The following is a 103,796-nucleotide window of genomic DNA, read 5'->3' as shown; positions in this document are numbered from 1 at the left end:
TCAAGCGATCCGAGCCACCTTCGGCAACGTTTTTCAGCGGTTGGGCGATTTCGGCAGCGCTGGAGCGCGATTCAGCAGTCAGGTGTTGTTCAGCGGCTGGCAGGGCAAAAGCGTTGGCGGCCAGGATGGACAGGGTCAGGGTCAGCAGATGGCGTTTCATGATTTCGGTGCTCCTCTCGGGGGCTGGAAAGTGGTTACGGAGCCAATGCTACGCCGCGTAACGCCAGAGAGAAGTTCATACGGGTAATGGTAACAATCGACCGCATTGATAGAGGTTCTCAACGTCTCTATTCGGCGCCTTTCGGGTCGATTGATGGCAATTTGATTTGGGTGCTGACAGGTGACATGCAGGGTCTTGGGCGACAAATTGCTGAGCAAAAGGCCAGGAAAAACTTCGCTATCATGGCGCCATCGATAAAACCCTGCGGGTTTTCATCAGTCCGAGATATTGAGTGCCACCGCCGTGCCCGTTTTGTGCCATGCCGCAAGGAGAATCACGCAATGACGCGTCCCGCCAGAATCCTCGTCTGGACCCTCACCAGCCTGCTGACATTGCTGGCAATCCTGGTGGTGGTGATTGCCACCTTCGACTGGAACCGCGCCAAGCCGCTGCTCAACGAGAAGGTTTCCGAGGCCCTGCACCGGCCCTTCGCGATCAACGGCAACCTTGCCTTGCAGTGGCGTACCGAACCCGAAGAGGGAGGCTGGCGTGCGTGGGTGCCTTGGCCGCACTTCATTGCCGAAGACCTGACCTTGGGTAACCCCGACTGGCTCAAAGAGCCGAAAATGGTCGGCCTGGAGCGCGTGGAGTTCCGTCTGGCGCCGTTACCGCTGCTGTTCCAGCAGATCAGCATCCCGCGCATCGACCTGATCAAGCCCACTGCCAGCCTCACTCGCCTGGCTGATGGCCGTGCCAACTGGACGTTCGACTTCGGCCCCAAGGATGAGAACGCAGAACCCTCCAAATGGCAGCTGGATATCGGTGCGATCGGCTTTGATCAGGGCAATGTCAGCTTCGATGACCAGACCCTGAAAACCAGCATGAAGGTGCAGATCGACCCGCTGGGCAAGCCGATCCCGTTCAGCGACATTGTCGGTAAGGCCAGCGCCGAGAAGGCCGGCGGTGCCCAGGACTACGCCTTCGGGCTCAAGGCCCAAGGCCGCTACAAGGGCCAGCCAGTGTCAGGCACCGGCAAGATCGGCGGCCTGCTGGCCTTGCAGGACGCCAGCCAGCCGTTCCCTTTGCAGGCCGACGTGCGCATCGCCGATACCCATGTGGTGCTCGCCGGCACCCTGACCGACCCGCGCAACCTCGGTGCCCTCGACCTGCGCCTGCGCTTGTCCGGCGCCAGCCTGGGCAACCTCTATCCATTGACCGGCGTGACCCTGCCAGACACCCCGGCCTACTCCACTGACGGCCGCCTCAACGCCAACCTGCATGCGGCGCAAGGGGCGACATTCAACTACCAGGGCTTCAACGGCAAGATCGGTGACAGCGATATCCACGGTGACCTGGCCTTCGTCGCCAGCCAGCCACGGCCCAAGCTGTCCGGCAATCTGGTCTCGAACCAGCTGCTGTTCAAGGACCTGGCGCCGCTGATCGGCGCCGACTCCAACGCCGAGCAGAAAGCCCGTGGTGGTGCCAGCAAGCAGCCGGCCGGCAAGGTGCTGCCGGTGGAAGCGTTCCGCACCGAGCGCTGGCGTGCGATGGACGCTGACGTCACCTTTGCCGGCAAGCGCATCGTGCACAGCGCGCAACTGCCATTCAACGACCTGTCGGCGCATGTGATTCTCGAAGACGGCCTGCTGCGCCTGGAGCCCCTGCGATTTGGTGTGGCCGGCGGCAACCTTGCGTCCAAAATTCGACTGGACGGGCGCAGTGTGCCGTTGCAGGGCCGTGCGCAACTCACGGCGCGGGGCTTCAAGCTCAAGCAACTGTTCCCTTCCTTTGCGCCAATGCAGACCAGCTTCGGTGAGTTGAACGGCGATGCCGACATCAGTGGCCGCGGCAATTCGGTGGCGGCCTTGCTGGGTACGGCCAATGGCGACCTGCGCATGCTGATCAACGATGGCGCGATCAGTCGCAGCCTGATGGAGATCGCTGGCTTGAATGTGGGCAACTATGTGGTTGGCAAGCTGTTCGGTGATGAGGATGTGAAGATCAATTGCGCGGCGGCAGATGTGGGGATCAAGGATGGCCTGGCCACAACGCGCCTGTTCATCTTCGATACCGAGAACGCGATCATCTACATCAACGGCACGGCCAATTTCGCCAGCGAGCAGTTGGACTTGAAGATCACGCCGGAATCGAAAGGGCTGCGGCTGTTCTCGCTGCGCTCGCCGCTGTATGTGCGCGGGCCGTTTGCCAAGCCCAGTGCCGGGGTGCAGGCGTTGCCGCTGGCGTTGAGAGGGGCAGGGATGGTGGCGCTGGGCGTGGTGGCCGGGCCGGCGGCGGGGTTGCTGGCGCTGATTGCACCTAGCAGCGGGGATGACCCCAACCAGTGCACGCCGTTGTTGCAGCAGATGAAGGCGGGCAAGGCGCCAGCTGCGGTGAAAGGCAAGAAATGACAGGGGCTGCAAAGCAGCCCCTTGCGTTTACAGCCCCTGTAGCAGGTCGGACATGTCGTCGGCGTGTTCTTCTTCCTGTGCCAGGATGTCCTCAAAGATCCGCCGCGTAGTCGGGTCCTTGTCGCCGATGTACTGAATGATCTCGCGGTAGCTATCAATGGCGATCCGCTCTGCCACCAGGTCTTCCAGCACCATCTCCTTCAACGAATTACCCGCCACATACTGGGCATGGGAATTCTTGGTCAGATTATCCGGGTTGAAGTCCGGCTCCCCACCCAGCTGCACGATGCGCTCCGCCAGCTTGTCGGCATGCTCGGCTTCCTGGTTGGCATGTTCCAGAAACTCGCCGGCAGCCACACTGGCCTTGATGCCGCTGGCCATGAAGTAGTGGCGCTTGTAGCGCAGTACACAAACCAGCTCGGTGGCCAGTGACTCGTTCAGCAGGCGCAGGATTTCCTGGCGATCGGCGTGATAGCCCTCGGTCACCGCGCCTTGCTCGACATGCTGGCGGGCACGTTCGCGCAGGGTTTGCACATCGGTCAGTTCAACGTTGCTCATGGTTATCTCCAGTCGGGTCAGGACGGTCGGTGAGGATGGGATTTACGCGCCATGCACGGCGTCGCTGTCCTCTTGGCGTTGTTTGCACGTCTTGAAGCCCTTGGCATCGACATGGCCGGTAGCGTCGAAGCGCACATAGTAGGGCTGCTGCTTGCCGTCGCGGTTGAGGATGTAGTCGTTGCAGGTCCCCCCGTGCGGCAGGTCGATCACGTTCGACGGGCTGCCGCCGATGGCGATGACCTTCTGCATGGTCATGCCGTGTTTCACCTGCTTGACCAGCGGTTCGTCACGGTAGGTGACGTAGCCCACCGGGTTTTCCGGGCGGCTGCCGCAGGCGGCCAAGGTGGCACTTGCCAGAAGGATTGCCAGGGTCTGCTTGTACATGGTCCCGCTCCTTGCAAAGGGTCTGTGTGGTTTGGAACCACAGCGTGCGCCGGGAGTTCGATTGCGATGGTCATGATGGCCGCTGTAGTGTTGGCCGGTCGTCCACGGAAAGGGGATGGGGCAATGCAGCAGGAATTGGCCACGCGATACCCGTTGGTGCTGGTACCGGGCATGCTCGGGTTTGTCCGGTTGGTGCTCTACCCCTACTGGTTCGGTATCGTGCCGGCCCTGCGCAAGGGCGGGGCAGAGGTGTTTCCGGTGCAGGTATCGCCGCTGCACTCAAGCGAGGTGCGTGGCGAGCAGTTGCTGGCGATCATCGAAGACATTTGCCAGCGCACTGGCACCGACAAGGTCAACCTCATTGGCCACAGCCAGGGTGCCCTGAGTGCGCGTTACGCGGCGGCCAGGCGGCCGGCGCGTGTGGCGTCGGTCACCTCGGTGGCCGGCCCCAATCACGGGTCGGAACTGGCGGACCACCTGGAGCGCACGGCACCGGGCGACTCCCCCCAGGGGCGTATTCTCAAGGCCGTGCTGCAGGGTTTTGCCGTACTGCTGGTATGGCTGGAAACCGGTTGGCGCCGCGATCCGCTGCCGGTGGATGTGCATGCCTCGCACCAGTCGCTGACCAGCGCTGGAGTAGCGCTGTTCAATCAGGCTTATCCACAGGGCCTGCCGCAGACTTGGGGCGGGGAAGGGGCGTATGAGGTCAATGGCGTGCGCTATTACTCGTGGTCCGGCACCTTGCAGCCCGGCCTGACCGACCAAGGCCGCAACCGCTTTGACGGCAGCAACCGCTTCTGCCGCCTGTTCGCGCGAAGCTTCGTCAAGGAGAAGGGCCAGTGCGACGGCATGGTCGGGCGTTTCAGTTCGCACCTTGGCCAGGTGATTGGCGACGACTACCCGCTGGATCACCTGGACATCGTCAACCAGTCGCTCGGCGCCGTGGGCAAAGGTGCCGAGCCGGTGCGGCTGTTCACTGAACATGCCGCCCGGCTCAAGGCCGCAGGGCTTTAGCGGCGAATCGGTGTAGTCCAGCGCTCGGCCAGCACCACGCCAGCGAGGGTCAGCAAGCCGCCGACCAGGTGATAGCGGGCCAGTTGTTCGTCGAGCACCACGGCGGCGATCACTGCGGTGACAACCGGCAGCAGGTTGAAGAACAGCGTGGTGCGACTTGGCCCCAGACGATGCACAGCTTGCATCCACACCAGCGGCGCGATCATCGAGGCCAGCACGCAGGCGTACAGCACCAGGCCGATGTTGTGGCTGTTCAGGCCGGTCTTGTCCGACAGCAGGAACAACGGCAGCAGTACGACGATGGCCACCAGCACCTGCAGGTACAGCAACTGCAGGGGCGGCAGGCGCAGCTGCCATTTCTTCAGCAGGAAGCTGTACAGCGCGTAAGCCAGGGTGGCCACCAGCATCAGCAGGTCGCCGCTGTTCAGGCCGTGCGCCAGCAGGCTGGCGGGATGGCCGGCGCTGACCACTTCCAGTACGCCAAAGAACGACACCACTGCGCCCAGCAGGGCACCGTAGCTCAGGCGCTGACCCAGCCAGGCGATGGACAGTGCCAGTGAGATCAGCGGCATCAGCGAGAGGATGATGCCCATGTTGGTGGCGCTGGTAATGCCGGCGGCGAAGTAGGCCAGGCTCTGGTACAGCGCCATGCCCAACACGCCCAGCACGAACACCTTGCCCAGGTGCGGGCGGATCGCCGCGCGGTTGCGCCACACGGCAGGCAGCAGGAACGGAGTGAACAGCAGGGCGGCCAGCAGCCAGCGGTAGAAGCCGATTTCGGCGGGGTGGATGGCACCGGCGGACATCTTGGTGACCACGGTGTTGCCGGCCCAGATGAGGATGGCGGTGAGGGGAAACAGGTAGTTCATGGAGCGGGTTACTCGTGCAGGACTGAAAGGGCTTGCGCAGCAGGCCCCGATGTCAGCCATTATCAACTGTCTGTTCACAAGCCTATACTTCTATCCAGACAACCCGCCCCGCAAGACAGTCAGCATGCCGCCCAAACACCTCGATATCCCCCAGTTCACCCAGCTCCCGGCCCTGGTGTACTTCCGCCACGACGAGTTCGGTGCCGACACCCTCAGCGCCCCGCACCGTCACACCTGGGGCCAGCTCAACTACTCCGCCCATGGCGTGATGCAGCTGGACGTCGCCGGCCAGCGCTTTCTGTCGCCGCCGCACTACGCCGTGTGGGTACCGCCCGATACCGAACATGGCTGCTACAACCCCCAGGCCATCGTCTACCGCTCGGTCTACCTGGACCGCACCCTGTGCGCCGGCCTGCCGCAGCAACCGTGCAGCCTGATGATCAGCGACATTCTCAAGGCCATCCTCGCCGACTTTGCCCGGCGCGACCTCAAGGTGGCGGAGGACGAGCGCGACCAGCGCCTGGTGCAGGTGCTGCTCGACCAGTTGCTGCTGGCGCCCACCCAGGCCTGTTACCTGCCGTTTGCGCATGGCGAAAGCCTGCGTCAGGTGCTCGACGCCCTGGGCGCAGAGCCCGGCGACAACCGCTCGTTGGCCCAATGGGCCGCGCAGGTGCATGTCAGCGAGCGCACCCTGGCCCGCCAGTTCCTGCGTGAGCTGGGCATGAGCTTTGGCGAGTGGCGCTTGCGCCTGCGGTTCTTGCGTGCGATCGAAGCGTTGGAGGCCGGTCTGCCGATTCAGGCCATCGCCTTCGACCTTGGCTACAGCAGTGCCTCGGCGTTCATTGCCATGTTCCAGCGCCAGGCCCAGTGTACGCCCGAGCAATATCGCCGGCAGGCACGGGCAGGGCGCTGAAAAATCTTGGCTACACTCAGCTCGACCCCCGTGCATCGGGCGCGGAGCGAAGGAGACCACTCCATGAAAGTGCTGCAAATCCCATTACTGGCGTTGGCACTGTTGTTCAGCGCCCAAGGCTTCGCGGCCAATACCGCGCAGCAGGAAAAAATGAAAACCTGCAATGCCGACGCCACGACCAAAGCCCTCAAGGGTGATGAGCGCAAAGCCTTCATGAGCACCTGCCTGAAAAAGGACGTGCCGCAAACCCAGCAAGAGAAGATGAAAACCTGCAACGCCGACGCCACCACCAAAGCCCTGAAGGGTGACGAGCGCAAGGCCTTCATGAGCGACTGCCTGAAGAAGAAATGACCTGCGCCTATGCCTGCAGGCGCAAGGCTGGCAGACTGCGGGCATTCCCGCTGTCTGCCGTCGAGGCTGTATGACCTTTACCCCCCGTCAGATCACCCTGGCCAGCCTGATCATCGTCATGGCCGGGCTGCTGCTGGCTTTGCCCCTGAAGTTGCTGCCCAGCTTGCTTGCCGGCCTGCTGGTGTTCGAACTGGTCAACATGCTCACCCCGCGACTGCAACCACTGCTGGCCGGCCAACGCGCCCGCTGGCTGGCCGTGGCGCTGCTCGGTACGCTGGTGGTCAGTACCCTGACGCTGCTGATTGCCGGTGCCTTCAGCTTCTTGCTGCACGAGGCGGAAAACCCCGGCGCCTCGCTGGACAAGTTCATGGCCCTGGTCGAGCGCGCCCGTGGCCAGCTGCCGCCCTTCATCGAGGGCTACCTGCCCGCCAGTGCCGCAGAGTTCAAGGTGGCCATCGGCGACTGGATCAAGAGCCACCTGAGCGACTTGCAGCTGGTGGGCAAGGGCATGGCGCACATGTTCGTGACGCTGCTGATCGGCATGATCCTCGGCGCCATCATCGCCTTGCAGCGTATTCCCGATGTTTCCCGGCGCAAGCCCCTGGCGGCGGCGCTGTTCGAGCGCCTGAACCTGCTGGTGAAGGCGTTTCGCAACATCGTGTTCGCACAGATCAAGATCTCCCTGCTCAACACGGCCTTCACTGGCATCTTCCTGGCAGTGGTGATGCCGCTGTTCGGCGTGCACCTGCCGTTGACCAAGACGCTGATCGTGCTGACCTTCCTGCTGGGGTTGCTGCCGGTCATCGGCAACTTGATGTCCAACACCCTGATCACGATTGTGGGCTTGTCGCTGTCGATCTGGGTGGCGGCGGCGGCGCTGGGCTACCTGATTGTCATCCACAAGGTCGAGTACTTCCTCAACGCGCGGATCGTTGGCGGGCAGATCAGTGCAAAGGCGTGGGAACTGCTGCTGGCGATGCTGGTGTTCGAGGCGGCGTTCGGGCTGCCAGGGGTGGTGGCGGGGCCGATCTACTATGCCTACCTGAAGAGTGAGCTGAAGCGGGCCGAGCTGGTCTGATTCTTCACTGACCTGTGCCGGCCCTTTCGCGGGCAAGCCCGCTCCCACAGGTACTGCACAGGTCTAAGGTACTGTGCGGTCCCTGTGGGAGCGGGCTTGCCCGCGAAGAGGCCGGTACAGGCCATAGAGATGTATCAGGCAGCGCCGTACCGCTTGCGCGCCTCGATGGCCAGGCCGCTACCAATGCTGCCAAAGATGTTGCCTTCCACATGCCGCGCGTTCGGCAGCATCGCCGCAACGCTGTTGCGCAACGCCGGAATCCCGCTGGAACCACCCGTGAAGAACACCGTGTCCACCTGGTCTTCGCTCACGCCAGCCTTGGCCAGCAATTCAGTGACGCTACCCCGCACGCGTTCCAGCAAGCCTTCAATGGCCTCTTCGAACAGTACGCGAGTCAGCTCTGCCGTCAGCTCAGGCTCGACACGGCGCAGGTCGATATGGCGGCTCTCACGGTCAGTCAGCTCGATTTTGCTGGCCTCGACTTCCATCGCCAACCAGTGCCCGGCACGTTGTTCGATCAGCTTGAACAGGCGGTCGATGCCGAAACTGTCCTCGATGTCGTAGCGCATGCTACCCAGCGCCAGCTGCGACTTCTGCGAGTACAGGGCGTTGATGGTGTGCCAGGTGGCCAGGTTGAGGTGGTAGCTGGTCGGCATCAGCGCGCCGCTCTTCATGCGGCTACCGTAGCCGAACAGCGGCATCACGCCTTGCAGGCTCAGTTGCTTGTCGAAGTCGGTACCGCCAATGTGCACGCCGCCAGTGGCGAGAATGTCGCTTTGGCGCTCGGCGACCAGGTGACGCTCCGGCGACAGGCGGATCAAGGTGAAGTCCGAAGTACCCCCCCCGATGTCGACGATCAGCACCAGTTCTTCACGGCTGATACTCGACTCATAGTCGAACGCCGCGGCAATCGGCTCGTACTGGAACGACACGTCCTTGAAGCCGATCTTGCGCGCGACTTCGGCCAAGGTGTCTTCGGCCTCCTGGTCGGCAGCCGGGTCTTCGTCGACGAAAAACACCGGGCGGCCCAGCACCACCTGGTCGAATTCGCGGCCAGCGGCGGCTTCGGCGCGCTTTTTCAGCTCGCCGATGAACATGCCCAGCAGGTCCTTGAACGGCAGGGCGCTGCCCAGCACGCTGGTGTCGTGCTTGATCAGCTTGGAGCCCAGCAGGCTTTTCAACGAGCGCATCAGGCGGCCTTCGTAGCCTTCCAGGTACTCGTGCAGCGCCAGGCGGCCATACACCGGGCGCCGCTCTTCGATGTTGAAGAACACCACCGAGGGCAAGGTGATCTTGCCGTCTTCCAGGGCGATCAGCGACTCCACGCCAGGGCGGTGCCAGCCGACCGTGGAGTTGGAGGTGCCAAAGTCGATGCCCAGGGCGCGGGCCGGGGATACGTCAGACATGGGGAATGAGCTTCCGGAGGCAAAACGGCCGCGCAGTGTATGCCAGTTGGCTACAGAATCAAGACCAGTCGTCTGCCATGGCGCAAACCCAAGGCGGCCTTGAAAGGCTATGCTTGACCCCTATCTTCAGTTGCAACACGCACATTCACATTGGTGATCCACAGATGGACTTCAAAGACTATTACAAGATACTCGGCGTAGAGCCCACGGCGGACGACAAGGCAATCAAGGCCGCATACCGCAAGCTCGCGCGCAAGTATCACCCCGATGTCAGCAAGGAGCGCGACGCCGAGGACAAGTTCAAGGAGGCCAACGAGGCCTACGAAGTGCTGGGCGATGCGCAGAAACGTGCCGAGTTCGACGAAATTCGCAAGTATGGCGGCCAGCATGGCCGGCCGTTCCAGGCACCACCAGGCTGGGAGAGCCGTGGCGGTGGCGGCGGCTTTGAAGGCGGCGATTTCTCCGACTTCTTCAGTTCGATGTTCGGTGGGCGGGGTGGCAACCCCTTCGGTGGCGCCCGGCAGCAGCAACGCAGTGCCGGCAGGCGAGGGCAGGACGTGGAGCTTGAACTGGCGGTATTCCTTGAAGAGACCCTGAGCAAGGAGTCCAAGCAGATCAGCTTCCAGGTGCCGCAAACCAATGCCATGGGGCAGCGCACTGGCTTCACCACCAAGACCCTGAACGTGAAGATTCCGGCTGGGGTGACCGACGGCGAGCGTATCCGCCTCAAGGGCCAGGGCGCGCCGGGCAGCGGTGGCGGGGCCAATGGTGACCTGTTCCTGACCATCCGCATGGCACCGCACCCGCTGTTCGATGTCGAAGGCCATGACCTGATCATCACCGTGCCGCTGGCACCGTGGGAGGCGGCCTTGGGCACCAAGGTGGCGGTGCCGACCCTGGAAGGCAAGATCAACCTGACCATCCGCCCCGACAGCCAGAGCGGCCAGCGCTTGCGCGTGCCGGGCAAAGGCTTGGCCAACAAGAGCGGCGAGCGCGGCAATCTTTACGCGCAACTGAAAGTGGTCATGCCGCCGAGCTCCGATGAGGCTGCCCGCGAACTGTGGACCAAGCTTTCCGAGAAAGCGGCGTTCAACCCGAGGACACAATGGAGTAAGTGATCATGAGCAGCACCCTGATCGTTCAACTGGACATGCGTACCTTGTGTCAGGAAGCCGATGTCACGGCGGACTGCGTGATCGAAATCGTCGAACACGGCATTGTCGAACCCTCTGGGCGAACGCCAGAGGACTGGTTGTTCGACGATCAGGCGCCGCTAGTGGCCAAGCGCGCGGCGAAGCTACACCAGGAGCTGGAGCTGGAGTGGGAAGGGGTGGCGCTGGCGCTGGAACTGCTGCAGGAAGTGCAGCAGTTGCGCAGCGAGAACAACATGCTGCGCCAGCGGCTGGGCAGGTTTACCCAGATGTAAGGTTTGCAGGCCCGGCCTCTTCGCGGGTAAACCCGCTCCCACAGAGATCCCACATTGCCCAAGACATGTGAGGTCCCTGTGGGAGCGGGTTTACCCGCGAAGAGGCCAGCACAGCCGACATCAATTTCAGGTGGGTTCGGCCCCGGGGTTCAGCACCAGCTGCATGAAGGTCAGGTCCAGCCAGCGGCCAAACTTCACCCCCACCTGCGGCATCTGCCCGGTCACCACGAAGCCCAGTCGCTCATGCAGGCGCACCGACGCCGCATTGCCACTCTCGATGGCTGCCACCATCACATGCTTGCCACACCCGCGCGCGCGCTCTACCAGCGCCGCCATCAACACCGGCCCCAGCCCTTTGCCACGCTGGTCGCTACGGACATACACCGAGTGTTCAACGGTGTTGCGAAACCCTTCGAACGGCCGCCAGTCGCCAAACGAGGCATAACCGAGCACGCCCGTGTCGTCCACCGCGACCAGGATCGGATACCCCTGTTGTGCCCGTGCCTCGAACCAGGCCTGACGGTTGCCGAGGTCCACCGGCGTTTCGTTCCAGATCGCCGTGGTGTTGCGCACGGCGTCGTTGTAGATGTCGAGGATGCCCGGCACGTCGGTGGGCAGGGCGTCGCGGATTTCGTAACTCATGACAGCGTCTCGCAGGGTCGTTGCTCGCAGATTAAATGGTTACCAGCCCGCGCACACCTTCGGCTTGCATGTTTTCGCCGCGCCCGTGCTGCACGATCTCGCCACGGGCCATGACCAGGTACTGGTCGGCCAGTTCTTCGGCAAAGTCGTAGAACTGCTCCACCAGCAGAATCGCCATGTCGCCACGCTCGGCCAGGCGGCGGATGACGGCACCGATTTCCTTGATCACCGAGGGCTGGATGCCTTCGGTCGGCTCGTCGAGAATCAGCAAGCGCGGGCGGCTGGCGAGGGCGCGGCCGATGGCCAATTGTTGCTGCTGGCCGCCCGACAGGTCGCCGCCACGGCGCTGTTTCATCTGCTCCAGCACCGGGAACAGTTCGTAGATGAAGGCGGGAACCTCGCGGGCTTCACGGGCCGGGAAACGTGACAGGCCCATCAGCAGGTTTTCCTCGACGGTAAGGCGCGGGAAGATTTCGCGGCCCTGGGGCACATAGGCGATACCGGCCTGGACCCGTTGCTGGGGCTTGAGGCTGGTGATGGGCTTGCCTTCCCATTCAATGCTGCCGTCACGGGCGGGTACCAGGCCCATCAGGCAGCGCAGCAGGGTGGTCTTGCCCACACCGTTGCGGCCCAGCAGGCAGGTAACTTCGCCGACCTTGGCTTCGAAGGACAGGCCGCGCAGGATGTGGCTGCCACCGTAGTACTGGTGCAGGGTGTCGATCTTGAGCATGTGAGTATTCCTGAAAAGGTTGCTGTGCCTGCACTGGCCCTATCGCCGGCAAGCCAGCTCCCACAGGTAATGCGCAAGCCTCAGGGCCTGTGGAGGTCTTGTGGGAGCTGGCTTGCCGGCGATAGGGCCGGTACAGGTTTCAAGGTCTAGCGGCCCAGGTACACCTCGACCACCCGCTCATCCGCCTGCACCTGCTCCAGCGACCCTTCTGCCAGCACACTGCCCTGGTGCAACACGGTCACGTGGTCGGCGATGCTCCCCACAAACCCCATGTCATGCTCCACCACCATCAGCGAATGCTTGCCAGCCAGGCCCTTGAACAGCTCGGCGGTGAACTCGGTCTCGGCATCGGTCATGCCCGCCACTGGCTCGTCCAGCAATAACAGTTGCGGTTCCTGCACCAGCAACATGCCAATCTCCAGAAACTGCTTCTGCCCATGGGACAGCAAGCCGGCCTGGCGCTGAGCCAGGGGCAGCAGGCGCAAGGTGGTCAACACCTCTTCGATGCGCTGGCGCTGCTCGCCGCCCAGGCGCGCCGCCAGGCTGGCCCACACCGACTTGTCGGTCTTCAGCGCCAGCTCCAGGTTTTCGAACACCGTCAGCGCCTCGAACACCGTGGGCTTCTGGAATTTGCGGCCAATGCCGGCCTGGGCGATCTGGTACTCGCTCATGCGGGTCAGGTCGAGGGTGTCGCCAAAATAGGCACTGCCCGCGTCGGGGCGGGTCTTGCCGGTGATCACGTCCATCATCGTGGTCTTGCCGGCGCCGTTGGGGCCGATGATGCAGCGCAGCTCGCCCACGCGGATGTACAGGTTCAGGGCGTTGAGCGCCTTGAAGCCATCGAAGCTGACGCTGATATCCTCCAGGCTAAGTACCGTGCCATGGCGGGTGTCCAGGCCGGCCTTGCGGCTCTGGCCCAGGCCGATGGCGTCACGGCCGGCGCCGAGGTTGTCGAACACCGGTTCCAGCATGAATTCCGGGTGGACCGGGGGCACGCCTCTCATGGCTGGCTCCTTTTCTTCAACAGGCCGACCACGCCCTTGGGCAGGTACAGGGTGACAAGGATGAATAGTGCGCCGAGGAAGAACAGCCAGAACTCCGGGAAGGCCACGGTGAACCAGCTTTTCATGCCATTGACCAGGCCGGCGCCGAGCAGTGGGCCGATCAGCGTGCCGCGCCCGCCCAGTGCTACCCACACGGCGGCCTCAATGGAGTTGGTCGGCGACATTTCGCTGGGGTTGATGATGCCCACCTGCGGCACATACAGCGCGCCCGCCAGGCCGCACAGCACAGCGCTCAGCACCCATACCAGCAGCTTGAAACCACGCGGGTCGTAGCCACAGAACATGAGGCGGTTTTCGGCATCGCGCACGGCGGTGAGCAGGCGGCCGAACTTGCTGCGGGTCAGGCGCCAGCACAGGTACAGGCTGGCCAGCAGCAAACCGACGGTGAGCAGGAACAGCACCGCGCGGGTACCCTGGGCGGTAATGTCGAAGCCGAGGATGGTGCGGAAGTTGGTGAAGCCGTTGTTGCCGCCAAAGCCGGTTTCGTTGCGGAAGAACAGCAACATGCCGGCGAACGTCAGGGCCTGGGTCATGATCGAGAAGTACACGCCCTTGATCCGCGAACGGAAGGCGAACCAGCCGAACACCAGCGCCAGTAGGCCCGGCGCCAGCACCACCAGGCACAGGGCCCAGGCGAAATGCTGGGTACCGGCCCAGTACCACGGCAGCTCGGTCCACGACAGGAAGGTCATGAAACCCGGCAGGCCGTCGCCGGCCGTCTGGCGCATCAGGTACATGCCCATGGCGTAGCCGCCCAGGGCGAAGAACAGGCCGTGCCCCAGCGACAGCAGGCCGGCATAGCCCCAGACCAGGTCCAGGGCCAAGGCGACGATGGCGTAGCAGAGGATCTTGCCGACCAGGGTCAGGGTGTAGGCCGACACTTGCAGGGCATGGCCCGCCGGCAGCAACGACAGCAGTGGAAGGGCGACCAGCAGCAGGATGACGACGGCGCCGATGGCCAGCGTCAGCCGTGGCCCGGCCTTTTGCGTAGCGGTGACAAGCAGTGGCTGGTTCATCAGTCGATTACCCGTCCCTTGAGGGCGAACAGGCCTTGCGGACGCTTCTGGATGAACAGAATGATCAGCGCAAGGATGAGGATCTTGCCGAGCACGGCACCGATCTGCGGTTCCAGCAGCTTGTTGGCGATGCCAAGGCCGAAGGCTGCCCAGAGGCTGCCGGCCAGTTGGCCGACGCCGCCCAGCACCACCACCAGGAACGAATCGATGATGTAGCTCTGGCCCAGGTCCGGGCCGACGTTGCCGACCTGGCTCAGGGCTACGCCGCCGAGCCCGGCGATGCCAGAGCCCAGGCCAAAGGCGAGCATGTCGACGCGCCCGGTGGACACGCCGCAGCAGGCGGCCATGTTGCGGTTCTGGGTGACGGCGCGCACGTTCAGGCCCAGCCGTGTGCGGTTGAGCAGCAGCCAGGTGAGCAGCACCACGGCCAGGGCGAAGCCGATGATGACCAGGCGGTTGTACGGCAGCACCAGGTTGGGCAGCAGCTGGATGCCGCCTGACAGCCAGGCCGGGTTGCTCACCTCGACGTTTTGCGCGCCGAACAGCAGGCGGATGGCCTGGATCAGGATCAGGCTGATGCCCCAGGTGGCCAGCAGCGTTTCCAGCGGGCGGCCGTACAGGTGGCGGATCACGGTGCGCTCCAGCGCCATGCCGACCCCGGCACTGACGGCGAAGGCCACCGGCAGGGCAATCAACGGGTAGAACTCGATGGCGCCCGGGGCGTAGCGCTGCACCAGCACTTGAACCATGTAGGTGCTGTAGGCGCCGAGCATCAGCATTTCGCCGTGGGCCATGTTGATGACCCCGAGCAGGCCAAAGGTGATCGCAAGGCCCAGCGCCGCCAGCAGCAGGATCGAGCCCAGCGACAGGCCGCTGAAGGCCTGGCCGAGCAGTTCGCCGACCAGCAGCTTGCGCTTGACCTGGGCCAGGCTGGTTTCGGCAGCGGTGCGCACGCCCGGGTCGGCTTCTGCGTCGGGTTGCAACAGCGCTTCAAGGCGGGTGCGGGCCACCGGGTCACCGGTTTCGCCCAGCAGGCGCACGGCGGCCAGGCGTACCGCTGGTTCGCTGGCGCCCAGTTGCAGGTTGGCCAGGGCCAGGCCGAGGGCGGCGTGTACGGCGGCATCCGGCTCGCTGGCGAAACGCCGGTCGAGGAAGGCCATTTGCGCGGGTTGTGCGCTTTTTTGCAGTTGCTGGGCAGCGGCCAGACGGGTGTTGCTGTTGTCGCTGAGTAACTGATGGCTGGCCAGGGCGTTGTCGATCAGGCCGCGCAGGCGATTGTTCAGGCGTACCTTGCGGGTGTCATCGGCGGCGATGCGGCCCTGGCGCAGGTTGTCCAGTAGCGGCAGGCGCGCGGCATCGGGTTGCGCCGCCCAGCCTTCGAGCAGGCGGGCTTGCTCGGCGGGCTTGGCGGTGAGGAAGAATTCGCCCTCGCTGGCCTGGGTTGCCAGGGGCAGTAGCAGGAGCAGTGTGAGCAGGAGTCTGAGCATGCGGGTAATCCTGGAAATCGGCGGTGGATTCTTCGCGGGTGAACCCGCTCCCACAGGTACGGTGCAAGGATTGAAACCTGTGCAGTCCCTGTGGGAGCGGGTTCACCCGCGAATGGGCCGCACAGCGGCCCCGTGCACTCAGTTACCTTTCACTGCATAGTCCGGCCGCTTGTCATTACCCGGAATGAACGGGCTCCAAGGCTGCGCCCGCAGCGGTTGCTCGGTTTCCCACACCACGCTGAACTGCCCGTCATCCTGGATCTCGCCGATCATCACCGGCTTGTGCAGGTGGTGGTTGGTCTTGTCCATGGTCAGGGTGAAGCCCGACGGCGCCTTGAAGCTCTGCCCGGCCAGTGCCTCGCGAACCTTGTCGACATCGGTGGACTTGGCCTTCTCGGCGGCCTGCGCCCACATGTGGATGCCCACATAGGTGGCCTCCATCGGGTCGTTGGTCACTGCCTTGTCGGCACCCGGCAGGCCCTTGGCCTTGGCGTAGGCTTTCCAGTCAGCGACGAACTTCTGGTTCACCGGGTTATCCACCGACTCGAAGTAGTTCCAGGCGGCCAGGTGGCCCACCAGCGGCTTGGTGTCGATGCCGCGCAGCTCTTCTTCGCCTACCGAGAATGCCACCACCGGCACGTCGGTGGCCTTCAGGCCCTGGTTGGCCAGTTCCTTGTAGAACGGCACGTTGGAGTCGCCGTTGACCGTAGAGATGACCGCCGTCTTGCCGCCAGCGGAGAACTTCTTGATGTTGGCGACGATGGTCTGGTAATCGGCGTGACCGAACGGCGTGTACACCTCTTCGATGTCCTTGTCGGCCACGCCCTTGCTGTGCAGGAAGGCGCGCAGGATCTTGTTGGTGGTGCGCGGGTAGACGTAGTCGGTGCCCAGCAGGAAGAAGCGCTTGGCGCTGCCGCCGTCTTCGCTCATCAGGTATTCCACGGCCGGGATCGCTTGCTGGTTGGGCGCGGCACCGGTGTAGAACACGTTCGGCGACATCTCTTCACCCTCGTATTGCACAGGGTAGAACAGCAGGCCGTTGAGTTCCTCGAACACCGGCAGCACCGACTTGCGCGATACCGACGTCCAGCAGCCGAACACCACGGCGACTTTGTCCTGAGTCAGCAGCTGGCGGCTTTTCTCGGCGAACAGCGGCCAGTTGGAGGCCGGGTCGACCACGACCGGTTCGAGCATCTTGCCGTTCACGCCACCCTTGGCGTTGATCTCGTCGATGGTCATCAGCGCCATGTCCTTGAGGGACGTCTCGGAAATGGCCATGGTCCCAGACAGCGAATGCAGAATGCCGACCTTGATGGTCTCGGCGGCCTGGATACTCCAGCTCAGGCCCATTGCGGCAATCGATGCGCTAAGGGTAAAGGCCTTGATCAGACTGCGACGCTTCATGTGCTCTCTCCGCTGAGTTTTTATGTGTTGGGCAAGCGGGGAGGGGCGTTGCAAGGGGTGTGCCTAGTGGCGAAAGAGGCGGAATAGAAGGGTTGTGCGAGGTGTTGGGGCGTTTGCGAGGTCCAGGTTGGTGCCTGGAATATGTGTGTGCACAGCATTGGGGCTGCAAAGCAGCCCCCGAGGCCATCAGCCGTTACGCACTGCCGAGCGTGGATGGCGCCTGATACGCACGAACTGGTAGGTCACCGCCAGCAGCACAAACCAGATCGGCGTCACCACCAGCGCTGAACGCGTATCTGCCTCCAGGCTCAGCAACACCAGGATGAAAGCAAAGAACACCAGGCACACATAGCACATGAAGCGCCCGCCCGGCATTTTGTACTTCGACGCCTGGTGCAGCGCCGCACGGTGTTTGCGGTACTTCAGATATGAAAGCAGGATCAGCGTCCAGACGAACATGAACAGCACCGCCGAAACGGTGGTTACCAGGGTGAACGCTTCGATCACGTTCGGCACCAGGTAAATCAGCACCGCTCCCAGCAGCAGGCAGATGCAGGAGAAATACAGGCCGTTGGCCGGCACCGAGCGGCTCGACAGTTTTTCGAAGGCCTTGGGTGCATCACCTTCCTGGCTCAGGCCATAGAGCATACGGCTGGTGGAGAACACGCCGCTGTTGGCCGAAGAAGCCGCCGAGGTCAGCACCACGAAGTTGATGATGCTGGCCGCTGCCGGCAGGCCGGCCAGCACGAACAGTTCCACGAACGGGCTCTTGCCCGGCACCACGTCGCGCCACGGGGTAACGGCCATGATCGCGATCAGTGCCAGGACGTAGAACACGATGATCCGCACCGGGATCGAGTTGATCGCCCGTGGCAGGGTACGCTCCGGGTTCTTCGCTTCGGCGGCCGTGGTGCCTACCAGTTCGATACCGACGAAGGCGAACACCGCGATCTGGAAGCCGGCGAAGAAGCCCATCAGGCCATGGGGGAACACGCCGCCGTCATTCCACAGGTTGGCCAGTTGCGCGGTGCGCCCACTGGGCGAGGTAAAGCCGGTGATGACCATGTACAGGCCGGTGGCGACCAGGCCGAGGATGGCGACGATTTTGATCAGGGCGAACCAGAACTCCATCTCGCCGAACATTTTCACGGTGACCAGGTTCAGCGACAGCAGCAGCCCGACACACGTCAGCGCCGGTATCCACTGCGGCAGGTCGGGGAACCAGAACTGCGTGTAGGCCGCGATGGCGACCACGTCGGCGATGCCGGTAACTACCCAGCAGAACCAGTAGGTCCAGCCGGTGAAGTAACCGGCCCAGGGGCCGAGCAGGTCGGCGGAGAAGTCGATGAACGACTTGTAGTTGAGGTTCGACAGCAGCAGTTCACCCATGGCGCGCATGACGAAGAACAGCATGAAGCCGATGATCATGTAGACGAAGATGATCGATGGCCCGGCCAGGCTGATGGTTTTGCCCGAACCCATGAACAGGCCGGTACCGATCGCGCCGCCGATGGCGATCAGCTGGATGTGGCGGTTGGTCAGGTTGCGTTGCAGGTGCTGCTCTTCTTGTGGTGTGGGTGAAGTTGCGGTCATAAGCTGCATTCCCTTGAAAGTCGCCGGCTAGGCTAACACGGGCGTTCCGATTCGAGATCGCGACAGATCGACTCGATTTTCAGATAGCAGCCCGCGCTTCGTAGGAATAGTTCGACAACCTGCACTGGCCTCTTCGCGGGTGAACCCGCTCCCACAGGTTCTTGCGCCAGACCTGAGGGTAGCGCGGTCCTTGTGGGAGCGGGTTCACCCGCGAAAAGGCCGGTACAGGCAGTACAAAACTCAGGCGCTAACCAACATCCGGCGCCTTACTACCAGGCTATCCACCACCCACATCACCACCATCGACACCCCCACCAGCGGGAACATCACCCCCAGCACCAGCATCACCCCCACCGCCGCCTTCCAGCGCGGCAGGTCATGGCGCAGCGGCGGTACGCCCAGCCCACCTTCAGGCCGGCGCTTCCACCACATCACCAGGCCGCTCACCGAGCCCAGCAGGATCATCAGACACACCAGCAGGATGATGATCTGGTTGAGGGCGCCGAACATCTTGCCTTCGTGCAGCATTACCCCCAGCTCGGTGGCGCGGGCGACCGGGCTGTAGTCCTGCCAGCGCACATCGGCCAGGACCTTGCCGGTGTACTGGTCGACATGCAGGGTGGCGTCGTTGCGCGGGTCGTCGGCGAACACGGCAATGGTGAACACGCCGTCTGCCGTGGTCGGCAGGGTGATGCTGTAGCCCGGCTCGACCTGGCGAGCAGTGGCGATGTCTTCGACCTGCTGCACGCTCACCTGGGGTGCTGCGGGCATGTCCGACATCATGTGGTGCCCGGCGTGTTCGGCGTGCGCGCCGGACTGCGGCATCGGCGTGTTCTCCATCGCCCAGGGTACGGTCTGGCGGTGCGCACTGTTCAATTCACCCGCCTGCTGGTCCGACTTGGGTACGTCGTTCCACATGGCCGCCGGGAAGCGGTTCCACACATCGGCGTACTGCTTGCCCCACATGCCGGTCCAGGTCATGCCGCTGACCAGCATCAGCAACAGCAAGGCCGAGCCCCAGAAGCCGGTTACCGCGTGCAGGTCGCGCCAGAACAGCCGGCCGCGTGACGACAGCCGTGGCCACAGCACGCCGGCACCGTTGCGCCCGCGCGGCCACCACAAATACAGGCCCGACACTACCAGCACAATGCCCCAGCCGGCGGCCAGCTCTACCAGGCGGTCACCGACCGTGCCGACCATCAACTCGCCATGCAGGGCACGGGCGATGGCCTGCAGGTTCTGCTTGCCGTCCTGCTCGCCAAGAACCTTACCGCTGTACGGGTCGACGAACACGTTCAGCTCGCGCCCGCCGTCATGCACCACAAACTGGGCACTGCGCTCGGCGTTGATTGGCGGCAGGTACTGGCCGACGTGGCCCTTGGGGTAAGCCTGGCGCACTTCGGCCAGCATCGCATCGGCGCCCTGTCGGTGATGGCCGGCTTCGACCACCATCAGGTCGCGGTACAGCAGCGGGTCGAGCTGTGGCTTGAACAGGTAGATGATCCCGGTGATTGCCAGCAGGATCATGAACGGGGCCACGAACAGCCCCGCATAGAAGTGCCAACGCCAGGCCAGGTTATAGAAATTGATGCGTGTTCCTCTCATGGGAACCTCCTGTGTGACCAGCTGATGGGCGCAACCGAAGCTGCGCCCGTGGTTGTTGTCAGAAGCTGAAGTCGACCTTGGTCCAGAAGGTCCTGCCTGGCTCGTTGACCGGCTGTGGATCTGTAGCCGGGTAGCCGAACCCGGCGTTCCCGGCCAGGTTCAAGTGCTCGGCGTAGGTTTTGTCGAACAGGTTGTCGACCCCCGCGCTGAGCTTGAGGTTGTTGTTCACCTTGTAGGCGCCGTTCAGGGAGAACACGCCGAAGCCGGCGCTCTTGTCGTAGTCCTTGCCGACCACGTTGCCCTGGTTCTCGGCGATGCGGTTCTGCGCCGCCACCAGCCGCCACAGTGCGCCGACGCTCCACACATCGCGGCTGTAGGTCAGGCCCAGGCGGCTTTCCAGGGGTGGCATTTGCGGTAGCGCTTTGCCATCACTGCTGTTCTTGCCCCAAGCGTAGGCCAGCGTGCCGTCGGCCTTCCAGTTTTCGGTCAACTGGTAGGCTGCGCCCAGTTCACCGCCCATGATGCGGGCGTCGATGTTCTGTGCCTGGGAGGTGCTCATGCCCATCATGCCGGTGCGGTAGTCGAACAGGATGTAGTCGCGGATCTGCCCGACATAGCCCGAAGCCCAGGCTTCCAGGCGCTCGGTACGGTACTGGATGCCGAAGTCGAGTTGGGTGGTTTTCTCTGGCTTGATACCGTCGAAGGCGTTGGCCGCCCCGGGTGGTGCCAGCTTGGGCGAGAACAGCTCCCAGTAGTCGGGGAAGCGCTGGGTATGGCCGAGGCCGATGTAGGTGGTGGCCGGGATGGCTGCCAGGTCGTGCTCATAACGGACGAAGCCGCTGGGCAAGGTGTCGGCACGGGTATCGCCTTCAGTGGCGCTACCTTTGCGGAAATCACGGGCCGAGGCGCGGTCCAGGCGGGCACCGGTAATCAGCCGGTCTTCACCGCTGACGTACCAGGTCAGTTCGCTGAAGGCGCCGTAGTTGTGGAAGTCGGCGTCCTTGGTCCAGGCCTGGCCCTTGTGTGCGTCCACGCCCATGCCGCCACGCTGGCGATGTTCGTTGGTCTGCGCGTCGATGCCACTGATCAACTGCACATCGGCCCAGCGCCAGGTGGCCTTGATGCGTGCGCCCAGGGTGCGACGGTCGACGTTGCTGACCATCGGCATGCCCATCATGCCGCTGCCCGATGGGGTACGCAGGCTGTAGTTGTCCATTACATGGTCGGCATAGTTGTAGTAAACCTGCGCCTCGACCTTGTCGAGCACCTCGCCGAGGTTGGACTTTTCAAAACGCAGGCCCAGGCTTTCACGCTTGAACTGCGAACCGTCCATGCCACGCCCGGCATAGCGGGCCTCGCCATCGCCTTTGCCAGCAGTCAGCTCCAGCAGGGTGTCCTGGTCGGGCGTCCAGCCGAGGGCGACATCGCCGTTCCATTTTTCCCAGCGCGACGGCACGGTGTCGTTGTTGCCGTCGTGGTAGTCATCCGAGCGTGACTGGTTGCCGACGAAGCGGGCGTAGGCCTGGCTGTTGCCGGCGGCGGCATCCAGTACCTTGTCGAAGCGGCCGTTGGAGCCGGCCAGCAGGCTGGCGTTTACCCGGCTGCCGAGGGTGCCGAACTTCTCAGGTTCACGTTCGAAAAGAATGGTGCCTGCCGAGCCGCCCGGGCCCCAGATCACGCTTTGCGGGCCTTTGATCACGGTCAGGCGGTCGTAGGTCTCCGGCGAGATGTAGGACGTGGGCGCGTCCATGCGGTTGGGGCAGGCGCCCAGCATCAGGCCGCCATTGGTGAGGATGTTCAGGCGCGAGCCGAACATGCCGCGCAATACCGGGTCGCCGTTGGTGCCGCCGGCACGAATGGCCGAGAAGCCGGGAATGGTCTTCAGGTAGTCGGCGCCGTCGCTGGCCGGCACGGGCTGGCGCGGGTCTTTCGGGTTGGTGACCACGGTCAGTGGCGAGCTCGGAGCCACGGCGGTGATCACCGTCGGGCTCAGCTCGGGTGCATCGTGCACATGGCCTTCATGGCCAGGGTCAGCGGCCAGGGCCATGGGCGCGAGCAGCGAGCCGCACAGGGCGGCGATGGTCCCACGCAGGGACAAGGCGAAAACAGGGGTGCAGCCGGACATAATGATTCCAGTCGATCAGTCATGAGTTAGCGCGAAGCCTCCTGGCTCCGTGCGCAAAATGTGGGTTCAGACGCTGATCGAGGAAGGTGGGGCGCGGCTGCGCGCACCGGGGAATACAGCCTGCCGGGCATGGCCCTGGTGTGTTGGCGCAAGCAGGTGGGTGGTGGGGACGACGCTGCCGGCACTGAGCGGGCTTAGGGCCTGGGGCAGGGCCGGGCAGTTGAACAACAGGCTGCAGTAACCGCACTTTTCCCACATCACATGCAGCTGGCCATCGTTGCTGTGGCCGTGATGGGTGTCGCCGCCATGCGGGTGGGCAGCCGCCATCGGCATGTCCATCGGCATGCTCATACCGGCGTGGTGGTCCATCGGCATCGACTGGGAAATCAGTGGGCCGATGAAGATCATCCACATGGCGAACAGGCTCAGCCATCCGCCACCGGCGCGCCTGCGGTCAGGGCGGGTGGTACGGCTGATGCTGTTGCGCGGCAGGCTCATGGCGAGTGCCTGTCAGCAGGTGTCAGTGTGCGTGTTCGTGGGCTTGCGGCTGGTCCGCTGGCGCCTGCTTCTGCACGGCCACTTCAACCGTGATGTCACCGGCTTTTTCGAAGTGCAGGGTCAACGGGAAGCGCTTGCCGTCGACCAGCAGGCTGCGGTCTTTGGGCTGCATCAGCATCACATGGTAGGCGCTGGGGGCGAAGGTCAGGTCCTTGCCGGCTGGCACCACCACGTTGGGTACTTGCTGCATCTTCATGGCGCCGCTGGCGCTCATGGCATGCTCGTGCAGTTGCGCATCATCCGTGATGGGGCTGTCGACACTGAGCAGACGGTCATCGGCCTTGCCGTTGTTATGCACCACGAAATACGCGGCGACATTGGGAGCGTTAGGGGGTAACTGCAGCGACCAAGGGTGGGCAATGTGCAGGTCACCCACGCTGTATTCGTGGGCATTGGCAAAGGCGCCGGGCAGCAGCAGGGCGGCCATGACGAGGGCGTGCTTGAGCATGGTGATTCTCCGTTCTGTTCAGGTTCAGGCAGACAGCGTGATGAACTCAGGCCAGCGGAGAGGCACGGGGGTTGAGCGCAGGCCATAAATGGCGCGGCGTGGGTTGGTAGTCGGCAGGTAGCGGCAGCAGCCCGGCAAGCCGTGTCGGCGGGTTGTGCAACTGCGGCGGGTAGCCGGGCAGGGCCAGCAGCGGTGCGGCGCCTGAGCAGCACCAGCAATTCATCATGCTGGCGCTGTCGTCGCTTTGCGGGCCGAGGTCGATCTTGGCCAGGGCCTGGACATCGACCTTGGCCTTGTTGGCCATGCTGGAACAGAAAGCCCCCCACAGCAGCTGCTCGGCCGGGCCCTTGGGCACGGCAGAGGCCAGCGGCATGGCCAGCAGGTTGAACAGCACTGCAAGGCAGGCTATCCAGGCGATGTGCCGACGTGGGGGCATGGAGAGATCCGGTCAGGAATCGTGGTGGGTATTGTAAGGCGGAGTATAGGTAAAAATGGCGGGGTGCGGTGAAGTGACGCAGGTGGTCGGGTAATGGGGCGCAAAGCGCCCCCGACAATCTCAAGCCTTGTTACGGCCCATCAGTCCCCGGACGGTTTCCTGCAGGTCAGCCGGCAGCACCACCACCTTGGCATTGTTGCTGCTCGCGAGGTTCTCCATGGCCCCGACATAGCGCTCGCCCAGCAGGTACATGGCCGGCACGGTCTCGTTGCCCACTGCATCCTTGACCAGCGAAATCGCCCGCGCCGAGGCCTCGGCCAGGCTGATCTGCGCTTCGGCATCCAGCCTGGCTGCCTGCAGGCGTGCTTCCGCTTCCAGGATCGCTGCTTGCTTGGCGCCTTCGGCGCGGGTCACATCGGCCTTGCGCTCACGCTCGGCCGCCGCCTGGCGCTCCATGGCCAGTTGCATGTTTTCCGAAGGCTTGATGTCCTGGATTTCCACTGAGCGCACGGTCACGCCCCAGTCTTCGGTCTGTTCGGACATCGCCTCGCGCAGGCGTGCCTTGATCTGCTCGCGGCTGGACAGCGCTTCGTCCAGGTCCATGGCGCCGACGATGGCGCGCAGCGAGGTCATGGTCAGGCTGGTGACGGCGAACGAGAAGTTCTGCACGCCGTAAGAGGCCTTCTGCGGGTCGACCACCTTGGCGAAGCACAGGGCGTTGGCGACGATCACCGCGTTGTCCTTGGTGATGATTTCCTGCTGTTGCACATCGAGGATGATGTCCTTGGTCGGCAGGCGGTAGGCGACCACATCCATGTACGGGATAAGAATGTTCAGGCCGGGCTTGAGCGTGCTGTGGTAGCGGCCCAGGCGCTCGACGATCCATTCCTCGCCCTGGGGCACGATACGCACCCCCTTGAACACGGTGATCAGGACGAACAGGGCGATGGCCGCGACGACGATAAGGCTGGTCATGATGCGAAATTCCTTTTAGTGCAGGTTCAGGCCCGGATGACACGGGCGGTGTTCCCCTCGATGGCGGTAAGGCGCACCCGTTCGCCAGCAGGGATCTCGCTGTCGGCGATGCAGGTCCATTCTTCGTTACCCAGAATCGGCTTCTGGAAGCGCACGCGGCCTTTCTGGAACTCTGACACGCCGGCAGTCAGCAAGCCCACCTCACCGATCACGCTGTCGGCTGTCCAGCGCACATCCGGCTGCTTGCGCCGGAACAGCTTGAACCAACACGCGGTGGTGACTGACGAAAGCAACACCCACAGCAGTACCTGCATATCCAGTTGCAGGCTGGGGGCGGCCAGCGAGATGAGCGAGACCAGCACGGCACCGATGCCGAACCAGAGGATGAAGAACGTCGGCAGGACCAGTTCCAGCAGGATCAGCGCGATGCCGAAGACCAGCCAGATCCACCATTGCATTTCCATATGGGTGAAACCTTCCGGGGGAGGGAGCATTGAGTTTAGGGGAGGAAGACGGCGTAGCGCCATTTGAGCAGTTGACGGAAAATTCCGAGATTGTTGTAGGTCTGTTGTCCTGCACACATCTCAATGAGTTGCCGCGATCCCCAGTGGGAGCGGGTTTACCCGCGAAGAATCTGACGCGGTGCTTGGCACCGGCTCCGCCGGTGTTCGCGGGTGAACCCGCTCCCACGGGGGCCGCAGCGTGCTGGCAGCATTTGTGACTACAGGTCGAGCGCAGTTGCCAGGTCGGATAGTGAGTGAAATGTGCGGTCCACATCCGGCAGCACCGGCCGCTTCAGGATCAACACCGGCACGCCCAACTCCCGCGCCACCTCCAACTTCGGCTCGGTCGCCACGCTGCCGCTGTTCTTGCTGATCAGCACATCGATGCTGCGGCGCTGGAACAATGCCCGTTCATCCTCGATATGGAACGGCCCGCGCGCGCCAATCACCTCGCAACCTTCGTTGCCAGGGCATGCCTCCAGTGCACGCAGGGTCCAGAACTGCTCCGACGGAATCTCGTCCAGATGTTGCAGCGGCTCTCGTCCCAGCGTGAACAGCGGTCTACGGAACGGCTTGAGTGCCTCGATCAGCCCCGCCCAGTCTTCGACCTCTCGCCAGTCGTCCCCCGCCTGCGCCTGCCAGGCCGGGCGTCGCAAGGCCCAGCACGGGACGCCAGCACTGCGCGCAGCAGTGGCAGCGTTGCGGCTGATCTGTGCGGCGTAAGGGTGGGTGGCGTCGATCAGCAGCGTGATACCCGCCTCGCGCAGGTAGCTGGCCAAGCCTTCGGCGCCGCCAAAGCCACCGACCCGCACCTGGCATTGCAGGTCCTGCGGCACACGGCCGATACCCGCCAGGCTGTAGACATGCTGCGGGCCAAGGCGGCGGGCGATGGCCAAAGCCTCAGTAATGCCGCCCAGCAGCAGGATGCGCGCAGTCATTGCACACCCGCCCGGCCAACAATGCCGCCTTGGCGGTCGATGGCAAACACTTCTACGTGCACTTGCGCCGGCACAACGCTGCGGGCGAAGGCCAGGGCGTGGGCGCATACCGCATCACCGAGGGGAACGCCAGCGGCATGAGCCAGCGCCAGCGCCTGCTGGCTGGTGTTGGCATCAATGATGGCCGTCTGCAACGTTGCGTCAGCGCCGATGTCTGCAGCCCAGCCGGCCAGTTGCGGCAGGTCGATACTGGAATGGCGGCTGTGCAGGTCCATGTGCCCGGCAGCGAGCTTGCTGATCTTGCCGAAGCCGCCGCACAGGGTCAGGCGCGGCACCGGTACCTTGCGCAGGTGCTTGAGCACCGCGCCGACAAAATCGCCCATTTCGATCAGGGCGATTTCCGGCAGGCCGTAAACGCGGCGCATGGTGTCTTCGCTGGCGTTGCCGGTGCAGGCGGCGATGTGCGTGTAGCCGTTGGTGTGGGCCACGTCGATGCCTTGGTGGATCGAGGCAATGTAGGCGGCACAGGAGAACGGCCGCACGATGCCGCTGGTGCCGAGGATCGACAGCCCGCCAAGGATGCCCAGGCGCGGGTTCATGGTCTTCAGGGCCAGTTGCTCGCCACCCTGTACATTGACCGTGACTTCGAAGCCGCCACGATAGCTGCATTCGTCAGCCAGGCGTTGAAGGTGTTCACCGATCATGCGCCGAGGTACCGGGTTGATGGCCGGTTCACCCACCGCCAGCACCAGCCCCGGGCGGGTCACTGTGCCAACGCCAGTCCCCGCGACAAAACGTATGCCCGGCTCGGCCAGCAGTCGCACCTGGCTGTAAAGCAGGGCGCCGTGGGTCACGTCCGGGTCGTCGCCCGCGTCCTTGAGTGTGCCGGCTTCAGCCCCTTCGCCGGCCAGGCGACAGAACTCCAGACGCATCTGCACCACCTTGCCTTTGGGCAGGGTGATACCCACCGCATCGTCACGCTGCCCGGTGAGCAGCAGCTTGGCTGCCGCCAGGCTGGTGGCGGTGGCGCAGCTGCCGGTGGTCAGGCCGCTGCGCAGCGGCGCGGGCTGTTCACGGGTTTCTTCACGCATCGACGGGTTTCACCACTTCCAGCAGGGTGATCGGCAGTGCCTGGCGCCAGGTGTCGAATGCGCCCAAAGGCTGGGCATGGGCGACATGAATACGGGTCAACTCACCACCGTGCTGTTCGCGAAATTGCGCCAGGGCCAGTTCGCTTTGCAAGGTCACTGCGTTGGCCACCAGCCGGCCGCCGGGGCGCAGGCTTGCCCAGCACAGCTCCAGCACGCCTTCTCGGGTGACACCGCCGCCGATGAAGATGGCATCGGGCTGCTCCAGGCCTTGCAGTGCCGCTGGCGCCTTGCCGCAGACCAGTTGCAGGCCGGGTACACCCAGCGCGTCACGGTTGTGTTCGATGAAACCTTGGCGGCCTTCATCGGCCTCGATGGCCAAGGCGCGGCAGGCCGGATGGGCGCGCATCCATTCGATGCCGATCGAGCCGCAGCCCGCGCCCACGTCCCACAGCAGCTCGCCGGGCTGCGGGGCCAGGCGGGCCAGGGTAATGGCGCGGACGTCGCGTTTGGTCAGCTGGCCGTCGTGCCGGAAGGCGCTGTCTGGCAGCCCGGCCAGCCGGTGCAGGCGTGGCGCTTCGGGCGTGGCCAGGCATTCGATGGCTACCAGGTTGAGCGCGGCGATATCGGCATGCGGCCAGTCCTGTGCGGTGCCGGCCAGCTCACGTTCATCTTGGCCACCCAGGTGCTCGAAAACCTTCAAGCGGCTTGGCCCGAAGCCGCGTTCGCACAGTAGCGTGGCAATGGCCGCCGGGCTGTCGCCGTCGTTGCTCAGCACCAGTAATCGCAGGCCGCTGTGCAGGTGGGCATTGAGCGCCGCCAGGGGCCGGGCCACCAGCGACACCACCTGCACGTCTTGCAGCGGCCAGCCAAGGCGCGCAGCGGCCAGGGCGCAGGAGGAGGGCATCGACAGCACGCGCATTTCAGTGGCAGGCACCTGGCGCGTCAGGCTGGCGCCGACGCCAAAGAACATCGGGTCGCCGCTGGCCAGCACGCACACCGGCTCACCGCGCAGGGCCAATACCGGGGTCAGGGAAAACGGGCTTGGCCAGCCCAGCCGTTCTCCGGGCACGCAGCGCGGCAGCAGGGCCAGCTGGCGCGGGCTGCCGAAGATCCGCGCAGCGCCCAGCAGCGCGCGCCGGGCTTGCTTGCCCAGGCCACAGAAGCCGTCTTCGCCGATGCCTACTACTGTCAGCCAGGGTGCCATTGATACCTCTTCAAGACCTGGGGCAGCGCAGCGCCCCCAAAAAATCTGCTCAAACTCGAATGATGCTCGACCACCGGCTTTTCATGCCGCCGAACAAAGCAGGCATAATACCGCGCCTTCTACACTCAAGCGCATTTTCACAGATTGCCGGACGCCCCTTTGACGCAGGCCCATGCCCCCAACGTTTCGCCCCGCCCCTCGGCCTGCCCGGGGTTGTGGCGCATTGTCAGTGCCCGTGATGGCGGCATCTGCCGCATCAAGCTGCCGGGCGGGCTGCTGCTGGCCGACCAGGCCGAAGCGGTGGCGGCGGCAGCCGAGCGGTTTGCTGGGGGTGTAATCGAGGCCACCAACCGTGGCAACTTGCAGATCCGTGGTATCGGCAACGATCACCGTGCCCTGATCGACACGTTGCTCGATGCCGGCCTTGGCCCGCGTGAAGCGGCCGGTGACGATGTGCGCAACCTGATGCTCAGCCCGCTGGCCGGGCACGACCCTGCGATGTTGCTGGATGCCAGGCCGCTGGCCGGGCAGATCCTCGACCTGTTGGAAGGGACCCCGCGCTTTCACCAGTTGTCGGCCAAGTTCGCCGTGCAACTGGATGCCGGCGAACGCCTGGCCATGCTCGAACATCCCCACGACCTATGGCTGTCAGCCCTGCGCCTGGAGCAGCAGACCTGGCTGGCGTTCGGCCTGGCGGGTTGCCCGGTGGACGGGCAGGTGCTCGGCGCAGTGCCGCTGGAGCAGGGCCTGGCACTGGTTTGTGCCGTGCTGGAACGCTTTCTCGACCTGGCAACCCCTGCGCAGTCGCGCATGCGTCAGTTGCTTGAGGTGTGCCCGGCAAGCGATTTCGTCGACGGGCTCGGCCTGGACATTCGCCGCGATGCCACCGTGCTCGCCTGGCGCCGTGAACAGCTCCGCGCCTCGTGGCTGGGTAGGCTGCCCCAGGCGCATGGCGTTGCCCTTGGCGTTGCCCCGCCGCAAGGCCGCCTGACCCCCGCCATGCTGCACGGTGCTGCACGCATGGCCCGTGAACGGGGTGATGGCAGCCTGCGCCTTAGCCCCTGGCAAAGCCTGGTGCTGACCAACCTGCAAGAACGACACATCGATCAGGCCCAGGCCGAACTGTCTGCGCTGGGCTTGCTGTGCCACGACCATGAACCCTTGGCGCGCATCAGCGCCTGCACCGGTGCCAGCGGCTGCGCCAAGGCGCTTGGCGAGACCAAGGCCGACGCCGTTGCCCTGGCCGCGCTGCTGGGCCCTGGCGTGCCCGCCAGTGTGCACTTGTCTGGCTGCCCCCGTTCCTGCGCCGTGGCCCATGTTGCCCCGGCCACCCTGTTGGCTCGCTCGCCGGGCCGTTATGACCTCTATCTGCGTGACGCGCGCCAGCCGGGCTTCGGCGCCCTGCGCGCCACCGACCTTACCTTGAATGAAGCAGGCGCCATGCTCGACCTGCCGACGGAGCACCTTGATGATTGACTACATCCGCGATGGTCAGGAGATCTATCGCAATTCCTTCCGGATCATCCGTGAGGAAGCCCGACTCGAGCGGATCCCCGCAGACCTCGAAAAGCTCGCCGTGCGCGTGATCCACGCCTGTGGCATGGTCGATGCCATCGATGGCCTGCAGTTCTCCGAAGGCGCTGGCCGGGCCGGGCGCGAGGCGCTGCTTAACGGCGCGCCGATCCTGTGCGATGCGCACATGGTGGCCGAAGGCATCACCCGAGCTCGCCTGCCCGCGGACAACAAGGTGATCTGCACCCTGCGCGACCCAAGCGTGCCAGGCCTGGCCAAGGATGCCGGTAATACACGCTCCGCCGTAGCCCTTGAGCTGTGGCGCCCCTACCTGGAAGGCAGCGTGGTGGTGATCGGCAACGCGCCTACCGCGCTGTTTTACCTGCTGGAAATGATTGACGCTGGCGCACCCAAGCCGGCGCTGATCCTCGGCTTCCCGGTCGGTTTCGTCGGGGCTGCCGAGTCCAAGGCGATGCTCGCCGCCGACAGCCGTGGCGTGCCGTTCGTGATCATGCAGGGCCGCCTGGGCGGCAGCGCGATGGCCGCCGCCGCGGTCAACGCCCTGGCCACGGAGGTGGAGTGATGGCGCCGCGTGGACGACTGCTGGGCCTGGGCGTGGGCCCTGGCGACCCTGAACTGATCACCCTCAAGGCCTTGCGCCTGCTGCGCGAGGCGCCAGTGGTGGGCTACTTCGTGGCCAAGGGCAAGCGTGGCAATGCCTTCGGCATCATCGAGGCGCACCTGCAACCCGAGCAGACCCTGCTGCCGCTGGTGTACCCGGTCACCACCGAAGCCTTGCCGGCGCCACTGTCCTATGAGCAGGTGATCAGCGACTTCTACGACGAAGCCAGCGTGCAGGTGGCCGAGCACCTGGATGCCGGCCGCGACGTGGCGGTGATCTGCGAAGGCGACCCGTTCTTCTACGGCTCCTACATGTACCTGCACGACCGTCTGGCGCAGCGCTATGAGGCCGAAGTGATTCCGGGCGTTTGCTCAATGCTCGGTGGCGCCTCGGTGCTGGGTGCGCCGCTGGTGTACCGCAACCAGAGCCTGTCGGTGTTGTCGGGCGTATTGCCGGCCGAAGAGCTCAAGCGCCGCCTGGCCGACGCCGATGCTGCGGTGATCATGAAGCTTGGCCGCAACTTCCCCAAGGTACGCGATGTGCTGGCCGAACTGGGCCTGGACGGGCGTGCGCTGTATGTGGAGCGGGCAACCATGGCCAACCAGAAGATCGTGCCACTGGACCAGGTCGACCCGCAGTCGTCGCCGTATTTCTCGCTGATCATCGTGCCGGGGGAAAAATGGCAGGGCTGAACATGCAGAAGGCACCGGCGATCGTCATCCTTGGCCCGGGCAGCCTGGCGACGGCGCAACGTATCCAGCACTGTTATCCACAGGCCACGATCCATGGCCTGGAGGGGCGTGTCGAGGGTGCTGACCAGTCGTACACCTCGTTCGGCGATACCTTGCGCGGGCTGTACCAGCAGGACACGCCGATCATTGCCCTGTGCGCAGCGGGTATCGTCATCCGCAGCCTGGCCAGCCTGCTCAGCGAGAAGGGTGTCGAGCCGCCGGTGCTGGCCGTGGCCGAAGATGGCAGCGCGGTAGTGCCGCTACTCGGTGGTCTGAGCGGCGTGAACGTGATGGCGCGTGAAATGGCTGAGGCGCTGGGTGTTGCCGCAGCCATTACCACCAGTGGCGAGCTGCGTTTTGGTACCTGCTTGCTGAACCCGCCGCAGGGCTATGCCTTGGCGGATATCGAGCAAGGCAAGCGCTTTGTCTCTGACCTGCTGGCCGGCGAGTCGGTGCGCATCGAAGGTGATGCCCCCTGGCTGCAGCAGGCGCAGTTGCCCGCCAGCGAGGTGGCTCGGCGTACCATTCATGTGGGGCATCGGTTGCGCCCGGCCAACCGCGACGAACTGCTGATTCACCCGCGCTCGGTGGTCGTGGGTGTTGCAGGCGGGAACGTGCACGGTATCCGTGCTGCGCTGCAGCAGGCCGGCATCGCCGAGCCGTCAGTAGCCTGCCTGCTGGCGGACGAGCAGGCCATGGCCGACAGCGGCTTGCACGAGGCCGCGCAGGCTTTGGGTGTGGCCTTGCGCTTCGCTGCCAATCCAGACGGTGTAGCCAGCATGCTTGCAGCGGCGTTGCCCGATGCCCGGCTGACCGAGCTTGAGGGTACGGCTATTGCAGTGGCGCCTGCCCCGGTTGAGGTGGCGCAGGTTGGTCGCCGTCGTGGTCGTCTGGCCGTCATCGGCTTGGGGCCGGGCGCTGCCGAACTGATGGTGCCGGCGGTCAAGGCCGAGTTGGCGCGTGCCGAAGACGTGCTCGGCTATGAAACCTATGTGCGCATGGCCGGCCCGTTCCGTGACGACCAGGTGCTGCACTGCACCGACAACCGTGAAGAGATGCAGCGTGCCCGGCATGCCTTCGAACTGGCGGCCCAGGGCCGTTCGGTGGTGGTGGTGTCGTCGGGTGATCCGGGCGTGTTCGCCATGGCTGCTGCGGTGCTTGAAGCGCTGCATGAGTCCAGTGACCCGGCGTGGCATCGCGTGGACCTCGAGATCCTGCCTGGCGTTTCGGCCTCGCTTGCAACGGCCGCCCAGGCAGGTGCACCGCTAGGTCACGACTTCTGCGTGATGTCGCTGTCGGACAACCTCAAGCCTTGGTCGATCATCGAAAAACGTCTGGATCTGGCGGCCCAGGCTGACCTGGTGCTGGCTTTCTACAACCCGATCTCCAGGTCGCGACCGCATCAGCTGGGTGTGGCACTGGAGGTTGTGCGCCGGCATCGCGATGGCAGCACCCCTGTAGTCCTTGGCCGTGACATCGGTAGGCCGGGGCAGACGCTGAAGGTAGTCACATTGGCCGAGTTGCTGCCAGAAATGGTCGACATGCGCACCATGGTTTTGGTCGGGTCGTCCACGACCTGCCAATTCCCAAGCGGCGATGGCAAGCAGTGGGTGTATACCCCTCGCTGGTACCCGGCAGCCGAGTGAGGTACCGAGGGAACCGGTTCATGCCTGTTCCCACGTCGTTTACGGCATAGGGTGAATGCCCCTCGATGATTCCCGTCGAGGGCATTCAAGGACCCTTTCTATGAACGATATCAACGTATCCAGTGGCGACAGCATTGCTGTTGTCGAACAATCTCTTCTGGCGCTGAGTGCAGGCATGTCGGCGCAAAGCCGGCGCGATGCCAAGACCACCTTCCAGTTCGCTTCTCGCGTGGCGTCCAAGTTGCATGACCGCGACGGTGAGTCCGAAGCCTGGTTCAACAAGTTTCTGGAAGTGATGCGCACCCTGGGCTGGGTGGCGGGCCGGCGTTCTTACGAGCGTGACTATGACAAGAGCGCATCGCTGACCATGGGTCCGATCGCGTTCAAGGTCGCCAGTGCCGCAGGTAAAGCCCTGCTCGGCGGGCCGGTAGGCGAGGCCATGGCCAAGCTGGCCGGCGATGCCATCACTGCACTCGGCAACATCGAAGACGCACAGAAAATCTACAAACAGAACGTCAAAGGCAACCCCGTCTCGACCACGGGATTGGGGACGTGCATCGAAACGCCCGAGGGCGAATTGTTCATGCTGGTAAACGCATTCAGCGCTTCGCCAAGCGAAAACGACCTGAATACCACGGTGTTCGAATGGAAGAGTTCGAGCAAGGACCGTTACTGCGGTTCGGCTGTACTTGCCTTGAACGAAGTGGTGTACACCGATCAGGTTCGCGCAACGATCGAACAGAAGCTCGCGGACAAGGCCGTCAAGGCCGCCGACGAATACGAGATTTGATAGCAAACGGGGCCTGCGGGCCCCGTTCTTCATTCTGCAAGTTTGATATTCGAGGTATTGCGATGAGTAAGGAAGGCTATTCCTTATGGCTCGTTGGCGGCACCGCACTGCTGGTCGCGGATACGGCGCAGCCCTTGAGGCAGTATGCGCTGGACTCGATTCTGTTTGCCCAGTTGCGCTCGGACAAATTGAACGGCTCACGGTTCACCCGCTACGGGCGCTGGTACAGCGGATACCGTACGGCCCTGGAGGAGCGCGGTTGGGTGATCGTGCGCAGTCGCAGTGATCACCAGCAGTCGCAGGTTGGGCAATCACTGGTGCCGGTTCAGCGGCTCAGCGACGATTTGCAGGCCCGTCATCCCAGCCTGTCGGGCCATCTGCGGGCTGCCATTACCCAGCTCTCGCAGGGGGCGATGCAGCAGCACCTGCAACCCTTCACACTGGCGGAGCAGGACAAGACCACACACTGCGCCTACGAGCTGGGCGTGATGCTGCCCGATGCGTCTCTGGAGATGTGTGGGCTGGCGTTCAAGAGTGCCTTGCCTGCATCACAGATTCGTCCTGATACCCATTTGCAGCCTTTACCTGCCGAGGGGATAGACCTGCGGGCCAGTGCCGGAACATTGAGCGAATACCTGACCGTCGCTCATCGCCAAGGCCTGCACGATCTGCTTGAGCGAACGCAGCATGTTGGAAAAATTATAGATCTGGGCGTGTTGAAGCCGGAGGGTGACGATGCAACAGCATGAAGCCGTAGTCGTGGGCGCGAGCCTGGTTTCTTTCATTCCCGGCGTCAGCCTCGAACAGCGCAAGGCCGTGAAGCTTGCTTCGTTGTGGGCTGAGACCGTGACATTGAAAGATATGGCCGAAGAAACGCGCCAGGAACAGTACCAGTACTACCGCAAGAAATTAATGTTCCTGGGGTGGGACGCGAAGTCTGCTGAAGAGGTCCATTGGCCGGATCCACAGCGGCCAAAAATCGTAGACCAGGCGCTGAGCAAAATCGACGCCTTGGCAGGGCCTCGGCATTCCAGCTGCATGGCGTTGGCGTTCGAGGTATTGAAGAGAAATGGCAAGGCCTTGTTGCATTTCGAGTCCCGCAGCAAGGGCCGGGAGCAGTTTCAGTTGTTGTCTTGTGCGCCAGTCAGTAGCAATTATGTGGACATTGTGGTGTATCACGAGGCTGGCACCATATCTGCCTTTACCAGCGGTTTTCTGTTTCGTGAGCGCCGCAACATGCATGTGACCGCAGAGCTGGTGCGTTTCAATACGCGCCTGTTCAACCAGGAGCGTCGCAGTGCTGTCGAGCGTGCACTGGTGACAATTGCCTTGAAGGAAATCGTGGAAATGGAGGTTTAGGGCATCAGGTAACCCTTGATGCCGGTAAAGATGATCTGCGCTGCCAATGCGCAGACAAACAGGCCCATCAAACGGCTGACGATCTGCAGGCCCTGCTCGCCAAGAATGCGTTCGATACCGTGTGACAGGTACAGCACCAGGCCCACGGTGAAGCTGGCCAGGGCAATGCTGATGATGGCCAGCAACTTGTCATCCCAGTGCGGCTGGCCGACGCCCATCACCAGCAGGGCACCAATGGTGCCGGGGCCGACGGTCAGCGGAATGGTCAGCGGCACGATGGTTACATCCTGCTGCACGTTGTCGGCCTGCACGGCCGGTTTGCCTTGGGCCATGCCCAAGGCCGAGATGAACAGCACGCTGCCGGCACCGATGCGGAAGGCGTCGGCGGTGATGCCAAAGATACCGAAGATCACCCGCCCGAACAGGTACAGCAGTACGCTGGCGACCAGCGCTGCGAAGGCCACCTTCCAGGCCAGTTGCTTGCGCTCCTTGCTGGAGTGGCCGCGTGTCAGGCTGATGAAGCACGACAGCACGAAGAACGGGCTGTAGAGCACGAGCATTTTCAGGTAGACGCTGAACAACTCATGGAGCATGGGGCGTAGTCCTCAGCAATGCAGATGCTTGTGTCAGCTAGGAAGTATGCGCCGGATCTACCTTGGTTTCCCGCTGGTTGGCCCAGTACTGGATCAGTTCGCGCAACTGCGACAATTCCACCGGCTTGGCCATGTGCCCGTCCATGCCCGCCAGCCGCGCGCGTTCCTTGTGTTCGGTCAGGATGTGCGCCGTCAGCGCCACCACCGGCGTGCGCTGGCGCTGGTTGGCCGCTTCCCAGGCGCGCAGCTGCTGGGTGGCCGAAAAGCCGTCCAGTATCGGCATCTCGCAGTCCATCAACACCAGGTCATAGTGCTGCGCTTTCATCGCCTGCAGGGCTTCTTCGCCATTGCAGGCGGTGTCGGGCTCGAGGTTGAGCTTGCCGAGCATGCCGCGGATCACCTTGGTCGAAATACTGTTGTCCTCGGCGACCAGCACGCGGAAGTTGCCAGGCAGGTCCAGCGCCTGCGGGATGCCAGGCAGACTGGCAGGCACCGCCTGCTCGCGGCCACGCTGTGCGAGCTCCTCGGCCAGGGTGGTTTTCAGCGTGTAGCCGGCCACCGGCTTGGCCAGTATCCGCTTGACCCCTGCGTTGCGCGCAATGACCTTGCTCGGCGCATTGCTGATGCCGGTGAGCATCACCACCAGGATGTCGTGGTTCAGACTCGGGTCTTCCTTGATCTTGGCGGCCAGCTGCATGCCGGTCATGCCGGGCATGTTCTGGTCCAGCAGCACGGCGTCGAAGTAGTCGCGCAGGTGCGCTTTGGTACGCAGCAGGGCCAGCGCTTCCTTGCCCGATGGCACCGCGCTGACGTTCATGCCCCAGGCGCTGCACTGCTGTACCAGCACCTTGCGGCAGGTGTCGTTGTCGTCCACGACAAGCACGCGGGCATCGCGCAGCGGGCCTTCGAGGTCGGCCGGTGGTTGTTCCAGGCGTGAAGGGTCCAGCGGCAAGGTCAGCCACAGGGTGTTGCCCATACCGGTGCTGCTCTTGATGCCGAACTCGCCCTGCATCAGGCCGATCAGCTGCTTGGCAATGACCAGGCCAAGGTGGCCGCCCAGCTTGTTGCTGGACAGGAAGTGGTGGCTGTGCAACTCGGCCTGCAGCAAGGCTTCGCGGTCGGCGGCGGGCAGCGGGTCGCCGCTGTCCTGCACGGCAATACGCAGGCGTGGCACCTCGCCGCGCTGGTCCAGCGCCACCACCAGCAGGATCTCGCCCTGGTCGGTATTTTTCAGCGCATTCTCCAGCAGGCTCGACAGGGCCTAGCGCAGGCGTGTCGGGTCGCCGCTGATCACGCGCGGCACCTGTGGCTGGGTGAAGCTGATCAGCTCGATGTTTTGTTGCTCGGCCTTGGCGCGGAAGATGTTCAGGCAATCCTCGATCAGCGCGTTAAGGTCGAATTGCACATCATCCAGTTCGATCTGCCGGGATTCCAGCTTGGAAATGTCGAGAATTTCGTTGATCAGCGTGAGCAGCTCGTTACCGGCGCTGTGAATGGTCTGCACATAGTCGCGTTGCTTGACTGACAGCGGCGTACCCAGCAGCAGCTCGGTCATGCCCAGCACACCGTTCATGGGGGTACGGATTTCGTGGCTGATCTTGGCCAAGAACTCGGCCTTGGCATTGATTTCGGCATCGCTGGCGGCCAGTGCACGGCTGGCGCTGAAGCGCTCCTCGCTCATGCGGCGCAGGCGTTCGCTGACGGCCAGGTTCAGCAGCAGGCCGCTGACCACGGTCAGGCCCAACAGGATGCACAGCAACCAGGGCGTCGAGGTGCGGGTCAGGCCCAGCAAGGCCGGCAGCAGTACCAGGCCACCCAGGTTGAACACCACCATGGCCAGGCTGAACAGGCGCCCGGGTGCATAACCACGGTACCAGTGGTAGCTGCTGACCAGCAGCATGCTCACGCTGCCCAAGGCCAGCAGGGCGTAGGTCATCAGGTTGAGGGGCAGGGTGTCGACGAACAGCAGCACCAGGCCGCTGACCCCGACCACCAGCATTTCACCTTGCAGCAGGCGGTTAAGCCGTGGCGAATTGCACGGGGTGAAGAAATGCTGGGTGAAATACAGCCCGGCCAGGCCTGCCAGCACCAGCGTCAGGTAGGCGGCGGGTGTTTGCGCGTTGTGCCACACATGCCACCAAGGGCCGCTGAGATTCAGCAGGATCAGACCGCTGAGCAGCATCAGGCCGTGGTACAGCGCCAGGATCAGGGTGGTGGTGGAACGGCTGTAGAGGAAGCGGATCAGGTTGTGCATGATCAGCATCACCAGGCCGCCGAACAGCATGCCGAACAGCAGGGGCTGGCTTTGGTCTGAAGCCGCTACGGCTGCCGGTTCCAGGCTGATGGCCGGGCGCAGCTGGTGTTCTGAGACCAGGCGCAGGTAGATGTCCAGCGGTTGTTTGCTGTTGGGCAGGGGTAACACATGGTCGCTGCCACGCAGGGTGGGGCTGGCGTTGCCGGCCAGGCGCCCGTGGTGCAGCTGACGCAGAAGTTGGTTGCCCTCCAGGGCATAGAGGTCCAGGCCAGAAAGGTCTGGGGCAAATACCCGCAGCAGTTGTTCCTGGTCGCCGGGTTGCAGGCGATAGTGCAGCCACAAGGCCTGCTCTGCGGGGGCAGCATCCAGTTCGGCGAGGATCAGCGGGCTGAACTGGTTGCGGTAGCGCTCGGAGCGCACATCGCTCAGTTGCAGGTTGGCCTGTTCGTCGAGCAGAACGGTCCAGCCTCCGTCATGTTCGGCAGCTGCCGGGAACATGCAGAGCAAGGTCAGCAAGCTGACGATCAGAGCTGAGGCAATCCGAAGCCGACGCACTACGAAATCCCTTCTTGGTCGATGTGCCGGGTACTCACTATGCGCGGCGCGCCAAGTCGAAGGCAAGGCCCGTGCCGGGCCTTGTCGACGAGCCGGATGCCGTACGCTGAAAGCGCTACGGCGCTCCGGTAGTACTTACTGCTGGTGCTCACCGCGCTCGCGGGCGATGGCCCGATAACCGATGTCGGTACGGTAGAAGCTGCCGCTCCAGCTCACTTCCTTGGCCAGACGGTAAGCTTGCTGCTGCGCGTCAGCAACGGTGCTGCCCATGGCGGTGGCACACAAGACGCGGCCGCCGTTGGTAACCACTTGGCCATCCTTGAGCGAAGTACCGGCATGGAACACCTTGCCTTCGATCTTGGCCGCAGCGTCCAGGCCGCTGATGGCGTCGCCCTTGGCATAGTCGCCCGGGTAACCGCCAGCTGCCAGCACCACGCCCAGGCTCGGGCGCGGGTCCCACTGGGCTTCGACCTTGTCCAGTGCCTTGGCGAAGGCGGCTTCGATCAACAGGACCAGGCTCGACTCCAGGCGCAGCATGACCGGCTGGGTCTCTGGGTCGCCGAAGCGGCAGTTGAACTCGATGACCTTGGGGTTGCCCGCCTTGTCGATCATCAGGCCCGCGTAGAGGAAGCCGGTGTAGACGTTACCTTCCTCGGCCATGCCGCGCACGGTCGGCCAGATGACCTGGTCCATCACGCGCTGGTGAACGTCGGCGGTGACCACCGGGGCAGGGGAATAGGCACCCATGCCGCCCGTGTTCGGGCCGGTGTCCTGGTCGCCGACGCGCTTGTGGTCCTGGCTGGTGGCCATGGGCAGCACGTTGTGGCCGTCGACCATGACGATGAAGCTGGCTTCCTCGCCGTCGAGGAACTCTTCGATCACCACACGCGAACCGGCTTCACCGAAGGCGTTGCCGGCCAGCATGTCACGCACGGCGGCTTCGGCTTCTTCGAGGGTCATGGCGACGATCACGCCTTTGCCCGCAGCCAGGCCGTCGGCCTTGATCACGATTGGCGCGCCTTTTTCTTGCAGGTAGGCCAGCGCCGGCTCGATCTCGGTAAAGTTCTGGTAGTCGGCGGTCGGGATCTTGTGGCGTGCCAGGAAGTCCTTGGTGAAAGCCTTGGAGCCTTCCAGCTGGGCCGCGCCCTTGGTTGGGCCGAAGCAGTCCAGGCCACGGCTGCGGAACAGGTCGACCACACCGATGACCAGCGGTGCTTCCGGGCCGACGATGGTCAGGTCGACGTTCTTCTCGGCGAAGTCGGCCAGTTGCTCCAGGGCGCACACGTCGATGGCGACGTTCTCGCACTTGGCTTCAATGGCGGTACCGGCGTTGCCTGGGGCAACGAAGACTTTCTCGACGCGTGGGTCCTGGGCGACTTTCCAGGCCAGGGCGTGCTCACGGCCGCCGCTGCCGATGATCAAAACTTTCATGTCAAAACCTCGATTAAGGTGATCTCAAGGCGAGTGACGAACCTTGTGGGAGCGGGCTTGCCCGCGAATGCGTCGGTGAATGCACCATCGTATTCGCGGGCAAGCCCGCTCCCACAGGACCTCGACTCGCCTCGGGATCCGCGTAATTTAGTGGCGGAAGTGGCGCATACCGGTGAACACCATTGCAATGCCGGCTTCGTCGGCAGCAGCAATGACTTCAGCGTCACGCATCGAACCACCCGGCTGGATCACGGCGCTGATACCCACTTTAGCCGCATTGTCGATGCCGTCACGGAACGGGAAGAACGCGTCCGAGGCCATGACCGCGCCCTGCACCTGCAGGCCAGCATGCTCGGCCTTGATTGCAGCAATGCGAGCGGAGTTGACGCGGCTCATCTGGCCAGCGCCTACGCCGATGGTCTGGCGCTGCTTGGCGTAGACAATGGCGTTGGACTTGACGAACTTGGCCACTTTCCAGGCGAACACCAGATCGTGGATTTCTTGCTCGGTCGGGGCACGCTTGGTGACGATTTTCAGGTCATCGGCGGTGATCATGCCGATATCACGGCTCTGCACCAGCAGGCCACCGTTGACGCGTTTGAAGTCCCAGCCGGCAGCGCGCTCGGCAGGCCACTCGCCGCATTCCAGCAGGCGTACGTTTTGCTTGGCAGCCACCACGTCACGGGCAGCCTGGGAAATTTTCGGGGCGATGATCACTTCGACGAACTGGCGGTCGACGATGGCCTGGGCGGTTTCGCCGTCCAGTTCACGGTTGAAGGCAATGATGCCGCCGAACGCCGACTCGGTGTCCGTGGCATAGGCCAGGTCGTAGGCCTTGCGGATGCCGCCTTCGTCTTCAGGCACAACGGCCACGCCGCACGGGTTGGCGTGCTTGACGATGACGCAGGCCGGCTTGACGAAGCTCTTCACGCACTCCAGCGCGGCGTCGGTGTCGGCCACGTTGTTGAACGACAGTTCCTTGCCCTGCAACTGGATGGCGGTGGAAATGCTGGCTTCGCCTTTTTTGGCTTCTACATAGAACGCCGCGCTCTGGTGCGGGTTCTCGCCGTAGCGCATTTCCTGAGCCTTGACGAACTGGCTGTTGAAGGTGCGCGGGAATTCGCTGCGATCGGCAGTCGAAAGGGTGTCCTTGGCCTGGTCGATGGTGCCCATGTAGTTGGCGATCATGCCGTCGTAGGCGGCAGTGTGCTCGAACGCCTTGAGCATCAGGTCGAAACGCTGGGCGTAGGTCAGGCCGCCGGCCTTGAGGCCTTCGACGATGCCGGCGTAGTCGCTGGCGTTGACCACGATGGCGACGTCTTTGTGGTTCTTGGCTGCCGAACGGACCATGGTCGGGCCGCCGATGTCGATGTTCTCGATGGCGGTCGGCAGGTCACAGCCAGGCTTGGAGATGGTGGCTTCGAACGGGTACAGGTTGACCGCGACCAGGTCGATCGGCTTGATACCGTGCTCGTTCATGATGGCGTCGTCGGTGCCGCGACGGCCGAGGATGCCACCGTGGATCTTCGGGTGCAGGGTCTTGACCCGGCCATCCATCATTTCGGCGAAGCCGGTGTAGTCGGCCACTTCCACCGCGTTCACGCCGTTGTCCTTGAGCAGCTTGTAGGTGCCGCCGGTGGACAGGATCTCGACACCGAGCTGCTGCAGCTCACGGGCGAATTCGAGGATACCGGTCTTGTCGGAGACGCTGATCAGGGCGCGGCGGACTGGCAGGCGGGTAGTCTGGTCGGTCATTTCGGGTTCCAATAACGCGGTGGAGTCAGCAAAAAAGGCGCCTCTGTTCAGGGAGCCGCCTTTTCTGGTTGGGATTCTGGCTTACAGCAAGTCGTACTGCTTGAGCTTCTTGCGCAGGGTGCCTCGGTTCAGTCCGAGCATCTCGCTGGCCTTGGTCTGGTTGCCCTTCACGTAGTTCATCACGCTTTCGAGCAGGGGCGCCTCGACTTCGGAGAGCACCAGGTTGTACACGTCCGTCACGGTCGCGCCTTCCAGGTGGGCGAAGTAGTTGTGCAGCGCCTTCTCGACGCTGTCGCGAAGGGTCTGGCCCTCTTCGCTCGGCGTGTTGAGGTGCTGTTTCAGGTTGGCGTTGTCGCTCACGGGCGTTGTTCCACTCACAAATGTCTCGGTCATCATCGTCATGCGGCCACCCCTTGTCCGTCCTCTGTCTCAAGGCTCTGTCGACGTTCACTGAAAAACGCGCGAACGTTGGCGCACTGCGCTTGTGTGTCTTCCAAAGCATTGAACCGGGAGCGAAACTCCTTGCCGCCGGGTCGTGTTGCCAGGTACCAGCCAACGTGCTTGCGGGCGATACGTACGCCCATCACATCGCCATAGAAGGCATGCAGCGCGGCCAGGTGCTCCAGCAGGATGCGTTCCACTTCGTCCAGCTGCGGCGCTGGCAAGTGTTCGCCAGTGCGCAGGTAATGCTCGATCTCGCGAAAGATCCACGGCCGCCCTTGGGCGGCCCGGCCGATCAACAGGCCATCGACCCCGGTGGCATCCAGCACCGCCCGGGCCTTTTCTGGCGAAGTGATATCGCCGTTGGCAAAAACCGGGATCGACACCGCCTGTTTGATGGCAGCGATGGTGTCGTATTCGGCTTCGCCTGTGTACAGGTCGGCGCGTGTGCGGCCGTGCACCGCCAGCGCCTGGATGCCAGCCTGTTCGGCGATCTTCGCCACGTTCAGGCCGTTCTTGTTCGCCCGGTCCCATCCGGTGCGGATCTTCAGGGTCACCGGGACATCCACGGCGCCGACAACGGCGTGGAGGATTTCGCTGACCAAGGCTTCATCTCTCAATAAAGCAGAGCCTGCAGCTTTGTTGCAGACTTTTTTTGCCGGGCAGCCCATGTTGATATCAATGATCTGGGCGCCCGCTTCGACGTTGGCCTTTGCTGCCGCTGCCATCATCTGCGCATCACCGCCGGCGATCTGCACCGAGCGTGGCTCGGGATCACCTTCATGGATGCGGCGCAGGCTCGACTTGCGGCTATTCCACAGGCTCATGTCGCTGCTGACCATTTCCGACACCACCATGCCCGCGCCCAGGCGCTTGCAAAGTGTACGGAAAGGCTGGTCCGTGACCCCGGCCATGGGCGCGAGGATCAGGTTGTTTCGCAGTGTGTATTGGCCGATGCGTACCGCCGACATAGGTGATCCCTGTTGTGGGGCCGAATCTTGGAGTTCGAAAAAGGGTTGGCATGATACCCGCTCTCGGTGACCGGATAAAGATGGATTTGGATAAAATCTGAACAGTTGTCGGCTTATGACTTTTGGTACGGCCGAGAGGCTGGGCCTTGCGCCTTCCTCTGTGGGAGCGGGCTTGCCCGCGAACACGGGCGAAGCCCGTGCCATCCACCGCGTCGCCTGCTTCGCGGGCAAGCCCGCTCCCACAGGGATTTGCGTTTACTCTGGAGAACGGAAGCTCAGGCTGTAGTTCACGGCCTTCGGCCCCGGGTCGAGGATGTCCAGGGCGATATGGATCGGCGTCTGGCTGGGCATGTCGCCGCGCCCGGCCAGTTCGCCGGACAGGTACTCGCTGGGCTTGAAGCGGCGGCTGGCGATCAGCTGGCCATTGAGGTCGGCAAAGCGCAGCTCCAGCAGCGGGAACGGCTGGGAGAACGGTGCGCGGTTGTAGATGATCGCATCGACGATCAGTGCGCCCTTGAAGTCCGGGTGGCTGCGCACCACCAGGTTGCTGCTCTTGATTCTTGCGATATCGACGCGGGTCGGCACCTTGCACCCGATCATCGGGCAAATTTGCTGGAAAATCGGCCGGTACTGGTCCTGGCGGGCCATTTCGTCGAAGTGGAACCACACATACTGGAAGGCCAGCAGGCCAGCAGCCAGCAGGGTCAGGAAGCCCCACAGCAGGCGCTTGCCCCAGTTGGGCGCGGGCTTTTCCCAGCCCAGCTGCAGCGGGTCGTCGACCACGTCGACCAACGGCTCCTTGCGTGCCGGGCGCTCGGGTTTGCTGGCAAAACCGGGTTCCAGGCGGTCGCCGGGTAGCGGCTCGTCAGGTTCGTCGTCGCGCGCCGACAGGTGCAGCGCTAGCGGCTCATCGTCGCGGGCGCTCAGGCCTTTTTCGGGTGTTTCGTCATCGCTGGCATGCAGCGATTCGCTGAATGCAGGCTGGTCATCGATCTCGGCCGCGCGTTGTACGCGGGGCTCGTCATCGATGTCCAGGTCAAGGTTGGCGCCCAGGGTCGGCTCGGTTCGCTCGCCGGGGGCAGGCTCCAAGTCCAGCTCCAGGGGCTGCGGCTCCAGCAGTACCGGGGCGGGCGCTGCTGGCGTCAGCGGCTCGAAGGGCTCATCGGTGGCGTTGCCGAACAGGTCGTCCGCATGCTCGTCCGGGTGCAGTTCGTCACGCCGTGCCTGCAGCCCGTCATCCTGGCTGGCTGGGCGTGCCGGGGCTGGCTGGCTGCGACGCTCCAGGCGTGCCAGCTCCTGATCGAGGTCCAGCGCATCCAGCGCCTGGGCAGTCAGTGCCCAGTCCTCGTCAGGCATGACGCTACGTTCGCGGGCGACCGTACCGGGCGTCATCGCTGGCTCGACCACGGGCTCGGCGGGTGCGGCTGGCACAGGCGCCGGCACCGCAGGTGCGCTGACCGTGTCGGCACGGTTCTGCTCCAGCAGTTGCTTGGCGGCATTGAACACCTGCAGGCAATGGCCGCAGCGCACTACGCCACGCGCCACGCTCAACTGGTGGTGGGTGACGCGAAAGCTGGTCTGGCAATGCGGGCACTGGGTGACGAAACTGTCGGTCATGCGGCAATCCGGGAGCTGTGCAGAGAAGTATTCTAGGCCCGCTTAGCGGCGGCGACCACTGATGCGCACCCAGCCGTCGCGCACGACGATCGGGGCCAGCTCGAAGTCGGCAGCGTAGGCGGCGGCCACTTCCTCGCCCTGCTCGGCCAGGATGCCCGACAGCGCTAGCAGGCCACCTGGGCGAACCAGGCCGGACAGCTGCGGCGCCAGCGACACCAATGGGCCAGCGAGGATGTTGGCGACCAGCACGTCGGCCTGCATGGCCGGCATGTGCTCGGGCAGGTACAGCGCCAGCTTTTCGTCGGCAATGCCGTTGCGCTGGGCGTTGTCGCGTGAAGCCTCGATGGCCTGCACGTCGATGTCGGTACCGACTGCCTCACGGGCGCCCAACAGCAGCGCGGCAATGGCCAGAATGCCCGAGCCGCAGCCGAAGTCCAGCACCTGGGTGCCTTCGAGTTGCTGGCCGTCGAGCCATTCCAGGCACAGGGCCGTGGTGGGGTGGGTGCCGGTGCCGAAGGCCAGGCCCGGGTCCAGCAGCAGGTTGACTGCGTCCTTTTCCGGGGCGTCGTGCCAGCTTGGCACGATCCACAGGCGGCGGCCGAAACGCATCGGCTGGAAGTTGTCCATCCAGCTGCGCTCCCAGTCCTGATCCTCGATCACCTCGGCCTGGTGCTCGGGCAGTTCGGCGCCGGTCAGCAGGCGCAGGTGGGCGAACACTTGCTCAGGGTCGGCATCGGCCTCGAACAGTGCCAGCAGGTGGGTGTGCGACCACAGCGGGGTGGTGTTGAGGTCTGGCTCGAAAATCGGTTGATCTTCGGCGTCCATGAACGTGACCGAGACAGCGCCTACTTCAAGCAGGGCGTCTTCGTAGGTTTCGGCTTGTTCCGGGCTGATGGCCAGGCGTACTTGCAGCCAGGGCATGGCGGGCACCTTTGGTAAATCGACAGGGGCAGCCCTAGGCTGCGCGAAGGCTGGCAGTTTACGCGAGTGCGGGGGATTTGTGGATCGGGGCGCACGCGGCGCCCCCCGGAATGCATCAGACAAAACACAGGGAGAGCGATTCAGCTATATAGGCAGGCTTCTCTTCACCGTCTATCTCTAGCGTGGCAATCGCCTTCAGCAACCATTGTCCCGGCTTTTTCTCCGTCACCTCGGCCAGGTCCACCTTCAACCGCACCTGGCTGTCGACCTTGACTGGCTGAATGAACCGCACGCTGTCCAGCCCATAGTTCACCACCATCTTCAGGCCTTGCGGCAGGACCAGGATGTCCTCGATCAGCTTGGGAATCAGCGACAACGTCAGGAAACCATGGGCAATCGTGCCGCCGAAGGGTGTTTTTGCCGCCTTTTCAGGATCGACATGAATGAACTGGAAATCGCCGGTTGCCTCGGCGAACAGGTTGATGCGCTGCTGGTCGATCTTGAGCCAGGCAGAGCGGCCCAGTTCCTTACCAACGTACTGCGAAAGCTCTGTAACCGGTACATAGGGCATCGCGGACTCTCCAGGTTGTCAGTTGGTACGAAAGTGCAAGATCAGCACGGCGAACCGTTTCAGTCAAGTTGCCCGCTTTTCGGCGAATATCGATCTATAGCCGTGCATGCTTATAATGGCGGCCATGCCCGAGGGAGATGCTTATGCTGTTGCGTGGTTTGACCTGGCTGGTGCTGTTCCAACTGCTGGGGACGGCGATCAATCACCTGTTCGTGCCGTTTTTGCCAGGGCCGATCATCGGCCTGTTGCTGCTGTTGTTCTTCCTCATGGCCCGCGGAGAGGTCGGCAAGCCGCTGAACGAGGCCGCCAGCAGCCTGCTGCGCTACCTGCCGCTGTTGCTGGTGCCACCGGCTGTGGGCGTGATGGTGTATGCCAAGGACATTGCTGCCGATTTCTGGGCCATTGCCGGGGCGTTGTTGATTTCTTGTCTGGTGACGCTGGTGTTTGTCGGTGTGCTGATGCAAAAGCTCATCCACCGTCAGGGCAAGCGCGAGGAGCAGCCATGATGCTCGACTGGCAAGGTGCGCTTGACGCGGTCGTCCATCATCCGTTGTTTGGTATCGGTATTACGCTTGGGGCTTATCAGGTGGTCCTGGCAGCTTATGAGAAGACCCGCTGGATTTTCCTGCAGCCGGTACTGGTGTCGATGTTGCTGGTGATCGGCGTGTTGCTGCTGTGTGGTATCGACTACAGCGAGTACCGCAAGAGCACCGAGATCATGAACATCCTGCTAGGGCCTGCCACCGTAGCCCTGGCTGTGCCGCTCTATCTCAACCTGCGGCGTATCCGCCAGCTGTTTTGGCCCACATTTACTACGCTGGTAGTCGGAGGCCTGTTCGCGACGTTGTGCTGCCTGTTGCTGGGTTGGTGGTTCGGTGCCGAACACATGATCCTGATGACCATGGCGCCGAAGTCCGTCACCTCGCCGATCGCCATGCTGGTGGCCGAACAGATTGGCGGCGTGGCGGCGTTGGCTGCGGTGTTCGTATTGATTACCGGGGTGATCGGGGCCATCTTCGGTCCGGCACTGTTGAGCCGCTTCGGGGTGCACAGCCCCGAGGCGCGAGGCATGTCGCTGGGTGTGACCGCGCACGCGGTGGGCACTTCGGTGGCCCTGCAGGAAAGTGATGAATGCGGCGCCTTTGCCGCGCTGGCGATGAGCCTGATGGGGGTGGCCACGGCGGTGTTCCTGCCGCTGGCGGTCAGCCTGGTGGCTTGAGGATATGTGATGACGCTACCGCTGTTTCCGCTCAATACCGTGCTGTTTCCCGGCTGCTTTCTCGATTTGCAGATTTTCGAGGCCCGCTACCTGGACATGATCGGCCGCTGCATGAAGCAGGGCGAAGGTTTTGGCGTGGTGTGCATCCTCGAAGGCGAACAGGTCGGCAAGGCGCCGCCGGTGGTCGCTTCGATTGGCTGTGAAGCGGTGATTCGCGACTTCGTGCAGCAGGACAACGGGTTACTGGGTATCCGCGTCGAAGGCGTGCGGCGCTTCAATCTGGACAGCACCGAAGTGCAGAAGGACCAGTTGCTGGTAGGGCAGGTGCAATGGTTGCCGGAGCAGGCGGACAGCCCGTTGCTGGAGGCGGACGACGACCTGTTGGCGCTGCTGGTGGCGCTGGGTGAGCACCCGATGGTCGAAGCACTGGACATGCCGAGGCCAGTGGACGGGCGGCAGGCGCTGTCCAATCAGCTGGCGTACCTGCTGCCGTTCATGGAAGAGGACAAGCTGGATCTGCTGACCCTTGACTCGCCGCAGCAGCGGCTGGGGGAGATCCAGAAGCTGCTGGAGCGGATTCAGGGTGAGTTGTTTGCCTGATTGTGATGCGCTGCCAATGCCGGCCTCTTCGCGGGTAAACCCGCTCCCACAGGGATGTCACAAATCCTGAGACCTGTGCAGTACTTGTGGGGGCGGGTTTACCCGCGAAGAGGCCGGTGCAGGCAACATCAATATTGATAGCGCAGTAAGGCCTGTGGCAGCGCATGCATGGCGAAGAACGCCAGCAGCGCCACGCAGGCCGGCAACACCAGCCACCACGCCCGCTGCGGCAAGGCTGGCAGTGTCTGGCGCCGTTGCACCAGGGTCAGGCTAAGCGCACACACGCAGCACGCCAGCAGTGCCCCGGCCAGAATGTCTGTCGGCCAGTGAGCCCCCAGGTAAACCCGCGACAGGGCAATCGCCAGCGCCGGAATGCAGCCCAGCATCACCCAGGTCAGGCGCATCCGCGGTGGTTGCCCGCGCCCGGCCAGCACCGCCATCACCAGGAAGAACGCAAACGACGCCGAACTATGCCCGCTCGGCATGCTGTAGCTGGTCAGCGGGTCGCTAAGCACTTCAGGGCGTGCCCGGGCGAACAGCCATTTCAGTGTGCCGTTGGCGATTGCCGTGCCCATCAGGGCGCCGGCAGCAAACATGGCGTGTCGCCACTGCCGGGCAAGCAGCAACAGGCCTGTGAGCAGCCCACCGAGGAAAAACTGGGTACGAAAATCGCCCAGCCGGGTCACCAGCACCACGGCGCCATCGATGGCCTGGCTACGGTGCTCCTGCACCAGCGTCATCACCCCTTGGTCGAATTCATGCAGGTAGGGCCAGCCGAGGAAGACCCCGGCCAAGGCGATGAAGCTCATGCCGGCGATCAGCCGGGTGCCATGGCGTTGGTCGCGAATACTGGTGTTCAGGCTTAGGCCGATGATTACGGCCAGGGTGCCAGCGATGATGCCGGCATCCAGCCAGAAGCCTTCGGGCAACGGCAGGCGCATGGCCGCGCCAGTCGCCCAGCCGGGCAGCAGGTAGGCGACCGACCAGCCGGCACCGGCTACCAGGCTGACCGCAATGAAGCGCGGCAGGGGCATGTCGAACATACCGGCGACCATGGGCAGCATCGGCCGCAGGGGGCCGATGAAGCGCCCTACCAGCAGGCTGGCAATGCCGTAGCGCTGGAAGTAGGTCTCAGCGCTGCCGATCCACTCCGGGTGGTGGCGTATGAGTGGCAGGCGCCGGATGTTCTGGTGGAAGTACTTGCCCACCGTGTACGACAGCGCGTCGCCCAAAAGGCCGCCAAGGAAGCCCAGCAGCAAGGTTTCGCCAAGGCTGAAGGCCCCGCTGCCGGCCAGTACCGCGACGGCGAACAGCAGCACGGTGCCCGGCACGATGATGCCTGCGATGGCCAGGCATTCAATGCAGGCCACCAGGAAAATCGCCAGGCCAAGCCACTGTGGGTTGGCACTTAGCCAGCCGGTCAGGCTGTCGAGCCATTGGCCCATGTTCAGCTTCCTTGTTCGAGAATGGAGAAGTCTCGGCCTTCGACTTGGCCGCGACGTAACGGGTTCCGCGTGCAGAAACGCGCATATTCGGCGTCGACGAAGCGGTAGGGCAGGTGTTCGTCACGCCCGTGCGGGATGCCCAGGCGCGCGGCCTGGATCACCCGTGGTACGGCGTTGCCGCAATCTTCCACATACAGCCGCTCGGCGTCGAAGCGCTGGGCGTCCCAGTGCGGTACCTTCAGGCCCAGGGCCCGGCATAGCAGGGTCTGGCCGGCGCACAGGCGCTCATCGGGGCGCGGCTTGCCGCTGGCATCGGGGTTGTTCAGTTGCATCTGCGCCAGGCTGTTCGGGCCTGACAGGGCATCCTGCCAAGGATAGGCGGACTTGATCAGCACCGCGTTGCCCGGCCCGTGAGCGCTGAAGTTCAGCGAGTCGCCGCCGCGGGCGTAGTACATATAGATGTGCCCGCCATCGAGGAACAGCGCCTTGCGCTTTTCGGTGTAGCCGAGCGAGGCGTGGCTGCCTTTGTCGGTGAGGTAGTAAGCCTCGGTCTCGATGATGCGTGCGGCCAGCCACAGGTCGCCGTGGCGATGGCGGATAACCTTGCCGAGCAGGGCCTTGGCCAGGGTCTGGGCGTCGCGGTCGAAAAAGCTGTCGGGCAGGGCGGGCATGCGGGCGGTTCGTGGCTGCAAAGGCGGGGATGATAGCAATGAATGGCTTAATCGAGGCTGAATCGAGTGTGGTATTGGCTGTGCTGGCCTCTTCGCGGGTGAACCCGCTCACACAGGTGTGGCACAGGTTCCAAGCCTTGTGAAATCACTGTGGGCGCGGGTTTACCCGCGAAGAGGCCGGCTCAGGTAGAGGAATTTTCGATAAGAGCGGTTACATCTTTCCTGCACATTGCCCCTGACCATTTTCTACCATCCGCCACCCGCCGCTGGGCGTACACCTGCGCGGCAGTTATAATCAGCCGATTTCCCCTTCGCCAAGACACCGAACCCATGACTGAGTCCGTTCTTGACTATATGACCCGCTTGGGTCGCGCTGCCCGTGAAGCTTCCCGGGTGATCGGCCGTGCCAGCACCGCGCAGAAGAACCGCGCCCTGCAAGCCGCCGCCGACGCGCTGGACGCTGCCCGTGCCGAACTGACTGCCGCCAACGAGCTGGACCTGGCCGCCGGCCGCGCCAATGGCCTGGAGCCGGCGCTGCTCGACCGCCTGGCGCTGACCCCGGCGCGTATCGACGGCATGATCACCGGCCTGCGCCAGGTGGCCAGCCTGCCGGACCCGGTCGGTGCCATCCGCGACATGAGCTACCGCCCATCGGGTATTCAGGTGGGCAAGATGCGCGCGCCGCTGGGGGTGATCGGGATCATCTACGAGTCGCGCCCGAACGTGACCATCGATGCCGCCAGCCTGTGCCTGAAGTCGGGTAACGCGACCATCCTGCGTGGCGGCTCCGAGGCCATCCACTCCAACCGCGCCATCGCCACCTGCATCCAGCGTGGCCTGGCCGCCGCCGACCTGCCGGCAGCCGTGGTGCAAGTGGTCGAGACCACCGACCGCGAAGCCGTTGGCGCGCTGATCAGCATGCCGCAATTCGTCGACGTCATCGTGCCGCGCGGCGGCCGTGGCCTGATCGAGCGCATCAGCCGCGATGCCCGGGTGCCGGTCATCAAGCACCTGGACGGCATCTGCCACGTCTACGTCAGCCAGCATGCCGACCTGGACAAGGCCTGGAACGTGGCCTTCAACGCCAAGACCTACCGCTATGGCATCTGTGGTGCCATGGAAACCCTGCTGGTCGATCAGCAAGTGGCCGAGCGCTTCCTGCCAGAAATGGCCCGCCGCTTCCAGGAGAAGGGTGTGGAGCTGCGTGGCTGCGAGCGTACCCGCGCGCTGATCGAGGCCAAACCGGCCACCGAAGACGACTGGCACACCGAGTACCTGGACGCGATCCTGTCGATCCGCGTCGTGGATGGCCTAGACCAGGCCATCGAGCACATCAACCACTATGGCTCGCACCACACCGACTCGATCATCAGCGAGCACCAGGGCGAAGCCCGCCAGTTCATGGCTGAAGTCGATTCGGCGTCGGTCATGCTCAACACCCCGACCTGCTTTGCCGACGGCTTCGAGTACGGCCTGGGCGCGGAAATCGGCATCTCCACCGACAAGCTGCATGCGCGTGGCCCGGTCGGCCTGGAAGGCCTGACTTGCGAGAAGTATGTGGTGATCGGCGACGGCCAGCTGCGCGGCCAAGGGTCGTGCTGAGTTGAGCAAGGCCCAGGCAGTCCGGCGCATCGGCATTCTAGGCGGCACCTTTGACCCCGTGCACATCGGCCACCTGCGCAGTGCGCTGGAAGTGGCCGAGTTCATGGGGCTGGACGAGTTGCGCCTGTTGCCCAACGCCCGGCCGCCGCACCGTGACACCCCGCAGGTGGCCGCCGAGGATCGCCTGGCCATGGTTCGCGAAGCGGTGCGGGGCGTTGCCTGCCTGAGCGTCGATGCCCGCGAGCTTGAGCGCGACAAGCCGTCGTACACCCTCGATACGCTGGAATCGATTCGCGCCGAGCTGGGCGCCAACGACCAGCTGTTCCTGGTGTTGGGTTGGGATGCCTTCTGCGGCCTGCCTGGCTGGCACCGCTGGGAAGAATTGCTGCAACACTGTCACATCCTGGTGCTGCAACGCCCGGATGCCGACGTTGAACCCCCTGACGAGTTGCGCAACCTGCTGGCTGCGCGCTCGGAGAGCGATCCCACCGCCATGTCCGGCCCGGCGGGAAATATTTCGTTCGTCTGGCAGACGCCGCTTGCGGTGTCGGCTACACAGATCCGACAGCTGCTGGCCAGCGGCAAGTCGGTGAGGTTCCTGGTGCCGGACGCCGTACTGGCCTACATCGAGGCGCACGAACTGTATCGTGCGCCCAACTGACGGTGCCTCTGGCGCCTCATCCAACGAGTTGAACGAGTTTTATATGACCAAGCAGAAAATTTACGGCGAAGAACTGGTCGCGGTGACCAAGGCAGCGCTGGAAGACGTCAAGGCCCAGGACATCCAGGTCATCGACGTGCGCGAGAAGCACAGCCTGACCGACTACATGATCATTGCCACCGGTACCTCCAACCGCCAGATCAACGCCATGGCCGAAAAGGTCCGTGAAGCGGTCAAGGCCAAGGGCGCCCAGCCACTGGGTGAAGAAGGCAAAGGCGACAGCGATTGGGTGCTGCTGGACCTGAACGACGTCATCGTGCACATGATGACCGCCGCTGCCCGCCAGTTCTACGATCTGGAGCGCCTGTGGCAGGGTGCCGAGCAAAGCCGTGCTGCCGATGGCAAGCACCACAGCCCGGAGCATGTCCACGAGTATTCCGACAAGCTCAAAGACCGCGAATAAGGGCTGCGCTGTGCGTTTGCGCCTGATTGCGGTCGGCTCGCGCATGCCGAAGTGGGTCGAGGAAGGCTGGCATGAATATGCCAAGCGCCTGCCCGCCGAGCTGTCGCTGGAGCTGGTGGAAATCCCGCTGAACACGCGTGGCAAGAATGCCGACGTCGCCCGCCTGATCCGTCAGGAGGGCGAAGCCATGCTGAGCAAGGTTCAGCCTGGGGAACGCATTGTCACCCTCGAGGTCCATGGCAAGCCCTGGAGTACCGAGCAGCTGGCGACCGAGCTGGACCGCTGGCGCCTGGATGCGCGCACGGTGAATTTGATGGTGGGGGGCCCGGAAGGCCTTGCGCCTGAGGTCTGCGCGCGCGCCGAGCAACGCTGGTCGCTGTCGCCGCTGACCCTGCCGCACCCGTTGGTAAGGATACTCATCGGCGAGCAGATCTACCGCGCCTGGACCGTGTTGTCCGGGCACCCTTACCACAAATGAGCCTGTAAGCAGTCCGATGTCGCAGCCGATCCGTCTCAAGGACCACGAGAAAGACGCCCGCCTGGTGCGCAACCGCGTCGTGGTCGGCGCAGTGGCGATCATGCTGCTTATCTGTGTGCTGATCGCGCGGCTGTACTACCTGCAGATCATCCAGTACGACTACCACTCGACGCTGTCGGAGAACAACCGGGTGCATGTGCAGCCGATTCCGCCGACCCGCGGGCTGATTTTCGACCGTAACGGTGTGATCGTTGCCGACAACCGGCCCAGCTTCAGCCTGTCGATGACCCGCGAACGTGCGGGTAACTGGCAGGAAGTACTGGACACCATCGTCGAAGTGCTGGAACTGACGGCCGACGACCGAGCCCTGTTCGAGAAGCGCATGCGTCAGGGCCGTCGGCCGTTCGAGCCGGTGCCGATCCTGTTCGAGCTCAACGAAGAGCAGATCGCCCGGGTGGCGGTGAACCAGTTCCGCCTGCCAGGCGTGGAAGTGGTTGCCCAGCTGGTGCGGCACTACCCGCAGGGTGCGCATTTCGCCCATTCGGTGGGTTATGTGGGGCGCATCAACGAGAAAGAGCTGAAAACGCTCGACCCGGTGAACTACAGCGGCACCCACCACATCGGCAAGACCGGCATCGAGCGCTTCTACGAAGACGCCCTGCACGGCCAGGTCGGCTACGAGGAATTCGAGACCAACGCTCGGGGCCGCGTGCTACGTGTGCTCAAGCGTACCGACCCGAAACCTGGCAAGGACATCGTGCTGAGCCTGGACATCAAGCTGCAGGAAGCCGCCGAAGCCGCGCTGGGCGGCCGGCGTGGCGCAGTGGTGGCACTCGATCCGCGTACTGGCGAGGTGCTGGCGATGGTCAGCCAGCCAAGCTTCGACCCCAACCTGTTCGTTACCGGCATCAGCTTCAAGGCCTATGCCGAACTGCGCGACTCGATAGACCGGCCGCTGTTCAACCGCGTGCTGCGTGGCCTGTACCCTCCCGGCTCGACCATCAAGCCAGCGGTAGCTATCGCCGGTCTGGACAGTGGCGTGGTCAATGCCGGCAGCCGGGTGTTCGACCCGGGCTACTACCAGTTGCCCAACTACGACCACAAATACCGTAACTGGAACCGCTCCGGTGATGGCTGGGTCGACCTGGACACCGCGATCATGCGTTCCAACGACACCTATTTCTACGACCTTGCGCACAAGATGGGCATCGATCGGCTGTCCAGCTACATGAACAAGTTCGGCATCGGCCAGCGGGTTTCCCTCGACATGTTCGAGGAGTCCGCCGGGTTGATGCCATCGCGTGAATGGAAGCGTGCCACTCGCCGCCAGGCCTGGTTCCCGGGTGAAACCTTGATTCTCGGCATCGGCCAGGGCTACATGCAGGCTACGCCGCTGCAACTGGCCCAGGCCACGGCCTTGATCGCCAACAAGGGCGTGTGGAACCGCCCGCACCTGGCCAAGACCATCGAAGGCCAGCCGCCGGTGGACGACAACCCCATGGAAAACATCGTGCTGCGTGACAAGTCCGACTGGGCCAAGGTTACCCACGGCATGGAGCAGGTGATGCACAACGCCCGTGGTACCGCACGCAAGGCGGCTGCTGGCGCCCAGTACCGCATTGCCGGCAAGAGCGGTACCGCCCAGGTGGTGGCGATCAAGCAGGGTGAGAAGTACGACCGCAACAAGCTTCAGGAGCGCCACCGCGACCACGCCCTGTTCGTCGCCTTTGCCCCGGCCGATAACCCGAAAATCGTGGTTTCGGTGATGGTCGAGAACGGTGAGTCCGGCTCGGGCGTTGCGGCGCCTGTGGTACGCCAGATCATGGACGCCTGGCTGCTCGACGAAAACGGCCGGCTCAAGCCCGAGTTCGCGCCTGCCACCGTTACTCAGGAATCGGCCCTGTGATGAACAATTTCGATCGCATGCTCTCCAGTGAGGATGTGATGCGTCGGCGCGCCAGCTTTCTGCAGCGCATCCATATCGACGGCCCCTTGCTGGTCATTCTGCTGACCCTCGCGGCTGGCAGCCTGTTCGTGCTCTATTCGGCCAGTGGCAAGAACTGGGACCTGCTGCTCAAGCAGGCCACCTCGTTCGGCATCGGCCTGGTGTCGATGTTCGTCATCGCCCAGCTGGAACCGCGCTTCATGGCGCGCTGGGTGCCGCTGGCCTACCTGACCGGGGTGCTGTTGCTGGTGGTGGTGGACGTGATGGGCCACAACGCCATGGGCGCCACGCGCTGGATCAACATCCCCGGGGTGATCCGCTTCCAGCCCTCGGAATTCATGAAGATCATCATGCCGGCGACCATCGCCTGGTACCTGTCCAAGCGCACCTTGCCGCCGCATCTGAAGCATGTGGCCATCAGCCTGGTGCTGATCGGCGTGCCGTTCATATTGATCGTGCGCCAGCCCGACCTGGGCACGGCGCTGCTCATCCTCGCTTCCGGTGCCTTCGTGCTGTTCATGGGGGGCCTGCGCTGGCGTTGGATTCTCAGCGTGCTGGCGGCGGCGGTGCCGGTGGCGGTGGCGATGTGGTTCTTCGTCATGCACGACTACCAGAAGCAGCGGGTGCTGACCTTCCTCGACCCGGAAAGCGACCCGCTGGGCACGGGCTGGAACATCATCCAGTCCAAGGCCGCAATCGGCTCGGGCGGGGTGTTCGGCAAGGGCTGGCTGCTTGGCACCCAGTCGCACCTGGACTTTTTGCCAGAGAGCCACACCGACTTCATCATCGCTGTGCTGGGCGAGGAATTCGGCCTGGTCGGCATTTGCCTGTTGTTGATCGTGTACCTGCTGCTGATCGGCCGTGGCCTGATGATCACAGCCCAGGCGCAGACCCTGTTCGGCAAGCTGCTCGCGGGCAGCCTGACCATGACCTTTTTTGTATACGTGTTCGTCAATATCGGAATGGTCAGCGGCCTTCTCCCCGTAGTGGGCGTGCCGCTGCCGTTTATCAGCTATGGCGGAACATCGTTGGTGACGCTGTTGTCAGCGTTTGGCGTTCTGATGTCGATCCACACGCACCGCAAATGGATCGCACAGGTTTGAATAAGGTGAAGAATTTCATGCAAGCAGTGCGTAACTGGGCTGCCCGTTGTGCGCCGTGGATCGGCGCGGTGGGCCTGTTCGGCGCTGTACAGCTGGCCCATGCCGGCGATTACCAAGGCTCGCCGCAGGTGGCCCAGTTTGTCGGCGAAATGAGCCGTGACTATGGGTTTGCCCCTGAGCAGCTGATGGGCGTGTTCGCTGACGTGCAGCGAAAGCAGTCGATCCTCGACGCGATCTCGCGCCCGGCCGAACGGGTCAAGCCGTGGAAGGACTACCGGCCGATGTTCCTCACCGACGCGCGCATCGCCCGTGGCGTGGACTTCTGGCGCCAGCACGAGGCGGTATTGGCCCGTGCCGAGCAGGAATACGGCGTGCCGGCACAGTACATCGTCGCCATCATCGGTGTGGAAACGTTCTTTGGCCGTAACACCGGCAACTACCGGGTGATCGATGCCTTGTCGACCCTGGGTTTCGACTACCCGCCACGCGCCGAATTCTTCCGCAAGGAGCTGCGTGAGTTCCTGTTGCTGGCCCGCGATGAACAGCTCGACCCGCTCACGCTCAAAGGCTCCTACGCCGGCGCCATGGGCCTGCCGCAGTTCATGCCGAGCAGCTTCCGTAACTTCGCGGTGGACTTCGACGGCGACGGCCATATCAACATCTGGAACAACCCGGATGATGCTATCGGCAGTGTTGCCAGCTACTTCAAGCGCCATGGCTGGGTGGCCGGTGGGGGTGTGGTCAGCCGCGCCTGGGTGGAGGGCGCGCGTGCTGACGAAGGCCTGACCACCGGCATCGAGCCGGTGAAAACCGTCGGGGAGTTGCGCGCGCTCGGCTGGTCGGTTCATGATTCGCTGCGCGATGATCTGCCAGTTACCGCCTTCCGCCTTGAGGGTGACAATGGCCCCGAGTACTGGGTGGGGCTGAAGAACTTCTACGCGATCACGCGCTACAACCGCAGCGTGATGTATGCCATGGCGGTGCATCAGCTTGCGGAACAGCTGGTTCAAGTACGGGGCGTCAAGTAATGCGCGCAATCATCTCTGCCAATTCTTTCAAGCTGCTCACCTGCCTCGCCGTTGGCGTGGTGCTGGCCAGCTGCTCTTCCAATCGCCCGGCCCAGCAAAGCAGTGGTAACGTTGTGCGTACCCAGCCGGGCCTGGACATTAACCGGGCGCACAAGGACGGCGCGCCGTGGTGGGACGTGGATGTGAACAAGATCCCCGACGCCACGCCGACCGTGCACACGGGTAACTACAAGGCCAACCCGTACACGGTACTGGGCAAGACCTACTACCCGATGCAGGACTCGCGCAATTACCGCGCCGAGGGCACCGCGTCGTGGTACGGCACCAAGTTCCACGGCCAGAACACCGCCAACGGCGAGCTGTATGACCTTTACGGCATGAGCGCAGCGCACAAGACGCTGCCGCTGCCAGCCTATGTGCGGGTGACCAACCTGGCCAACGGCCGCAGCGTGATCCTGCGGGTGAACGACCGTGGCCCGTTCTATTCCGACCGCATCATCGACCTGTCCTACGCGGCGGCGAAAAAGCTCGGTTATGCCGAGACCGGCACCGCGCATGTGCGCGTCGAGGGCATTGACCCGCAGCAGTGGTGGGCCCAGCGTGGCCAGACGCCGCCGATGGTGCTGAAAGAGCCGCAGGTGGCCCAGACCCAGGCGATCCCGGCCAGTACCGGGCGTGTCGAGCAATGGACCCCCCCGGCACAGCAGCATGCGGCGCCAGTGGTGCCGGTGCAGGTGGGGGGTAACAACGTGCCTGCTGGCAATGGTGGTAGCTTCCTGCAGGTAGGCGCCTTTGCCAACCCGGACGCCGCCGAGCTGCTGCGCTCCAAACTCAGCACCATGGTCAATGCGCCGGTGTTCATCAGCTCGATCGTGCGTAACCAGCAGACCCTGCACCGCGTGCGCCTGGGGCCGATCGGCAGCCAAGGCGAGATCCAGCAGGCACAAGACAGCATCCGCCTGGCGAACTTGGGGCAGGCCAAGCTGGTCACAGCAGACTGACCGCGTCGCCTTCTTCGCGGGTAAACCCGCTCCCACAGGGTTTTGCATACCACTGTGGGAGCGGGTTTACCCGCGAAGAAGGCAACACCAAACTGTCGGTTTTGTCATGAATTGCCGGGCGCGGCCATGTACAATGACGGCTTTTGCCCGCAGCGACATAAAGCCGCACGTTCGCGGGCCAGGCCAACGGCCATAAAACTAGACTGACTGGCGCTGGGCACACGATCTTGCCCAGGGAACATCTCAGACCATTAGCGATTTTCGAGAGACGGATGAACATCACCAACCTTGCCAAACGACTTTGCCTGCCTGTACTGCTGATGATCACGCCTGCCGCCTTCGCGGCTGAGCAGATGACGCCGGCGCCACCGCAACTGGCAGCCAAGTCCTATGTACTCATGGACGCGTCCAGCGGCAACGTGCTGGTCGAGAACAACGGTGACGAGCGTCTGCCGCCAGCCAGCCTGACCAAGCTGATGACCGCCTACATCGCCACCCTGGACATCCGCCGCGGCCAGATCGGTGAGAACGACCCGGTTACCGTCAGCGAAAACGCCTGGCGTACCGGCGGTTCGCGCATGTTCATCAAGGTCGGCAGCCAGGTAACTGTCAGCGACCTGCTGCACGGCATCATCATCCAGTCCGGCAACGACGCCTCGGTCGCCCTGTCCGAGCACATCGCCGGCAGCGAAGATGCCTTCGCCGACATGATGAACAAGACGGCTGCCGACCTGGGCATGACCAACAGCCACTTCATGAACCCGACCGGCCTGCCGAACCCCGAGCACTACTCGTCGGCACATGACATGGCGACCCTGGCCCGTGCGATCATCACCGTCGACCCGGCCCACTACGCCATCTATTCGCAGAAAGAATTCTTCTGGAACAACATCAAGCAGCCAAACCGCAACCTGCTGCTGTGGCGTGACAAGACCGTCGACGGCCTGAAAACCGGCCACACCGACGAAGCCGGTTACTGCATGGTGGCGTCGGCTGTTCGCGACGGCCAGCGCCTGATCGCCGTGGTGTTCGGTACCAACAGCGAGCAGTCGCGTGCTGCCGAGACCCAGAAGCTGCTGACCTATGGCTTCCGCTTCTTCGAAACCCAGACCTTCTACCAGAAGGGCACCGAGCTGACCCAGGCTCCGGTCTGGAAGGGCGCCACCAGCCAGATCAAGGCTGGCCTGGCCGACGACCTGACCATGACTATGCCTAAAGGCCAATTGAAGCGCCTGCAGGCTTCGATGACCATGAACCCGCAGCTCACCGCACCTATCGCCAAAGGTGACGTGATCGGCAAAGTGGAAGTCAAACTGGACGAGAAAGTGGTTCACAGCGCCGACCTGATCGCCCTCGATGGCGTCGAGGAAGGTGGTTTCTTCCGCCGTATGTGGGATAGCATCCGTCTATTCTTCTATGGCTTGTTCAACTGACACGTGACCGGCATGCCCCCGCGTATCTCGCGGGGGCGTTGTTGTTGCCACGGCTTACGAGGCCGTTTCCGCCATGAGCGAACCAGACGTCAAGTCGCATAAAATCGAGTTCCCTTGCGACGATTACCCGATCAAGGTAATCGGCGATACCGTTGTCGGCTTCAAGGACACCGTGATCGAGATCCTCAGCAAGCACGCCAAGGTTGACCTTTCCACCCTGGCCGAGCGCCAGAGCAAGGAAGGCAAGTACACCACCGTGCAATTGCACATCATTGCCGAAAGCGAGAACCAGCTGCACGATATCAACAGCGCCCTGCGTGCTACCGGCATCGTGAAAATGGTGCTCTGATGTCCGCCTGCCTCGGTTTTCGCGAGCTTGGCCTGCAGCCCTACGAACCGGTGCTGGAGGCCATGCGTCGCTTCACCGAGCAGCGCAGCCCGGACAGTCAGGATGAAATCTGGCTGGTCGAGCACCCCGCGGTCTTCACCCAGGGCCAGGCCGGCAAGGCCGAGCACCTGCTGGTGCCGGGCGACATCCGGGTGGTGCAGACCGACCGCGGCGGCCAGGTGACCTACCATGGCCCCGGGCAGTTGGTGGCCTACCTGCTGCTGGATGTACGCCGACTGGGCTTTGGTGTGCGCGAGCTGGTCAGCCGTATCGAGCAGTCGCTGGTCGACCTGCTCGCCAGTTACGACGTGCAGGCATCGGCCAAGCCCGATGCCCCGGGCGTCTATGTCGATGGAGCGAAAATCGCCTCCCTCGGCCTGCGAATTCGCAACGGCCGTTCGTTCCATGGCCTTGCCCTGAACGTGGACATGGACCTTGCGCCATTCCGCCGAATCAACCCCTGCGGCTATGCGGGGCTGGCCATGACCCAGCTGCGCGATCTGGCAGGCCCGATCGAACTCGACGAGGTCAGGACAAGGCTGCGCGGACAGCTGGTCAAGCACCTCGACTACGCTGAGCAGACGACCCTCACGGGCGGAATCGACTGAATATGACAACTGTGCAAGAAGCCGTGCCGAACCTGATACCTACCCAGGATGTCACCCCGCGCCAAGCGCCGAAGAAGGTGGAAGCTGGGGTTAAACTGCGTGGCGCCGACAAAGTCGCGCGCATCCCGGTAAAGATCATCCCTACCGACGAGCTGCCGAAGAAGCCTGACTGGATTCGTGTGCGTATTCCGGTATCGCCCGAGGTCGACCGCATCAAGCAACTGCTGCGCAAGCACAAGCTGCACAGCGTGTGCGAAGAGGCCTCCTGCCCGAACCTGGGCGAGTGCTTCTCCGGTGGTACTGCCACCTTCATGATCATGGGTGACATCTGCACCCGTCGTTGCCCGTTCTGTGACGTTGGCCATGGCCGGCCGAAGCCGCTGGACCTGGACGAGCCGAAAAACCTGGCTGTCGCCATTGCTGACCTGCGCCTGAAGTATGTGGTGATCACCTCGGTGGACCGCGACGACCTGCGTGATGGCGGTGCCCAGCACTTTGCCGACTGCATCCGCGAAATCCGTGCGCTGTCGCCGGGCGTGCAGCTGGAAACCCTGGTGCCGGACTACCGTGGCCGTATGGACGTTGCGCTGGAAATCACTGCGCAAGAGCCGCCGGATGTGTTCAACCACAACCTCGAAACCGTACCGCGCCTGTACAAGGCCGCGCGTCCGGGTTCGGACTACGACTGGTCGCTGGACCTGTTGCAGAAGTTCAAGCAGATGGTGCCGCATGTACCGACCAAGTCGGGCCTGATGCTCGGCCTGGGCGAGACCGACGAGGAAGTGATCGAAGTGATGCACCGCATGCGCGAGCATGACATCGACATGCTCACCCTCGGCCAGTACCTGCAACCGTCGCGCAGCCACTTGCCGGTACAGCGTTTCGTGCACCCGGACACCTTCGCCTGGTTCGCCGAGGAAGGTTACAAGATGGGCTTCAAGAACGTCGCCTCCGGCCCGCTGGTGCGTTCTTCGTACCACGCTGACCAGCAGGCTCACGAAGCCAAGATCAAGCTCTGAGCCACGCGCAGAGTTGAACATGCCGATGCACGCCGAAGGGCGGCATCGGCATTTTTGTTTGTGTACCACGCGCTGCAAGGAGCCGCGATGAATTGCGCCGAACCCCTCGAAACCTGCCTGCCAGCTGCGCTGCCGAGTAATGCCTGCTTTGCCATTGTCGCCCCGGCTGGCGCTGCGCGGCTGGATGCGCACAAGGTCAGCCAGTGGTTCGCTGACCGCGGCTACCGCTGTCGAATCTACCCGGGTGCGCTTCAAGCACAGGGTTACCTGGCAGGGTCGGACCAGCAGCGCTTGCAAGACTTGCACGATGCCTTTGCCGATCCGGCCATCGACGCCATCCTGTGCATGCGCGGGGGTTACGGCAGCATGCGCCTGCTCGACCGACTCGATTTTGACTTGATTCGGCGTAATCCCAAGCCGCTGATCGGTTACAGCGATATCACGGCACTGCACACGGCGATCTATCGGCATAGCGGGCTGGTTACCTTCCATGGTGGGATGCTCAATGCCGACCTTCTGGGGGCGAAGTTGCCTCCAACTGAGTCGTCGTTGCTGGCGCAGCTGGCTGGGCATGTGCGGTCAGGCGAGCAGATCGTGCACCCGACGGACTATGCCTTGAGCAGTGTATTGGCGGGTGTGGCCAGTGGTCCGCTGCTGGGCGGCAACCTGTCGATGCTGGGTGCGACCATGGGGACGCTGGCCGAACTGGATACACAGGGCTGCATTTTGTTTATCGAGGACGTCAACGAGCCGTTGTACCGGGTGGACCGGCTGCTGACCCAGTTGCGTCTGGCGGGCAAGCTGGAAGGGGTTAAGGGCGTGCTGGTTGGGGATTTTGCCGGGATTACCACGGCGGCGCTTGCACCGTTGCTGGAGGAAACCTTTGGGCCTCTGGGGATACCGGTGCTGGCGGGGTGGCGCAGTGGGCACTGTGACCCGAATGTGTGCTTGCCGTTGGGGGCGCGGGTGAGGCTGGACAGTGACCGGCAGAGTCTGGTGTTGGAGCAGGACCTGTTCAAGGTTTGAGATTGCCGGGGCCGCTGCGCGGCCCCAAAGATCTCACTGGTTACGCAGGCTCTCAAGCAGCTTGTGGGTCGGATACCCGTCGGCCGGCCACCCCAGCCCCTGCTGAGCATTGCGAATGGCCTTGCGGGTATTGGCGCCGATGATGCCATCGGCATTCCCGGCCTCATGCCCGTTGCTGTTCAGCAAGTTCTGCAACTCCATGCGCTCGCTACGGCTTAGCGGTAGGTCCTCTTTCGGCCAGCTGCCGGCAATGAAGCCCCAGCCACTGAAACGATCCCCCAGCAGGCTCACCGCCAGTGCGTAGGACGACGAATTGTTGTACTTGAGGATGGCGCGGAAGTTGTCCAGCACCAGGAACGCCGGCCCACGCGCACCCGCCGGCAGCAGCAGGGCGGCAGACAACTGGTTGCTGTTGGCGGGCAGTTGCGTGCCTGCAGGCAGTTTCACGCCCATCGCCAGCCACTCGCTCACCGGCTTGCGCAGCGCGCCATCGGCTTGCCAGAAATCGAAACCAGCCGGTACCTGTACCTCGAAGCCCCACGGCTGACCACGCTTCCAGCCCGAGCTCTGCAGGTAGTGCGCGGTCGAGGCCAGGGCATCTGGTGTGCTGTTCCAGATATCGCGACGGCCATCGCCGTCAAAGTCCACGGCATGGGTGTTGTAGGTGGTCGGGATGAACTGGGTCTGGCCCATGGCGCCGGCCCACGAGCCGCGCATGGCTTCAGGCTGGATGTCACCGTGCTGGATGATCTGCAGTGCGGCGATCAGTTGGTCCTGGGCGAACTGCGGGCGGCGGCCTTCATAGGCCAGGGTGGCCAGTGAGCGGATCACCGACTTGTTGCCCTGGTACTGGCCGAAGTTGCTTTCCATGCCCCACACCGCGACCAGCACCTGACGGTCCACGCCGTAGCGTTGTTCGATGCGTGTCAGTAGTTCAGCGTTCTGCTCCAGCAGCTTCTTGCCGTTGCGCACACGCAAGGGCGACAGGGCGCCTTCGAGGTATTCCCATACCGGGCGGGTGAACTCCGGCTGGCTGCGGTCGGCCTTGATCACGTCCATGTCAGGGGTGACGCCGAGGAACGCGCGGTCGAAGGTGCTGGGTGAAATCCCGGCTTGCAGGGCCTGTTGGCGGAAGCCTGCCTGCCATTGGGCGAAGGTTTGCAGGGGCTGGATTTCAGTGCTGACGTCGGGCGTCGCGCCGGGCACGGTTACCACTGGAGCGGGTTGGGCAGGGGCCAGCGGCAGCGCGTCGGCAGCGGTGGGTTTTTCCGCGCAGGCCACAAGCAGGATGAAGCTGGAGGCCGCGATCAGCTGGCGGGTTTCCCAACGAGGAAGAAGACGGAAGAGCATGCACAGATCCAGAATTGCAGGTCAGGTGTCGACCATACCATGCCTGCGCTTGCGATGCTTTCATGCGGCCAAAAAGTAGGAAGCCTCCCAATCTCTCGATTGGAAGGCTTCGCGGCGGTAGCTGCCTTTGCCCTTCTCCGGTTGTTCCTGTCGGCAGCGGAACAGCGGTTGGGCGATGAGGGACTTGGCCTTGTTGGGGCCGTGCTTTTTCGGCTTTTTGCTCATGGTGCAGGTTCCCGATGGGTGGTTTCGGGACGCACTCTAGGACTTGGAGCGGGGTGGGGCCAATTGATTGTGTTTATGGCTTGCCGGCGATTTGGCCTTTGAGTTTTACTCGGGGGGGAGGGCCAGGCGCTGGCCAGCCATCAATAGCGACAACCGCGTCAGTCCGGTCCAGGGCGAGCCCTCGGCCTGCCCCTTGATCTGCGCATCAATGCGCTGGGCATCCTGCAGCAACCGCGCCCAGCGTTGCGCCGACAAGCGCTGCAGGGCCTTGCTGACCAGCGGGCGGCGTTTATCCCAGATCGGTGGACGTGCCTGGCTGAAGGCTTTGTCCAGCGGTACACCCTGACTGAACTGCTGCGCCAGCCCGGCCAGCTGGCGCAATTCACGGGCCAGGGCCCAGAGGATCACCGGTGGCTCCACGCCCTCGCCACGCAAACCTTCGAGCATGCGCAGGGCATGCGCGGCTTCGCCGTTGAGAATGGCATCTACCAGCCCGAAGACATCGAAGCGGGCGCTGTCGGCGACGGCCGCTTGCACGGTTTCCACGGTGATCTGGTTACCGTCGGCGAGCAGCTTGAGCTTTTCGATCTCCTGCGCGGCCGCCAGCAAGTTGCCTTCCACGCGCGCGGCAATCAGGTCGACAGCGTCCCGCTGTGCTGACAGGCCGGCTTGCTGCAGGCGCTGGTTGATCCACTGCGGCAGCTGATGCACATCCACCGGCCAGATCTGGATGAACTGGCAGTGCGTACCTTCGATCAACGCCTTGCCCCACTTGGTCTTTTGCGCACTGCCGTCGAGTTTGGGCAGGCTGACCAGCAGCAGGGTGTCTTCGGCGGGTCTGGCGCAGTATTCCATCAGCGCGGCGGCGCCCTTGTCACCAGGCTTGCCCGAGGGCAGGCGCAGTTCCAGCAAGCGGCGCTGAGCGAACAGCGACAGGCTGGCACCCGCCTGGAGCAGGGTGCCCCAGTCGAAGTTGGCATCGGCACTGAACACCTGGCGCTCGTCGAAACCCTGCTGACGCGCGGCGTTACGAATGGCGTCTGCGGCTTCCTGGCATAGCAACGGGTCGTCACCGCTGACCACATAGACCGGTGCCAAGGTACCTTGCAGGTGCTTGTTGAGTTGGGCGGGGGCGAGTTTCATGGGAAACAGGTGGGGCGCCCGGAGGTGCCCCACGCGGGCTTAGTTGCCCGGTACTTCCAGTGGCGACTGCTGAGGCGTTTCGGCCTGCTGACGGCGGGCAGCTTCCAGCGCGGCGGCTTCGGCCTGGGCGCGTTCGTCGGCTTTGCGCTGCAGCTCGTCCAGCTGGGACGGGCTCAGCATTTGCAGGCGCACGACCATAGCGTTGACCAGGTCACGGCGCATTTCTTCACGGGCGCGGTTGGCTTCCTGCTCGGAACCGGTGATGTTCGAGCCGTCACGCACATAGATCTTGCGTACTTCCAGCTTGTCGCTCATCAGTTCCAGGTTGTTCAGGCCCTGGATGCTGTAGTTCAGCACCGTGGTCAGTTCGTATTCGGCCGTACGGTTGCCACTGTTGTAGGTGGCCGAGCGCTCGTTTTCCTGCTCGTTGGTCAGCACCAGGCGGTAGGGTGCACCGGCATGTACGTTGACACCGCTACGCTCCAGTACTTCGCGCAGTTCGACCACCGTCGGGCCGTAGGCATTACGTGCGCTGACGTCCATTTCTTTCACGCTCAGCTCTGTAGAGCCGGTGCCGCGCAGCTGGAAACCGCAGGCGCTGAGCATGACCGCCAGGCCGATTACCAGCAAATTGCGTTTGATCATGTTGTTGCTCCCTTGTGGGCCTGTTACGCCCGCCCGCAGTGACTGCGAGCGGGCGCTGCCATCAGTTGGCGACGATGTTGACCAGCTTGCCCGGCACGACGATGACCTTGCGGATGGTCAGACCATCGATGAAGCGCAGGACGTTTTCGTTGCTGCGGGCAGCGGCTTCGACTTCTTCGCGGCTGGCTGCGGCAGGCATCTCGACCTGGCCGCGCAGTTTACCGTTGACCTGGACGACCAGGGTAATGGTGTCCTGCACCAGCGCTTGTTCGTCGACACTCGGCCAGGCGGCATCGATTACCGAGCCTGCGTGGCCCAGTTGCTGCCACAGCGCGTGGGAGATGTGCGGGGTGATCGGTGCCAGCAGCAGGGTAACGGCCTCGAGGCCTTCCTGCAGCAGGGCACGGTCCTGTTCGCTGGTCTGCGGGGCCTTTTCCAGCACGTTCATCACGGTCATCACCTGGGCGATGGCGGTGTTGAACTTGTGGAACTGGCCCACGTCGGTGCTGGCCTGCTTGATGGCAGCGTGGATGGCGCGGCGGATGGCCTTCTGCGCGTCGTCCAGGGCGGCGACATCCAGCTTGCCCGGCAGGCCCTGGCTGACGTGGGCCTGGGCCAGGCGCCACACGCGGCGCAGGAAGCGGCTGGCACCTTCGACGCCGGAGTCGGACCATTCCAGGCTCATGTCGGGCGGCGAGGCGAACATCATGAACAGGCGGCAGGTGTCGGCACCGTAGGCTTCGATCATCGACTGTGGGTCGACGCCGTTGTTCTTCGACTTCGACATTTTTTCGGTGCCGCCGATTTCCACCGGCAGGCCGTCGGTCTTCAGGCGGGCGCCGATGATCTTCGCCTTGGCATCGCGCTCGATTTCGACATCGGCCGGGTTGAACCAGTCCTTGCCGCCATTGCTGGCCACACGGTAGTAGGTTTCGGCGACCACCATGCCTTGGGTCAGCAGGTTCTTGAACGGCTCGTTCGAAGTGACCAGGCCTTCGTCTCGCATCAGCTTGTGGAAGAAGCGCGCGTACAGCAGGTGCAGGATCGCGTGCTCGATACCCCCGATGTACTGGTCGACCGGCAGCCAGTGGTTGGCGGCTTTCGGGTCTACCAGGCCCTTGTCGTAGTTCGGCGAGGCGTAGCGGGCGAAGTACCAGGACGACTCGACGAACGTGTCCATGGTGTCGGTTTCGCGCTTGGCTGCAGTGCCGCATTTCGGGCAGGTGCACTCATAGAACTCAGGCATGCGCGCCAGTGGCGAACCGGCACCGTCCGGCACCACGTTCTCGGGCAGGGTGACCGGCAACTGGTCTTCCGGCACCGGTACGTCGCCGCAGGACGGGCAGTGGATGATCGGGATCGGGCAGCCCCAGTAGCGCTGGCGGCTGATACCCCAGTCGCGCAGGCGGAACTGGGTGCGCGACTTGCCCAGTTCCTTGCGGATCAGGGCGGCTTCGATGGCGTCGAAGGCGCCGGCGAAGTCCAGGCCGTCGAACTCGGCGGAATTGATCAATTGGCCGTGCTCGCCATAGGCGGCCTGCCACTCGCTGCCGACGTCATCGCCAGCGCTGGTGCGCACCACGGCCTTGACCGGCAGGTTGTACTTGTGAGCGAACTCGAAGTCGCGCTCGTCGTGGGCCGGCACGGCCATTACCGCGCCATCGCCGTAGTGCATCAGCACATAGTTGGCGACCCATACCGGCAGCTTCTCGCCGGTCAGCGGGTGCTCGACCAGCAGGGAAGTGGCCATGCCCTTCTTCTCCTGGGTGGCCATGTCAGCCTCGGCAACGCTGCCGCTCTTGCACTCGTCGATGAACGCCTGCAGCGCCGGGTTGCCCTGGGCGGCCTGGGTGGCCAGCGGGTGCTCGGCGGCGACGGCGACGTAGGTCGCGCCCATCAGCGTGTCGGGACGGGTAGTGAAGACCTTGAGGGTGCCTTCGTGGCCGATGCTGGCCTGGTCGTACGGGAACTGTACTTCCATGCCGCGCGACTTGCCGATCCAGTTGCGCTGCATGGTCTTGACCTGCTCAGGCCAGCCCGGCAGCTCGTCGAGGCTTTCCAGCAGCTCGTCGGCGTAGTCGGTGATGCGGAAGTAGTACATCGGGATTTCGCGCTTTTCGATCAGCGCGCCCGAACGCCAGCCACGGCCGTCGATGACCTGCTCGTTGGCCAGTACGGTCTGGTCCGCCGGGTCCCAGTTCACGGTACCGTTCTTGCGGTAGATGATGCCTTTCTCGAACAGGCGGGTGAACAGCCACTGCTCCCAACGGTAATAGTCGGGTTTGCAGGTGGTCACTTCACGTGCCCAGTCGATGGCCAGGCCCAGGCTCTTGAGCTGGGTCTTCATGTAGTCGATGTTTTCGTAGGTCCACTTGGCCGGGGCGACGTTGTTTTTCATCGCCGCGTTTTCCGCGGGCATGCCGAAAGCGTCCCAGCCCATTGGCTGCAAGACGTTTTTGCCCAGCATGCGCTGGTAGCGGGCAATCACGTCGCCGATGGTGTAGTTGCGAACGTGGCCCATGTGTAGCTTGCCGCTCGGGTACGGGAACATCGATAGGCAATAGTAGGTGTCTTTGCCTGGCTGTTCGGTAACAGCGAACGATTGTTGCTCGTCCCAGAAGTTCTGGGCGGCGGCTTCGATATCACGGGGCGTGTATTGTTCGTGCATGGCTACTTTTGGCTGAGAGAGAAGAGACCTTGTTCCAGGCAGCGGAACCTCGCTGCGTCCGGCACTCCGGTGTCGTTTAGAGTGAACGCCGTAGCATACAGCAGCGCTGCGCATCGTGGGAAACCTTCGTTGCGAATGGCCGCTGGTCGCAGCATCCGGCTGCTTTTCATAGCGCCGCTAAGCTCAGGTGTGGGGGGAGATTCTTTATCTTCAATTGAGGTGAACGGATGGGAGAGACGCAGCTACCCGCTATGAAACCGGAGCTTTACGAGCGCCTGATCGACCGGCTTGGCCTGGCACTGGAAGTGGCCAGGACCTCGGTGCGATTGCGCGACGAGATGCCAGCCGAGCTGGAATTGCGTGGCCTGAGCCACGCAGAGTTCGAAGTGATCAAGGCCTACCTGGAGTCCCTCCCGGAACGCCACAATGCCTCTGTCGGCAGTTACCCACAAGCGGAGCCGACATCGGCCAAGATCATCTGGCTCAAGGACAAGAAACGCCCCGCCAATCCGGCGAGATCCAGGACGCTGCCACATCGCTAGCCGTTCAGGACGCCAGGCGCAGGCCATCACGCGCCGGTTCTTCGACAACACACAACTCATGATCGGCGCCGGTCGCACCCTTGTTGACCGGCACCGATCCTTCTAGGCTGCACGCCTGCCAAGGAGGTGTGGCCGATGCCGATCCGATTTTTCATCAAACAATGGCTGATGCCTCCGGGCATCCTGTTTCTGCTGCTGCTTGCGGCCTGGTGGCTGCGTGCGCGGCGGCCACGGTTGGCGGCGTTATGCTTTGCCGTGGGGCTTGGTGGCCTGTGGTTGATGAGCTTGCCGCTGGTGGTGCAGGAAACCGCCCATGTGCTGGAAAGCGAGCCCCCGCTGGCCGTGAACGACTGGGCCGGCCTTGCGAAGCGGGCGGATGCCATTGTGGTGCTGGGCGCAGGGCGTGAACGCGGCGACCCGGCCTGGGGTGGTAGCGACCAGCCCACGGCCACGGCTTTGGAGCGCATGCGTTTTGCTGCGCAGTTGGCCAAGGCCTCGGGCTTGCCGGTGCTGACCAGTGGTGGGCTGCACTACGGTACGCCGCCGAGCGAGGCGCGGTTAATGGCTGATCGCCTGCATGAAGACTTTGCGGTCGAAGTGAAGTGGCGCGAAGAGGCCAGCCGCACGACCTGGGAGAATGCCCAGTTCACGGCCAAGGTGCTGCAGCCATTGGGGATTCGCCGTGTGGTAGTGGTGACCCAGGCCTGGCACATGCAACGCTCGCGCTGGAGCTTCGAGCAGGCAGGCTTTGAGGTGGTGCCGGCGCCGGTGGGGTTCCTGGGGCAGGATCATGCACGGCCGTTTGGCGGGTTGCTGCCGGAGAGCCGGGCGATGTGGCAGAGCGGGCAGTTGTTTAATGAGGTGGTGGGGTTGGTGGGGTATCGGGTTTTCTATTGAGCCTTGCATCGCCTGTGCAGGCCTCTTCGCGGGCAAGCCCGCTCCCACAGGTACTGCACATGCCTTCCAGGCTGTGAAAATCCTGTGGGAGCGGGCTTGCCCGCGAAGAGGCCGGTACAGGAAAGCTCAGACGGTTTTGGCGATGCGCCCAGCCAGCAACGCCCAGCCCAGCAGCAATGCACAGACAATCGCCAACGGCCACGAACGCCATTGCAGGTAAGGCGTCAGCTGCTGCATTGGCACCACCTCGCCATACAGCACCGCCTGCTCGAACTGCGGCACTCGTGTGGTAATGCGGCCAAACGGGTCGATCAGGGCGGTCACGCCGTTGTTGGTGGCGCGGATCATCCAGCGGCCAGCTTCCAGTGCACGCATCTGTGCCATTTGCAGGTGCTGCAAGGGGCCGATCGATTTGCCGAACCAGGTGTCGTTGCTGATGGTCAGCAGCAGGTCGCTGCGTGCGGCCAGGCCTGCGGCAAACTCGGGGTAGACCACTTCGTAGCAGATGTACGGCGCAATCTGATAACCCTTGGCCTGCAGCAGCGGCTGGTCTTCCGGCCCGCGGGCGAAGTCCGACATGGGCAGGTTGAAGAACTCGATGGCGCCACGCAGCATGTCCTGCAACGGCACATACTCGCCAAACGGCACCAGCTTCTGTTTGAGGTAGGTGCCATCGCCTTCACCGGTGACGGTGATGCCGTTGTAGTAGCGGCGCTGGTGGTGCACCACCTCCCGTACCGGCACACCGGTGATCAGTGCCGAATGCCGCTCGGCAGCGAAGCGGCCCATCACGTCGATGTAGCCTTGGGCCTGGTCCTTGAGTACCGGCACTGCGGTTTCTGGCCAGATCAGCAGGTCCACCGGTTTGGAGCTGAAGCTCAGGTCACGGTACAGCGCCAGTTGCGCGTCGATGTGCGCCGGGTCCCATTTCAGGTCTTGCTCGACGTTGCCCTGGATGGCTGCCACTTTCAGCGGGTCGCCTGCCGGCTTGGTCCAGGCATGGCCCTTGAGCGCCAGGCCCAGTGCCCACGGGGCCAGCAACAGCAGGCAGGCCACGGCCAGGAACGAGGGGCGGGCACGCAGGCGGTGCAGGTTGCACAGCAGGGCGGCAGTGAGCGCCAGGGTGAAGGAAACCAGCCACACGCCGCCCAGCGGTGCCAGGCCGGCAAGCGGGCCGTCCAGCTGGCTGTAGCCGGCGTAAAGCCAAGGGAACCCGGTCAGGAACCAGCCACGGAAGGCCTCTTGCAGCAGCCACAGCGCGGCGAAGCACAAGGCGTCGGCCAGTGGCGCTTCATTGCGCCGCAGCCAGCGCGCCCACAGCCAGGTGGGCAGGGCAAAGAACCAGGCCAGGGCGGCGAAGAACGCCAACAGCAGCAGGATCGCCAGCAGCGGCGAGGCGCCGCCGTAGGTGTTCATGCTGACGTAGATCCACCAGGTGCCGGCGCCATACAGGCCAAAGCCGTACCACCAGCCACGCCACATGGCCTGGCGCGGGCTAAGCTCGCGCAGGCCGAGGTAGAGCAGGGCGATGGACAGCACGGCCAACGGCCAGATGTCGAACGGCGCCAGGGCCAGGAGGGTGGAGGCACCGGCCGCCAAGGCCAGCAGGTTACCGGGCCAGCCGGGGCGGGTGATCCAACGCATGTTAGTCCTTAACGGGTGATCGGGGTCAGGCGCAGCAAGTGTATCCGCCGGCTGTCGGCGTTGAGAATACGGAACTTGTAAGACCCGATCTCGGTGGTTTCGTTGCGCTTGGGCAGGTGGCCAAAGGCGCTCATCACCAGGCCGCCGACCGTGTCGAACTCGTCATCGGAGAACTCGCTGTCGAAGAACTCGTTGAAGTTGTCGATCGGGGTCAGCGCCTTGACCAGGAAGTCACCGCTGGGCAGCGGTTTGATGTAGCTGTCTTCCTCGACGTCGTGCTCGTCCTCGATATCGCCGACAATCTGCTCCAGCACGTCCTCGATGGTGACCAGGCCCGCCACACCGCCATATTCGTCGATGACGATGGCCATGTGGTTATGGTTGGCGCGGAACTCGCGCAGCAATACGTTCAGGCGCTTGGACTCGGGCACGAAGGTGGCCGGGCGCAGCAGGTCCTTGATGTTGAAGCTGTCGCCGTTCTCCTTGAGGATCAGCGGCAGCAGGTCTTTGGCGAGCAAGATCCCGAGCACATCGTCGTGGCTTTCGCCGATCACCGGGTAGCGGGAGTGGGCGGCGTCTATCACCGCCGGCAGAAACTCTCGCGGCGACTGGCCGGCCTTGATGCTGTTCATCTGCGAGCGCGGCACCATGATGTCGCGTACCTGCAGGTCGGCGACCTGAATGGCGCCTTCGACGATGGTCAGCGCTTCGCTGTCCAGCAGTTTGTTCTGATGGGCTTCGCGCAGCAGCTCAAGGAGCTCCTGGCGGTTTTTCGGCTCATGGGCAAAAGCCTGGGTCAGTTTACCCAGCCAGGACTTCTGCCCGTTGCTCGATCGATCTTCGCTCATGGCGGTTCTCGTGATCCTTCGTGTTTCAGTGTGTGATTGAGTCGGTTTCATCGTCGGCGTACGGGTCGGGGTGACCCAGTTCTGCCAGCAATTCCCGTTCCAGGCCTTCCATTTCCTCGGCTTCCTCATCCTCGATGTGGTCGTAGCCGAGCAGATGCAGGCAACCGTGAATAACCAGATGTGCCCAGTGCGCTTCGAGCGACTTGCCTTGTTCGGCAGCTTCGCGCTCGACCACAGCGACACAGATCACCAGGTCGCCCAGCAGCGGGATGTCGAGCAGGTCGTCGGGCACATCGGCCGGGAACGACAGCACATTGGTTGCGTAGTCTTTGTGCCGGTAGGTGTGGTTCAGCTCGCGGCCTTCGGCTTCGTCGACCAGGCGAATGGTCATTTCCGAGTCGGCGCTGCGCTGGCGCAGGGCCAGTTCGCACCAGCGGCGGAAGGCGGCGTCATCCGGGGCGGCTGCATCCGTGGCCCGTTGGATATCAAGTTCAAGCATTTTTGCCGGGCGCCTCGGGCTGGGCCTGGCGGGCTTCGAAGCGGTCATAGGCTTCGACAATGCGCTGCACCAGTGGGTGACGAACCACATCTTTGGGTTGGAAGTGGGTAAAGCTGATCCCCGGAAGGTCCTTCAGCACCTCGATGACGTGCGCCAGGCCCGATTTGGTGCCGCGTGGCAGGTCGACCTGGGTGATGTCACCCGTAATCACCGCCGTTGAGCCGAAGCCGATGCGGGTGAGGAACATTTTCATCTGTTCCAGCGTGGTGTTCTGGCTTTCATCGAGGATGATGAAGCTGTTGTTCAGGGTGCGGCCACGCATGTAGGCCAGCGGGGCGATCTCGATCACCTGGCGCTCGATCAGCTTGGCAACGTGTTCGAAGCCGAGCATTTCGTACAGGGCGTCGTACAGCGGGCGCAGGTACGGGTCGATCTTCTGCGCCAGGTCGCCGGGCAGGAAACCGAGCTTTTCGCCCGCCTCGACCGCCGGACGTACCAGCAGGATGCGGCGCACCTGTTCGCGCTCCAGCGCGTCCACGGCACAGGCCACGGCCAGGTAGGTCTTGCCGGTACCGGCCGGGCCGATGCCGAAGTTGATGTCGTTGGCCAGGATTTCCTTCACATAGCGCTGCTGGTTGAGCCCACGCGGGCGGATATTGCCCTTGCGCGTGCGCAGCGACACGCTGACCTCGTTGACGGCCGGGTTGTCGATGTTCTCGACAGCCGACTCCTGCAGGTACAGGTGCACGGTTTCCGGTGACAGGTCGGTGGCCTTGGTCTCGCGGTAGAGACGGCGCAGCAACTGTTCGGCAGCGGAAGTGGTCTTGGGCTCACCGATCAGTTCGAACTGATTGCCGCGGTTGCGGATTTCGATGGCCAGGCGCTGTTCGATCAGGCGCAGGTGCTCATCGAATTGCCCGCACAAATTGGCGAAACGGTGGGCCTCGAAGGGCTCGAGGATGAAACGATGGGGTTCTATGGGTGCGTTCAAGGTCGTTTTTAGCCGCTCGACGGCAATAGAGGTGAACTCAAGAATAACCCTTGAATGGCAGTGGCGAAAGCACTGAAACGTTCAACGGTATGTAGGGCCGGTACAGCCGACACAGATCTGCAAACCTGTCTGCTATGATGCGCCCCTTTTCTTACGCATGTGTTATCCCGCCAAACATGAGCAAGCGCGAACCTGCCATCTATAAAGTGATCTTCCTCAACCAGGGGCAGGTCTTCGAGATGTATGCCAAGCAGATCTACCAGAGCGACCTGTGGGGCTTCCTGGAAATCGAGGAGTTCGTGTTCGGCGAGCGCTCGCAGCTGGTGGTGGACCCGAGCGAGGAGAAGCTCAAGAGCCAGTTCGAAGGGGTGATCCGCAGTTTCGTGCCGATGCACTCGATCGTGCGCATCGATGAGGTGGAGCGCCTGGGCACGGCCAAGATCAGCGAAGCCAAGGGCGGCGGCAATGTCATGCCGTTCCCGATGCCGATGCCGGAAAAGTAAGCCTCAGGGAAGTGGCGAGAACGGCGTGCGTCCTTCGGCGTTCTGCAGTTCCAGCAGGTATTTGCGGAAGATCTGGCCAAGCACCTGGGTGGCGTGTTCCAGCTCGTCGCGGGGCATTTGCTCGGTCACTTCGTCGGCCATGTCCAATGCATCTTCGGCACCGTTGACCGCGGCCATCTTCAGCAGGATGTAGGCCTGCACGTTATTGGCCTTGACCCCTTCGCCATGGAAGAACATGGCACCCAAGCGGTACTGGGCGTCGGCATGGCCTTGCAGCGAGGCCTTCTGGAACCAGTCGAGGGCTTTGTCGAGGTTTTTTGGCGTTTGTGTGTAGTAGTACTCGCCCAGTTCGAATTGCGCCTGGGCATCCCCCGTCGTCGCCGTCTGCTCGCAAGCCTTGAGGGCGTTTGCCAGGTCTTCTGGCTGGACGTTCAAGGTGCAGCGCCCCGTTGCCGGAATGAGCAACGAGTTACCGCCCTCCGCCAGGGCCAGCAGGGGCTGAAGAAGCAACAGGCAGCCCAGTGTCAGGGCGCGGCCGGTGCGGTTCATGGGGATCGACTTACCTCTGCGAAGCTGCGGCCAATGTCTCTGGTGGCACATTATGGGATAAGCAGCGCCAACCTTACAAAGTTTTACTCGAATTTCTGCTTGGTTGGGGAAGTCAGCTGATTGTGCAGTGGCAATTATTGCCTGTACCGGCCTCTTCGCGGGTAATTCGGGGTGCCGAACCGCCGCTCCCACAGAGACCGGTACAGGCTGATCATTACTTCAGGGCTGCAAAGGCCTTTTCAGCCGCATCCAGGGTGATCTGCAGCTCCTTGTCGCCATGGGCGATGGAGGTGAAGCCCGCCTCGAACGCGCTCGGTGCCAGGTACACGCCACCGTCCAGCATCAGGTGGAAGAAGCGCTTGAAGCGCTCGGCATCGCTGGCCATCACGTCTTCGAAGGTGACGATGTCGTCGGCACCGCTGAAGTACAGGCCGAACATGGCACCGGCCTGGGTAGTGACGAACGGTATGCCAGCGGCATCGGCGCGCTGTTGCAGGCCGTCGAGCATGCGGCTGGTGTAGTCCGTCAGTTCAGCGTGGAAGCCCGGGCGGCTGATCAGCTTCAGGGTGGTCAGGCCGGCAGCCATGGCCAGCGGGTTGCCCGACAGGGTGCCGGCCTGGTAGACCGGGCCGAGCGGGGCGATGCAGCCCATGATTTCGCGCTTGCCACCGAAGCAGCCGACCGGCATGCCGCCACCGACGATCTTGCCGAAGGTGGACAGGTCCGGCTTGATGCCGTAATGGCCTTGGGCGCCGCCCAGGGAAACGCGGAAGCCGGTCATCACTTCATCGAAGATCAGCACCACGCCGTGTTTGTCGCACTGTTCGCGCAGGCCTTCGAGGAAGCCCGGTGCCGGCGGTACGCAGTTCATGTTGCCAGCCACCGGCTCGACGATGATGCAGGCCACGGTCTGGCCGACGTCGGCCAGGGTTTTCTCGACGGCGGCGATGTCGTTGAACGGCAGGGTCAGGGTGTGCTTGGCGAAGTCTGCCGGCACGCCGGCCGAGCTTGGCACGCCCTGGGTCAGCAGGCCGGAACCGGCTTTTACCAGCAGGCTGTCGGAGTGGCCGTGGTAGCAGCCTTCGAACTTGATGATGGCGTCACGGCCGGTGTAGCCACGGGCCAGGCGGATGGCGCTCATGGTGGCTTCGGTGCCCGAGCTGACCATGCGCACCATTTCCATGGACGGCACCAGCGAGCAGACCAGGTCGGCCATGTCGGTTTCCATGGCGGTCGGTGCGCCATAGGACAGGCCGTGCTCCAGCTGCTTGCGCACCGAGTTCAGCACGTCCGGGTGCCCGTGGCCGAGGATCATCGGGCCCCAGGAACCGACGTAGTCGACGTAGCGCTTGTCGTCTTCGTCAACGACGTAGGCGCCTTCGGCATGCTTGAAGAACAGCGGCGTGCCGCCCACGCTCTTGAACGCGCGGACCGGTGAGTTGACGCCACCTGGGATGTGCTTCTGGGCTTTGGCGAACAGGTCTTCGGAACGGGACATGAAAGTTCTCTCGAAATCAGGATGCGAACAAGGCGTTGAAGGCGCGGGCGCGGCGGGTAACTTCCTGCGCGCTGTCGGCACCGAACAGGCCGTGGATCACCGCCAGCAGGTCGGCGCCGTGGGCGACCAGCGGGGCGGCGTTGTCGAGGGTGATGCCGCCGATCACGGCAATCGGCAGTTTTACCTGGGCACGCGCCTGCTCCAGCAGTTCGACGTTGGCAGCGGACGCGCCCGGCTTGGTAACGGAATTGAAGAAGCGGCCGAAGGCTACATAACTAGCGCCTTCGCTGGCGGCCTGGGCGGCCAGGTCGAGGCTGGCGTGGCAGGTGGAGCCGATGATCGCCTGGCGGCCGAGCAGGGCGCGGGCCGGGGTCAGCGGGCCGTCGGTCTGGCCCAGGTGCACGCCGACGCCCAGGCGTGCGGCCAGTTCGGCGTCGTCGTTGATGAGCAGTTGGGTGCCGTAGCGCTCGCAGAGCTTCATCAGCGCTTCGGCTTCACGCAGGCGGCGCGCCGCGTCGTCACTTTTGTCGCGGTACTGCAGCAGGCACACGCCGCCTTCCAGTGCCGCCTCGACATGGGACAGGAAACGGCCAGCAAGTAGCTGGCCATCGGTAATGGCGTACAGACCGCGTAGCTTCATTGAAAGCCTCGTATCAGGAGCAGAAATCCAGCGGCAGGCGGCGTGGCACGAACTGGCCTTTACCCAGCTGTTCGGCGTCACGCAGGGTGCGCCAGGTGTAGTCCAAGGCGCTGCGCACGGCGCTTTCCAGTTGTTCGCCGAGGGCCAGGCGGCCGGCCAGGGCGCTGGCCAGGGTGCAGCCCGAGCCGTGGTAGCTGCCCGGCAGGCGCTGGCAGGTCCAGGTGTGGAGCTGGCCGTCCTGTGTGTACAGGCGGTTGTGAATTTCGTCTTCGTCGCCGTGACCGCCGGTAATCAGCAGGTGTCTACAGAACGGCAACAGTTTCTCGGCACACTCGTCGGCGGTGCCTTCGGGCAGCTCAGCAAGGATGCGCGCTTCGGGCAGGTTCGGCGTGGCGATGGTCGCCAGCGGCAGCAGGCGTTCGCGCAGGGCATAGCCCACTTCGTCCTTGCCCAGGCGGCCACCACCACCGGCACGCAGCACCGGGTCGCACACCAGCGGCAGGTGCGGGTGGGCGGCCAGCAGCTCGGCGACGGTGTCTACCATCTCGATCGAGCCAAGCATGCCCAGCTTGACGGCGGCCACCGTGGAGTCGGCCAGCACGGCATTGGCCTGGGCCAGTACCCACTCGCGGTCTAGCACGCGGAAGTCGGAAACGTTGACGGTATCCTGCACGGTCAGGGCGGTCACGGCGGGTGCAGCGTGACAGCCTTGGGCGATCAGGGCTTCGATATCTGCCTGCAAGCCGGCGCCGCCACTTGGGTCGTGGCCGGAGAGACAGAGGACAACGGGGCGGGAGCTGTAGGTATTCATGGTCGGCGAGCTTACCACCAAACCTGTTTGGGCGGATCGTCCGACAAACGAGTTTTACTGATCGATCGGTCAGATTTGAATTCGCTTTCATTCTGAAAGCATTGATTTAGAGCCTTTTCTTTGGTTTTTGATATGGCCGGTTGCCAGGTTGCGAAGCTATGCTAGAGTGCTCGGATAACTCGACAAACGGGTTCTGCAGGATCACGTCGTCTCAAACGGATGGGAGGCTACCGCGACGCGACCGGACAGGCCATGCTGGGGCTGTATGCGCTATTTGCTGATTGTGCTTCTGGGCTTGCTGCCCGTGCTGGCCGGAGCGGTCGATTTCGACGACGCTACCCGGCATCTTCCACTGGGCAAGGCCATGCAGGTTTATGAAGACCTCGATGGCAGTGCCAGTATCGCCCAAGTCAGCGCCCCCGGGTTCGCCCAACATTTCCGCCCCCACCAAGAAGAGGTGCTGAACGCCGGTTACTCCACCTCGGTGTTCTGGCTCAAGGTTGAGTTGCGCCCCGTTGCAGCGTCAAACGCGGCCCCACGGCAATGGCTGCTGGAGCTGGCCTATCCGCCACTGGACCACCTCGAGCTGTACCTGTCTGACGGCCATGGCGGCTACCATCTGGCCCAGCGCACCGGCGACGCATTGCCCTATGACAGCCGGCAGATTCGGCAGAACAACTACCTGTTCGGACTACAGTTGCCGCCAGGCGAGGTGACCACCGCTTACCTGCGGCTGCACAGCCAGGGTTCGGTGCAGGCGCCGCTGGCGCTGTGGTCCCCCGAAGCCTACATGGAAGAGCAACCCACGCGCCTGTATGTGCTGGGGATGATCTACGGCGTGCTGTTGGTGATGCTGGTGTACAACCTGTTCATCTACCTGAGTGTGCGGGACGTCAGCTACCTCTACTACATCCTCTATATCGCCTCGTTCGGTTTCTATCAGGTGTCGGTGAACGGTGCGGGTGTGGCCTACTTCTGGCCGGACAGCCCCTGGTGGGCGAATGCCTCGACACCGCTGTTCATTGGCGCGGCAGGTTTGTTCGGTTGCCAGTTCGCCCGGCACTTCCTGCAACTGGGCAACATCAGCCGTGGTTTCGACCGGTTGCTGCAGTTGCTGATGCTGGGCGGCGCGCTGGTCATGGTAATGGCGGTGTGCATGCCCTACGGCATTGCCCTGCGCATGGCCACGCTGCTGGCGTTGCTGTTCACCGTGAGCATCTTCAGCGCCGGGTTGTACGCCTGGTGGCGTGGCTTGCGCGTGGCGCGCTGGTTCATCATCGCCTGGACGGCGTTCCTGCTCGGTGGCCTGGTCAATACCCTGATGGTGCTGGGCTACCTGCCGAACGTGTTCATCACCATGTATGCCAGCCAACTGGGTTCGGCGCTGGAAGTGGCATTGCTGTCGCTGGCGTTGGCCGACCGCATCAACAGCCTGCGCGAGCAGCAGGCGCAAACGTTGCGCGACACCGGGCGGACGCTGGAGCAGTTGAACTTGCAATTGGCCAGGAGCAACCGCCTGAAGGACGAGTTCCTGGCGAGTGTGACCCATGAGCTGCGTACCCCGATGAATGGGGTGATAGGTTCGCTGGAACTGATGCACACCCTGCCGATGGAGGCTGAAATGGCCCAGTACCACCGCACGGCGGTGGGGTCGGCCCAAGGCATGATGGACATGGTCGACGCCATTCTCACCCTGTCCGAACTGCAGGCCGGCCGCCTGCGGGCGCAGCCAGTGCCGTTCAGCCTGCGCACGCTGCTGCAGGGCTTGCGCGCCGGTTATGCAGGGCAGGCCCTGGGCAAAGGCTTGTACCTGAGCCTGGACATTCCGGCTGACCTGCCGGATGCGCTGGAGGGCGATGGGCAGAAGCTGGTGCGCTGCCTGGGGTGCCTGGTGGACAACGGCTTGAAGTTCACCCACCAGGGCGGGGTGATGATCCAGGTGCGCGGCCGCCGGGTGGGGCCGGGTGATCTGGCGTTGACCTTTACGGTCAGCGACAGCGGCATCGGTTTCGATGACCTGGAGCAGTCGACCCTGTACCAGCGGTTCTTCCAGGTCGACGGTTCGATGACCCGGCGCTATGGCGGCCTGGGGATTGGCTTATCGATCTGCCGGCAGATGGGGGAATTGCTGGGCGCCAGGTTGGCGCATGAGTCGACGCGCGGGTTGGGGAGCCGGTTCGAGTTGAGTTTGAACATGGCGATTTCGCAGGTGCAGATGAGCCCGAATATCCTGCAGACGCGGCGCTCGCTTTGATGGCATGGCCTTTGGTCAGGCGCTGAATGTGTTGTGGCAAGCACCTGTCAGCCCTGACGCCTTCCCAAGACATGCGCCACCCCCGCCACACGTTTAGTCATTATTGCCCCTTTGACTACCCCGTAAGCGGTGCTTCACTGGGTCTCTCAAGCCTACCCGGATCCAGGAGCCCCCGATGAACCTGCACCAGTACGCTGAAACCCACGAAGTCACCAACCAGCCGCCGTCCCTCGACGGTGCCAACCTGTACCGCCTCGACCTGCCATTGCAAGAATGGTCACGGCGTTTCGGCGCAGGCTGGGCCGAGTCGCGGATCGATGCCTACGGTGCCTTGGCTGGCGGCCCGCTGATGCAGGCCGGCTTCCTGGCCAACGCACACAAACCAGAATTCATCAGCCACGACCGCTATGGCCATCGCATCGACTTGGTCGAATTCCACCCGGCCTACCATGAATTGATGCGCACCGCCGTCGAGCACGGCCTGCCTTCGCTGCCGTGGGCTGAGCCCCGCGCTGGCGCCCATGTGGCGCGGGCTTCGATGACCTACCTGCACAGCCAGGCCGAAGCCGGTACCGGCTGCCCGCTGACCATGACCTTCGCCGCCGTGCCGGCGTTGCGCCTGCAGCCCGAGCTGGCCGAATACTGGCTGCCGAAAATCCTGGCCTGCGAATATGACCCGCGCAACGTCGGCGACCGGCACAAGGCCGGGGTCACCCTGGGCATGGCCATGACCGAGAAGCAGGGCGGCACCGATGTGCGGGCCAATACCACGCGGGCGTATCCGGTGGGCGCCGCAGGGCCGGGCCAGCCCTACGAGCTGGTCGGGCACAAGTGGTTCTGCTCTGCGCCCATGTGCGATGCCTTCCTTACCCTGGCTCAGACCGAGAAAGGCCTGAGCTGCTTCCTGCTGCCGCGCCACCGGCCGGACGACAACCGTAACCAGTTCTATATCCAGCGGCTGAAGAACAAGTTGGGCAATAGCTCCAACGCCTCCAGCGAAGTGGAGTTCCGGGGTGCGCTGGCGTGGATGATCGGGGAAGAGGGGCGGGGTGTGCCGACCATCATCGAGATGGTGGCCATGACCCGATTCGACTGCATGGTCGGTTCCAGCGCCTTGATGCGTCAGGCACTGACCCAGGCCAGCCACCACTGCGCGCACCGCAAGGTCGGTGGTCGGGTGCTGAGCGAACAACCGCTGATGCAGAACGTGCTGGCCGACCTGGCGCTGGAAAGCGAAGCCGCGCTGGCCCTGAGCCTGCGCATGGGGCAGGCACTGGAACAGCTCGACGACCCGCAACAGGCGCATTTCGCCCGGTTGGTAACGGCCGTGGGCAAGTACTGGATCTGCAAGCGTGCGCCGGCCATGATCAACGAGGCTGCTGAATGCCTGGGCGGCGCCGGTTATGTGGAGGACAGTATCCTGCCGAGGCTGTACCGCGAAGCGCCGGTCAACTCGACCTGGGAAGGCTCAGGCAATGTGCAGTGCCTGGATGTGCTGCGGGCCCTGTCCAAGGAGCCGGGCGTGCTCGATGCGCTGTTCGCCGAACTGGGTGACGGGCATGGTGACCCACGGTTGGCAGCGCACATCGGGAACCTCAAGGGGGCGTTTGCCGATACAGGCGACATGCAGTACCGGGCGCGACAGTTGACCGAGGATATTGCTCTGGCGTTGCAGGCCAAGCTGTTGCTGGAAGCGGGGAATGCGGTGGTCAGTGATGCCTTTATCGGTAGCCGGCTGGCGGGGGGAGGGCGGGTCTATGGGGCGTTGCCACGCGGTGTGGATGTGGAGGCATTGGTGGCAAGGGCTACGCCAGCCTGGGGTGGCTGAGCCGGGATTTACCCGCGAAGCAGCCAACACCGATCAATGGGGATGTATTTACCCAAGAAGGCAGGCAAGATGGTTCACATGCATGTCCAGACAGGAAGCACAGTGTGAGCCACGCTTTTGTAGTCGTTGATACCCCCGAACAGGCCGTCGACCGTCTGGCGGCCCTGCATGAACAGGCCACCGGGGCCCTTAGCCAGGCCCTCAAGCGTTACCTGAAGGACCGTACCGAGCCAGGCGCCGAAGAGCGCGACCTGTTCCGCTACCCGGCACTGCGCCTGACTTATCACAGCCACGGTGAGGTCGCCGCCACCACGCGGGCCTACGCCAAGGTGCAGGTGGCGGGCACTTACAGCGTCACCGTCACCCAGCCCGCCGCGTTCCGTGGCTACCTGCTGGAGCAGTTGCGCCCACTGATGCACGACTACACCGTCACGGTAGAGGTGGGCATCAGCGAGCAGAACATTCCGTACCCTTATGTGGTCGACCAGGGCGACGAACTGGCCGGCAGCGGCATCACCGCCGCGCAGCTGGCGCGGGTGTTCCCTAGCACCGACCTGTCGGCCGCCACCGACAACATCGCCGATGGCCTGTACGACTGGGACCGTGCCGAAATTTTTCCGCTGGCGCTGTTCGACGCCGCGCGCGTCGACTTTTCGCTGCGCCGCCTGGTGCACTACACCGGCAGCGACTGGCGCCATGTGCAGCCGTGGATCCTGCTGACCAACTACCACCGTTATGTCGACCAGTTCATCAGCCACGGTCTTGAACAACTTCGCGACGACCCGCGCTTCGTGCGCATGGTGCTGCCGGGCAACGTGGTGATCGAAAAAGCCATGGACCACGGTGAAACCCAGGCCTTGGTCGCCAGCGTGATCTGGCACCGCTACCAGATGCCGGCCTACCACCTGATCGCCGCCGACGGCGACGGCGTTACCTTGGTCAACATCGGTGTCGGCCCGTCCAACGCCAAGAACATCACCGACCACCTGGCCGTGCTGCGCCCGCACTGCTGGCTGATGATCGGGCACTGCGGCGGGCTGCGGCAATCGCAAACCATCGGCGACTATGTGCTGGCCCACGCCTACATGCGCCGTGACGGCATTCTCGACCGGGTGGTGCCGCCGAACATCCCGATTCCGGCCCTGGCCGAAGTGCAGCTGGCCTTGCAGGAAGCGGCTGCGCAGGTTACCGGCGAGCGTGGCGAACAGTTGAAGAAGCGCCTGCGCACCGGCACCGTGCTGACCTACGACGACCGCAACTGGGAGCTGCGCTGGGCTCAGGAACGCCCGCTCATCAACCTGTCGCGTGCCGTGGCGGTGGACATGGAAAGCGGTACCATCGCCGCCCAGGGTTACCGCCTGCGTGTGCCGTACGGCACCTTGCTGTGTGTGTCCGACAAGCCGCTGCATAGCGAGATCAAGCTGCCGGGCTCGGCCAACGCCTTCTACAACCGGGCGGTCAGCCAGCACCTGAAGATCGGTATTGCCGCCCTCGACCTGCTGCGCACCGAGCTCAACTCGCTGCACTCGCGTAAACTGCGCAGCTTCGATGAGCCGCCGTTCCGCTGAGGATCCATGTCACTGCCACCCCGTAACAAGCCGCGCCACCCCCAGGCGCGGCCTGCCGCCGGCCCACGTCGCCAGCCGAAGGCGCCACCGGCCGAGCCGCGCCTGATCCTGTTCAACAAACCGTTCGACGTGCTGACCCAGTTCAGCGACGGCGACGGGCGCGCGACGCTCAAGGATTACATCGACATACCGGGTGTGTACCCGGCAGGGCGGCTGGACCGTGACAGTGAAGGCTTGTTGCTGCTGACCAACGATGGTGGGCTGCAGGCGCGCATTGCCGACCCCAAGCACAAGCTGGCCAAGACGTATTGGGTGCAGGTGGAGGGTGAACCGAGCGACGAGCAGTTGCAGCGCTTGCGTGATGGCGTGGAGCTGAACGATGGGCCTACCTTGCCTGCCGAGGCACGGCGGCTGGATGAACCCGAGCTGTGGCCGCGCAACCCGCCGGTACGGTTTCGCAAGAGCGTGCCGACCAGCTGGCTGGAGCTGGTGATCCGCGAAGGGCGTAACCGCCAGGTGCGGCGGATGACGGCGGCGGTGGGGTTGCCGACCTTGCGTCTGGTGCGTGTGCGGATCGGGGATTGGGCGCTGGATGGGCTGGAGCAGGGCTGTTGGCGCGAAGTGGCACCGAAACTACAGCGCTCCCGGCATTCCTGAGGCCTACACCCCTTCCAGGAACCCCACCACCACGCTCTTGATGATAAAGGCCAGCACCCCGAGCCCCAGCACGAAGAACAGGATCAGCGTACCGAACTTCCCGGCCTTGGACTTTTTCGCCAGGTCCCAGACGATGAAGCCCATGAAACCGATCAGCACGGTAACCAGGATGATCATCATCCATTCTTCGAATACGGCGGGATCCATCGGTGTTCTCCTGGCGGGTTGAGCGTTCGATTATACGCCTGCTGGCGTGAGCGATTAACGCAGGTGGGTCAATGGCAGCTCGGTGCTGGCCAATACCTGGTTGAGCACGAAGCTCGAGCGCACGCTGGTGACGCCGTCGATACGGGTCAGGCTGCCTAGAAGCAGTTTCTGGTAGTGGTCCATGTCGGGCACCACCACTTTCAGCTGGTAGTCGGCATCCATGCCGGTGACCAGGCTGCATTCAAGCACCTGCGGCAGGTTGCGGATGGCCGCCTCGAACGTTTCGAAGCGCTCCGGGGTGTGGCGGTCCATGCCGATCAGCACATAGGCGGTCAGGCTCAGGCCCAGTTTCTTGCGGTCGAGCAGGGCCACCTGGCGCGAGATGTAGCCATCGTCCTCCAGTTGCTTGACCCGACGCGAGCATGGCGAAGGCGACAGGCCGATGCGTTCGGCCAGCTCCTGGTTGGAGATGCGCGCATCGCGCTGCAATTCGGCGAGGATGCTCAGGTCGTAGCGGTCAAGTTTGCTCATGGCATTTGCCTTTTCTGTTCGTATTGCGGCGAATTATCAATCCAGGGTGAAAAATTGCGCAAGTGCTATTTATCCGAGCAATCTTCGCAATCCTCTGTCGCAACCTGTCCGGTATCTTTATCCACAGAATCACTGCCCGGACATCAGTCCACGGCGACGCGCCCTAGGCGGGCGGTCGCGGCCAGCCATCCAACAGGATCCGCAGGCCCCCGGGCTACACACCTTCCAGAAGAGGGTGTGAGGTGAGCCGGCGCCACAAGTGCCGAGCACGGACGACAATTCCTGAAGGGAGGCCCTGTGGCCTCCCTTTTTTCATGACCGGAATTTTAATTGGCCTGCATGACGGGCGCGGTAGACTGATTGCGGGCGCAGTTTTTTCTACCAAGAGGAATACCATGAAGTCGCGCATCTGGCAGTTGGCAGGTGTTGGTTTGCTGGGTTTGAGCATCAGCCTGGGGGCCCAGGCCGAAGGGCCGGGCGAGGGGCATGGCGAACGCGGCCAGCAGGTGCAAGGTGAGGGCGGGCCAGGCCGCTCGCTCAACTCGCGCGACGAAGTGCGCCAGACCCAGCCGCCGCGCCAGGGTTATTACCAGGACATTCCACGCCGGTATGGCGACGGCCATCACTGGCAAGGCGGTGGCCCGGGGCAACGGCCAGGTGGCGACTGGCAGGGGCGCCCGGATGGCCATGGCAATGGCTGGGGGCCTGGGCCGCAGTATCGTCCGGGGCACACCATTGATCATTTCCCCGACCGTTACTGGAAAGTGCCCTACCGTGGCGCGGATTACTTCTATTCTGGTGGTTACTGGTACCGCCCACACGGTGGCAGTTACATCGTGGTGGCCCCGCCTTACGGCGTGCGGGTCAATTACCTGCCGTCCTATGCTCAGGAGGTCTGGCTGGGAGGGGCGCTGTTCTTCCGGGTGGCCGATACCTATTACCAGTACCTGGCGGACAGCCAGGAGTATGTGGTGGTCAACCCACCGGTCGGCGTGCCGGCGCCTGTGCCGGTGGCCCCGGCAAACGGCGGGTATGACGTGGTGGCTTACCCGATGCATGGGCAGGGACAGGAGCAACAGGAACAAGACCGTTACCAGTGCCACCGTTGGGCAGTGAGCCAGTCAGGGTTTGACCCGGCGACGGCGACGTATGCGCCCCCCGCCAATGCATTGGACATCTATCGCCGGGCGCTGGGCGCTTGCTTCAGTGGTCGAGGCTACAGCATTGACTGACGCCATATGTGCTGCCTGCCCCGGCCCTATCGCCGGCAGGTTCACACCGGATCGGCATGCACCATCACATCCGCCTGTGGATAACGCTGGCGGATGACCTTTGATGCCTCAACGCACAACCCGTGCGCCTCATGCAGTGGCAACTGCCCCGGCAGCTCCAGGTGCAACTGCACGAACCACTGGTTACCCGATACCCGCGTACGCAAGTCGTGCACACCTTTCACGCCGGGAATGGCCAGCACCAGCGCGGCCATGCCTTCACCAACATCGCCAGGCAGTTCCTTGTCCATCAGGATGGCCGTGCTCTCGCGGGCAATTTGCAGTGCGCTCCACAGGATGTAGACGGCGATGCCCAGGCCGAAAAGCGCATCCAGTTGTGGCCAACCAAAACGTGCCAGCAACAGGGCGAGCAGGATGCTGCTGTTCAGCAGCAGGTCCGAGCGGTAGTGCAGGGAATCGGCGCGCACGGCGGTGGAGCCGGTCAGGCGAATGACCTTGTATTGCAGCGCCAGCAGGGCAAGGGTCAGCGCCAGTGACAGCAGCATCACTGCAATGCCGATCCCGGTATCGCCCAAGGGTTGCGGCGTGTGCAGGCGTTCGGCCGCCTGCACACCTATCAGTACCGCACTGACGGCGATGAACAACGCCTGCGCCATACCGGCCAGGGCTTCGGCCTTGCCATGGCCAAAGCGGTGGTCGTCGTCGGCCGGGCGCAAGGCGTAATGCACAGCCAGCAGGTTGAGAAACGAGGCAACGGCGTCCAGTGCCGAGTCGGTCAGCCCAGCCAGCAGGCTCACCGAGCCGCTCAGCCACCAGGCCAGCGCCTTGCTCAGTACAAGGATACTGGCCACCGCCAGTGACGCGCGGGTGGCCAGGCGAAGCAGGCGCTTGTGTTCAGCCGGGGTGATCATCCGTATTCAGCGTCCGTATGGCCTCAGGCTGCCGGTACCAGGCCCAGGCTGGCCAGTTGTTCGATGCTGCCACGATGCTGGATCAGGCGTGGGTCGTCCAGCGGCAGGCGTTGACCCAATTCGCTTTCGAGAATGGCCTGCAACTTCAGGTTGTCGACCTTGCCGTCGGGGCTTACGGCTTCTTGCAGTTTGGCCGGGTCGACCTGGGCGGTGTGGCCACCTGGGTAGTAGATGGCGCCCGTGGCGAAGTCGATGCCGAAGGCGATCAGGCCCGGGATCACATAGAACAGGATGCCAATGGCGTCCATTGCGGCCACCACAGGGTCGATCTTGCCGCCGATCTGGCCGCGCCGGTCTGGGTAGAAAATGGTGCCGCAGGCCGTCAGTTGGGTCAGCAGGGTGGCGATGAGGGCGCCACCGATGACGCGGGTCGAGATGCGCATGTAAATCTCCGAAAAGGTATTCAGCAGGGCAAGCGAAGCGCCTGCGCCTGAAGCTTAAGACCATGATAGAGCAGGCTGGGTTCGCCGTTATACTCGCGAGACTGTTCGAGGACCACCATGATTTCATTACCGATCGATGCCGTCTTGCCCGCCTTGCGCCAAGCCCTGGAAAAACGTGACGAAGCGGTGCTTGAAGCACCACCAGGCGCCGGCAAGACCACCCGCGTGCCGCTGGCGCTGCTGAACGAGCCGTGGCTGGCCGGGCAGACCATTCTCATGCTTGAACCCCGGCGTCTGGCGGCGCGGGCGGCCGCCGAAAGGCTGGCCAGCGAACTGGGCGAGCAGGTGGGCCAGACCGTGGGCTACCGCATTCGCCTGGACAGCAAGGTCGGGCCGAACACCCGCATCGAAGTGGTAACCGAAGGTATCCTCACTCGCCGCCTGCAGGCCGACCCGGCGCTGGAAGGCGTAGGCTTGCTGATCTTCGACGAGTTTCATGAGCGCAGCCTGGACGCCGACCTGGCCCTGGCGTTGAGCCTGAATGGCCGTGAGTTGCTGCGTGACGACCCGCCGCTGAAGATTCTGCTGATGTCCGCCACCCTGGAAGGCGAGCGCCTCTCGCGGTTGCTGGACGATGCCCAGGTGGTCAGCAGTGAGGGCCGCATGCATCCAGTGGATATCTGCTGGGGCCGGCCTTTCCAGCCGGGCGAGTTCATCGAGCCACGCGTAGTGGACAGTGTGCTGCAGGCACTGGCCGACCAAACCGGCAGTGTGCTGGTGTTCCTGCCGGGCCAGGCCGAAATCCGGCGGGTGCACCAGCGCTTGCAGGAGGCACTGGGCGAGCGCCCCGAGATTCTGTTGTGCCCGCTGCATGGCGAACTCGACCTCAATGCCCAGCGCGCCGCCATCGACCCGGCGCCCAAGGGCCTGCGCAAGGTGGTGCTGGCGACTAACATCGCCGAGACCAGCCTGACCATCGACGGCGTGCGTGTGGTGATCGACGCAGGCCTGGCCCGGGTGCCGCGCTTCGACCCCGGCAGTGGCATGACCCGCCTGGACACCCAACGTATCTCCCGTGCCAGTGCCACCCAGCGCGCTGGCCGCGCCGGCCGTCTGGAGCCGGGCGTGTGTTACCGCCTGTGGTCCGAGGCCCAGCATGACCAGTTGGCGGCCCATGGCAGTGCCGAGATCTTGCAGGCTGACCTGGCTGGGCTGGCCCTGCAACTGGCGCGCTGGGGCGTTGCACCTAACCAGCTGCGCTGGCTCGATCAACCGCCCAGTGCGGCGTTCTCCCAGGCCCAGGACCTGCTGGTGCGGCTCGGGGCATTCAAACCGGGCAGCCGCGACAACCTCAGCGACCACGGCCAGGCCATGGCAGAGCTGCCGGCTCATCCGCGTATCGCCCATTTGTTGCTGCGTGGTCAGTACCTGGGTTTGGCCACCATGGCCTGTGATGTGGCGGCGTTGCTTGGAGAGCGGGATATCCAGCGAGGCGGCGGTGCCGACCTGCACAGTCGGCTGGCCCTGGTCAGCGGCGAGAGCAAGGCCAGCCGTGGCGGCCAGGGTGGCGTGCAGCGCGCCCGACAGTTAGCTCGACAATACCGTGGTCTGTTGCGCGGCAAAGCCGGAGCCGCTGTTGCCGACCCTGACCACCCTCGCTGGCTGGGTGCCTTGCTGGCGCTGGCCTATCCCGACCGGGTTGCGCAGCAGCGCCGTGAAGGGGGCGCCGAGTATCGCCTGGCCAACGGCCGTGCAGCCTTGTTTGGCGAGGTCGATGCCTTGATGAAAAATCCATGGTTGGTAATCGCTGACCTGGGCAGCCGCCAAGGCCAGCGTGAAGAGCGTATCTACCTGGCGGCAGAGTTCGACCCGGCGCTGCTCGATGACGTACTGGCAGAGCAGGTCGAGCGGGTCGATCTGCTTGACTGGGATGAGCGCGAGCAGGTGCTGCGTGCGGAGCGTCAGGCAAAGGTCGGTGAGCTGATACTCAGCCGCGAACCGCTGACTGGCCTGAGCGACGAAGCGCGCGCCAAGGCACTGCTCGGCCTGGTACGGCGCAAAGGCCTGAATCTGCTGACCTGGACCCCGGAGCTGCGCCAGTGGCAGGCGCGGGTGGCCCTGTTACGCCAACTGGACCTGGACAAGGATGGGCAAAGCGAATGGCCCGATCTGGGTGACGAATCGCTGCTCGCCAGCCTGGAAGACTGGCTGCAGCCCTACTTGGGCAAGGTATCGCGCCTTAGCCACTTCGCTGCACTGGACCTGCCGTCGATGTTGCGCAACCTGTTGCCCTGGCCGCTACCGCAACGCCTGGAAGAACAGGCTCCTGCCCACCTGGCGGTCCCGTCCGGTTCCAGCATCCGCCTGGACTACAGCGAGAACCCACCGATTCTCGCCGTGCGCCTGCAAGAGCTGTTCGGCCTTTCCGACACCCCGCGCATCGCCAATGGCCGCCAGCAAGTCAAGCTGCACCTGCTGTCACCGGCCCGCCGCCCGGTACAGGTGACCCAGGACTTGGCCAATTTCTGGCGTACGACTTATGCCGAGGTGAAGAAGGACCTGAAAGGGCGCTATCCAAAGCATTATTGGCCAGATGACCCGCTGGTGGCCGAGGCCACCGCGCGGGCCAAACCTCGCGGAACCTGAAGGCCTGGTTGACTGCGGTCAGCCAATCGGTTTGAGAAGGAACGTAAGCACTACACCTTGCTCGACGTTTAGCAGCGCCACAAGGTCCCCACTGAAGTGGGGATCATCCATGATGGCCCCCACCCGGTAGCCTCGATGGTCGCGCAGATGGCAAACCAGGCCTTCCTCGGTCAATTGCAGCGGTTCGATTTTCCAGTCGTCGGTGACTTGGGCAAACCAGTAGAAACCCAGGTAGCCATTGAGGCTTACCCCCAGCTTTTTGGCCTCTGGGCGCCCTGGAATGCTGATGTGGTAGTGCAGGCGGTTTTCGCTGCCTGACTGGTAATGAAAGTCCATCGTCGGCGAGTCCTGTTTGCCGCCGGCCTGCAACCAGTCATCCTCAGGGGTGACGCCCCAACTGAACTTGTCGGTGCTGCGGCTCAGGCGCAGCGGGATGTTGCCTTTGGCGCCGCGCACATACAGCTTGCCGCGAAACGATCTGGCAAACCCGGTTTGAATGGCTTCGTTCATGCTGCGCTCCTCGATTGGCATTGAAGGTGCACCCTAATGCCAAGGGCGCAGAGCACCGCAGATCGAAGGCTTTCCCTCGTTGTTTCAAGTGCTGGTTTCGTTCTCCAGCAGCATGAACAGGCGATACAGCACCACGGTGCTGAACAGCTGCAGGAAGCCGCTGAGGCTGTCCATGGCCAGCTCCATGCCGGGCGATGGTTCGGGGAAGGCCATCAGCAGCAGCCCGTCGATCAGCCAGATCGGTGCCAGCACAGCTACGACGCAGATCATGATGCGCATGAAGTGCCCGGTGGTCATGCTTGCGCTTTCGCGCATCGCCTGCACCACGGGCCGGCCGCGCAGCACCAGCAAGTATTCGGCGAACACCAGGTTGATCATGATCCACACGCCCGGGAAGATGAACAGCGCAAGGCCTGCCATGATCAGCAGCGAGCTGATGAGGATCAGCAAGGCCAGCTGCGGCCAGAGTTGCAGGGCGCGGGCGAACAGGTCTCGCTTGCCGATGTCCTGACCGTTGCTGCGGGTGTGCAGGTAAAGGATCAGCGCGGCGCTGTACAGCGGGTAGAACAGCAGGCTGACCAGCATGCCGTAGGCCGGTGATGCCTGGTCGCCCATCTGCCGGTACAGCAGTTGGGTGAGCAGGGCTTCCAGCACCACCAGCGGCAGGCACAGCTGGAGGATGTTCGGCAGGTGGCGGCGGAAGAAGTACAGGGAGTCGCGCAGAACGCTCAGCGGATTCATCAGTCAACATCGCATGGCAGTTAAAACAGGGGCCTAACTTTAGCCCAAAGCGGGCTCGGGTCTGTCACTTGCTGAAAAAAGTTTCACCGCAGCGGTGATTGAATCCCGCGCCCGTACGCCCCATCTTTGACGCTGTCCGTTGTCCCGCTACCCCATGAGGTCGCCCCATGAACACTGAAGAACAAACCCTGATCGACGGCCTGTTCGGCCGCATCAAGCAAGCCGAAGACCCCAGCCAGCCGCGTGACGCGCAGGCCCAGGCGTGCATCGAGCAACACCTGCGCCAGCAGCCGGCGGCGCCTTACTACATGGCCCAGGCCATCCTGGTGCAGGAAGCGGCGATCAAGCGCCTCGACGAGCAGAACAAGCAACTGGAAGCCGAGCTGAAACAGGCCCGTGCCCAGGCTGAGGCGGTGCAGGCCAGCAACAATGCACCCAGCAATGGCGGTGGCGGTTTCCTGTCCAGTATCTTTGGCTCGGGTGGGCGCGATGCGGCTCCGGTCGCGCAGCCACAACGCCCTTCGGCGCCCCCTGTAGCGTCCGGTGGCGGCTGGCGCGAACCTTCGGCACCGGGGTTCTCCCAGCCGCCTGCGCAGCAGCCAGGCTTTGGCGCTGCACCGGCGCGCAGTGGTGCCAGCAGTTTCCTCGGCGGCGCAATGCAGACTGCTGCCGGTGTGGCGGGTGGTGTGTTGCTGGCGCAGGGTATCAGCAGCCTGTTCAACCACAACTCGCAGCCGGAAGAAGTGGTCGAGGTGATCAAGGAAGAGCCAACGCCAGCCAGTGACAGCGGCGGCTGGAACGACCAGGGCGGGCAGCAGCAAGTGGCTGACAACGGTGGTTGGGGCAATGACCAGGGCGGTTATGCCGACACCGATTATGGCAGCGATGATGGCGGGTTCTTCTCGGACGACGATTCGTACGTCTGACAGGTCTGGCATACTGCTGGCATTTCTGGGGGGCTGCTTTGCAGCCCTCTGCATTCCAGGCCGACCATGAGGTTCCCAGGTGAAAAAGATCGCGCTGTTCGCCGATGTGCAGAACCTCTACTACACCGTGCGCCAGGCCCACGGCTGCCATTTCAACTACACCACGTTGTGGGCCGACGTCAGCCGTGAAGGCCAGATCGTCGAAGCCGTGGCGTATGCCATCGACCGTGGCGACAGCAAGCAACAGCAGTTCCAGCAGATCTTGCGCAACCTGGGTTTCGATGTGCGCCTCAAGCCCTTCATCCAGCGCAGCGATGGCTCGGCCAAAGGTGACTGGGATGTGGGCATTACCCTGGATGTGATCGACGCGGCCAGCCGGGTCGACCAAGTGGTGCTGGCCTCTGGCGATGGTGATTTCGACCTGCTGCTGGAGCGGGTGATCCAGCGCCATGGTACCGAGGCCGTGGTATATGGTGTACCCGGGCTCACCGCCTTGTCGCTGATCCGCGTGGCCACCCGTTATGTGCCCATCGAGGGTAAGCTGTTGCTCAAACATTGAGGCCCTTTCATGGACCGTATCGCTGTTATCGACTTTGAAACCACCGGCATCACCCCCAGTGCAGGCTGCCGCGCCACGGAAGTGGCGGTAGTGATGCTGGAAGGCGGGCGCATCGTCGAGCGCTACCAGAGCCTGATGAACGCGGGTGTGCCCGTGCCAGCTTTCGTTGCCGGGCTCACCGGCATTACCACCGCCATGCTGCGCAGCGCGCCACCGGTGGACAAAGTGATGAACGAAGTGGCCGAGTTTGTCGGCGACACCCCGTTGCTGGCACACAATGCGGCGTTCGACCAGAAGTTCTGGGACTACGAATTGAGCCGCATCGGCCGTAGCCGCCGCCAGTCGTTCGCCTGTTCCCTGCTGTTGTCGCGGCGTCTGCTGCCAATGGCGCCGAACCACAAGCTGGGCACCCTGACCCGCTGGGCCGGCCTGCCGGATACCGGTACCGCGCACCGGGCCATGGCCGATGCCGAGATGGCTGCCAATCTGTTGCAACACCTGGTTGGCGAACTGCGCCAGGCCCATGGTATCCAGCAACTTTCACACGACTTCCTGTGCCGCTTGCAGAAGGTGCCCGCCGCGAAGGTCCGCGAAACGCTGGCCAAATACCGTTAAGGCTCGCCACCGACCAAACCGAACGCACCAAAAGTGTGCCGCTCATTTGCGCCCGTTCTGTAACGTCACTTCACCCAGGCAGGCCGTTAAACTGAGTTACCCGTAAACGGATTTCGAGTTTTCCCATGCCTGCCGCCCGTCGCTTCCCGTTGTTGCTCATTGGTGCTTTCCTGGCCTTGTACCTGGTCTGGGGGTCTACCTACCTGTTCATTCGCATTGGTGTGGAGAGCTGGCCACCGATGCTCATGGCCGGGGTGCGCTTTCTGATTGCTGGTGGCTTGCTGTACGGCTTTCTGCGCTGGCGCGGTGTGCCAGCGCCCACCTGGCTGCAGTGGCGGGCAGCGGGGGCGATCGGCTTTCTGCTGCTCAGTTGTGGCAACGGCGGCGTGACCGTGGCCGAGCACGCTGGCGTGGCATCCGGCGTGGCGGCGCTGGCGGTGGCGACAGTGCCATTGTTCACCTTGCTGTTCGGCCTGCTGTTCGGTCATCGCAACTCGAAGCTGGAATGGGCGGGGATTGCCTTGGGGCTGTTGGGTATCGGCCTGCTGAACCTGGGCTCCAACCTGCAGGCAAGCCCGGTGGGTGCGGCGCTGATCATTTTCGCGGCAGCATCGTGGGCGTTCGGCTCGGTATGGAGCAAGACCTTGCCGTTACCCCAGGGGCCGATGGCCAGTGCTGCGGAAATGCTGGTGGGGGGCGCAGTGCTGTTGCTGGGCAGCGTACTGTCTGGTGAGCGTATGACGCAGATGCCGACCGCGGCTGGCTGGGGGGCCTTGGCCTACCTGGTGCTCTTCGGCTCGATCCTGGCGTTCAGTGCCTACATGTACCTGCTCAAGAACGTACGCCCGGCAGCTGCCACCAGCTATGCCTACGTCAACCCAGCCGTGGCGGTGCTGCTGGGTATTGTCTTTGCCGGCGAGCAGATTGGCGCCGAGGAGTGCGTGGCCATGGCGGTGATCATTGGTGCGGTGGTGCTGATCGGCTTGCCGCAGTGGCGCAAGGCCCCCGAGCCTGCACAGCCGTTGAAAGGCGAAATCTGCAAGTAGGCAGGGGCGATGCGGTAAACTTGCCGCCTTCGCTGAACCCCCTGACGGTATTGCCATGAATTTCGCCAAACTCGGCCTGATCGAACCGCTGCTGCGCACCCTGCAGCAGCTGGACTACACCACCCCGACCCCGGTGCAGGCCAAGGCCATCCCCGCCGTGCTGGCTGGCCGCGACCTGATGGCCGCCGCCCAGACTGGCACCGGCAAGACCGCAGGTTTTGCCCTGCCCGTGCTGCAGCGCCTGGCGCTGGAAGGCGAGAAGGTGGCCAGCAATTCGATCCGCGCACTGGTGCTGGTGCCTACCCGCGAGCTGGCCGAGCAGGTGCACAACAACGTGCGTGAGTACGCCGAAAACCTGCCGCTGAGCACTTACGCGGTGTACGGCGGGGTCAGCATCAACCCGCAGATGATGCGCCTGCGCCGTGGCGTCGATCTGCTGGTGGCCACCCCAGGGCGCTTGCTCGACCTGTTCCGGCAGAACGCGGTGAAGTTCAACCAGGTACAAACGCTGGTACTGGACGAAGCCGACCGCATGCTCGACCTGGGCTTTGCTGAAGAGTTGCAATCGGTGTACGCCGCGCTGCCACGCAAGCGCCAGACGTTGCTGTTCTCCGCCACGTTCTCTGACCAGATTCGCGTACTGGCGGGGCTGGCTTTGAATGACCCGCTCAGCATCGAAGTGAGCCCGCGCAACGCCGCCGCTGCCAGCGTCAAGCAGTGGCTGGTGCCTGTGGATAAAAAGCGCAAGGAAGACCTGTTCTGCCATCTGCTGCGCAAGCAACGCTGGACGCAGGTGCTGGTGTTCGCCAAGACCCGCAACGGCGTCGACCAGCTGGTGGAGCGTTTGCTGGCCGAAGGTGTGAACGCCGACGGTATCCACGGTGACCGCCCGCAGGCCACCCGCCAGCGTGCGCTGGACAGCTTCAAGGCCCGCGAGATTCAGGTGCTGGTGGCCACCGACGTGGCGGCCCGGGGCCTGGACATCGACGACCTGCCGCTGGTGGTCAACCTCGACTTGCCGATCGTGGCAGAGGATTATGTGCACCGCATCGGCCGTACCGGGCGGGCGGGCAACAAAGGCGAGGCGATTTCGCTGGTGTGCGCGGATGAAGTGCAGATGCTGGCGGCCATCGAGGTGCTGACCCGCCAGACCTTGCCGCGCCATGAAGAGCCGGATTTCATCCCGGATCACCGGGTGCCGATGACCGACGCCAGTGGCCAGGTGATCAAGAAGCCGAAGAAGCCCAAGAAACCGAAAGAGAACAGTGCCAAGCGTGGGTTGGGGCGCTGGATGGACAGCAGTGAAGCGGGAAATGCGGAGCCAGCGGTGAAGGCGGTGCGCAAGGTGCCGAGCTTCAATGGTGGGCCGCGTAAGCGTAAGCCTTGAGATGGCTGGGGCTGCAAAGCAGCCCCGACAATCTTTCAGGAAACCCGCAAAACCCAATCCGCCGCCGCCCGCCCGGCGCGCAACCCACTGGCAAAGCACGCCGTCAGCAGATACCCCCCGGTCGGCGCCTCCCAGTCGAGCATCTCGCCGGCACAGAACACCCCCGGCATGCCCTTGACCATCAACCCTTCATCCAGCCCCTCGAAACGCACCCCGCCAGCACTGCTGATCGCTTCATCCAGCGGCCGCGTGCGCACCAACGTGATCGGCAATGCCTTGATCGCCCGGGCCAGTGCCTCAGGGTCGGCAAAGGTCGCCTGATCGGTCAACTCGCGCAGCAGCGCCGCCTTGACTCCATCAATCCCTAGCTGGCTGTGCAGATGCTTGGCCATGGAACGCGAACCGCGTGGCTTGGCCAGCGCCTGGGCAACGTTTTCCACAGGCTTGTCGGGTAGCAAGTCGAGCAACAGCACCCCACGGCCTTCCCGGTTGATTGCCTCGCGCACCGGTGCTGACCAGGCATATACCAGACTGCCTTCCACCCCTTGCGCAGTGAGGATGAACTCGCCCTTGCGCGGTGACCTGCCCGGGACGCTGAGGGCAATGTTCTTCAGCGGAGCGCCAGCAAACTTGTCCTTGAGCAGCGCGCTCCAGCGCTCTACCTCAAAACCGCAGTTGCTCGGCTGCAAAGGCGAGATATCCACAGCCCGTTCGGCCAGCAGTGGTTGCCAGCTGCCGTCGGAGCCCAATCGCGCCCAACTGCCACCGCCCAGTGCGAGCACCACGACTGCAGCCTTCACCACACGCTCGCCCTGTGGATAAGCAATCCGCAAGGCACCGTCGGCATTCCAACCCAACCAGCGGTGGCGGGTGTGGATAACTACCCTGGCGTCGCGCAGCCGCTTGAGCCAGGCGCGCAGCAGTGGCGCGGCTTTCATGTCGGTGGGGAACACCCGCCCCGAGGTGCCGACGAAGGTTTCGATGCCCAGGCCGTGTATCCACTGGCGCAGGGCGTCGGCGTCGAAGTCGCGCAGCAGCGCATCGACTTCGCCCTGGCGCTCGGCATAGCGTGCTACGAACGCCGGGTAGGGCTCGGAGTGGGTGATGTTCATGCCGCCAACACCCGCCAGCAGGAACTTGCGCCCCACCGAAGGCATGGCATCGAACACCTCGACCGCCAGGCCCGCCTGGGCCAGCGCTTCGGCAGCCATCAGGCCGGCGGGGCCGCCACCGATGACGACGGCGAGGGGAGGGGAGGCGGGGTTCAGATCGGGCATGGTGGGCAGCAGGCTGTGGAAAAGAGGCGCATTCTAGCGCAGCGCTGCCCATGGAAGCACTGGTCAAAAAATAATCAGAGCGCTACAAGCCTTGCCTACAAAGGGCTACAGCGCGTTTCCCGCAGGTTATCCACAAGCGGTTCCACAGTCATTGTGAACAACCGATGACGCGTGCCGCGCTGTGGTGAAGGATGCCATGGCGTCTGGCCAAGGCTTCGCGGTCCTTGCTGTAGCCGCCGCCGATCACGCCCACCACCGGGATATCGCGGCCCAGGCAGTGGCGCAGCACCGCTTCGTCACGGGCGGCAACGCCGGCGTCGGTCAGTTGCAAGTAGCCCAGGGCGTCGTCTTTGTGCACATCGACGCCGGCGTCATACAACACAAGGTCGGGTTGGTAGAGGGGCAGCAGGTAATTGAGGGCGTCGTCCACCACCTTCAGGTAGGCCGCGTCACCCATGCCGCGCGGCAGGGGAATGTCCCAGTCGCTCTGTGCCTTGCGGGCCGGGAAGTTCTGCTCACAGTGCAGCGACACGGTAATGGCTTCTGGCGTGTCGTGCAGGATGCGCGCGGTGCCGTCACCCTGGTGCACATCGCAGTCGAAGATCAGCACCTGGTGTACCCGGCCAGCCTCCAGCAGGTAGCGGCTGATCACGGCCAGGTCGTTGAAAATGCAGAAGCCGGCAGGGTGGTCGTAATGGGCGTGGTGGGTGCCTCCGGCGAGGTGGCACGCGATGCCATGTTGCAGCGCCATTTCGGCGGTCAGCAGCGAGCCACCCACTGCCCGCACCGTGCGCCGGGCCAGGGCTTCGCTCCAGGGCAGGCCGAGGCGACGCTGGTCCTCGCGGGACAGTTCGCCGTGCATGTAGCGCTCGATGTAGCCACGGTCATGGGCCAGGGCGAGGATGTCGTTGGGGCAGATGTCCGGGCGCAGCAGGGCGTGGTCAGTGGTCAGCCCGCTGTCGATCAGGTGGTCGTGCAGCAGGCGGAACTTGTCCATCGGGAAGCGGTGTTCGGGGGGGAACTCCGGGCTGTAGTCTTCGTGGTAGATCAGCGGCAACGGCATGGGGTGTTCGCAATCGGGGCCAGTGCTGATCTTGCCAGTTATCGCCCTGCGCTGGCCAATACGCGTTGCCAGTCCGGTTCGTTCAGGCGCCCGAGGATACGCGCCTTGCCGTTGCCATCCACCGAGACGAACAGGGCGCTGGCATAACCACTCTCGCGCTCGCCACCGACAACGTTCTGCTGGCGGGCGAAATGATCGATGCAGCCGTTGTGGGTCACCAGTACCAGGTTATGCCCGGGCCGTTTATGGGCCAATGCTTCACTGGCGAACTGCTTGTCGCAACCTTCCAGCCAGTCTTCACTGGCCACCGCCTGGCCGAGGATGAAGTGCGCGGTTTGCCGTGTACGCAGTTTCGGGCTGCTGAGCAGGTCGGCATTGTCCAGGCCCAGCTGGTGCAGCCCTTGGCCAACGCGGCTGGCGGCCTGGCTGCCGGCCACGGTGATGCCGGTGGGGTCGTCCAGGCAGGGGCCGGGGGCGCTGTCACAGCGTTCGGCGTGGCGGATCATCACGATCACTGCGCCTTCTGCCCAGTCCTGCAGCAGGCCGCTGTCACTCAGTTGTTGCTCGTTGCCAAGGTCCACGATGTGCGTCCTCGTCGCCAGCCAAGTGGTCAACGCCGCCACGACCATGCACAGGCCAAGGGCGGCACCGAGGGCTTTGCGGGTCAGGCGTCGCTTGCGCCGGGCGTGGATGGCCGGGTGCCCCAGGGTATTGCTCGATAGCATGCGTTGCTCCATTGGCGTGGCCGCGGCTGGCGCGGCAGTGATGGCGGCATCCTGCCAAGTGGCCTGTCGGGGGGCGGTGAAGGGCGTGTGAAAATTGCATTCGGCGGTTGCCGGTTGGGTGAAACCCGCGCCCCCGCCTACGCTGTAAACTGCAACACGGCAAAACCGGAGCAGGCCCGATGACCCCCATTCTTGAACTGGAAAGTGCACGGCTGGTGCTGCGCCAATGGCACGACGACGACTTGCGCGAGTTCGCCGCGCTGTGCGCCGACCCGCAGGTGATGCGCTACTTCCCGGCGCCGTTGACGCGCCTTGAGGCTGCCGCATTGATCGGCCGCGTGCGCGGGCACTTCAATGAGTTCGGATTTGGTTTATGGGCGCTGGAGCGCAAGGACAGCGGCGCGTTCATCGGCATGACCGGGTTGCTCAACGTCAACTTCGATGCGCCTTTCGCCCCGGCAGTGGAGATCGGCTGGCGCCTGGCGCGGCGGCACTGGGGCCTGGGCTTTGCCAGCGAAGCAGCCTGGACCTGCCTGCGTTGTGCTTTCGCCCAATTGCGCCTGGAGGAGGTGGTGTCGTTCACTAGCGAGAGTAACCTGCCTTCGCAAAAGGTCATGCAGGCCATTGGCATGCAGCAGGACCTGCGCGGTAGCTTCGAACACCCCCGCCTGGCCGTTGGCCACCCGCTGCGCCCTCATGTGCTGTACCGCATCGACCGGGCACACTGGGAAAAGACCCTGCGTGCCTGAATGCACGGCCATGCCCGGCGCGAATGACAAACCCTGTATCATTTGCCCTTATTAAAGAGTGCTGTAGAGACGTGTTGCCTTGCGAGGAGAACCCCCAATGAGTCATGTGTTGGACGACCTGGTCGACCTGTTGAGCCTCGAAGCCATCGAGGAGAACCTGTTCCGTGGACGTAGCCAGGACCTGGGCTTCCGCCAGCTGTACGGTGGGCAAGTGCTGGGCCAGTCCTTGTCGGCGGCCAGCCAGACGGTCGAAGACGCTCGCCATGTGCATTCGTTGCACGGCTACTTCCTGCGCCCCGGCGATGCCAGCCTGCCGGTGGTCTATTCGGTGGACCGCGTGCGCGATGGCGGCAGCTTCAGCACCCGTCGGGTGACGGCGATCCAGAAGGGCCAGACCATCTTCACCTGCAGCGCGTCATTCCAGTACGACGAGGAAGGTTTCGAGCACCAGGCGCAGATGCCTGACGTGGTCGGCCCGGACAACCTGCCCACCGAGGTGGAGCTGGCCAGCGCCATGGCCGACCAGTTGCCCGAGCGTATTCGCGACAAGGTGCTGTGCGCCAAGCCGATCGAGATTCGCCCAGTGACCGAGCGCGACCCGTTCAACCCCAAGCCTGGCGACCCGGTGAAGTACGCCTGGTTCCGCGCCGACGGCAACCTGCCCGACGTGCCCGCCCTGCACAAGTACATGCTGGCCTACGCCTCGGACTTCGGCCTGCTGACCACGTCGCTGCTACCGCATGGTAAATCGGTGTGGCAGCGCGACATGCAGATCGCCAGCCTCGACCATTCGTTGTGGTTCCATGGCAACCTGCGCGCTGACGAGTGGTTGCTGTACGCCACCGACAGCCCGTGGGCCGGTAATTCCCGCGGTTTCTGCCGTGGCAGCATCTTCAACCAGGCCGGGCAACTGGTGGCATCGTCGAGTCAGGAAGGCCTGATTCGCCATCGTAAGGACTGGGCATGAGCCTGGGCGAGGTGCGCAACTGGGTGTTCGACATGGACGGCACCCTGACCGTGGCCGTGCATGATTTCGCCGCCATTCGCGTGGCGCTGGACATCCCGGTCGAGCACGACATCCTCACCCACCTGGCGGCCTTGCCGGCAGACGAAGCGGCGGCCAAGCATGCCTGGTTGCTGGAGCATGAGCGCGACCTGGCGCTTGCTTCCACGGCGGCCACCGGGGCGGTGGAGCTGGTGCGTGAGCTGGCTGAGCGTGGTTGCCGGCTGGGTATTCTCACCCGCAATGCGCGTGAGCTGGCGCATGTGACGCTGGAGGCGATCGGCCTGGCGGACTGCTTCCCGGTGGAGCACATTCTGGGGCGTGACGAAGCGGCGCCCAAGCCGAGCCCGGATGGGCTGCTGAAGATTGCCAGCGCCTGGGGCGTGACACCGAGCGAGCTGGTGATGGTGGGGGATTACCGGTTTGACCTGGACTGTGGGCGAGCGGCAGGGGCACGGACGGTGCTGGTGAACCTGCCGGATAATCCGTGGCCGGAGCTGGTGGATTGGCATGCGGCCGATTGCCGGGCATTGAAGGTGATGCTGGGCTGATTCTTGTGCTGCATGTTCAGGCCCTATCTATGCTGAACTCCACTCTTTCCCCTGATACGGAGACCCACCCATGACCAGCAAGGCCATTTTTGTTCAGCCCGGCGGCGGCTACGACAAGGTCGAGGTCGGCACCCGCGAGGCTGCCGCGCCCCAGGCCGGCGAGATCACCGTGCAGCTGCATGCCAGCTCCCTCAACTACCACGACTTCGCCGTGGTCAGCGGCATGTGGGGCCCGAGCGAGCGGCGTATCCCTATGGCCGACGGCGCGGGCGAAGTGGTCGCGGTGGGGGCGGGCGTCACTGAGTTTCAGGTCGGCGACAACGTGGTCAGCACCTTCTTCCCCGACTGGCTCGACGGCCAGGCCAATGTCGAAGGTTTTGCCAAGGTGCCGGGCGACGGCATCGATGGTTATGCCCGTGAGCAGGTCACTGCCCGTGCCACCGCGTTCACCCTGGCGCCCAAGGGCTTCAGCCATGCCGAAGCGGCTACCCTGACCACCGCTGGCCTCACCGCCTGGCGTGCCCTGATGAGCGATGACCACCTCAAACCAGGTGACACGGTGCTGGTGCAGGGCACCGGCGGCGTGTCGATCTTCGCCCTGCAGTTCGCCAAGCTGGCCGGCGCCACGGTGATCGCCACCTCGTCCAGCGACGCCAAGCTGGAGCGCCTGAAGGCCCTGGGCGCCGATCACCTGATCAACTACAAGAGCACCCCCGCCTGGGGTGAGAAAGTGCGCGAGCTGACCGGCAATCGCGGCGTCGACCATGTGATCGAAGTCGGCGGCCCGGCGACGTTGGAGCAGTCGATGATTGCTGCGCGCATCGGTGGGCATGTATCGCTGATCGGTATCCTCACCGGCGTGGCTGGCCAGCTGCCGCTGGTGCAGGCGCTGGTGCGGCAAATTCGTCTGCAAGGTGTGCTGGTGGGCAGCCGTGCGCAGCAACAGGCGATGGTGCGGGCGATCGATGCCAACGGCCTGCGGCCCGTGGTGGACAAGCACTTTGAACTGGAGCAGATCGTCGAGGCGTTCCGTTACCAGGAGAGCAACCGGCATTTCGGCAAGATCTGCCTGACCTGGTGAGGTGAGCCGGCCGGATGTAACGGCCACTCTACAAGCCAATACATTCGCGCACATCGGCGGCACAGGGCGGCTGGCTAGAATGCCTCGCTCTGTTGCGATTGATTCTCTTCAAGAGGATGCCCCCGATGTGTTTGCTCCCCCGTTCCTGGCAGCGAGTGTTGCCTACCCTGTTGCTGTTGGCGACCTGCCTCGGCTTTACCCAACCTGCCAGTGCCGTGCAAGTGACTGACGTGCTGGGGCGCAAGGTTGAAGTCGACCACGCGCCTCAGCGCATCGTACTGGGCGAAGGGCGGCTGTTCTTTGCCCTGGCCTTGCTCGACCGTGAAAACCCGTTCCAGCGGGTGGTCGGCTGGCAGAACGATATGCGCCTGCTCGACCCGCACACCTATGAGGTGTACGCGCAAAAGTACCCGCAAATTACCCGCCTGCCGCTGATCGGCCAGGCCTCCGAGCAGAGCGTAAGCGCCGAGCAGATTCTGGCGCTCAAGCCCGACTTGGCAATCTTCAGCATTGCCGGCGAAGGCCCGACCCAGCACAGCCAGGTGGCCGACTTGCTGGAGAAGGCGGGTGTGCCGGTGCTGTTCATCGACTTCCGCGTGCACCCGATCCGCAATACCCGGGTGAGCATGGAGGCACTGGGTACTTTGCTTGGGCGTGAACAGCAGGCGCAGGAATACCTGAACCTGTACGACCGCCACCTGAAGCGGGTAACCGACGGCGTGGCCGGGATCAAGGACAGTGAGCGGCCCAAGGTGTTTCTCGAACTGTTGGCCGGCGTATGGCAGGCGCCAGGGCATACCACTGGCAAGAGCGGCCTGGGAAGCGTGGTCGAGGCCGTAGGTGGGCATAACATTGGTGCCGATGTGGTGCCGGGGGCGTTGGGTGATGTCAGTGTCGAATATGTGCTGCAAGCCGACCCGGATGTGTACATCGCCACCGGCAACCGCGCACCGGGGGTGCTGTTGGGTGCCGGAGTATCCGCCGAGAC

102 protein-coding genes and 2 pseudogenes (1 of these 104 cut by a window edge) are annotated in these 103,796 nt (G+C 63.7%); 49 read left to right on the top strand and 55 right to left on the bottom strand.

The window, feature by feature from the left end:
- Positions 1-160 (bottom strand): annotated as a pseudogene (locus QQL85_RS05340) (phage infection protein); the annotation flags it as partial.
- Between the two features lie 341 nt (positions 161-501).
- On the opposite strand from QQL85_RS05340, the gene QQL85_RS05335 reads away from it, so the two are divergent.
- The gene (locus tag QQL85_RS05335; RefSeq protein ID WP_284353299.1) at positions 502-2,568 is read left to right on the top strand and encodes an AsmA family protein; all 2,067 of its coding nucleotides are present in this window, start codon (positions 502-504) and stop codon (positions 2,566-2,568) included.
- Positions 2,569-2,595: 27 nt separating this feature from the next.
- Here the strand turns inward: QQL85_RS05335 and QQL85_RS05330 are convergent, their stop codons facing one another.
- Both QQL85_RS05330 and osmE read right to left on the bottom strand, forming a co-directional pair.
- Positions 2,596-3,126, bottom strand: a complete 531-nt coding sequence (locus QQL85_RS05330; RefSeq protein ID WP_284353300.1) for a ferritin-like domain-containing protein — start codon at positions 3,124-3,126, stop codon at positions 2,596-2,598.
- A 42-nt stretch (positions 3,127-3,168) separates the two neighbouring features.
- On the bottom strand, positions 3,169-3,510 hold the full coding sequence (osmE, locus tag QQL85_RS05325; RefSeq protein WP_284353301.1) for an osmotically-inducible lipoprotein OsmE: 342 nt from the start codon (positions 3,508-3,510) through the stop codon (positions 3,169-3,171).
- Positions 3,511-3,633: 123 nt separating this feature from the next.
- On the opposite strand from osmE, the gene QQL85_RS05320 reads away from it, so the two are divergent.
- A complete protein-coding gene (locus tag QQL85_RS05320) occupies positions 3,634-4,524 on the top strand; it encodes an esterase/lipase family protein (RefSeq protein WP_284353302.1) in 891 nt (296 codons plus the stop codon).
- On the opposite strand, the gene QQL85_RS05315 is transcribed toward QQL85_RS05320, so the two are convergent.
- The gene (locus QQL85_RS05315) at positions 4,521-5,393 is read right to left on the bottom strand and encodes a DMT family transporter (RefSeq protein WP_284353303.1); all 873 of its coding nucleotides are present in this window, start codon (positions 5,391-5,393) and stop codon (positions 4,521-4,523) included. The genes QQL85_RS05320 and QQL85_RS05315 overlap by 4 nt on opposite strands.
- 124 nt (positions 5,394-5,517) lie before the next feature.
- On the opposite strand from QQL85_RS05315, the gene QQL85_RS05310 reads away from it, so the two are divergent.
- From QQL85_RS05310 to QQL85_RS05300, 3 genes are all read left to right on the top strand, one after another.
- A complete protein-coding gene (locus QQL85_RS05310; protein ID WP_284353304.1) occupies positions 5,518-6,306 on the top strand; it encodes an AraC family transcriptional regulator in 789 nt (262 codons plus the stop codon).
- 63 nt (positions 6,307-6,369) lie between these two features.
- Entirely contained in the window at positions 6,370-6,657 is a 288-nt protein-coding gene (locus QQL85_RS05305) for a PsiF family protein (protein ID WP_284353305.1), read from the top strand.
- A gap of 70 nt (positions 6,658-6,727) precedes the next feature.
- Positions 6,728-7,735 carry an AI-2E family transporter gene (locus tag QQL85_RS05300; protein ID WP_012274423.1) on the top strand — a complete coding sequence of 336 codons (1,008 nt, stop codon included), beginning with the start codon at positions 6,728-6,730 and terminating at the stop codon, positions 7,733-7,735.
- 134 nt (positions 7,736-7,869) lie between these two features.
- Here QQL85_RS05300 and QQL85_RS05295 read toward each other — a convergent pair whose 3' ends face one another.
- Positions 7,870-9,141, bottom strand: a complete 1,272-nt coding sequence (locus tag QQL85_RS05295) for an Hsp70 family protein (protein WP_284353306.1) — start codon at positions 9,139-9,141, stop codon at positions 7,870-7,872.
- 164 nt (positions 9,142-9,305) lie between these two features.
- Between QQL85_RS05295 and cbpA the strand changes: the two genes are divergently transcribed.
- The gene (gene cbpA / locus QQL85_RS05290) at positions 9,306-10,259 is read left to right on the top strand and encodes a curved DNA-binding protein (RefSeq protein ID WP_284353307.1); all 954 of its coding nucleotides are present in this window, start codon (positions 9,306-9,308) and stop codon (positions 10,257-10,259) included.
- A 2-nt stretch (positions 10,260-10,261) separates the two neighbouring features.
- Positions 10,262-10,567: a chaperone modulator CbpM gene (locus QQL85_RS05285; RefSeq protein ID WP_019098566.1), complete on the top strand. Its 306-nt coding sequence runs from the start codon at positions 10,262-10,264 to the stop codon at positions 10,565-10,567.
- A gap of 126 nt (positions 10,568-10,693) precedes the next feature.
- Here the strand turns inward: QQL85_RS05285 and QQL85_RS05280 are convergent, their stop codons facing one another.
- The 17 genes from QQL85_RS05280 to cbiE all read right to left on the bottom strand — a co-directional run bounded on the left by QQL85_RS05280 (position 10,694) and on the right by cbiE (position 28,386).
- The gene (locus QQL85_RS05280; RefSeq protein WP_284353308.1) at positions 10,694-11,209 is read right to left on the bottom strand and encodes a GNAT family N-acetyltransferase; all 516 of its coding nucleotides are present in this window, start codon (positions 11,207-11,209) and stop codon (positions 10,694-10,696) included.
- A gap of 31 nt (positions 11,210-11,240) precedes the next feature.
- Positions 11,241-11,939, bottom strand: a complete 699-nt coding sequence (gene urtE / locus QQL85_RS05275; RefSeq protein WP_016489402.1) for an urea ABC transporter ATP-binding subunit UrtE — start codon at positions 11,937-11,939, stop codon at positions 11,241-11,243.
- 146 nt (positions 11,940-12,085) lie between these two features.
- Positions 12,086-12,943, bottom strand: a complete 858-nt coding sequence (gene urtD, locus QQL85_RS05270) for an urea ABC transporter ATP-binding protein UrtD (RefSeq protein ID WP_284353309.1) — start codon at positions 12,941-12,943, stop codon at positions 12,086-12,088.
- Positions 12,940-14,019 carry an urea ABC transporter permease subunit UrtC gene (gene urtC, locus QQL85_RS05265; RefSeq protein ID WP_284353310.1) on the bottom strand — a complete coding sequence of 360 codons (1,080 nt, stop codon included), beginning with the start codon at positions 14,017-14,019 and terminating at the stop codon, positions 12,940-12,942. The genes urtD and urtC overlap by 4 nt, the downstream gene beginning before the upstream one ends.
- Positions 14,019-15,506 (bottom strand): urea ABC transporter permease subunit UrtB, encoded by a 1,488-nt coding sequence (gene urtB, locus QQL85_RS05260; RefSeq protein WP_284353311.1) that lies wholly within the window; start codon positions 15,504-15,506, stop codon positions 14,019-14,021. The genes urtC and urtB overlap by 1 nt, the downstream gene beginning before the upstream one ends.
- A gap of 138 nt (positions 15,507-15,644) precedes the next feature.
- Positions 15,645-16,910 carry an urea ABC transporter substrate-binding protein gene (urtA, locus tag QQL85_RS05255; protein WP_016395201.1) on the bottom strand — a complete coding sequence of 422 codons (1,266 nt, stop codon included), beginning with the start codon at positions 16,908-16,910 and terminating at the stop codon, positions 15,645-15,647.
- Between the two features lie 186 nt (positions 16,911-17,096).
- Positions 17,097-18,503 (bottom strand): D-serine/D-alanine/glycine transporter, encoded by a 1,407-nt coding sequence (gene cycA / locus QQL85_RS05250; RefSeq protein ID WP_284353312.1) that lies wholly within the window; start codon positions 18,501-18,503, stop codon positions 17,097-17,099.
- A 240-nt stretch (positions 18,504-18,743) separates the two neighbouring features.
- Positions 18,744-20,108 carry a PepSY-associated TM helix domain-containing protein gene (locus QQL85_RS05245; protein ID WP_284353313.1) on the bottom strand — a complete coding sequence of 455 codons (1,365 nt, stop codon included), beginning with the start codon at positions 20,106-20,108 and terminating at the stop codon, positions 18,744-18,746.
- A 58-nt stretch (positions 20,109-20,166) separates the two neighbouring features.
- On the bottom strand, positions 20,167-22,233 hold the full coding sequence (locus QQL85_RS05240; RefSeq protein WP_284353314.1) for a TonB-dependent copper receptor: 2,067 nt from the start codon (positions 22,231-22,233) through the stop codon (positions 20,167-20,169).
- 66 nt (positions 22,234-22,299) lie between these two features.
- Positions 22,300-22,731 carry a DUF2946 domain-containing protein gene (locus tag QQL85_RS05235; protein ID WP_086977198.1) on the bottom strand — a complete coding sequence of 144 codons (432 nt, stop codon included), beginning with the start codon at positions 22,729-22,731 and terminating at the stop codon, positions 22,300-22,302.
- Between the two features lie 22 nt (positions 22,732-22,753).
- Positions 22,754-23,239 (bottom strand): copper chaperone PCu(A)C, encoded by a 486-nt coding sequence (locus tag QQL85_RS05230; RefSeq protein WP_284353315.1) that lies wholly within the window; start codon positions 23,237-23,239, stop codon positions 22,754-22,756.
- A gap of 46 nt (positions 23,240-23,285) precedes the next feature.
- A complete protein-coding gene (locus QQL85_RS05225; protein ID WP_284353316.1) occupies positions 23,286-23,675 on the bottom strand; it encodes a DUF2946 domain-containing protein in 390 nt (129 codons plus the stop codon).
- A 120-nt stretch (positions 23,676-23,795) separates the two neighbouring features.
- The gene (locus tag QQL85_RS05220; RefSeq protein ID WP_284353317.1) at positions 23,796-24,650 is read right to left on the bottom strand and encodes an SPFH domain-containing protein; all 855 of its coding nucleotides are present in this window, start codon (positions 24,648-24,650) and stop codon (positions 23,796-23,798) included.
- A gap of 26 nt (positions 24,651-24,676) precedes the next feature.
- Positions 24,677-25,114, bottom strand: a complete 438-nt coding sequence (locus QQL85_RS05215; RefSeq protein ID WP_104833875.1) for an NfeD family protein — start codon at positions 25,112-25,114, stop codon at positions 24,677-24,679.
- A 257-nt stretch (positions 25,115-25,371) separates the two neighbouring features.
- On the bottom strand, positions 25,372-26,091 hold the full coding sequence (locus tag QQL85_RS05210; protein ID WP_284353318.1) for a cobalt-precorrin-6A reductase: 720 nt from the start codon (positions 26,089-26,091) through the stop codon (positions 25,372-25,374).
- Positions 26,088-27,182: a cobalt-precorrin-5B (C(1))-methyltransferase gene (locus tag QQL85_RS05205; protein WP_284353319.1), complete on the bottom strand. Its 1,095-nt coding sequence runs from the start codon at positions 27,180-27,182 to the stop codon at positions 26,088-26,090. The genes QQL85_RS05210 and QQL85_RS05205 overlap by 4 nt, the downstream gene beginning before the upstream one ends.
- A complete protein-coding gene (gene cbiE / locus QQL85_RS05200) occupies positions 27,175-28,386 on the bottom strand; it encodes a precorrin-6y C5,15-methyltransferase (decarboxylating) subunit CbiE (RefSeq protein WP_284353320.1) in 1,212 nt (403 codons plus the stop codon). The genes QQL85_RS05205 and cbiE overlap by 8 nt, the downstream gene beginning before the upstream one ends.
- Positions 28,387-28,530: 144 nt before the next feature.
- Here cbiE and cobG point away from each other — a divergent pair, with 144 nt between their 5' ends.
- From cobG to QQL85_RS05165, 7 genes are all read left to right on the top strand, one after another.
- Positions 28,531-29,862, top strand: coding sequence for a precorrin-3B synthase (gene cobG, locus QQL85_RS05195; RefSeq protein ID WP_284353321.1), 1,332 nt, complete (start codon positions 28,531-28,533; stop codon positions 29,860-29,862).
- A complete protein-coding gene (locus QQL85_RS05190) occupies positions 29,855-30,481 on the top strand; it encodes a precorrin-8X methylmutase (RefSeq protein WP_016489386.1) in 627 nt (208 codons plus the stop codon). The genes cobG and QQL85_RS05190 overlap by 8 nt, the downstream gene beginning before the upstream one ends.
- Positions 30,481-31,212 (top strand): precorrin-2 C(20)-methyltransferase, encoded by a 732-nt coding sequence (locus QQL85_RS05185; RefSeq protein ID WP_114171578.1) that lies wholly within the window; start codon positions 30,481-30,483, stop codon positions 31,210-31,212. The genes QQL85_RS05190 and QQL85_RS05185 overlap by 1 nt, the downstream gene beginning before the upstream one ends.
- Positions 31,200-32,897, top strand: coding sequence for a precorrin-3B C(17)-methyltransferase (gene cobJ, locus QQL85_RS05180; RefSeq protein ID WP_284353322.1), 1,698 nt, complete (start codon positions 31,200-31,202; stop codon positions 32,895-32,897). The genes QQL85_RS05185 and cobJ overlap by 13 nt, the downstream gene beginning before the upstream one ends.
- A 100-nt stretch (positions 32,898-32,997) precedes the next feature.
- Positions 32,998-33,687, top strand: coding sequence for a hypothetical protein (locus QQL85_RS05175; protein ID WP_284353323.1), 690 nt, complete (start codon positions 32,998-33,000; stop codon positions 33,685-33,687).
- Between the two features lie 62 nt (positions 33,688-33,749).
- On the top strand, positions 33,750-34,436 hold the full coding sequence (locus tag QQL85_RS05170; protein ID WP_284353324.1) for a hypothetical protein: 687 nt from the start codon (positions 33,750-33,752) through the stop codon (positions 34,434-34,436).
- Positions 34,423-35,046 (top strand): hypothetical protein, encoded by a 624-nt coding sequence (locus QQL85_RS05165; protein WP_274080232.1) that lies wholly within the window; start codon positions 34,423-34,425, stop codon positions 35,044-35,046. Before QQL85_RS05170 ends, QQL85_RS05165 begins: the two co-directional genes overlap by 14 nt.
- On the opposite strand, the gene QQL85_RS05160 is transcribed toward QQL85_RS05165, so the two are convergent.
- From QQL85_RS05160 to QQL85_RS05120, 9 genes and pseudogenes are all read right to left on the bottom strand, one after another.
- Positions 35,043-35,639, bottom strand: coding sequence for a MarC family protein (locus QQL85_RS05160; protein ID WP_016712205.1), 597 nt, complete (start codon positions 35,637-35,639; stop codon positions 35,043-35,045). The two genes, QQL85_RS05165 and QQL85_RS05160, sit on opposite strands and share 4 nt — an antisense overlap.
- 37 nt (positions 35,640-35,676) lie before the next feature.
- Positions 35,677-38,448, bottom strand: a pseudogene (locus tag QQL85_RS05155) (response regulator).
- 135 nt (positions 38,449-38,583) lie between these two features.
- Positions 38,584-39,879 carry a phosphoribosylamine--glycine ligase gene (gene purD / locus QQL85_RS05150; RefSeq protein WP_284353325.1) on the bottom strand — a complete coding sequence of 432 codons (1,296 nt, stop codon included), beginning with the start codon at positions 39,877-39,879 and terminating at the stop codon, positions 38,584-38,586.
- A gap of 147 nt (positions 39,880-40,026) precedes the next feature.
- Positions 40,027-41,634, bottom strand: a complete 1,608-nt coding sequence (gene purH, locus QQL85_RS05145) for a bifunctional phosphoribosylaminoimidazolecarboxamide formyltransferase/IMP cyclohydrolase (RefSeq protein WP_284353326.1) — start codon at positions 41,632-41,634, stop codon at positions 40,027-40,029.
- Between the two features lie 81 nt (positions 41,635-41,715).
- On the bottom strand, positions 41,716-42,036 hold the full coding sequence (fis, locus tag QQL85_RS05140; protein ID WP_012274390.1) for a DNA-binding transcriptional regulator Fis: 321 nt from the start codon (positions 42,034-42,036) through the stop codon (positions 41,716-41,718).
- Positions 42,033-43,046 (bottom strand): tRNA dihydrouridine synthase DusB, encoded by a 1,014-nt coding sequence (gene dusB, locus QQL85_RS05135; protein ID WP_284353327.1) that lies wholly within the window; start codon positions 43,044-43,046, stop codon positions 42,033-42,035. The genes fis and dusB overlap by 4 nt, the downstream gene beginning before the upstream one ends.
- A gap of 255 nt (positions 43,047-43,301) precedes the next feature.
- On the bottom strand, positions 43,302-44,663 hold the full coding sequence (locus tag QQL85_RS05130) for a DUF3426 domain-containing protein (RefSeq protein ID WP_284353328.1): 1,362 nt from the start codon (positions 44,661-44,663) through the stop codon (positions 43,302-43,304).
- 42 nt (positions 44,664-44,705) lie between these two features.
- The gene (gene prmA / locus QQL85_RS05125) at positions 44,706-45,584 is read right to left on the bottom strand and encodes a 50S ribosomal protein L11 methyltransferase (protein ID WP_284353329.1); all 879 of its coding nucleotides are present in this window, start codon (positions 45,582-45,584) and stop codon (positions 44,706-44,708) included.
- A 115-nt stretch (positions 45,585-45,699) separates the two neighbouring features.
- On the bottom strand, positions 45,700-46,155 hold the full coding sequence (locus tag QQL85_RS05120; protein ID WP_284353330.1) for a MaoC family dehydratase: 456 nt from the start codon (positions 46,153-46,155) through the stop codon (positions 45,700-45,702).
- A gap of 143 nt (positions 46,156-46,298) precedes the next feature.
- Here QQL85_RS05120 and QQL85_RS05115 point away from each other — a divergent pair, with 143 nt between their 5' ends.
- The 3 genes from QQL85_RS05115 to QQL85_RS05105 are packed head-to-tail and all read left to right on the top strand — an operon-like array spanning position 46,299 to position 47,974.
- Positions 46,299-46,661, top strand: a complete 363-nt coding sequence (locus QQL85_RS05115; protein WP_284353331.1) for a CidA/LrgA family protein — start codon at positions 46,299-46,301, stop codon at positions 46,659-46,661.
- Complete coding sequence (locus QQL85_RS05110) at positions 46,658-47,374, top strand: LrgB family protein (RefSeq protein ID WP_105946273.1); 717 nt, start codon at positions 46,658-46,660, stop codon at positions 47,372-47,374. Before QQL85_RS05115 ends, QQL85_RS05110 begins: the two co-directional genes overlap by 4 nt.
- A 9-nt stretch (positions 47,375-47,383) precedes the next feature.
- Complete coding sequence (locus QQL85_RS05105) at positions 47,384-47,974, top strand: LON peptidase substrate-binding domain-containing protein (RefSeq protein ID WP_284353332.1); 591 nt, start codon at positions 47,384-47,386, stop codon at positions 47,972-47,974.
- Positions 47,975-48,102: 128 nt separating this feature from the next.
- Here QQL85_RS05105 and QQL85_RS05100 read toward each other — a convergent pair whose 3' ends face one another.
- Positions 48,103-49,419: a bifunctional DedA family/phosphatase PAP2 family protein gene (locus QQL85_RS05100; RefSeq protein WP_284353333.1), complete on the bottom strand. Its 1,317-nt coding sequence runs from the start codon at positions 49,417-49,419 to the stop codon at positions 48,103-48,105.
- A gap of 2 nt (positions 49,420-49,421) precedes the next feature.
- Positions 49,422-50,090: a DNA-3-methyladenine glycosylase gene (locus QQL85_RS05095; protein WP_284353334.1), complete on the bottom strand. Its 669-nt coding sequence runs from the start codon at positions 50,088-50,090 to the stop codon at positions 49,422-49,424.
- 330 nt (positions 50,091-50,420) lie between these two features.
- Between QQL85_RS05095 and QQL85_RS05090 the strand changes: the two genes are divergently transcribed.
- The 13 genes from QQL85_RS05090 to QQL85_RS05030 all read left to right on the top strand — a co-directional run bounded on the left by QQL85_RS05090 (position 50,421) and on the right by QQL85_RS05030 (position 62,845).
- Positions 50,421-51,692: a glutamate-5-semialdehyde dehydrogenase gene (locus QQL85_RS05090; RefSeq protein WP_284353335.1), complete on the top strand. Its 1,272-nt coding sequence runs from the start codon at positions 50,421-50,423 to the stop codon at positions 51,690-51,692.
- Between the two features lies 1 nt (position 51,693).
- The gene (gene nadD / locus QQL85_RS05085) at positions 51,694-52,353 is read left to right on the top strand and encodes a nicotinate-nucleotide adenylyltransferase (RefSeq protein WP_284353336.1); all 660 of its coding nucleotides are present in this window, start codon (positions 51,694-51,696) and stop codon (positions 52,351-52,353) included.
- Positions 52,354-52,396: 43 nt separating this feature from the next.
- A complete protein-coding gene (gene rsfS / locus QQL85_RS05080; protein WP_264360903.1) occupies positions 52,397-52,816 on the top strand; it encodes a ribosome silencing factor in 420 nt (139 codons plus the stop codon).
- 10 nt (positions 52,817-52,826) lie between these two features.
- A complete protein-coding gene (gene rlmH, locus QQL85_RS05075; RefSeq protein ID WP_003249722.1) occupies positions 52,827-53,294 on the top strand; it encodes a 23S rRNA (pseudouridine(1915)-N(3))-methyltransferase RlmH in 468 nt (155 codons plus the stop codon).
- A gap of 16 nt (positions 53,295-53,310) precedes the next feature.
- Complete coding sequence (mrdA, locus tag QQL85_RS05070; RefSeq protein WP_284353337.1) at positions 53,311-55,200, top strand: penicillin-binding protein 2; 1,890 nt, start codon at positions 53,311-53,313, stop codon at positions 55,198-55,200.
- A gap of 38 nt (positions 55,201-55,238) precedes the next feature.
- Complete coding sequence (gene rodA / locus QQL85_RS05065; protein WP_284353465.1) at positions 55,239-56,342, top strand: rod shape-determining protein RodA; 1,104 nt, start codon at positions 55,239-55,241, stop codon at positions 56,340-56,342.
- Between the two features lie 17 nt (positions 56,343-56,359).
- Positions 56,360-57,370: a lytic murein transglycosylase B gene (mltB, locus tag QQL85_RS05060; RefSeq protein WP_284353338.1), complete on the top strand. Its 1,011-nt coding sequence runs from the start codon at positions 56,360-56,362 to the stop codon at positions 57,368-57,370.
- A complete protein-coding gene (locus QQL85_RS05055; protein WP_284353339.1) occupies positions 57,370-58,371 on the top strand; it encodes a septal ring lytic transglycosylase RlpA family protein in 1,002 nt (333 codons plus the stop codon). Before mltB ends, QQL85_RS05055 begins: the two co-directional genes overlap by 1 nt.
- Positions 58,372-58,643: 272 nt before the next feature.
- Complete coding sequence (locus tag QQL85_RS05050) at positions 58,644-59,804, top strand: D-alanyl-D-alanine carboxypeptidase family protein (protein ID WP_264360899.1); 1,161 nt, start codon at positions 58,644-58,646, stop codon at positions 59,802-59,804.
- A gap of 73 nt (positions 59,805-59,877) precedes the next feature.
- On the top strand, positions 59,878-60,153 hold the full coding sequence (locus QQL85_RS05045; RefSeq protein WP_284353340.1) for a DUF493 domain-containing protein: 276 nt from the start codon (positions 59,878-59,880) through the stop codon (positions 60,151-60,153).
- Positions 60,153-60,800 (top strand): lipoyl(octanoyl) transferase LipB, encoded by a 648-nt coding sequence (gene lipB / locus QQL85_RS05040; protein WP_284353341.1) that lies wholly within the window; start codon positions 60,153-60,155, stop codon positions 60,798-60,800. Before QQL85_RS05045 ends, lipB begins: the two co-directional genes overlap by 1 nt.
- A gap of 2 nt (positions 60,801-60,802) precedes the next feature.
- Entirely contained in the window at positions 60,803-61,819 is a 1,017-nt protein-coding gene (lipA, locus tag QQL85_RS05035) for a lipoyl synthase (RefSeq protein WP_284353342.1), read from the top strand.
- An 87-nt stretch (positions 61,820-61,906) separates the two neighbouring features.
- Positions 61,907-62,845, top strand: coding sequence for a S66 peptidase family protein (locus QQL85_RS05030; protein WP_284353343.1), 939 nt, complete (start codon positions 61,907-61,909; stop codon positions 62,843-62,845).
- A gap of 33 nt (positions 62,846-62,878) precedes the next feature.
- Here the strand turns inward: QQL85_RS05030 and QQL85_RS05025 are convergent, their stop codons facing one another.
- The 5 genes from QQL85_RS05025 to leuS all read right to left on the bottom strand — a co-directional run bounded on the left by QQL85_RS05025 (position 62,879) and on the right by leuS (position 68,876).
- Positions 62,879-64,195 (bottom strand): lytic murein transglycosylase, encoded by a 1,317-nt coding sequence (locus tag QQL85_RS05025; protein ID WP_284353344.1) that lies wholly within the window; start codon positions 64,193-64,195, stop codon positions 62,879-62,881.
- Positions 64,196-64,255: 60 nt separating this feature from the next.
- Positions 64,256-64,420, bottom strand: a complete 165-nt coding sequence (gene arfA, locus QQL85_RS05020) for an alternative ribosome rescue factor ArfA (protein ID WP_284353345.1) — start codon at positions 64,418-64,420, stop codon at positions 64,256-64,258.
- A gap of 105 nt (positions 64,421-64,525) precedes the next feature.
- A complete protein-coding gene (gene holA, locus QQL85_RS05015) occupies positions 64,526-65,563 on the bottom strand; it encodes a DNA polymerase III subunit delta (protein WP_284353346.1) in 1,038 nt (345 codons plus the stop codon).
- A gap of 39 nt (positions 65,564-65,602) precedes the next feature.
- Positions 65,603-66,208, bottom strand: coding sequence for an LPS assembly lipoprotein LptE (gene lptE, locus QQL85_RS05010; RefSeq protein ID WP_284353347.1), 606 nt, complete (start codon positions 66,206-66,208; stop codon positions 65,603-65,605).
- A gap of 61 nt (positions 66,209-66,269) precedes the next feature.
- Positions 66,270-68,876 carry a leucine--tRNA ligase gene (leuS, locus tag QQL85_RS05005; protein ID WP_284353348.1) on the bottom strand — a complete coding sequence of 869 codons (2,607 nt, stop codon included), beginning with the start codon at positions 68,874-68,876 and terminating at the stop codon, positions 66,270-66,272.
- A 227-nt stretch (positions 68,877-69,103) separates the two neighbouring features.
- On the opposite strand from leuS, the gene QQL85_RS05000 reads away from it, so the two are divergent.
- Together QQL85_RS05000 and QQL85_RS04995 are read left to right on the top strand one after the other, a co-directional pair.
- Complete coding sequence (locus tag QQL85_RS05000; RefSeq protein WP_198752397.1) at positions 69,104-69,418, top strand: hypothetical protein; 315 nt, start codon at positions 69,104-69,106, stop codon at positions 69,416-69,418.
- Positions 69,419-69,553: 135 nt separating this feature from the next.
- On the top strand, positions 69,554-70,315 hold the full coding sequence (locus QQL85_RS04995) for a YdcF family protein (RefSeq protein ID WP_284353349.1): 762 nt from the start codon (positions 69,554-69,556) through the stop codon (positions 70,313-70,315).
- Between the two features lie 126 nt (positions 70,316-70,441).
- Here the strand turns inward: QQL85_RS04995 and lnt are convergent, their stop codons facing one another.
- The 4 genes from lnt to QQL85_RS04975 are packed head-to-tail and all read right to left on the bottom strand — an operon-like array spanning position 70,442 to position 74,297.
- A complete protein-coding gene (gene lnt / locus QQL85_RS04990) occupies positions 70,442-71,959 on the bottom strand; it encodes an apolipoprotein N-acyltransferase (RefSeq protein WP_284353350.1) in 1,518 nt (505 codons plus the stop codon).
- An 8-nt stretch (positions 71,960-71,967) separates the two neighbouring features.
- Entirely contained in the window at positions 71,968-72,807 is an 840-nt protein-coding gene (locus tag QQL85_RS04985; protein ID WP_043200754.1) for an HlyC/CorC family transporter, read from the bottom strand.
- Between the two features lie 25 nt (positions 72,808-72,832).
- Positions 72,833-73,306, bottom strand: a complete 474-nt coding sequence (ybeY, locus tag QQL85_RS04980) for an rRNA maturation RNase YbeY (RefSeq protein WP_019098014.1) — start codon at positions 73,304-73,306, stop codon at positions 72,833-72,835.
- Positions 73,299-74,297 carry a PhoH family protein gene (locus QQL85_RS04975; RefSeq protein WP_284353351.1) on the bottom strand — a complete coding sequence of 333 codons (999 nt, stop codon included), beginning with the start codon at positions 74,295-74,297 and terminating at the stop codon, positions 73,299-73,301. Before QQL85_RS04975 ends, ybeY begins: the two co-directional genes overlap by 8 nt.
- Before the next feature lie 176 nt (positions 74,298-74,473).
- Here QQL85_RS04975 and QQL85_RS04970 point away from each other — a divergent pair, with 176 nt between their 5' ends.
- Entirely contained in the window at positions 74,474-74,800 is a 327-nt protein-coding gene (locus tag QQL85_RS04970; RefSeq protein ID WP_016489346.1) for a DUF1820 family protein, read from the top strand.
- A gap of 3 nt (positions 74,801-74,803) precedes the next feature.
- On the opposite strand, the gene QQL85_RS04965 is transcribed toward QQL85_RS04970, so the two are convergent.
- The 4 genes from QQL85_RS04965 to QQL85_RS04950 all read right to left on the bottom strand — a co-directional run bounded on the left by QQL85_RS04965 (position 74,804) and on the right by QQL85_RS04950 (position 78,298).
- Positions 74,804-75,349 carry a tetratricopeptide repeat protein gene (locus tag QQL85_RS04965; RefSeq protein ID WP_284353352.1) on the bottom strand — a complete coding sequence of 182 codons (546 nt, stop codon included), beginning with the start codon at positions 75,347-75,349 and terminating at the stop codon, positions 74,804-74,806.
- A gap of 214 nt (positions 75,350-75,563) precedes the next feature.
- Positions 75,564-76,847 carry a glutamate-1-semialdehyde 2,1-aminomutase gene (gene hemL / locus QQL85_RS04960; protein WP_028698514.1) on the bottom strand — a complete coding sequence of 428 codons (1,284 nt, stop codon included), beginning with the start codon at positions 76,845-76,847 and terminating at the stop codon, positions 75,564-75,566.
- Between the two features lie 16 nt (positions 76,848-76,863).
- Positions 76,864-77,487, bottom strand: coding sequence for a thiamine phosphate synthase (gene thiE / locus QQL85_RS04955; protein WP_284353353.1), 624 nt, complete (start codon positions 77,485-77,487; stop codon positions 76,864-76,866).
- Between the two features lie 13 nt (positions 77,488-77,500).
- Positions 77,501-78,298 (bottom strand): hydroxymethylpyrimidine/phosphomethylpyrimidine kinase, encoded by a 798-nt coding sequence (locus QQL85_RS04950; RefSeq protein WP_284353354.1) that lies wholly within the window; start codon positions 78,296-78,298, stop codon positions 77,501-77,503.
- Positions 78,299-78,563: 265 nt separating this feature from the next.
- Here QQL85_RS04950 and QQL85_RS04945 point away from each other — a divergent pair, with 265 nt between their 5' ends.
- The 4 genes from QQL85_RS04945 to QQL85_RS04930 all read left to right on the top strand — a co-directional run bounded on the left by QQL85_RS04945 (position 78,564) and on the right by QQL85_RS04930 (position 84,605).
- Entirely contained in the window at positions 78,564-80,552 is a 1,989-nt protein-coding gene (locus QQL85_RS04945; RefSeq protein ID WP_284353355.1) for a sensor histidine kinase, read from the top strand.
- Positions 80,553-80,727: 175 nt separating this feature from the next.
- Entirely contained in the window at positions 80,728-82,380 is a 1,653-nt protein-coding gene (locus tag QQL85_RS04940; protein WP_284353356.1) for an acyl-CoA dehydrogenase family protein, read from the top strand.
- A gap of 104 nt (positions 82,381-82,484) precedes the next feature.
- On the top strand, positions 82,485-83,948 hold the full coding sequence (amn, locus tag QQL85_RS04935; RefSeq protein WP_284353357.1) for an AMP nucleosidase: 1,464 nt from the start codon (positions 82,485-82,487) through the stop codon (positions 83,946-83,948).
- A 6-nt stretch (positions 83,949-83,954) separates the two neighbouring features.
- A complete protein-coding gene (locus QQL85_RS04930; RefSeq protein WP_284353358.1) occupies positions 83,955-84,605 on the top strand; it encodes a pseudouridine synthase in 651 nt (216 codons plus the stop codon).
- 3 nt (positions 84,606-84,608) lie between these two features.
- Here the strand turns inward: QQL85_RS04930 and QQL85_RS04925 are convergent, their stop codons facing one another.
- Together QQL85_RS04925 and QQL85_RS04920 are read right to left on the bottom strand one after the other, a co-directional pair.
- Positions 84,609-84,812, bottom strand: coding sequence for a DUF2788 domain-containing protein (locus tag QQL85_RS04925; protein WP_003249787.1), 204 nt, complete (start codon positions 84,810-84,812; stop codon positions 84,609-84,611).
- Positions 84,813-84,866: 54 nt separating this feature from the next.
- Entirely contained in the window at positions 84,867-85,343 is a 477-nt protein-coding gene (locus QQL85_RS04920) for an Lrp/AsnC family transcriptional regulator (RefSeq protein WP_125462492.1), read from the bottom strand.
- A 395-nt stretch (positions 85,344-85,738) separates the two neighbouring features.
- Between QQL85_RS04920 and QQL85_RS04915 the strand changes: the two genes are divergently transcribed.
- Complete coding sequence (locus QQL85_RS04915) at positions 85,739-86,575, top strand: DUF6515 family protein (RefSeq protein WP_284353359.1); 837 nt, start codon at positions 85,739-85,741, stop codon at positions 86,573-86,575.
- 41 nt (positions 86,576-86,616) lie between these two features.
- Here QQL85_RS04915 and QQL85_RS04910 read toward each other — a convergent pair whose 3' ends face one another.
- Together QQL85_RS04910 and QQL85_RS04905 are read right to left on the bottom strand one after the other, a co-directional pair.
- A complete protein-coding gene (locus QQL85_RS04910; RefSeq protein ID WP_284353360.1) occupies positions 86,617-87,486 on the bottom strand; it encodes a cation diffusion facilitator family transporter in 870 nt (289 codons plus the stop codon).
- 23 nt (positions 87,487-87,509) lie between these two features.
- Positions 87,510-87,929, bottom strand: a complete 420-nt coding sequence (locus tag QQL85_RS04905) for a polyribonucleotide nucleotidyltransferase (protein WP_284353361.1) — start codon at positions 87,927-87,929, stop codon at positions 87,510-87,512.
- 117 nt (positions 87,930-88,046) lie between these two features.
- Here QQL85_RS04905 and hrpB point away from each other — a divergent pair, with 117 nt between their 5' ends.
- Positions 88,047-90,575 carry an ATP-dependent helicase HrpB gene (gene hrpB, locus QQL85_RS04900; RefSeq protein ID WP_284353362.1) on the top strand — a complete coding sequence of 843 codons (2,529 nt, stop codon included), beginning with the start codon at positions 88,047-88,049 and terminating at the stop codon, positions 90,573-90,575.
- A gap of 18 nt (positions 90,576-90,593) precedes the next feature.
- Here hrpB and QQL85_RS04895 read toward each other — a convergent pair whose 3' ends face one another.
- A complete protein-coding gene (locus QQL85_RS04895) occupies positions 90,594-91,085 on the bottom strand; it encodes a hypothetical protein (protein ID WP_284353363.1) in 492 nt (163 codons plus the stop codon).
- A gap of 84 nt (positions 91,086-91,169) precedes the next feature.
- Positions 91,170-91,826: a YciC family protein gene (locus QQL85_RS04890; RefSeq protein WP_284353364.1), complete on the bottom strand. Its 657-nt coding sequence runs from the start codon at positions 91,824-91,826 to the stop codon at positions 91,170-91,172.
- A 167-nt stretch (positions 91,827-91,993) separates the two neighbouring features.
- Between QQL85_RS04890 and QQL85_RS04885 the strand changes: the two genes are divergently transcribed.
- The 5 genes from QQL85_RS04885 (at position 91,994) to QQL85_RS04865 (ending at position 96,359) form a co-directional block, all read left to right on the top strand.
- Complete coding sequence (locus tag QQL85_RS04885; RefSeq protein ID WP_284353365.1) at positions 91,994-92,752, top strand: DUF2076 domain-containing protein; 759 nt, start codon at positions 91,994-91,996, stop codon at positions 92,750-92,752.
- A 79-nt stretch (positions 92,753-92,831) separates the two neighbouring features.
- Positions 92,832-93,311, top strand: coding sequence for an NYN domain-containing protein (locus QQL85_RS04880; RefSeq protein WP_284353366.1), 480 nt, complete (start codon positions 92,832-92,834; stop codon positions 93,309-93,311).
- Positions 93,312-93,320: 9 nt separating this feature from the next.
- On the top strand, positions 93,321-93,926 hold the full coding sequence (locus QQL85_RS04875) for a 3'-5' exonuclease (RefSeq protein ID WP_284353367.1): 606 nt from the start codon (positions 93,321-93,323) through the stop codon (positions 93,924-93,926).
- 125 nt (positions 93,927-94,051) lie between these two features.
- Positions 94,052-94,972 carry a drug/metabolite exporter YedA gene (gene yedA / locus QQL85_RS04870; RefSeq protein ID WP_284353368.1) on the top strand — a complete coding sequence of 307 codons (921 nt, stop codon included), beginning with the start codon at positions 94,052-94,054 and terminating at the stop codon, positions 94,970-94,972.
- 55 nt (positions 94,973-95,027) lie between these two features.
- Positions 95,028-96,359, top strand: coding sequence for a DEAD/DEAH box helicase (locus tag QQL85_RS04865; protein WP_284353369.1), 1,332 nt, complete (start codon positions 95,028-95,030; stop codon positions 96,357-96,359).
- 35 nt (positions 96,360-96,394) lie between these two features.
- Here QQL85_RS04865 and QQL85_RS04860 read toward each other — a convergent pair whose 3' ends face one another.
- The 3 genes from QQL85_RS04860 to QQL85_RS04850 all read right to left on the bottom strand — a co-directional run bounded on the left by QQL85_RS04860 (position 96,395) and on the right by QQL85_RS04850 (position 99,424).
- Positions 96,395-97,636 (bottom strand): TIGR03862 family flavoprotein, encoded by a 1,242-nt coding sequence (locus tag QQL85_RS04860; RefSeq protein WP_284353370.1) that lies wholly within the window; start codon positions 97,634-97,636, stop codon positions 96,395-96,397.
- Positions 97,637-97,784: 148 nt separating this feature from the next.
- A complete protein-coding gene (locus QQL85_RS04855; protein WP_284353371.1) occupies positions 97,785-98,699 on the bottom strand; it encodes a histone deacetylase family protein in 915 nt (304 codons plus the stop codon).
- Positions 98,700-98,737: 38 nt separating this feature from the next.
- Positions 98,738-99,424, bottom strand: coding sequence for a histidine phosphatase family protein (locus tag QQL85_RS04850; RefSeq protein WP_284353372.1), 687 nt, complete (start codon positions 99,422-99,424; stop codon positions 98,738-98,740).
- A 179-nt stretch (positions 99,425-99,603) separates the two neighbouring features.
- On the opposite strand from QQL85_RS04850, the gene QQL85_RS04845 reads away from it, so the two are divergent.
- The 5 genes from QQL85_RS04845 to QQL85_RS04825 form a co-directional block, all read left to right on the top strand.
- Positions 99,604-100,173: a GNAT family N-acetyltransferase gene (locus QQL85_RS04845; RefSeq protein WP_284353373.1), complete on the top strand. Its 570-nt coding sequence runs from the start codon at positions 99,604-99,606 to the stop codon at positions 100,171-100,173.
- A gap of 97 nt (positions 100,174-100,270) precedes the next feature.
- Positions 100,271-101,140, top strand: a complete 870-nt coding sequence (gene tesB / locus QQL85_RS04840; RefSeq protein WP_284353374.1) for an acyl-CoA thioesterase II — start codon at positions 100,271-100,273, stop codon at positions 101,138-101,140.
- Positions 101,137-101,727: an HAD family hydrolase gene (locus QQL85_RS04835; RefSeq protein ID WP_284353375.1), complete on the top strand. Its 591-nt coding sequence runs from the start codon at positions 101,137-101,139 to the stop codon at positions 101,725-101,727. The genes tesB and QQL85_RS04835 overlap by 4 nt, the downstream gene beginning before the upstream one ends.
- Before the next feature lie 70 nt (positions 101,728-101,797).
- Positions 101,798-102,808 (top strand): zinc-dependent alcohol dehydrogenase family protein, encoded by a 1,011-nt coding sequence (locus QQL85_RS04830; RefSeq protein ID WP_284353376.1) that lies wholly within the window; start codon positions 101,798-101,800, stop codon positions 102,806-102,808.
- Between the two features lie 125 nt (positions 102,809-102,933).
- Positions 102,934-103,796, top strand: the 5' portion of a protein-coding gene (locus tag QQL85_RS04825) for an ABC transporter substrate-binding protein (RefSeq protein WP_284353377.1). It continues 253 nt past the right edge of the window; 863 of the gene's 1,116 nt are visible here — the first part of the coding sequence; its start codon is at positions 102,934-102,936; the stop codon falls past the right edge of the window.

It is taken from the genome of Pseudomonas putida, from assembly GCF_030159595.1.
GTDB lineage: Bacteria > Pseudomonadota > Gammaproteobacteria > Pseudomonadales > Pseudomonadaceae > Aquipseudomonas > Aquipseudomonas putida_AC.
Note: the sequence above shows the minus strand (reverse complement) of the source record. Positions and strands in the feature narration are given on the sequence as shown.

Excerpts from the sequence above, each read along its gene's own strand:
- QQL85_RS05335 (WP_284353299.1), top strand. The coding sequence starts at position 502 with ATGACGCGTCCCGCCAGAATCCTCGTCTGGACCCTCACCAGCCTGCTG.
- QQL85_RS05330 (WP_284353300.1), bottom strand. The coding sequence starts at position 3,126 with ATGAGCAACGTTGAACTGACCGATGTGCAAACCCTGCGCGAACGTGCC.
- osmE (WP_284353301.1), bottom strand. The coding sequence starts at position 3,510 with ATGTACAAGCAGACCCTGGCAATCCTTCTGGCAAGTGCCACCTTGGCC.
- QQL85_RS05320 (WP_284353302.1), top strand. The coding sequence starts at position 3,634 with ATGCAGCAGGAATTGGCCACGCGATACCCGTTGGTGCTGGTACCGGGC.
- QQL85_RS05315 (WP_284353303.1), bottom strand. The coding sequence starts at position 5,393 with ATGAACTACCTGTTTCCCCTCACCGCCATCCTCATCTGGGCCGGCAAC.
- QQL85_RS05310 (WP_284353304.1), top strand. The coding sequence starts at position 5,518 with ATGCCGCCCAAACACCTCGATATCCCCCAGTTCACCCAGCTCCCGGCC.
- QQL85_RS05305 (WP_284353305.1), top strand. The coding sequence starts at position 6,370 with ATGAAAGTGCTGCAAATCCCATTACTGGCGTTGGCACTGTTGTTCAGC.
- QQL85_RS05300 (WP_012274423.1), top strand. The coding sequence starts at position 6,728 with ATGACCTTTACCCCCCGTCAGATCACCCTGGCCAGCCTGATCATCGTC.
- QQL85_RS05295 (WP_284353306.1), bottom strand. The coding sequence starts at position 9,141 with ATGTCTGACGTATCCCCGGCCCGCGCCCTGGGCATCGACTTTGGCACC.
- cbpA (WP_284353307.1), top strand. The coding sequence starts at position 9,306 with ATGGACTTCAAAGACTATTACAAGATACTCGGCGTAGAGCCCACGGCG.
- QQL85_RS05285 (WP_019098566.1), top strand. The coding sequence starts at position 10,262 with ATGAGCAGCACCCTGATCGTTCAACTGGACATGCGTACCTTGTGTCAG.
- QQL85_RS05280 (WP_284353308.1), bottom strand. The coding sequence starts at position 11,209 with ATGAGTTACGAAATCCGCGACGCCCTGCCCACCGACGTGCCGGGCATC.
- urtE (WP_016489402.1), bottom strand. The coding sequence starts at position 11,939 with ATGCTCAAGATCGACACCCTGCACCAGTACTACGGTGGCAGCCACATC.
- urtD (WP_284353309.1), bottom strand. The coding sequence starts at position 12,943 with ATGAGAGGCGTGCCCCCGGTCCACCCGGAATTCATGCTGGAACCGGTG.
- urtC (WP_284353310.1), bottom strand. The coding sequence starts at position 14,019 with ATGAACCAGCCACTGCTTGTCACCGCTACGCAAAAGGCCGGGCCACGG.
- urtB (WP_284353311.1), bottom strand. The coding sequence starts at position 15,506 with ATGCTCAGACTCCTGCTCACACTGCTCCTGCTACTGCCCCTGGCAACC.
- urtA (WP_016395201.1), bottom strand. The coding sequence starts at position 16,910 with ATGAAGCGTCGCAGTCTGATCAAGGCCTTTACCCTTAGCGCATCGATT.
- cycA (WP_284353312.1), bottom strand. The coding sequence starts at position 18,503 with ATGACCGCAACTTCACCCACACCACAAGAAGAGCAGCACCTGCAACGC.
- QQL85_RS05245 (WP_284353313.1), bottom strand. The coding sequence starts at position 20,108 with ATGAGAGGAACACGCATCAATTTCTATAACCTGGCCTGGCGTTGGCAC.
- QQL85_RS05240 (WP_284353314.1), bottom strand. The coding sequence starts at position 22,233 with ATGTCCGGCTGCACCCCTGTTTTCGCCTTGTCCCTGCGTGGGACCATC.
- QQL85_RS05235 (WP_086977198.1), bottom strand. The coding sequence starts at position 22,731 with ATGAGCCTGCCGCGCAACAGCATCAGCCGTACCACCCGCCCTGACCGC.
- QQL85_RS05230 (WP_284353315.1), bottom strand. The coding sequence starts at position 23,239 with ATGCTCAAGCACGCCCTCGTCATGGCCGCCCTGCTGCTGCCCGGCGCC.
- QQL85_RS05225 (WP_284353316.1), bottom strand. The coding sequence starts at position 23,675 with ATGCCCCCACGTCGGCACATCGCCTGGATAGCCTGCCTTGCAGTGCTG.
- QQL85_RS05220 (WP_284353317.1), bottom strand. The coding sequence starts at position 24,650 with ATGACCAGCCTTATCGTCGTCGCGGCCATCGCCCTGTTCGTCCTGATC.
- QQL85_RS05215 (WP_104833875.1), bottom strand. The coding sequence starts at position 25,114 with ATGGAAATGCAATGGTGGATCTGGCTGGTCTTCGGCATCGCGCTGATC.
- QQL85_RS05210 (WP_284353318.1), bottom strand. The coding sequence starts at position 26,091 with ATGACTGCGCGCATCCTGCTGCTGGGCGGCATTACTGAGGCTTTGGCC.
- QQL85_RS05205 (WP_284353319.1), bottom strand. The coding sequence starts at position 27,182 with ATGCGTGAAGAAACCCGTGAACAGCCCGCGCCGCTGCGCAGCGGCCTG.
- cbiE (WP_284353320.1), bottom strand. The coding sequence starts at position 28,386 with ATGGCACCCTGGCTGACAGTAGTAGGCATCGGCGAAGACGGCTTCTGT.
- QQL85_RS05190 (WP_016489386.1), top strand. The coding sequence starts at position 29,855 with ATGATTGACTACATCCGCGATGGTCAGGAGATCTATCGCAATTCCTTC.
- QQL85_RS05185 (WP_114171578.1), top strand. The coding sequence starts at position 30,481 with ATGGCGCCGCGTGGACGACTGCTGGGCCTGGGCGTGGGCCCTGGCGAC.
- cobJ (WP_284353322.1), top strand. The coding sequence starts at position 31,200 with ATGGCAGGGCTGAACATGCAGAAGGCACCGGCGATCGTCATCCTTGGC.
- QQL85_RS05175 (WP_284353323.1), top strand. The coding sequence starts at position 32,998 with ATGAACGATATCAACGTATCCAGTGGCGACAGCATTGCTGTTGTCGAA.
- QQL85_RS05170 (WP_284353324.1), top strand. The coding sequence starts at position 33,750 with ATGAGTAAGGAAGGCTATTCCTTATGGCTCGTTGGCGGCACCGCACTG.
- QQL85_RS05165 (WP_274080232.1), top strand. The coding sequence starts at position 34,423 with ATGCAACAGCATGAAGCCGTAGTCGTGGGCGCGAGCCTGGTTTCTTTC.
- QQL85_RS05160 (WP_016712205.1), bottom strand. The coding sequence starts at position 35,639 with ATGCTCCATGAGTTGTTCAGCGTCTACCTGAAAATGCTCGTGCTCTAC.
- purD (WP_284353325.1), bottom strand. The coding sequence starts at position 39,879 with ATGAAAGTTTTGATCATCGGCAGCGGCGGCCGTGAGCACGCCCTGGCC.
- purH (WP_284353326.1), bottom strand. The coding sequence starts at position 41,634 with ATGACCGACCAGACTACCCGCCTGCCAGTCCGCCGCGCCCTGATCAGC.
- fis (WP_012274390.1), bottom strand. The coding sequence starts at position 42,036 with ATGACGATGATGACCGAGACATTTGTGAGTGGAACAACGCCCGTGAGC.
- dusB (WP_284353327.1), bottom strand. The coding sequence starts at position 43,046 with ATGTCGGCGGTACGCATCGGCCAATACACACTGCGAAACAACCTGATC.
- QQL85_RS05130 (WP_284353328.1), bottom strand. The coding sequence starts at position 44,663 with ATGACCGACAGTTTCGTCACCCAGTGCCCGCATTGCCAGACCAGCTTT.
- prmA (WP_284353329.1), bottom strand. The coding sequence starts at position 45,584 with ATGCCCTGGCTGCAAGTACGCCTGGCCATCAGCCCGGAACAAGCCGAA.
- QQL85_RS05120 (WP_284353330.1), bottom strand. The coding sequence starts at position 46,155 with ATGCCCTATGTACCGGTTACAGAGCTTTCGCAGTACGTTGGTAAGGAA.
- QQL85_RS05115 (WP_284353331.1), top strand. The coding sequence starts at position 46,299 with ATGCTGTTGCGTGGTTTGACCTGGCTGGTGCTGTTCCAACTGCTGGGG.
- QQL85_RS05110 (WP_105946273.1), top strand. The coding sequence starts at position 46,658 with ATGATGCTCGACTGGCAAGGTGCGCTTGACGCGGTCGTCCATCATCCG.
- QQL85_RS05105 (WP_284353332.1), top strand. The coding sequence starts at position 47,384 with ATGACGCTACCGCTGTTTCCGCTCAATACCGTGCTGTTTCCCGGCTGC.
- QQL85_RS05100 (WP_284353333.1), bottom strand. The coding sequence starts at position 49,419 with ATGGGCCAATGGCTCGACAGCCTGACCGGCTGGCTAAGTGCCAACCCA.
- QQL85_RS05095 (WP_284353334.1), bottom strand. The coding sequence starts at position 50,090 with ATGCCCGCCCTGCCCGACAGCTTTTTCGACCGCGACGCCCAGACCCTG.
- QQL85_RS05090 (WP_284353335.1), top strand. The coding sequence starts at position 50,421 with ATGACTGAGTCCGTTCTTGACTATATGACCCGCTTGGGTCGCGCTGCC.
- rsfS (WP_264360903.1), top strand. The coding sequence starts at position 52,397 with ATGACCAAGCAGAAAATTTACGGCGAAGAACTGGTCGCGGTGACCAAG.
- mrdA (WP_284353337.1), top strand. The coding sequence starts at position 53,311 with ATGTCGCAGCCGATCCGTCTCAAGGACCACGAGAAAGACGCCCGCCTG.
- rodA (WP_284353465.1), top strand. The coding sequence starts at position 55,239 with ATGCGTCGGCGCGCCAGCTTTCTGCAGCGCATCCATATCGACGGCCCC.
- mltB (WP_284353338.1), top strand. The coding sequence starts at position 56,360 with ATGCAAGCAGTGCGTAACTGGGCTGCCCGTTGTGCGCCGTGGATCGGC.
- QQL85_RS05055 (WP_284353339.1), top strand. The coding sequence starts at position 57,370 with ATGCGCGCAATCATCTCTGCCAATTCTTTCAAGCTGCTCACCTGCCTC.
- QQL85_RS05050 (WP_264360899.1), top strand. The coding sequence starts at position 58,644 with ATGAACATCACCAACCTTGCCAAACGACTTTGCCTGCCTGTACTGCTG.
- QQL85_RS05045 (WP_284353340.1), top strand. The coding sequence starts at position 59,878 with ATGAGCGAACCAGACGTCAAGTCGCATAAAATCGAGTTCCCTTGCGAC.
- lipB (WP_284353341.1), top strand. The coding sequence starts at position 60,153 with ATGTCCGCCTGCCTCGGTTTTCGCGAGCTTGGCCTGCAGCCCTACGAA.
- lipA (WP_284353342.1), top strand. The coding sequence starts at position 60,803 with ATGACAACTGTGCAAGAAGCCGTGCCGAACCTGATACCTACCCAGGAT.
- QQL85_RS05030 (WP_284353343.1), top strand. The coding sequence starts at position 61,907 with ATGAATTGCGCCGAACCCCTCGAAACCTGCCTGCCAGCTGCGCTGCCG.
- QQL85_RS05025 (WP_284353344.1), bottom strand. The coding sequence starts at position 64,195 with ATGCTCTTCCGTCTTCTTCCTCGTTGGGAAACCCGCCAGCTGATCGCG.
- arfA (WP_284353345.1), bottom strand. The coding sequence starts at position 64,420 with ATGAGCAAAAAGCCGAAAAAGCACGGCCCCAACAAGGCCAAGTCCCTC.
- holA (WP_284353346.1), bottom strand. The coding sequence starts at position 65,563 with ATGAAACTCGCCCCCGCCCAACTCAACAAGCACCTGCAAGGTACCTTG.
- lptE (WP_284353347.1), bottom strand. The coding sequence starts at position 66,208 with ATGATCAAACGCAATTTGCTGGTAATCGGCCTGGCGGTCATGCTCAGC.
- leuS (WP_284353348.1), bottom strand. The coding sequence starts at position 68,876 with ATGCACGAACAATACACGCCCCGTGATATCGAAGCCGCCGCCCAGAAC.
- QQL85_RS05000 (WP_198752397.1), top strand. The coding sequence starts at position 69,104 with ATGGGAGAGACGCAGCTACCCGCTATGAAACCGGAGCTTTACGAGCGC.
- QQL85_RS04995 (WP_284353349.1), top strand. The coding sequence starts at position 69,554 with ATGCCGATCCGATTTTTCATCAAACAATGGCTGATGCCTCCGGGCATC.
- lnt (WP_284353350.1), bottom strand. The coding sequence starts at position 71,959 with ATGCGTTGGATCACCCGCCCCGGCTGGCCCGGTAACCTGCTGGCCTTG.
- QQL85_RS04985 (WP_043200754.1), bottom strand. The coding sequence starts at position 72,807 with ATGAGCGAAGATCGATCGAGCAACGGGCAGAAGTCCTGGCTGGGTAAA.
- ybeY (WP_019098014.1), bottom strand. The coding sequence starts at position 73,306 with ATGCTTGAACTTGATATCCAACGGGCCACGGATGCAGCCGCCCCGGAT.
- QQL85_RS04970 (WP_016489346.1), top strand. The coding sequence starts at position 74,474 with ATGAGCAAGCGCGAACCTGCCATCTATAAAGTGATCTTCCTCAACCAG.
- QQL85_RS04965 (WP_284353352.1), bottom strand. The coding sequence starts at position 75,349 with ATGAACCGCACCGGCCGCGCCCTGACACTGGGCTGCCTGTTGCTTCTT.
- hemL (WP_028698514.1), bottom strand. The coding sequence starts at position 76,847 with ATGTCCCGTTCCGAAGACCTGTTCGCCAAAGCCCAGAAGCACATCCCA.
- thiE (WP_284353353.1), bottom strand. The coding sequence starts at position 77,487 with ATGAAGCTACGCGGTCTGTACGCCATTACCGATGGCCAGCTACTTGCT.
- QQL85_RS04950 (WP_284353354.1), bottom strand. The coding sequence starts at position 78,298 with ATGAATACCTACAGCTCCCGCCCCGTTGTCCTCTGTCTCTCCGGCCAC.
- QQL85_RS04945 (WP_284353355.1), top strand. The coding sequence starts at position 78,564 with ATGCGCTATTTGCTGATTGTGCTTCTGGGCTTGCTGCCCGTGCTGGCC.
- QQL85_RS04940 (WP_284353356.1), top strand. The coding sequence starts at position 80,728 with ATGAACCTGCACCAGTACGCTGAAACCCACGAAGTCACCAACCAGCCG.
- QQL85_RS04930 (WP_284353358.1), top strand. The coding sequence starts at position 83,955 with ATGTCACTGCCACCCCGTAACAAGCCGCGCCACCCCCAGGCGCGGCCT.
- QQL85_RS04925 (WP_003249787.1), bottom strand. The coding sequence starts at position 84,812 with ATGGATCCCGCCGTATTCGAAGAATGGATGATGATCATCCTGGTTACC.
- QQL85_RS04920 (WP_125462492.1), bottom strand. The coding sequence starts at position 85,343 with ATGAGCAAACTTGACCGCTACGACCTGAGCATCCTCGCCGAATTGCAG.
- QQL85_RS04915 (WP_284353359.1), top strand. The coding sequence starts at position 85,739 with ATGAAGTCGCGCATCTGGCAGTTGGCAGGTGTTGGTTTGCTGGGTTTG.
- QQL85_RS04910 (WP_284353360.1), bottom strand. The coding sequence starts at position 87,486 with ATGATCACCCCGGCTGAACACAAGCGCCTGCTTCGCCTGGCCACCCGC.
- QQL85_RS04905 (WP_284353361.1), bottom strand. The coding sequence starts at position 87,929 with ATGCGCATCTCGACCCGCGTCATCGGTGGCGCCCTCATCGCCACCCTG.
- hrpB (WP_284353362.1), top strand. The coding sequence starts at position 88,047 with ATGATTTCATTACCGATCGATGCCGTCTTGCCCGCCTTGCGCCAAGCC.
- QQL85_RS04895 (WP_284353363.1), bottom strand. The coding sequence starts at position 91,085 with ATGAACGAAGCCATTCAAACCGGGTTTGCCAGATCGTTTCGCGGCAAG.
- QQL85_RS04890 (WP_284353364.1), bottom strand. The coding sequence starts at position 91,826 with ATGAATCCGCTGAGCGTTCTGCGCGACTCCCTGTACTTCTTCCGCCGC.
- QQL85_RS04885 (WP_284353365.1), top strand. The coding sequence starts at position 91,994 with ATGAACACTGAAGAACAAACCCTGATCGACGGCCTGTTCGGCCGCATC.
- QQL85_RS04875 (WP_284353367.1), top strand. The coding sequence starts at position 93,321 with ATGGACCGTATCGCTGTTATCGACTTTGAAACCACCGGCATCACCCCC.
- yedA (WP_284353368.1), top strand. The coding sequence starts at position 94,052 with ATGCCTGCCGCCCGTCGCTTCCCGTTGTTGCTCATTGGTGCTTTCCTG.
- QQL85_RS04865 (WP_284353369.1), top strand. The coding sequence starts at position 95,028 with ATGAATTTCGCCAAACTCGGCCTGATCGAACCGCTGCTGCGCACCCTG.
- QQL85_RS04860 (WP_284353370.1), bottom strand. The coding sequence starts at position 97,636 with ATGCCCGATCTGAACCCCGCCTCCCCTCCCCTCGCCGTCGTCATCGGT.
- QQL85_RS04855 (WP_284353371.1), bottom strand. The coding sequence starts at position 98,699 with ATGCCGTTGCCGCTGATCTACCACGAAGACTACAGCCCGGAGTTCCCC.
- QQL85_RS04850 (WP_284353372.1), bottom strand. The coding sequence starts at position 99,424 with ATGCTATCGAGCAATACCCTGGGGCACCCGGCCATCCACGCCCGGCGC.
- QQL85_RS04845 (WP_284353373.1), top strand. The coding sequence starts at position 99,604 with ATGACCCCCATTCTTGAACTGGAAAGTGCACGGCTGGTGCTGCGCCAA.
- tesB (WP_284353374.1), top strand. The coding sequence starts at position 100,271 with ATGAGTCATGTGTTGGACGACCTGGTCGACCTGTTGAGCCTCGAAGCC.
- QQL85_RS04835 (WP_284353375.1), top strand. The coding sequence starts at position 101,137 with ATGAGCCTGGGCGAGGTGCGCAACTGGGTGTTCGACATGGACGGCACC.
- QQL85_RS04830 (WP_284353376.1), top strand. The coding sequence starts at position 101,798 with ATGACCAGCAAGGCCATTTTTGTTCAGCCCGGCGGCGGCTACGACAAG.